The 114,562-nt window shown below is 64.9% G+C and carries 99 protein-coding genes, 1 pseudogene and 1 riboswitch (2 of these 101 only partly in view); of the genes and pseudogenes, 57 read left to right on the top strand and 43 right to left on the bottom strand.

Annotated elements, in window-relative coordinates; all coding sequences use genetic code 11:
- Together P9255_RS24135 and P9255_RS24130 are read left to right on the top strand one after the other, a co-directional pair.
- Window positions 1-322, top strand: the 3' portion of a protein-coding gene (locus tag P9255_RS24135; RefSeq protein WP_309765187.1) for a hypothetical protein. 26 nt of this gene lie to the left of the window's left edge; only the last 322 of its 348 coding nucleotides appear in the window; the start codon falls outside the window, past its left edge; the stop codon is at window positions 320-322.
- Between the two features lie 92 nt (window positions 323-414).
- The gene (locus P9255_RS24130) at window positions 415-1,671 is read left to right on the top strand and encodes an MFS transporter (RefSeq protein ID WP_309765188.1); all 1,257 of its coding nucleotides are present in this window, start codon (window positions 415-417) and stop codon (window positions 1,669-1,671) included.
- Window positions 1,672-1,711: 40 nt separating this feature from the next.
- On the opposite strand, the gene P9255_RS24125 is transcribed toward P9255_RS24130, so the two are convergent.
- The 5 genes from P9255_RS24125 to P9255_RS24105 form a co-directional block, all read right to left on the bottom strand.
- On the bottom strand, window positions 1,712-2,152 hold the full coding sequence (locus P9255_RS24125) for a response regulator (RefSeq protein ID WP_404980408.1): 441 nt from the start codon (window positions 2,150-2,152) through the stop codon (window positions 1,712-1,714).
- Window positions 2,153-2,202: 50 nt separating this feature from the next.
- A complete protein-coding gene (locus tag P9255_RS24120; RefSeq protein WP_309765189.1) occupies window positions 2,203-2,835 on the bottom strand; it encodes a response regulator transcription factor in 633 nt (210 codons plus the stop codon).
- Window positions 2,836-2,936: 101 nt separating this feature from the next.
- Window positions 2,937-3,512, bottom strand: a complete 576-nt coding sequence (locus P9255_RS24115) for a ferritin-like domain-containing protein (RefSeq protein WP_309765190.1) — start codon at window positions 3,510-3,512, stop codon at window positions 2,937-2,939.
- Between the two features lie 159 nt (window positions 3,513-3,671).
- Window positions 3,672-3,833 carry a DUF1328 family protein gene (locus P9255_RS24110; protein WP_309765191.1) on the bottom strand — a complete coding sequence of 54 codons (162 nt, stop codon included), beginning with the start codon at window positions 3,831-3,833 and terminating at the stop codon, window positions 3,672-3,674.
- A gap of 87 nt (window positions 3,834-3,920) precedes the next feature.
- Entirely contained in the window at window positions 3,921-4,097 is a 177-nt protein-coding gene (locus tag P9255_RS24105) for a DUF1328 domain-containing protein (protein WP_035960959.1), read from the bottom strand.
- A 163-nt stretch (window positions 4,098-4,260) separates the two neighbouring features.
- Here P9255_RS24105 and P9255_RS24100 point away from each other — a divergent pair, with 163 nt between their 5' ends.
- Both P9255_RS24100 and P9255_RS24095 read left to right on the top strand, forming a co-directional pair.
- Window positions 4,261-5,712, top strand: a complete 1,452-nt coding sequence (locus P9255_RS24100) for a sensor histidine kinase (RefSeq protein WP_309765192.1) — start codon at window positions 4,261-4,263, stop codon at window positions 5,710-5,712.
- A 171-nt stretch (window positions 5,713-5,883) separates the two neighbouring features.
- Window positions 5,884-6,018, top strand: a complete 135-nt coding sequence (locus tag P9255_RS24095; protein ID WP_309765193.1) for an entericidin A/B family lipoprotein — start codon at window positions 5,884-5,886, stop codon at window positions 6,016-6,018.
- A 164-nt stretch (window positions 6,019-6,182) separates the two neighbouring features.
- Here the strand turns inward: P9255_RS24095 and P9255_RS24090 are convergent, their stop codons facing one another.
- Together P9255_RS24090 and P9255_RS24085 are read right to left on the bottom strand one after the other, a co-directional pair.
- Window positions 6,183-6,617: a hypothetical protein gene (locus P9255_RS24090; RefSeq protein WP_309765194.1), complete on the bottom strand. Its 435-nt coding sequence runs from the start codon at window positions 6,615-6,617 to the stop codon at window positions 6,183-6,185.
- 409 nt (window positions 6,618-7,026) lie between these two features.
- A complete protein-coding gene (locus P9255_RS24085) occupies window positions 7,027-7,977 on the bottom strand; it encodes an EamA family transporter (protein WP_309765195.1) in 951 nt (316 codons plus the stop codon).
- A gap of 296 nt (window positions 7,978-8,273) precedes the next feature.
- Window positions 8,274-8,415, top strand: a riboswitch (TPP riboswitch).
- Window positions 8,416-8,549: 134 nt separating this feature from the next.
- Here P9255_RS24085 and thiC point away from each other — a divergent pair.
- The 6 genes and pseudogenes from thiC (at window position 8,550) to P9255_RS24055 (ending at window position 15,857) form a co-directional block, all read left to right on the top strand.
- Entirely contained in the window at window positions 8,550-10,481 is a 1,932-nt protein-coding gene (gene thiC, locus P9255_RS24080; protein ID WP_309790535.1) for a phosphomethylpyrimidine synthase ThiC, read from the top strand.
- A 1,267-nt stretch (window positions 10,482-11,748) separates the two neighbouring features.
- Window positions 11,749-11,961, top strand: coding sequence for a glycine zipper 2TM domain-containing protein (locus tag P9255_RS24075; RefSeq protein ID WP_309765197.1), 213 nt, complete (start codon window positions 11,749-11,751; stop codon window positions 11,959-11,961).
- Window positions 11,962-12,147: 186 nt separating this feature from the next.
- Window positions 12,148-12,645, top strand: a complete 498-nt coding sequence (locus tag P9255_RS24070) for a hypothetical protein (protein ID WP_309765198.1) — start codon at window positions 12,148-12,150, stop codon at window positions 12,643-12,645.
- Between the two features lie 271 nt (window positions 12,646-12,916).
- Window positions 12,917-13,045, top strand: a complete 129-nt coding sequence (locus tag P9255_RS24065) for a hypothetical protein (RefSeq protein WP_309765199.1) — start codon at window positions 12,917-12,919, stop codon at window positions 13,043-13,045.
- Between the two features lie 180 nt (window positions 13,046-13,225).
- Window positions 13,226-14,827, top strand: coding sequence for an L-lactate permease (locus P9255_RS24060; protein WP_309790534.1), 1,602 nt, complete (start codon window positions 13,226-13,228; stop codon window positions 14,825-14,827).
- 98 nt (window positions 14,828-14,925) lie between these two features.
- Window positions 14,926-15,857, top strand: a pseudogene (locus P9255_RS24055) (DMT family transporter).
- A gap of 149 nt (window positions 15,858-16,006) precedes the next feature.
- Here the strand turns inward: P9255_RS24055 and arfB are convergent.
- The 4 genes from arfB to recC are packed head-to-tail and all read right to left on the bottom strand — an operon-like array spanning window position 16,007 to window position 25,822.
- Window positions 16,007-16,414 carry an alternative ribosome rescue aminoacyl-tRNA hydrolase ArfB gene (arfB, locus tag P9255_RS24050; RefSeq protein ID WP_309790533.1) on the bottom strand — a complete coding sequence of 136 codons (408 nt, stop codon included), beginning with the start codon at window positions 16,412-16,414 and terminating at the stop codon, window positions 16,007-16,009.
- Window positions 16,415-16,431: 17 nt separating this feature from the next.
- The gene (locus P9255_RS24045; RefSeq protein WP_309790532.1) at window positions 16,432-18,735 is read right to left on the bottom strand and encodes an AAA family ATPase; all 2,304 of its coding nucleotides are present in this window, start codon (window positions 18,733-18,735) and stop codon (window positions 16,432-16,434) included.
- The gene (gene recB, locus P9255_RS24040; RefSeq protein ID WP_309790531.1) at window positions 18,732-22,430 is read right to left on the bottom strand and encodes an exodeoxyribonuclease V subunit beta; all 3,699 of its coding nucleotides are present in this window, start codon (window positions 22,428-22,430) and stop codon (window positions 18,732-18,734) included. Before recB ends, P9255_RS24045 begins: the two co-directional genes overlap by 4 nt.
- Complete coding sequence (recC, locus tag P9255_RS24035) at window positions 22,427-25,822, bottom strand: exodeoxyribonuclease V subunit gamma (RefSeq protein WP_309765205.1); 3,396 nt, start codon at window positions 25,820-25,822, stop codon at window positions 22,427-22,429. Before recC ends, recB begins: the two co-directional genes overlap by 4 nt.
- A gap of 221 nt (window positions 25,823-26,043) precedes the next feature.
- Between recC and P9255_RS24030 the strand changes: the two genes are divergently transcribed.
- On the top strand, window positions 26,044-28,497 hold the full coding sequence (locus P9255_RS24030) for an FUSC family membrane protein (RefSeq protein ID WP_309765206.1): 2,454 nt from the start codon (window positions 26,044-26,046) through the stop codon (window positions 28,495-28,497).
- A gap of 8 nt (window positions 28,498-28,505) precedes the next feature.
- On the opposite strand, the gene P9255_RS24025 is transcribed toward P9255_RS24030, so the two are convergent.
- Both P9255_RS24025 and P9255_RS24020 read right to left on the bottom strand, forming a co-directional pair.
- The gene (locus P9255_RS24025) at window positions 28,506-28,727 is read right to left on the bottom strand and encodes a hypothetical protein (RefSeq protein WP_309765207.1); all 222 of its coding nucleotides are present in this window, start codon (window positions 28,725-28,727) and stop codon (window positions 28,506-28,508) included.
- A gap of 273 nt (window positions 28,728-29,000) precedes the next feature.
- Entirely contained in the window at window positions 29,001-29,474 is a 474-nt protein-coding gene (locus P9255_RS24020; protein WP_309765208.1) for an Lrp/AsnC family transcriptional regulator, read from the bottom strand.
- Between the two features lie 163 nt (window positions 29,475-29,637).
- Between P9255_RS24020 and P9255_RS24015 the strand changes: the two genes are divergently transcribed.
- Complete coding sequence (locus tag P9255_RS24015; RefSeq protein ID WP_309765490.1) at window positions 29,638-30,180, top strand: cysteine dioxygenase family protein; 543 nt, start codon at window positions 29,638-29,640, stop codon at window positions 30,178-30,180.
- 10 nt (window positions 30,181-30,190) lie between these two features.
- Here P9255_RS24015 and P9255_RS24010 read toward each other — a convergent pair whose 3' ends face one another.
- Together P9255_RS24010 and P9255_RS24005 are read right to left on the bottom strand one after the other, a co-directional pair.
- Entirely contained in the window at window positions 30,191-32,755 is a 2,565-nt protein-coding gene (locus P9255_RS24010; RefSeq protein WP_309765209.1) for a mechanosensitive ion channel family protein, read from the bottom strand.
- Between the two features lie 88 nt (window positions 32,756-32,843).
- Entirely contained in the window at window positions 32,844-33,290 is a 447-nt protein-coding gene (locus tag P9255_RS24005) for a hypothetical protein (protein ID WP_309765210.1), read from the bottom strand.
- A gap of 231 nt (window positions 33,291-33,521) precedes the next feature.
- Here P9255_RS24005 and P9255_RS24000 point away from each other — a divergent pair, with 231 nt between their 5' ends.
- The 6 genes from P9255_RS24000 (at window position 33,522) to P9255_RS23975 (ending at window position 44,140) form a co-directional block, all read left to right on the top strand.
- Window positions 33,522-33,821, top strand: coding sequence for a hypothetical protein (locus P9255_RS24000; protein ID WP_309765211.1), 300 nt, complete (start codon window positions 33,522-33,524; stop codon window positions 33,819-33,821).
- A gap of 521 nt (window positions 33,822-34,342) precedes the next feature.
- A complete protein-coding gene (locus P9255_RS23995; RefSeq protein WP_309765491.1) occupies window positions 34,343-35,185 on the top strand; it encodes an IclR family transcriptional regulator in 843 nt (280 codons plus the stop codon).
- Window positions 35,186-35,537: 352 nt separating this feature from the next.
- The gene (locus P9255_RS23990) at window positions 35,538-36,893 is read left to right on the top strand and encodes an MdtA/MuxA family multidrug efflux RND transporter periplasmic adaptor subunit (RefSeq protein WP_309765212.1); all 1,356 of its coding nucleotides are present in this window, start codon (window positions 35,538-35,540) and stop codon (window positions 36,891-36,893) included.
- A 15-nt stretch (window positions 36,894-36,908) separates the two neighbouring features.
- A complete protein-coding gene (locus P9255_RS23985; protein ID WP_309790529.1) occupies window positions 36,909-40,031 on the top strand; it encodes an MdtB/MuxB family multidrug efflux RND transporter permease subunit in 3,123 nt (1,040 codons plus the stop codon).
- Window positions 40,032-40,034: 3 nt separating this feature from the next.
- Window positions 40,035-43,370 (top strand): efflux RND transporter permease subunit, encoded by a 3,336-nt coding sequence (locus P9255_RS23980; RefSeq protein WP_309790528.1) that lies wholly within the window; start codon window positions 40,035-40,037, stop codon window positions 43,368-43,370.
- A gap of 74 nt (window positions 43,371-43,444) precedes the next feature.
- On the top strand, window positions 43,445-44,140 hold the full coding sequence (locus tag P9255_RS23975; protein WP_309765215.1) for an SDR family oxidoreductase: 696 nt from the start codon (window positions 43,445-43,447) through the stop codon (window positions 44,138-44,140).
- A gap of 18 nt (window positions 44,141-44,158) precedes the next feature.
- Here P9255_RS23975 and P9255_RS23970 read toward each other — a convergent pair whose 3' ends face one another.
- Genes P9255_RS23970 through P9255_RS23960 form a run of 3 tightly spaced genes read right to left on the bottom strand, consistent with a single transcriptional unit; the run spans window position 44,159 to window position 46,336 of the window.
- A complete protein-coding gene (locus tag P9255_RS23970) occupies window positions 44,159-45,133 on the bottom strand; it encodes a quinone oxidoreductase (protein ID WP_309765216.1) in 975 nt (324 codons plus the stop codon).
- Window positions 45,134-45,164: 31 nt separating this feature from the next.
- A complete protein-coding gene (locus P9255_RS23965; protein WP_309765217.1) occupies window positions 45,165-45,554 on the bottom strand; it encodes a methylglyoxal synthase in 390 nt (129 codons plus the stop codon).
- 2 nt (window positions 45,555-45,556) lie between these two features.
- Window positions 45,557-46,336, bottom strand: coding sequence for an SDR family oxidoreductase (locus P9255_RS23960; RefSeq protein WP_309765218.1), 780 nt, complete (start codon window positions 46,334-46,336; stop codon window positions 45,557-45,559).
- Window positions 46,337-46,632: 296 nt separating this feature from the next.
- Here P9255_RS23960 and upp point away from each other — a divergent pair, with 296 nt between their 5' ends.
- The 9 genes from upp (at window position 46,633) to rng (ending at window position 54,707) form a co-directional block, all read left to right on the top strand.
- The gene (gene upp, locus P9255_RS23955; RefSeq protein WP_309765219.1) at window positions 46,633-47,286 is read left to right on the top strand and encodes a uracil phosphoribosyltransferase; all 654 of its coding nucleotides are present in this window, start codon (window positions 46,633-46,635) and stop codon (window positions 47,284-47,286) included.
- A 323-nt stretch (window positions 47,287-47,609) separates the two neighbouring features.
- On the top strand, window positions 47,610-48,338 hold the full coding sequence (locus P9255_RS23950; protein WP_309765220.1) for a YebC/PmpR family DNA-binding transcriptional regulator: 729 nt from the start codon (window positions 47,610-47,612) through the stop codon (window positions 48,336-48,338).
- A 209-nt stretch (window positions 48,339-48,547) separates the two neighbouring features.
- On the top strand, window positions 48,548-49,837 hold the full coding sequence (gene purD / locus P9255_RS23945) for a phosphoribosylamine--glycine ligase (RefSeq protein WP_309765221.1): 1,290 nt from the start codon (window positions 48,548-48,550) through the stop codon (window positions 49,835-49,837).
- 110 nt (window positions 49,838-49,947) lie between these two features.
- Window positions 49,948-50,907, top strand: coding sequence for an oxygen-dependent coproporphyrinogen oxidase (gene hemF / locus P9255_RS23940; RefSeq protein WP_309790527.1), 960 nt, complete (start codon window positions 49,948-49,950; stop codon window positions 50,905-50,907).
- Entirely contained in the window at window positions 50,898-51,608 is a 711-nt protein-coding gene (locus P9255_RS23935; RefSeq protein ID WP_309765223.1) for a nicotinate-nucleotide adenylyltransferase, read from the top strand. The genes hemF and P9255_RS23935 overlap by 10 nt, the downstream gene beginning before the upstream one ends.
- Window positions 51,609-51,610: 2 nt before the next feature.
- Window positions 51,611-52,069 carry a ribosome silencing factor gene (gene rsfS, locus P9255_RS23930; protein ID WP_309765224.1) on the top strand — a complete coding sequence of 153 codons (459 nt, stop codon included), beginning with the start codon at window positions 51,611-51,613 and terminating at the stop codon, window positions 52,067-52,069.
- Between the two features lie 11 nt (window positions 52,070-52,080).
- Window positions 52,081-52,551 carry a 23S rRNA (pseudouridine(1915)-N(3))-methyltransferase RlmH gene (gene rlmH / locus P9255_RS23925; protein ID WP_309765225.1) on the top strand — a complete coding sequence of 157 codons (471 nt, stop codon included), beginning with the start codon at window positions 52,081-52,083 and terminating at the stop codon, window positions 52,549-52,551.
- A 64-nt stretch (window positions 52,552-52,615) separates the two neighbouring features.
- Window positions 52,616-53,230 carry a Maf family protein gene (locus P9255_RS23920; RefSeq protein WP_309765226.1) on the top strand — a complete coding sequence of 205 codons (615 nt, stop codon included), beginning with the start codon at window positions 52,616-52,618 and terminating at the stop codon, window positions 53,228-53,230.
- A 7-nt stretch (window positions 53,231-53,237) separates the two neighbouring features.
- Window positions 53,238-54,707, top strand: coding sequence for a ribonuclease G (gene rng, locus P9255_RS23915; RefSeq protein WP_309765227.1), 1,470 nt, complete (start codon window positions 53,238-53,240; stop codon window positions 54,705-54,707).
- A gap of 21 nt (window positions 54,708-54,728) precedes the next feature.
- Here rng and P9255_RS23910 read toward each other — a convergent pair whose 3' ends face one another.
- The 4 genes from P9255_RS23910 to msbA all read right to left on the bottom strand — a co-directional run bounded on the left by P9255_RS23910 (window position 54,729) and on the right by msbA (window position 59,967).
- Window positions 54,729-56,018, bottom strand: coding sequence for an O-antigen ligase family protein (locus P9255_RS23910; protein ID WP_309765228.1), 1,290 nt, complete (start codon window positions 56,016-56,018; stop codon window positions 54,729-54,731).
- Between the two features lie 25 nt (window positions 56,019-56,043).
- The gene (locus tag P9255_RS23905; RefSeq protein WP_309765229.1) at window positions 56,044-57,057 is read right to left on the bottom strand and encodes a glycosyltransferase family 4 protein; all 1,014 of its coding nucleotides are present in this window, start codon (window positions 57,055-57,057) and stop codon (window positions 56,044-56,046) included.
- Window positions 57,058-57,204: 147 nt separating this feature from the next.
- The gene (gene waaC / locus P9255_RS23900; RefSeq protein ID WP_309765230.1) at window positions 57,205-58,173 is read right to left on the bottom strand and encodes a lipopolysaccharide heptosyltransferase I; all 969 of its coding nucleotides are present in this window, start codon (window positions 58,171-58,173) and stop codon (window positions 57,205-57,207) included.
- Window positions 58,174-58,248: 75 nt separating this feature from the next.
- The gene (gene msbA / locus P9255_RS23895) at window positions 58,249-59,967 is read right to left on the bottom strand and encodes a lipid A export permease/ATP-binding protein MsbA (RefSeq protein ID WP_404980452.1); all 1,719 of its coding nucleotides are present in this window, start codon (window positions 59,965-59,967) and stop codon (window positions 58,249-58,251) included.
- Window positions 59,968-60,229: 262 nt separating this feature from the next.
- Here msbA and P9255_RS23890 point away from each other — a divergent pair, with 262 nt between their 5' ends.
- Window positions 60,230-60,997 carry a glycosyltransferase family 2 protein gene (locus P9255_RS23890; RefSeq protein WP_309765232.1) on the top strand — a complete coding sequence of 256 codons (768 nt, stop codon included), beginning with the start codon at window positions 60,230-60,232 and terminating at the stop codon, window positions 60,995-60,997.
- On the opposite strand, the gene dnaE is transcribed toward P9255_RS23890, so the two are convergent.
- Window positions 60,991-64,518 (bottom strand): DNA polymerase III subunit alpha, encoded by a 3,528-nt coding sequence (gene dnaE, locus P9255_RS23885; RefSeq protein WP_309790526.1) that lies wholly within the window; start codon window positions 64,516-64,518, stop codon window positions 60,991-60,993. The two genes, P9255_RS23890 and dnaE, sit on opposite strands and share 7 nt — an antisense overlap.
- 215 nt (window positions 64,519-64,733) lie before the next feature.
- Between dnaE and P9255_RS23880 the strand changes: the two genes are divergently transcribed.
- Window positions 64,734-65,588 (top strand): sulfurtransferase, encoded by an 855-nt coding sequence (locus P9255_RS23880; protein WP_309765234.1) that lies wholly within the window; start codon window positions 64,734-64,736, stop codon window positions 65,586-65,588.
- A gap of 10 nt (window positions 65,589-65,598) precedes the next feature.
- The gene (gluQRS, locus tag P9255_RS23875) at window positions 65,599-66,471 is read left to right on the top strand and encodes a tRNA glutamyl-Q(34) synthetase GluQRS (protein WP_309765235.1); all 873 of its coding nucleotides are present in this window, start codon (window positions 65,599-65,601) and stop codon (window positions 66,469-66,471) included.
- 42 nt (window positions 66,472-66,513) lie between these two features.
- On the opposite strand, the gene P9255_RS23870 is transcribed toward gluQRS, so the two are convergent.
- From P9255_RS23870 to purT, 4 genes are all read right to left on the bottom strand, one after another.
- On the bottom strand, window positions 66,514-68,004 hold the full coding sequence (locus P9255_RS23870) for a DEAD/DEAH box helicase (protein WP_309790525.1): 1,491 nt from the start codon (window positions 68,002-68,004) through the stop codon (window positions 66,514-66,516).
- Between the two features lie 434 nt (window positions 68,005-68,438).
- A complete protein-coding gene (locus P9255_RS23865; RefSeq protein ID WP_309765237.1) occupies window positions 68,439-68,804 on the bottom strand; it encodes an MliC family protein in 366 nt (121 codons plus the stop codon).
- Entirely contained in the window at window positions 68,801-68,971 is a 171-nt protein-coding gene (locus tag P9255_RS23860; protein ID WP_309765238.1) for a DUF6726 family protein, read from the bottom strand. The genes P9255_RS23865 and P9255_RS23860 overlap by 4 nt, the downstream gene beginning before the upstream one ends.
- 28 nt (window positions 68,972-68,999) lie before the next feature.
- On the bottom strand, window positions 69,000-70,247 hold the full coding sequence (purT, locus tag P9255_RS23855) for a formate-dependent phosphoribosylglycinamide formyltransferase (RefSeq protein ID WP_309765239.1): 1,248 nt from the start codon (window positions 70,245-70,247) through the stop codon (window positions 69,000-69,002).
- A gap of 273 nt (window positions 70,248-70,520) precedes the next feature.
- On the opposite strand from purT, the gene P9255_RS23850 reads away from it, so the two are divergent.
- Window positions 70,521-71,081 (top strand): META domain-containing protein, encoded by a 561-nt coding sequence (locus tag P9255_RS23850; protein WP_309765240.1) that lies wholly within the window; start codon window positions 70,521-70,523, stop codon window positions 71,079-71,081.
- A 160-nt stretch (window positions 71,082-71,241) separates the two neighbouring features.
- The gene (locus tag P9255_RS23845) at window positions 71,242-75,270 is read left to right on the top strand and encodes a DNA translocase FtsK (RefSeq protein ID WP_309790524.1); all 4,029 of its coding nucleotides are present in this window, start codon (window positions 71,242-71,244) and stop codon (window positions 75,268-75,270) included.
- Window positions 75,271-75,284: 14 nt separating this feature from the next.
- On the opposite strand, the gene P9255_RS23840 is transcribed toward P9255_RS23845, so the two are convergent.
- The 3 genes from P9255_RS23840 to P9255_RS23830 all read right to left on the bottom strand — a co-directional run bounded on the left by P9255_RS23840 (window position 75,285) and on the right by P9255_RS23830 (window position 78,344).
- The gene (locus P9255_RS23840) at window positions 75,285-76,358 is read right to left on the bottom strand and encodes a transporter (protein WP_309765242.1); all 1,074 of its coding nucleotides are present in this window, start codon (window positions 76,356-76,358) and stop codon (window positions 75,285-75,287) included.
- 67 nt (window positions 76,359-76,425) lie between these two features.
- Entirely contained in the window at window positions 76,426-76,989 is a 564-nt protein-coding gene (locus tag P9255_RS23835) for an antimicrobial peptide resistance and lipid A acylation PagP (protein WP_309765243.1), read from the bottom strand.
- A gap of 62 nt (window positions 76,990-77,051) precedes the next feature.
- Complete coding sequence (locus P9255_RS23830; protein WP_404980404.1) at window positions 77,052-78,344, bottom strand: lactonase family protein; 1,293 nt, start codon at window positions 78,342-78,344, stop codon at window positions 77,052-77,054.
- Between the two features lie 201 nt (window positions 78,345-78,545).
- Between P9255_RS23830 and P9255_RS23825 the strand changes: the two genes are divergently transcribed.
- Window positions 78,546-78,698 carry a DUF3096 domain-containing protein gene (locus tag P9255_RS23825; protein WP_309765244.1) on the top strand — a complete coding sequence of 51 codons (153 nt, stop codon included), beginning with the start codon at window positions 78,546-78,548 and terminating at the stop codon, window positions 78,696-78,698.
- Between the two features lie 153 nt (window positions 78,699-78,851).
- Here the strand turns inward: P9255_RS23825 and P9255_RS23820 are convergent, their stop codons facing one another.
- On the bottom strand, window positions 78,852-79,100 hold the full coding sequence (locus tag P9255_RS23820; protein WP_309765245.1) for a hypothetical protein: 249 nt from the start codon (window positions 79,098-79,100) through the stop codon (window positions 78,852-78,854).
- A gap of 321 nt (window positions 79,101-79,421) precedes the next feature.
- On the opposite strand from P9255_RS23820, the gene P9255_RS23815 reads away from it, so the two are divergent.
- Both P9255_RS23815 and P9255_RS23810 read left to right on the top strand, forming a co-directional pair.
- Window positions 79,422-81,284, top strand: coding sequence for a glycoside hydrolase family 15 protein (locus P9255_RS23815; protein ID WP_309790523.1), 1,863 nt, complete (start codon window positions 79,422-79,424; stop codon window positions 81,282-81,284).
- Between the two features lie 306 nt (window positions 81,285-81,590).
- Entirely contained in the window at window positions 81,591-82,862 is a 1,272-nt protein-coding gene (locus P9255_RS23810) for a polyhydroxyalkanoate depolymerase (RefSeq protein WP_309765247.1), read from the top strand.
- 93 nt (window positions 82,863-82,955) lie between these two features.
- Here the strand turns inward: P9255_RS23810 and P9255_RS23805 are convergent, their stop codons facing one another.
- Window positions 82,956-83,588 carry a TetR family transcriptional regulator gene (locus tag P9255_RS23805; RefSeq protein WP_309765248.1) on the bottom strand — a complete coding sequence of 211 codons (633 nt, stop codon included), beginning with the start codon at window positions 83,586-83,588 and terminating at the stop codon, window positions 82,956-82,958.
- Window positions 83,589-83,915: 327 nt separating this feature from the next.
- Here P9255_RS23805 and rsxB point away from each other — a divergent pair, with 327 nt between their 5' ends.
- Genes rsxB through P9255_RS23790 form a run of 3 tightly spaced genes read left to right on the top strand, consistent with a single transcriptional unit; the run spans window position 83,916 to window position 85,871 of the window.
- Complete coding sequence (gene rsxB, locus P9255_RS23800) at window positions 83,916-84,746, top strand: electron transport complex subunit RsxB (RefSeq protein ID WP_309765249.1); 831 nt, start codon at window positions 83,916-83,918, stop codon at window positions 84,744-84,746.
- Window positions 84,743-85,387, top strand: coding sequence for an endonuclease III (gene nth / locus P9255_RS23795; protein WP_309765250.1), 645 nt, complete (start codon window positions 84,743-84,745; stop codon window positions 85,385-85,387). The genes rsxB and nth overlap by 4 nt, the downstream gene beginning before the upstream one ends.
- Before the next feature lie 52 nt (window positions 85,388-85,439).
- On the top strand, window positions 85,440-85,871 hold the full coding sequence (locus tag P9255_RS23790) for a DUF1841 family protein (protein ID WP_309765251.1): 432 nt from the start codon (window positions 85,440-85,442) through the stop codon (window positions 85,869-85,871).
- Window positions 85,872-85,941: 70 nt separating this feature from the next.
- Here P9255_RS23790 and P9255_RS23785 read toward each other — a convergent pair whose 3' ends face one another.
- Both P9255_RS23785 and P9255_RS23780 read right to left on the bottom strand, forming a co-directional pair.
- The gene (locus P9255_RS23785) at window positions 85,942-86,322 is read right to left on the bottom strand and encodes a c-type cytochrome (RefSeq protein ID WP_309765252.1); all 381 of its coding nucleotides are present in this window, start codon (window positions 86,320-86,322) and stop codon (window positions 85,942-85,944) included.
- A 109-nt stretch (window positions 86,323-86,431) separates the two neighbouring features.
- A complete protein-coding gene (locus tag P9255_RS23780; protein WP_035960766.1) occupies window positions 86,432-86,797 on the bottom strand; it encodes a c-type cytochrome in 366 nt (121 codons plus the stop codon).
- Window positions 86,798-87,219: 422 nt separating this feature from the next.
- Between P9255_RS23780 and P9255_RS23775 the strand changes: the two genes are divergently transcribed.
- The 7 genes from P9255_RS23775 to P9255_RS23745 all read left to right on the top strand — a co-directional run bounded on the left by P9255_RS23775 (window position 87,220) and on the right by P9255_RS23745 (window position 93,237).
- Window positions 87,220-88,062, top strand: coding sequence for a MoxR family ATPase (locus tag P9255_RS23775; protein ID WP_309790522.1), 843 nt, complete (start codon window positions 87,220-87,222; stop codon window positions 88,060-88,062).
- Window positions 88,063-88,095: 33 nt separating this feature from the next.
- The gene (locus tag P9255_RS23770) at window positions 88,096-88,686 is read left to right on the top strand and encodes a GNAT family protein (RefSeq protein WP_309765254.1); all 591 of its coding nucleotides are present in this window, start codon (window positions 88,096-88,098) and stop codon (window positions 88,684-88,686) included.
- A gap of 25 nt (window positions 88,687-88,711) precedes the next feature.
- Window positions 88,712-89,887 (top strand): VWA domain-containing protein, encoded by a 1,176-nt coding sequence (locus tag P9255_RS23765; protein ID WP_309765255.1) that lies wholly within the window; start codon window positions 88,712-88,714, stop codon window positions 89,885-89,887.
- Window positions 89,888-89,915: 28 nt separating this feature from the next.
- Entirely contained in the window at window positions 89,916-91,124 is a 1,209-nt protein-coding gene (locus P9255_RS23760) for a benzoate/H(+) symporter BenE family transporter (protein ID WP_404980451.1), read from the top strand.
- Between the two features lie 71 nt (window positions 91,125-91,195).
- Window positions 91,196-91,441: an energy transducer TonB gene (locus P9255_RS23755; RefSeq protein WP_309765257.1), complete on the top strand. Its 246-nt coding sequence runs from the start codon at window positions 91,196-91,198 to the stop codon at window positions 91,439-91,441.
- 214 nt (window positions 91,442-91,655) lie between these two features.
- Window positions 91,656-92,609, top strand: coding sequence for a transaldolase (tal, locus tag P9255_RS23750; protein ID WP_309765258.1), 954 nt, complete (start codon window positions 91,656-91,658; stop codon window positions 92,607-92,609).
- A 130-nt stretch (window positions 92,610-92,739) separates the two neighbouring features.
- Entirely contained in the window at window positions 92,740-93,237 is a 498-nt protein-coding gene (locus P9255_RS23745; protein ID WP_309765259.1) for a VOC family protein, read from the top strand.
- Window positions 93,238-93,262: 25 nt separating this feature from the next.
- Here the strand turns inward: P9255_RS23745 and P9255_RS23740 are convergent, their stop codons facing one another.
- The 6 genes from P9255_RS23740 to P9255_RS23715 form a co-directional block, all read right to left on the bottom strand.
- Window positions 93,263-94,375 (bottom strand): FUSC family protein, encoded by a 1,113-nt coding sequence (locus P9255_RS23740; RefSeq protein ID WP_309765260.1) that lies wholly within the window; start codon window positions 94,373-94,375, stop codon window positions 93,263-93,265.
- 409 nt (window positions 94,376-94,784) lie between these two features.
- Window positions 94,785-96,335 (bottom strand): monocarboxylate uptake permease MctP, encoded by a 1,551-nt coding sequence (mctP, locus tag P9255_RS23735; RefSeq protein ID WP_309765493.1) that lies wholly within the window; start codon window positions 96,333-96,335, stop codon window positions 94,785-94,787.
- Window positions 96,335-96,583 (bottom strand): DUF3311 domain-containing protein, encoded by a 249-nt coding sequence (locus P9255_RS23730; RefSeq protein ID WP_309765261.1) that lies wholly within the window; start codon window positions 96,581-96,583, stop codon window positions 96,335-96,337. Before P9255_RS23730 ends, mctP begins: the two co-directional genes overlap by 1 nt.
- Before the next feature lie 277 nt (window positions 96,584-96,860).
- Window positions 96,861-97,760: a spermidine synthase gene (locus P9255_RS23725; protein WP_309765262.1), complete on the bottom strand. Its 900-nt coding sequence runs from the start codon at window positions 97,758-97,760 to the stop codon at window positions 96,861-96,863.
- The gene (locus P9255_RS23720) at window positions 97,729-98,235 is read right to left on the bottom strand and encodes a DNA-deoxyinosine glycosylase (protein WP_309765263.1); all 507 of its coding nucleotides are present in this window, start codon (window positions 98,233-98,235) and stop codon (window positions 97,729-97,731) included. The genes P9255_RS23725 and P9255_RS23720 overlap by 32 nt, the downstream gene beginning before the upstream one ends.
- Window positions 98,232-98,873 (bottom strand): chorismate lyase, encoded by a 642-nt coding sequence (locus tag P9255_RS23715; RefSeq protein WP_309765264.1) that lies wholly within the window; start codon window positions 98,871-98,873, stop codon window positions 98,232-98,234. The genes P9255_RS23720 and P9255_RS23715 overlap by 4 nt, the downstream gene beginning before the upstream one ends.
- Before the next feature lie 148 nt (window positions 98,874-99,021).
- Between P9255_RS23715 and P9255_RS23710 the strand changes: the two genes are divergently transcribed.
- From P9255_RS23710 to P9255_RS23700, 3 genes are read left to right on the top strand one after another with little or no spacing between them, the layout of a single operon-like run.
- On the top strand, window positions 99,022-99,504 hold the full coding sequence (locus P9255_RS23710; protein ID WP_309765265.1) for a DUF2778 domain-containing protein: 483 nt from the start codon (window positions 99,022-99,024) through the stop codon (window positions 99,502-99,504).
- Window positions 99,501-99,815: a hypothetical protein gene (locus P9255_RS23705; RefSeq protein ID WP_309790521.1), complete on the top strand. Its 315-nt coding sequence runs from the start codon at window positions 99,501-99,503 to the stop codon at window positions 99,813-99,815. Before P9255_RS23710 ends, P9255_RS23705 begins: the two co-directional genes overlap by 4 nt.
- Window positions 99,816-99,827: 12 nt before the next feature.
- A complete protein-coding gene (locus P9255_RS23700) occupies window positions 99,828-100,304 on the top strand; it encodes a type VI secretion system tube protein Hcp (RefSeq protein WP_309765267.1) in 477 nt (158 codons plus the stop codon).
- A 65-nt stretch (window positions 100,305-100,369) separates the two neighbouring features.
- On the opposite strand, the gene htpG is transcribed toward P9255_RS23700, so the two are convergent.
- The gene (gene htpG, locus P9255_RS23695; protein WP_309765268.1) at window positions 100,370-102,274 is read right to left on the bottom strand and encodes a molecular chaperone HtpG; all 1,905 of its coding nucleotides are present in this window, start codon (window positions 102,272-102,274) and stop codon (window positions 100,370-100,372) included.
- A gap of 156 nt (window positions 102,275-102,430) precedes the next feature.
- Between htpG and P9255_RS23690 the strand changes: the two genes are divergently transcribed.
- On the top strand, window positions 102,431-103,012 hold the full coding sequence (locus tag P9255_RS23690) for a Rhs element Vgr protein (RefSeq protein WP_309790520.1): 582 nt from the start codon (window positions 102,431-102,433) through the stop codon (window positions 103,010-103,012).
- Here P9255_RS23690 and P9255_RS23685 read toward each other — a convergent pair.
- A complete protein-coding gene (locus tag P9255_RS23685; protein ID WP_309790519.1) occupies window positions 102,936-104,417 on the bottom strand; it encodes a PLP-dependent aminotransferase family protein in 1,482 nt (493 codons plus the stop codon). The two genes, P9255_RS23690 and P9255_RS23685, sit on opposite strands and share 77 nt — an antisense overlap.
- 187 nt (window positions 104,418-104,604) lie before the next feature.
- Between P9255_RS23685 and P9255_RS23680 the strand changes: the two genes are divergently transcribed.
- From P9255_RS23680 to P9255_RS23655, 6 genes are all read left to right on the top strand, one after another.
- Window positions 104,605-105,426: a VOC family protein gene (locus tag P9255_RS23680; RefSeq protein ID WP_309765271.1), complete on the top strand. Its 822-nt coding sequence runs from the start codon at window positions 104,605-104,607 to the stop codon at window positions 105,424-105,426.
- Window positions 105,427-105,445: 19 nt separating this feature from the next.
- Window positions 105,446-106,387, top strand: a complete 942-nt coding sequence (locus P9255_RS23675; RefSeq protein ID WP_309790518.1) for a DMT family transporter — start codon at window positions 105,446-105,448, stop codon at window positions 106,385-106,387.
- 93 nt (window positions 106,388-106,480) lie between these two features.
- Window positions 106,481-107,677, top strand: a complete 1,197-nt coding sequence (locus P9255_RS23670) for a PLP-dependent aminotransferase family protein (RefSeq protein ID WP_309790517.1) — start codon at window positions 106,481-106,483, stop codon at window positions 107,675-107,677.
- A 28-nt stretch (window positions 107,678-107,705) separates the two neighbouring features.
- Window positions 107,706-108,167: a RidA family protein gene (locus tag P9255_RS23665; RefSeq protein WP_309790516.1), complete on the top strand. Its 462-nt coding sequence runs from the start codon at window positions 107,706-107,708 to the stop codon at window positions 108,165-108,167.
- Window positions 108,168-108,249: 82 nt separating this feature from the next.
- Window positions 108,250-109,140 carry a PhzF family phenazine biosynthesis protein gene (locus P9255_RS23660; RefSeq protein ID WP_309790515.1) on the top strand — a complete coding sequence of 297 codons (891 nt, stop codon included), beginning with the start codon at window positions 108,250-108,252 and terminating at the stop codon, window positions 109,138-109,140.
- A gap of 346 nt (window positions 109,141-109,486) precedes the next feature.
- On the top strand, window positions 109,487-111,895 hold the full coding sequence (locus tag P9255_RS23655) for an EAL domain-containing protein (protein WP_309790514.1): 2,409 nt from the start codon (window positions 109,487-109,489) through the stop codon (window positions 111,893-111,895).
- A 17-nt stretch (window positions 111,896-111,912) separates the two neighbouring features.
- Here P9255_RS23655 and P9255_RS23650 read toward each other — a convergent pair whose 3' ends face one another.
- A complete protein-coding gene (locus tag P9255_RS23650; protein WP_309765277.1) occupies window positions 111,913-112,371 on the bottom strand; it encodes a CopD family protein in 459 nt (152 codons plus the stop codon).
- Between the two features lie 315 nt (window positions 112,372-112,686).
- On the opposite strand from P9255_RS23650, the gene P9255_RS23645 reads away from it, so the two are divergent.
- Both P9255_RS23645 and P9255_RS23640 read left to right on the top strand, forming a co-directional pair.
- Complete coding sequence (locus P9255_RS23645; protein WP_309765278.1) at window positions 112,687-112,938, top strand: PAAR domain-containing protein; 252 nt, start codon at window positions 112,687-112,689, stop codon at window positions 112,936-112,938.
- Window positions 112,939-112,948: 10 nt separating this feature from the next.
- Window positions 112,949-114,562, top strand: the start of a protein-coding gene (locus tag P9255_RS23640; RefSeq protein WP_309790513.1) for a type VI secretion system tip protein TssI/VgrG. The gene runs 2,382 nt beyond the window's last position; 1,614 of the gene's 3,996 nt are visible here — the first part of the coding sequence; the start codon lies at window positions 112,949-112,951; the stop codon falls past the right edge of the window.

Here is a 114,562-nt window from a genome sequence, read left to right as displayed (position 1 = left end):
GCTTCTCTCGGTTCCAATCGCGCTTCTGGCCGGCTGCACGTCCTACTATCGCAACATCGATGCGTGCAAGGACCGCATGCGCGCCGATTATCCGGACGCCGCAAGCGCGCCGCTGAAGCTCACCGGCTCGAGCGCGGCCATGCATGGCTCACGCGTCGTCGTGCACGGCACGATCGACACGCCGCCGAAGCCGCCCGCCACGAAAACCGCCGACACCCCCGCCGCCGCTGAATGCACGTTCAGCGACAACACGCTGACCACGTTCCAGTGGCTCGCCCCGGCGAAGCTCGCACCCAAGCCCCCGGCCGACGACGACCAGTAAGCACGCCCGCACGGTCAGCAAAGCGCTTCGGTCTCCAGTATGATCGGCGGCTTGCCGCACGCCGCCCTCCTGCCCGTCCGACGGAACGAACCATGTCCGCGTCATCGCATCAGCCGCAACACTCCTCTCACCACCCTACGCCCGAGCGCCATCCGCACTACTCGCGCGCGACGCTCTGGCTGCTCGCGACGATCGCGGGCGTATCGGTGGCCAACATCTACTTCAATCAGCCGCTGCTCGGCGATTTCCGGGCGTCGTTTCCGGGAAGCACCTACCTGATCGGCGCGGTGCCGGCCGCGACGCAACTCGGCTATGCGTTCGGCATGCTGATGCTCGCGCCGCTCGGTGACCGCTTCGACCGGCGCATGCTGATCCTCATGCAGCTCGCGGCGCTGGGCGTTGCGCTCATCGTGGCGAGCGCCGCGCCGACGCTCGCGGTGCTGGTCGCGGCGAGTCTCGCGATAGGCGTCGTATCGACGATTGCGCAGCAGGCGGTGCCCTTCTCCGCCGAGCTTGCGCCCGCCGCCGAGCGAGGCCACGCGGTCGGCACCGTGATGAGCGGGCTGCTTCTCGGCATCCTGCTCGCGCGCACGGTATCCGGTTTCGTCGCGGAGTATTTCGGCTGGCGCGCGGTGTTCGCGGCGTCGGTGGCGGCGACGATCGCGCTCGCGGCAGTCGTGATGATGCGGCTGCCCAAAAGCTGTCCGACCTCGACGCTCTCCTACGGCAAGCTGCTCGCGTCGATGTGGCATCTGACCGCCGAGAGCGCCGCGCTGCGCGAGGCCGCGCTGACGGGCGGCGCGCTTTTCGCCGGCTTCAGCGCGTTCTGGTCGCTGCTGACCTTGTTGCTCGCGGGAGAGCCGTTTCATATGGGACCGCAGGCGGCGGGACTGTTCGGCATCGTCGGTGCGGCGGGTGCATTAGCCGCGCCGCTTGCGGGCAAGTCGGCGGACAAGCGCGGGCCGCGGGCGGTCATCACGCTGTCGATCGTGCTCGTCGCGGTGTCGTTCGTCGTGTTCGCGCGGTCGGCGAGGAGCATCGCGGGGCTTGTCATCGGCGTGATCGTGCTCGATGTCGGCGTGCAGGCCGCGCAGATTTCCAACCAGTCGCGCATCTACGCGCTGAAGCCCGAGGCGCGCAGCCGCGTCAACACGGTTTATATGGTGGCGTACTTCATCGGCGGCGCGGCGGGATCGGCGCTGGCGTCGCTCGCCTGGCAGGCGATGGGATGGACCGGCGTGTGCGTCGTCGGGCTTGCGGCGACCGGGCTGGCGGGGTTCAGCCACTGGCGCGGGCGCGAGGGACGGCTGGATGCGCGCAGTGGAGCGGGACGGGTCAGCGAAGAATGATGCCTCGCGGTTCGGAAACGAGCCGCGCGTTAAAGGGCGCTCAAACCCTCTCCCTTCCCCATTCCTCCAGCGCATCGAGCACGCGATCGAACTCGAGCGATTTATCGAAGAAATGCCGCACGTCGTACTGCAGGCACCTTTCGCGATAAGCCGGCAGCGCATGATTCGTCAGCACGACCACGAACGCATCGTTCGCGAGTCGCGATGCGTTCGCTTCCTTGAGCCACGCAAGCACGTCGATGCCCGAGCCGCGCTTCAGTTGCAGATCGACGATCACCACATCGAAGGCCTGCGACGACAGCAACGCGATGGCCTCCTGCGGCGCATCGGCGAAAGCGGTCACGCGCCACGGGCCGAGCGCTTCGATCGCCTCCGTGAGACTGCGGCGGATCAGCGGCGAATCCTCGATCAGCAGCACCGCGAGCGGCCCGCCGCGCGGTCTGTGCTGCTCTGCCGAATCGTCGATGATGATGTGGCCCACGGCGGGCATCCTCCGCTTTACTGCATCCTCGTCGCAAACGAAACGCTGCGTTATTCGATCAATCCGTTCTTGATCGCGTAATACGTGAGATCGGCGTTGTTGGACAGCCGCATCTTCTCCAGCACGCGCGCCCGATACGTGCTCACCGTCTTCACCGACAGATGCAGCTCCTGCGCGATCTCCGTCGGAATGCGGCCGCCCGCGAGCTTGCAAAAGATCTGGAACTCGCGCTCCGACAGCGTCTCGTGCGGCCGGTCCGCCGCGGGCTTGTCGAGCTTGTCGGCGAGCGCATCGGCGATGAACTCCGACAAGTAACGATGCCCGCGCGCCACCGTGCGAATCGCCCGGACGATCTCGTCGGGCGCGGCGTCCTTGTTCAGATAGCCGTTCGCGCCCGCCTTCAGCAGGTTGATCGCGTACTGGCTCTCGGGAAAGCCCGACAGCATCAGCACGCCCTGCTGCGGCCGGATCTGCTTGATGACGCGCAACGTATCGACGCCGTTCTTGTCGGGCATCGCGATGTCGAGCAGCACCACATCGAAGGCCTGCTCGCGCACGAGCGCGATCGTTTCGTCGCCGGTCGATGCCTCGGCCGCCACTTCCATGTCGGGTTCGTCGGCGACGAACTGCCTGAACCCGCTGCGCACGATCGCATGATCGTCGGCTATCAAGACTCGAATCATTCAGGCCGTCCGCGCTGCTGTAATGAGTGAACGGTCATTTTACGCATGCATCGCAGAAGCGCGATGCGCGGTCTCGCTCGTGCCCGCATCGCGCCGACGCATCAGCCGTTACGGCCTTCGAGCAGATCGGCCATGTCGTCGGCGTGCTCCTCTTCGACCGCCAGAATCTCTTCGAAGATGCGGCGCGTGGTGACATCCTTGTCGCCGAGATAACGGATGATCTCGCGATAGGTATCGATCGCAATCCGCTCCGCAATGAGGTTCTCGCGGATCATGTCGATGAGGTCCGCGCCTTCCTTGTACTCCGAGTGCGCGCGCGACTTGAGGCTGTCCGGCGCGAAGTTCGGCTCGCCGCCCAACTGGACGATGCGTTCCGCGAGCATGTCGGCGTGTTCCTGCTCCTCGGTCGCGTGCTCGGCGAATTCCTGTGCGACGGCTTCCGAGTGAATGCCCTTCGCCATGAAATAGTGGCGCTTGTAGCGCAGCGTGCAGACCCATTCGGTCGCGAGCGCGTCGTTGAGCAGCTTCAGCACGGTCTCGCGATCGGCGCTATACGTCGACGTGACCGGGCCCTCGTCCATGTGCTGGCGCGCGTCGTTCCGGATCTTTTCGACATCGAGGACGAAGGCGTCCGAGGATTGGCCCGGCGCGGCGGTTACAGCAGACGAATTGGACATTTGATTGGCTCCTGTGGGATGGTAGTGGACGGTAGCGGTTACACAGGCCGCGCCTGCGGCTCATAGCGCGCCGCTATCCGATGAACGTCTTCGATGCACGCACCGTGCCCGCTCACAGAACTGTCGGAATGAAACCGCTCCATCGGAGCGGCGCGGCCGTCATGTCTTGAATACGCCGAGCAACAGCGTAACGACGAATACGACCAAAAAAATATAGAACAGGATCTTCGCGATTTCCGCCGCGCCCGCCGCGATGCCTGTAAATCCGAACACCGCGGCAATGATCGCGATCACGAAGAAAACGGCGGCGTAGTGCAGCATGAAACCTCCTCTTCGAGCGTGCCTGTCATCGCATGAGGCGGCGCTATGGCGTGACGCCACGGGCCGCCGTGAGCGAATCCAGGCCTGCTAATCGATCGCTTTCTTGGTGATGACGAAGCCCAGCACCAGAAACACGACGCACAGGATCAGGAACAGCACGAACAGAAATTTGGCGATGGTCGCCGCGCCCGCCGCGACGCCCGTGAAGCCGAGAAGACCGGCGATCACGGCGACGATCGCAAAGAACAGTGCCCACTTCAGCATGATCTTTCCCCGTAGGAATGGATGGTGAGCCCATCCTAACGATGCGCTGCGGCGCGCGCATTCGGGCTGGCTCCTTTTTTGCTGTGAGAATCCACCGACATCAGCTTTCAATTGGCTCGCGCGGACGGACCATCCGCCGCCCCGCGATGCCTGAAACCACTCTATGAGCCACGCTCCCCGCGCCGTGCTGCCGCGCATCTCCCACGACGAAGCGCCGACACCGCCGCTTCCCGGCCTTGCCCGCATCAACGACTGGATGCGCCGCTACAGCTGGCTTGTCGCGATGACGGTGGCGATCGTCATCACAGTCGGCGGCCTCGTGATACTGGAGTCGGGGCGCATGCGAATCGCGGCCGAATATGAGACGGCGCTGGATGCCAAGAGCGCAACCGCCGACCTCTCCGCGCTCGCCGCCGATATCGCGACGCTGTCCGCGCAAGGACGCGCGTTCGCACTGCAACCGGAACCGGCCTACAAGGCGCAATTCGAGCAAACGACGGCGCACGTGCGCCGCGCCCTCGCGACGCTCGATGCCTACTATCGACGCATCGGCGACGACACCGCGCTTGCCAGCTTCGCGCAGATCAGCGCTGCGGCGAACGAGGAGATCGAGCGAGGCGCCGCGCGGCTCGCGGCGCCCTCGCAGCCGGAAGCCCTGCCCGCATCCGACGACGCCACGCTCGGCGCGGCTCTCTCCCTGCTGCGTCTCAACGAGGAACAACGCGCCCAGCACGCACTCGATGCGAGCCGCGCCGATCAGCGCATCTCCACGCTTTGCGTCGGCGCGTTATGCGCGCTGAACATCGTGTTGTTCCTGCTGCTCTTTCGCAATCTCGGCATTCAGCTGGACAAGCAGGATCGCGTGCAGCGCGAGCTCATCACGCAGCAGGAAGAGCTGGATCAACTCGTCTTCGAGCGCACGCGGCAACTCGAAGCGCTCGCATGGCACCTGCAGTCCGTGAGCGAGAACGAGAAGACGGAACTGGCCCGCGAACTGCATGACGAGCTGGGTTCCATTCTCACCGCGAGCAAGATGGACGTCGCGTGGGTGCGCGGCAAGCTCCGCGAAACGGAACCGGCGATGGCCGAGAAACTCACGCGCGCCATCGGCAATCTCGATCAGGGCATCGCGCTCAAGCGGCGCATCATCGAAGACATGCGGCCGACCGTGCTCGCGAACTTCGGCCTTGTGACGGCGCTGCGTGCGCTCGTCGATGAAGCCGCGCAGCGCAACAACTGGACGGTGTCGTTCGACTTGCCCGATGAAGACCCGAAGCTCGGCGAAGCCATCGAGATTGCGCTCTTCCGGGTCGCGCAGGAAACGCTGACGAACGCGGCGAAGTATGCGCGCGCGAGCAACATCAGCGTGGCGCTGACGATGGATCAGGCGACCGTGTCGCTGCATATCGCCGATGACGGCGTCGGCATCCGGCCGCAGGATTTGAAGCGGACGCACACGCACGGACTCGTCGGCATGCGGCAACGCGTGTCGGCACGCGGCGGGCGCTTCGAGATCGAGCGGGCGAAGCCGCATGGCACGAGCATTCACGTGTCGATGCCGCGCGAACGCGTCCATGACGACGCCGCGTTACCGCCGGCGCGTTCCGCCGCGTAGGACGATGCCGACGAGAAGTACGGACGCCGCTGACGAGAAAAACGCATGTGTGCCTACAGCGGAGGCCGACCTGCATTTTTTATGATTGTTACCACCGGTGAGGCCCACGCAACGATCAGCGGCCAATCCAGACACGATCAACCACGCCATTTCACATCAAGGGGAATGAATATGACTCGAATCATCGCCATGCTGCTGATCGCCGGCACGGCCGCGCTCGCGGGCTGCAACACCATCTCGGGCGCGGGCCAGGATATTTCGAAGGGCGGCCAAGCTATCCACAACTCGGCCGAAGAGCATAAGTAAGCCGGTCGCGGTTACGAGCTTGTTCGGCCAGTAGCTTCTAAGTTCCCGCCGCCTTGCGCGGCGGGCATTGATTTTTTGCGCCGTTGGGCTCCAAACCAAGGCTGTCTAATTCGCTTCGACGACACGCCTTGAGGCGACCGAGCGAAGCCTGTGACACTGGTTGGTCACGGCACGACAACGGAGGTCAGGAACGACCGGCACGCTTCATAAAACTGCATGCCCAGCTTGTATTCCTTCGAGCTATCGGCTCCCCGAAGCATCGAGCCTATTTCAGTCAGATCGATTTGGTGATCGCCGGCAAAAAGCAAACGCCGTATCGCGTTGGCGAGCAGCAATTCTTTTTCATTACCGACAGAAGAAGCGAGCTTCTCATAAGGGATGGTCGAAGCGTTTAGAAATGGCGGAGTGGCTAAGAATGGAATGGTCACGTTTGCGACCAGTCTCCCACTCGCTATCCAATCCCGATAAAGAATGTCCACTGCCGTTCTGACGTCGCAGCTCTCCGCGAAGAGCTGACGCAACACTTGCTTCCCCTTCGGAGTCACAATGTAGCTGGCGGCGCAATATGCGTACACGCCGCGGGCATCGATGATACTCACGCTCCGAAATTGATGCCTGAGGTCAGCTGAAATATCGGTCCGCACCCGATCTCTCATCTGAGTTTCGCTTAACGAAAGTAGAAACGGGGCCTGCGGGCTGAACGAGACACAGTCCAGGAACAGAACGTCGCAGTTCGGGTGGTTCTGAACGAATGCGTCCAGGGTTAACTGATTGACAAGTTCCGGAAAGTGACGACTAAGCTCGACTTCATCCTCCAGTACGAGTAAGGCTGAAGCATCGCCGGACGTCGAAATGGCTTCGAAATGAGATTGCCTACACGCCCATACACTGTTCTCGGCGATGTTGGTGAACGGTCCTCTGGCACTAAAACCAGAGATTACCCATCGCTTAATTTTTGAAAGAATCGCTGAATTTTTCCGCGATCTTAAGCAGGGGCTTTCCTTATCTTCAACCCGCGTCCGGCGGGAGTCGTCCCCTTCCGGAGTCAAACCAGAACGACAAGCTCACGCTGATCAGAATGACGACGGTGGCAACGACCGTCCATTGCGTGATCACCTCGCCGAGCAGCACCGCCCCCAGCAGCACCGCGACGATCGGGTTCACATAGAGGCAACTCGTCGCGATGATCGTGCTCGTATGGCGGATCAGGAAGTTGTAAGCGACGTACGCGGCCATCGATCCGATCACGACGAGATACAGAAACGACACGCCCGCGCCGGGTCCCACATGCGTGACACGCTCGCCCGCCAGGAACGCGATGCCCGTCGCGATCAGACCGCCGAGGCCGATCTGCAGCGCAGTCGACATCAGCAGATCGGACGGCTGCCGCAGCCGCCCAGCGAGATGTGCGCCGCCCGCCCAGAAGATTGCGGCGCAGAGGATCGCGAGCGTGCCGTGCGTCGAACCGGGCGAAGGGTCGCCATGATTCAGCACGACGATGCCGACGAGCCCCAGCGCCACTGCGAACCACTCCCCTTTCGCCACGCCCCGGCCGGCGAGCGCGGTGAAGATCGTCGCAAAGAGCGGCACGGTCGCCACCATCACCGCCGCCGTGCCGGTGCCGACCGTGCGCATGCCGTAAGCCATCATCCCGCTCGACAGACCCTCGAGCAAGGTGCCGACGATCGCCGCGTTGCGCACTTCCTGCGCGTTCGGCAGCACCGCCTTGCGATGCATGCCGATGGCGAACAGCCCGATGCCCGCGAACAGATTGCGCAGCCCGCCGAGCATCAGCGGCGGAAACGATTCGAGCGCCAGATGTATCCCGAGATAGGTCGATCCCCAGACGAGATACACGACAGCGAGCGCGAGCACGACTTGTCCCCTGAAGGAGCGAGGCGCGCGAAACGGAAAGCGATCGGGAAACGAGAACGGCAGACGCGGCGTGGAAGTGGACATGCTCACTCCGCGAAAGCCGCGTTGCGCGTGGCGCATGCGGAAACGGCCGAAGAACGCGAAGTGCGACGCCCGCACGACGGTGCAGGACGATGAAGACACAGCGGCATGACGAAGCGAACGAAGTGCGGTCGAGAGGCGAACGAGGACAGGCAAACGGCGAGCGGCGGCGGTCGCGAAACCGCGCTTCGGGTAACTACCTAAAACGCGGCGCCCGCCATTATGCAGGAACGGCACCGCGCGAAGCGGGCTATTTCGGGATGGTTGTCAACGCACCACGGTGCGGTGTATCGTGGCGGCTGCTAACGCGGGGGTCCTGCGCTGCACATCGCGATTTCGAATTGGCGTCACCGGTCGAATCGCCCGTGCCACGTGGGTGAGAAATACCCTTTGAACCTGATCTGGATAATGCCAGCGCAGGGAAGCGTTCGGGCACTGCGGCTTTGACAAGACCTTCCGCCGCATCTTCAGCGCCCGCACCTTTCCATCTCGTTCCTCCCTGTTTAGCTCCTGAGTCAGCCGGGCTTCCTCATGCTCGCGCTGAAATTTTCGTCCCTGCAGGAGACATACAGCACATGAATGCCAATCCGAAGTTTCTGTCCGAAAACGCCGTCGTCGATGCGGCCGCCATCGCGCCGCTGCCCAACTCGCGCAAGGTCTACGTGAGCGGCTCGACGCCGGACATCCGCGTGCCGATGCGCGAAATCACGCAGTCGGACACGCCCGACGGCTTCGGCGGCGAGAAGAATCCGCCGGTGTACGTGTACGACACGTCGGGTCCGTACACCGATCCCGACGCGCGCATCGACATCCGCTCGGGCCTGCCCGCGCTGCGCGCCGGCTGGATCGACAAGCGCGGCGACACGGAGGAGCTCGCAGGCTTGTCGAGCGAATTCGGCCGCGAGCGCGCCGCCGATCCGAAGACCGCCGAGCTGCGCTTTCCCGGCCTGCATCGCAAGCCGCGCCGCGCACGCGACGGCAATAACGTCACGCAGATGCACTACGCACGCGCCGGCATCGTCACGCCGGAGATGGAGTTCATCGCGATCCGCGAGAACCAGCGCCGCGCCGAGTATCTCGAGAGCCTGAAGGCGAGCGGCCCGAACGGCGAGAAGCTCGCGCAGATGATGGGCCGCCAGCATCCCGGCCAGGCGTTCGGCGCGGCGGCGTTCGGCAAGGACGCGCTGAAGGCGATCACGCCCGAGTTCGTGCGCGAGGAAGTCGCGCGCGGCCGCGCGATCATCCCGGCGAACATCAATCACCCGGAGAGCGAGCCGATGATCATCGGCCGCAACTTCCTCGTGAAGATCAACGCGAACATCGGCAATTCGGCGGTGACGTCATCGATCGGCGAGGAAGTCAACAAGATGACGTGGGCCATCCGCTGGGGCGGCGACACGGTGATGGACCTGTCGACCGGCAAGCATATCCACGAGACGCGCGAGTGGATCATCCGCAATTCGCCGGTGCCGATCGGCACCGTGCCGATCTACCAGGCGCTGGAGAAGGTCAACGGCAAAGCCGAAGACCTCACGTGGGACATCTTCCGCGACACGCTGATCGAGCAGGCCGAGCAAGGCGTCGATTACTTCACGATCCACGCCGGCGTGCGGCTGCAGTACGTGCCGCTGACGGCGAACCGCATGACGGGCATCGTGTCGCGCGGCGGATCGATCATGGCGAAGTGGTGCCTCGCGCATCACAAGGAGAGCTTCATCTACGAGCACTTCGAAGACATCTGCGAAATCATGAAGCAATACGATGTCTCGTTCTCGCTCGGCGATGGCCTGCGTCCCGGCTCGATCTACGACGCCAACGACGAAGCCCAGCTCGGCGAACTGAAGACGCTCGGCGAGCTGACGCAGATCGCGTGGAAGCATGACGTGCAGGTGATGATCGAAGGTCCGGGCCATGTGCCGATGCAGCTCATCAAGGAGAACATGGACCTGCAGCTGCAATGGTGCGACGAGGCGCCCTTCTATACGCTCGGACCCTTGACGACGGACATCGCACCGGGCTACGACCACATCACGTCGGGCATCGGCGCTGCGATGATCGGCTGGTTCGGCACCGCGATGCTCTGCTATGTCACGCCGAAGGAGCACCTCGGCCTGCCGAACAAGGACGACGTGAAGGAAGGCATCATCACCTACAAGCTCGCGGCGCACGCGGCCGATCTGGCCAAGGGTCATCCGGGCGCCCAGGTGCGGGACAACGCGCTATCGAAGGCGCGCTTCGAATTCCGCTGGGAAGACCAGTTCAATCTGGGCCTCGATCCGGACAAGGCGCGCGAATTCCACGATGAAACGCTGCCCAAGGATTCGGCCAAGGTCGCGCATTTCTGCTCGATGTGCGGGCCGCATTTCTGCTCGATGAAGATCACGCAGGACGTGCGCGACTTCGCGGCGAAGCAAGGCGTCAGCGAAACCGATGCGCTTACGCACGGCATGCAGACGAAGGCGATCGAGTTCGTGAAGAAGGGCGCGGAGATTTATCAGCCGACTTGAGGCACTCATCTGGCGGCCCGTCGCATGTCCATTGCGGCGGGCCGTTTTGTCCCCTTTCATGCACCGCGCCACTATTGCCACTAATAGTTGCACGGATGCGACTGGGGCGTATCGATAGCGGTCAGCGAGCGCATTCGTTCCACGCACAAGAGCCAACGCACGGAAGGTCCCGGACAGCCCGCCCTCTCCTATGTCTCAAGAATCAAAAGCAGCCTTAAAGGCTTACATGACTAAGCGATTTCCGCTGCGCCAACGATTCCTTTCATGGCATACCACTTGTTATAACCCGTTCAGGCGAGGCTCCTGCTCGGTTGCGGACAACTATTGCACCGTAACAAGCATCATTATTTACCATAGGACCGCAAAAGAACGCTCGATTTTATTTCCGTTACTTGCGACAAGTCAGGCGCATGATAATAGTTCCGCGGCACGACAGCTTCTCTGTCTTCCGGAGTCCATCTAACATGCTAGCCCTGTCGATATCCTTCCAATTCCTTACCTCCGTTCGTAGATGGAAGCTACTAATACTGAAGAATAGAGGAATTGGCTACCATCTTGTCCAAGCGGCTCAATCGACCCTCCGAATTCAAGACCAGACTGCTTGTCTTGGTAGAAACGCCCCGGCTCACCATCTCCAGAGACGCAGGGTAAAAGGTTCCGCTCTTCGGCCAAATCATCCTTAGGTGCGCGGAAATACACTTTGACCATGTAATAATCCAGGCCCTCGATTCTGTAAATAGCGAGGGGATACTCGGACGCCTTGCATCCAGGCAGGAGCAACAGCAAGATGGTGAAGAAAAGACATCTAAGTCGCCTCATGCATCCTCTCTCTGATCAAACGTCCCATAATGGCCCATGCACTGTCGCCTTCTTTGAGACGCGTTTTAAGCGCTCTAAGGGTATCCGCGTGATTCACTGCAACGGTTTCGTTGATATCTGGAAAGCGTTGAACCGCAGTCCCATACGTTGGATCGGGGCCTCTGTCAGAGCTTGGTGTACGCATCACGTCCCATTGTCCGCTAGTTGCTTCCACGGCGACAGCGTCGAGTTTAATAACTGCAGTTCTTGAGGCTCCCCATTACCTCGCCTTTGAGCAGTAACTCTGCAAAATTAAGTGCTCATAGTCAGTTATCTCCGTCAACTTACTCAACCATGCGGACCTCCAGGCACCTTTCCTGCTCATCACCCTATGAACCGGCGAGCCTATGCGGCGCCGTTCCGTGCGAGCCGCAGCCGTTTCATCTCATCATCGTATTGGAGAGTCAACATGAAAAACATCAAACAAATCGGCGCCGCTGCAATGGTCGTAGCACTTCTGGCCGGCGTGACCGGCTGCGACAGCATGACCACCCGTCAGCGCGATACCGCGATCGGCGCGGGCGTCGGCGCAGCGGGCGGGGCGGTGATCGGCGGCAGCGCGCTTTCGACGCTCGGCGGCGCGGCGGTCGGCGGGATCATCGGCAATCAGGTCGGCAAGTAACGAGCCTTATACGAGCGGCGCGACGGGTCCTGACCGCGCCGCTGTTTCAGACCTGTTACAAGACGCGGTTCCAGCGATACTTTTTCACGTGCGCTCAGGCGCGTATCGCAAAACGATCGAGTAAGCTCCTCTGAAAGGACCCGCCTGAGTCAAGAGTCCGGCAAGCCGCACGCAAGGAGCAGCACCATGAGTCCCGCCCGCATCATCAACAGACACAAGGCCACCGTCGCCGCGATCGCTGCCGGAGCGTTCGTCAGCGGATGCTATTACCCGCCCTATCCGGATTATCCCGGCGCCTATTACTCGACCGTGCCCACGGCGTATGCGCAACGCGAATTCGCGTTGCCCGCACAGGGCGCGTCCGGCGCATCGGCGGCGACGGTGCCCGGAGCGACATACTCGACCGCGCAGGTGCCGATGACGGAGTACTACGCGGTGCCCGCTTACCCGTCGTATCCGTATTACGCGCCTTATCCTGCTTATGCGGCGTACCCCGCCTATTACGGCTATCGTTATCCGGCGATATCCATCGGGTTCGGATACTGGGGCGGCGGATGCTGCTGGGGCGGCGGGCACGGGTGGCACGGCGGCGGGCATGGCGGCGGTGGCTGGCATGGCGGCGACAGCGGGTGGCACGGCGGCCGCGGCGGCTACGGCGGCGGTCACGGCGGCGGCCGACACTGAATCGCAGCGGCCCCCGCTTTTCGCGAACGTTACAGAAACGGCCGCTTTCGCGCCGCTTATGGCTTGCGGCGTAACAGACCTGCAACATTTTCCGATAATTTCGCTCGCGCGCGCCTTCCTGGCGTTTCAATGCGAGCGCTCTCGTCCTTTTCCGACAAGCCTTCCGCCCGATTCGCCAGACAATTGGCACGGTTCTGGCTATTCAGGTCCCTCATTCGCGCAACGCGACGGTAAGACGCCGTCGCGAAACCATCGCTCTCGGGGACCTGACATGATGGCTTTTGTGTTCTTTCTGCTGTGGATGCTCGCTTCTCTCGCGCTCCTCACCGTATGGGTGTTCCGCCAGGCGCCTCTTGCGAGCCACGACGATACGGCTCCCGCCGCGGCCGTCGAAGGCTGAAGGCGTCTCTCGCTGAACGACAAAACGCGTAACGGCCGATAAGAACATTTCCCGCTTGACGGAGGCCATCGGTCACCTATTCTTAGGCTGCGCGTTACGCGGTCGCTTAAAGCCGCCGAAGCATCGAAGAAATCCCACGCGCCTCGCGGCTCGCCGCCGCCTGCCGACAAGGAGACCTCGATGTTCCATCAACTGCTTACGCCCGTCGCCAATTCGCTCGCGTTGTCGTTCATCGTCGCGGCGCTGCCGATCGCCGTCGTGCTCGTGCTGCTCGGCTGGGCGCGCCGCCCCGCCTGGCAGGCGTCGATGGCCGGGCTGATCGTCGCGCTCGTCATCGCGGTGGCCGCGTGGCACTTTCCGGTCAGGCTCGCGCTCAACTCGATCGCCGCCGGCGCGGTCTTCGCCCTATGGCCGGTGATGTGGATCGTGTTCGCCGCGATCCTGCTCTACAACGTCGCGCAACGCTCCGGGCGCTTCGAAGCCTTCCGCCTCTGGATGGTCGAAAACCTGCCGAACGACAGGCGCATCGTGCTGGTCGTCATCGGATTCTCGTTCGGCGCGCTGCTCGAAGGCATCTCGGGCTTCGGCACGCCGATCGCCATCACCAGTTCGCTCTTGATCCTGCTCGGCTTCCCCACGCTCGAAGCGCTCACCTTCACGCTGATCTTCAATACCGCGCCGGTGGCCTTCGGCGCCCTCGGCGTGCCGATCACCGTGCTCGGCGCGGTCACGCACCTTCCCACGGACGCCCTCGCCAAGATGGTCGGCCGCCAGTTGCCGTTCTTCGCGTTCTTCCTGCCGTTCTACGTGATCGGCATCTACGCCGGCTTTCGCAACATGCTGCGCGTGTGGCCCGTGCTGCTCGTATCGGGCGCGAGCTTCGCGCTCACGCAATACGTCACGTCGAACTACATCAGCTATGCGCTGACCGACGTGCTCTCCTCGCTCGTCTCGCTGATTCTGACGATCGCGTTCCTGCGCGTCTGGAAGCCCGCCGCCGATGAGCGTTTCGCCGTGAATGTCGGTCGTCTCGGCGAGACGCGCGCGGCGATTTCCGGCGGACAAGGCTGGTTGCCGTGGATCGTCGTGTCGCTGGTGGTGATCGTGTGGACGGTCGCCAAGATCTTCCTCATCGGCGATGTGAAGGTCGCCTGGCCCGGTCTAGACAAGGCCGTCTACATCACGCTGTACAACCAGCCATACGGCGCGATCTGGGACTTCCAGCCGCTCGCGACGGGCACTGCGATCCTGGTCGCGTCGATCATCACGGCGGCGCTCGTGCGGTTGCCCGCACGCGAATACGGCGCGGCGATCGTCAACACATGGGTGCAGACGCGCATCGCGATTCTCACGGTGGCGACGATCGTCGGCCTCGCCTATCTGATGAACTACTCGGGCATGAACTACACGCTCGGCCTAGGCGTCGCGTCGGTCGGACCGTTCTTTCCGCTCGTGTCCGCGTTTCTCGGCTGGGTGGCGGTCTTCCTCTCCGGCAGCGATACGTCGGGCAACGCGCTCTTCGGCAACCTCCAGGTGGTGGCGGCGCATCAGCTCAATCTCAATCCCGTGCTGATGGCCGCGACGAATTCCTCCGGCGGCGTGATGGGCAAGATGATCTCGCCACAAAATATCTCGACCGGCGTCGCGACGACCGACCTCAAGGGCAAGGAAGGGCTCGTGTTCGCGCGCACCTTCAAGCATTCGATTCTGCTGACGGTAATCCTCGGCGTGCTCGTCTGGCTGCAGCAAAACGTGCTGACGTGGATGATCCCGCCGCACTGATCCCGCATCTTGCGGCCTCATCGAAGGCGCGTTCTTCGGCGCGCGGCGCGGTGCTAACATGCGCGGACTTTTAATACGTAGTCTCGAAGTCCATCGTCATGTCCATCGCCAACTTGTTGCAATTGATCGTGCTCGCCGCGTTGTGGGGCGCATCCTTTCTGTTCATCCGCGTGGGCGTCGCCGAGTTCGGCGTCGCGCCGCTCATGGCCGTGCGCGTCGGGGCATCGGTGCGCTGTTTCTCATCGCGATGCTGCTTGCGCGCCGCAACGTGACCGCCACCCTCGGCGCGATGCGCCGGCGCGCGCTGCCGCTTTTCGTGGTCGGCATTCTCAATTCGGCCGCGCCGTTCTGCCTGTTCGCGTTCGCGGAATTGACGCTGTCGGCAGGCGCGACGTCCGTCATCAACGCGACGACGCCGCTCTGGGGCGCGCTCGTCGCCTACGTGTGGCTGAAGGACCGGCTGACCACCATGCGCAGCATCGGCATGGCCATCGGCTTCGCGGGCGTGCTGCTGCTCGTGTGGAACCAGATCGCGACGGACGGCACGGCCTCCGCCGGACTGCCCGTGCGCGGCATGCTGGCGGCCGCTGCGGCGCTCGCCGCATCGGCGCTGTATGGCGTGGCGGGCAATTTCGCGAAGAAGTATCTGATGGACGTCGACGCGACCACCAACGCCGCTGGCAGCATGATCGGTGCGACCGTCACGCTCGCGCCGATCGCCCTGCTGACATGGCCCGCGACGCCGGTCTCCGCGCACGCGTGGTCGGCGGTGATTGCGCTGGGCGTGTGCTGCACGGGCATCGCCTATTTTCTGTACTTCCGGCTCGTGGCCGCAGCGGGGCCTGCTCGCGCCATGACGGTCACGTTCGTCATTCCGCTGTTCGGCATTCTCTGGGGCGCGCTGTTCCTGAACGAGCACGTATCGCTCGTGATGCTGGAAGGGTGCGCTGTCGTGCTGGTCGGCACGGCGCTCGCGACGGGAATCGTCAAGCACGTGCCGTTTTTCGGGCGGCGCGGCATCGCTCGGTGATTGCGTCCTCCCATGACGGAACCGTGAAGCCGACGCGCTTTCCCACGCGGCAGCAATAGCGCGGTGAGTGAACAGCGACGCGCCGCTCGCCGCCTGATCGCCGCCTGATCGCCGCGTGATCGCCGCCTGATCGCCGCCTAATCGCCGCCCTATTCGCCGCGCACCGCGCCCCGCCCCGCCTTCACCGCTCCCCGCCTGACCTTCCCTTCGACGCGGCGCACCTGCGACGCCCGCGTCGGCTTGGTCGCGATGCGCTTGCGCCGGGTGACGCTCACGCTTCGGATCATCTCGTCGAGACGCGCGAGCGCCGCCGCGCGATTCATGTCCTGCGTGCGATGCTCCTGCGCCTTGATGACGATCACGCCTTCGCGCGTGACGCGGCTGTCGGACAGCGCGAGCAGCCGCGCCTTGATGTGCTCCGGCAGCGACGACGCGCGGATGTCGAAGCGCAAGTGAATCGCGCTCGATACCTTGTTGACGCTCTGACCGCCCGCGCCTTGCGCGCGCACGGCGGTCAGTTCGACTTCGCCTGGCGGCACCACGAGGCTATCGCTCATGGATGAAACTCCTTCGTTCAGGATCGATGGTGCATGTGCATCAGCCGCATCATTCGCGCGGCGAGACCGGAATCGCGGCGCGTCGGCGCATCGACGGCCTGCGCGAAGATCGCCGCCGATCCGATGACTTCGATACGGCGCTTCGCCCGCGTGATCGCCGTATAAACCAGTTCGCGCGACAACACGCGCACGAAGCTGCCCGGCAACACGAGCGCCGCGTGCTCGAACTCGGAGCCTTGCGATTTGTGAACGGTCAACGCGAACGCCGTATCGTGCGGCGGCAGCGCAGCCGGCGATACATGACGCAGCGAGCCGTCCGCCATGCGGAACGCGACGCGCAGCGCGCCGTTCGGCCCCGGCAGCGCAATGCCGATATCGCCGTTGAAAAGCCCCAGCGCATAGTCGTTGCGCGTGACGATCACCGGGCGCCCGGCGAACCACTGCGCTCGGATTGCAAGCGCGATGCCCGCCTGCTCGCGCACCTTCGACGCGATGCGCGCGTTCACTTCATCGACGCCGCGTGGCCCTTTGCGCGTGGCGCAGAGCACACGGAAGCGATTGAGCGCATCGAAAAGCCCGGCTTCGTCGGATGGCGGATGCTCGCCCTGCAGCATCGATGAGAGCGCGGCGGCATAAGGCGCGAATCCCTTCGCCAGATGCGCCAGCGTGCGGTCGGACAGCGTGGCGTGACCGTCGTCGAGGAGCACGGCGGCGGAGGCTTCCGGTGCGGCCGGCTGCGTTGCGTCGAGCGCATCGAGCGCGGCTTGCGCGTCGCCGTCGCGGATCGCGATGGACAAGCGGCCGATCGCTGAATCGAGTCCGAAGCGATAGTTGCGCGCGAGCCACACGACGCTGTCGGTGAGCGGCGCGTCGGCGGGCGTTTCGTTCGCTTCACTGGCGCCCGTTTCGAGCGTGGCGAAGAGGTCGGCATAGCCTTCGTCGTCGGCGTGCGGTGCATTGGCGAGCCGCGCGGGGGTAGACGCGTTCGCGGGCGCATCGGCACCTTCGTGGCGAGGGCGTGACGCGTCAAGGGACGGCGCGCCGGCCGGTTCCCTCTCGCGGGCGGCGGCGTTCGAGAACAGGTCGCCCTGCTCCGCACCGCTTTCGACGGGCGCGTCGATGAACGGCTCGCGCTCGCCATCGTCATCGCCCGGGAAGAAGTCGCCGTAGTCATCGTCGCGAGTTTCGATGCGAGCGCCCGGCCGCTCGAGGGCCGCTGCGTTCCTGCGCCCTTCCGCGCCGGAAGCAGGCAACGCCGCCCGCAACCGCGCCAGCGCCACGCCGAGCGCTCCTGCGATCCGCCTCGCGCCCGCCTCGCTGAACGTGGGTTGCGCGCTCAGTTCCGCGAACACCGCGCCCGCCTCGACGGCCGATAGCTGATCCTTGTCGCCCAGCATCACGAGCCGGCTCGACGGCGCAACCGCTTCGAGCAAATGCGCCGCGAGCGCGACGTCGATCATCGACGCCTCGTCAACCACGATCACGTCATACGGCAACGGGTTGTCGCGATGATGCCGGAAACCGCCGTCCGGCAGCACGCCGAGCAGCCGCTGCAACGTGAACGATGTGCGCGGCAGGCGCGCCGCCAGCTCGGGCGGCAGCTTGTCCGCGCGCTCGATCAACGCTTCCTGCATGCGCTGCGCGGCCTTGCCCGTCGGTGCGGCGAGCGCGATGCGCAAGGTCGGGTCGGCGTCGAGCAGACACGCGAGCACGCCGACGACCGTCGTCGTCTTGCCCGTTCCCGGACCGCCGCTCACGATGGTCAGCCGCCCCGCCAGCGCGACGAGCGCGGCGACGCGCTGCCAGTCGATATCGTCGTCATCGGCCGGGGCTTGCCCGAAGTACCGGGCGATCCGCCCGGCCTGCTGCGCGAGTTCCCGCTGCGACACGTCGATGCGCGCCCCGCGCGCCCGTTCGACCAGCGCGACCGCGAGCCGCCGCTCGTAATCGAAGTAGCGCGCGAGATAGAGCCGGCCGTCTTCATCGATGACGAGCGGCCGCAGAGCCGCGGCATCGATGCGCGCCTGCGTGCGCGCCAACGTCGCGACGCCGCTTGCAAGCAGCGCATCGCGTGCTTCGCGCACGCTCTCGCCATGACGCCGCGCGAGCGCGGCAAGCGGCATGCAGACGTGCCCGAGCGCCGTCGCCCGGCTGATGGCGAGCGCCGCGCGTTCGGCCCACGCGACGGCCCGCGCGTCCGCGCCCGACCATCGCGACAGTTCGCCGATGCGCCGCGCGAAACCCTCGGCGAGCGCGGCGCTTTCGTCGGCGAAAGCGGATGCGGCGGACGGCGCCCCGTTCATGGTTTCGACCGTGCTCATGCCGTCACCCCCGACATCGCCCGATCCAGCGCCTCGACCAGTTCCAGCGGCGGCCGCCCGCGATGCACGCCGCTCGCGGCATCGCCGTCGCGCCAGTCGGGACGCACGCCGCGCACGAACAGATACAGATAGCCGCCCACATGCGTCTCGTAGTCGTAATCGGCGAGCCGCGCGCGCAGGTAACGATGCAGCGCGACCACGTATACGAGCGCCTGCAGGTGATACGCGTGATGCGCCATCGCGCTGGCGAGCGACGCGGCGCCGTAGTCCTCGGCGGCATCGCCCAGATGGTTCGACTTCCAGTCGATGATCCAGTAACGCCCGCCGTGCAGCACGATCATGTCGATGAACCCCTTGATGAAGCCCCGCAGCGCGCCCGTCTCCAGCGCGACATCCGGATAACCATGCGCGGCCAGGAGCCGGCGCAGCGCCGGGAAATCCAGCGACGGCGCGGGGAACAGAAACTCCAGCTCGTTCATGCGCCGCCCGTTGGCGACGCCCGACAGCCGCATGCCCGGCGCGATCTCGCTTGCGAGCGTGTCGGCGATGAGCCGCAGCATCATCGGCCGAAGACGCTGCGCGAGCGGCGCGGGCGCGGGGACCGGATACTCGCGCAGCGCATCGTCCACGGCTCCGGGCCACGTCAACGGCTGTGTGAAATCCGCAAGCTCGTACATGCGATGCAGACATTCGCCCGCCGCCGCGCCGCGCGGGAACGCGAGGATGTCGTCGTCGGCGAGCGCGGCTTCGTCGCGGGAAGGCGGCGCTGGCAGGGGCGTCGCGCCGGCATCGGCGAGTTCGTCGTGATCGGGGCGCGCTTCGACCGGCTGCGACTGATTCGCCTCATCCCGCGCGCCCGCCGCCACCAGCGAACTGAAGCTCGCCATGCGCCAGCGGTCGCGCAAGAGTCGCCGGTTGGTGCGCGCGGTGATTTCGTGGGCGCCGGGCTTGTCGGCCGCAAGCGGATCGCGGCTATCGATGACCGGCAGCGGCGTCACGCCGATCGCGCCGTCCGATTGCGCTTCGAGCGCGCGCCACGCCGCGACGATGCCCGCTTCGTCGGGCGGTTCGTCGCAGAACGCGTCGAAGTTCTGACCCGAGCCCGCGGCGAGCCAGTTCAGCACGCTCCTGCGCGATTCCTTCGTCAACTTGTTCGAGACGTTCGAAATGTAGACGCCCGCGACCACGTAGCAGCGATACACCGCCCGCGTCAGCGCGACATAAACGAGCCGCGCCCGCTCGGCCGCCTGCTCCCGCGCGATGGCCGCGCCGATCGCTTTCGCTTCGTCGTCGTCGATTCCGTAGTGCAGCACCGCTTCGCCGGCATCGTCGTGATACTCGCGGGCATCGGGCAAGCCGGATTTCGACGCGTCGCGCGCGCCGCCGTCGTTCAGGAACGGACAGAACACGACCGCGTATTCCAGGCCCTTCGACTTGTGGATCGTCACGATCTGCACGAGATTGCGGTCCGATTCGAGGCGCAATTGCGCATCTTCCCCGCCGCCCCGCTGCGCGCGCTGCGCGGCGAGCCAGCGCAAGGTCGGCGCGATGCCCGGCTGCTCCGCCGAGCGCGCCTGCAGCAGTTCCGCGAGATGGTTGACGTTCGTGAGCCTGCGCTCGGCGTCCGCGCGCGCGACGAGCCGCGCCGCAATCGAGAGTTCGCGCGCGAGCGTGCGCCACATCACGGCGAAGCCGCGCTCGTGCCAGATCGTGCGATAGCGCGAGAAGCGCTCGACCCAGCTCGTCGAATCGCTCGCGCCGCTTTCTTCCGCCGATGCCGCATGTTCCAGACGCCACAGCGCGGCGGCGTCCAGCCCGAACCAGTCGGTCGCGAGCGCGGCGCGCAGACGTCGCAGGTCGCCGGGCGTGTCGATGGCGGCGAGCACGCGCTCGATCTGCTCGGCGTCGAGCGAGCCGAACACCGACGCCTGCGCGAGTTCAACGCTGCCGATGCCCCACGCCGCCAGCACGCGCTTGACGAGACTGCCCTGCCGGTGCGTCTGCACGAGCACGGCGATATCGCCCGCACTGAGCGCCTCGTCGCCGATGCGCACTTCGCCGCGCGCCGCGCCCTTCAAGAGCCGCGCGATTTCGGCGGCGCACGCTTCAGCCGCTTCACGCTGCGCGTTGGCCTTCGACAACGCGGCATCGCCGTGCGGCAGCATCCACACGCAGAAATCCGCGATATCGGAATAAGCGGCGGCGGGCGTCGCATCGACAAAGGGGCCGCGCGATCGCGTGCCCGCGCGCACCGGCTGATAGTCGAGGCCATCGAGAATGAACGCCGACGGATTCGCGCCGAACACGCGATTGCACGCCTCGATGATGCGCGGGGTCGACCGCTGGTTCACCGCGAGCGTGTAACGCGCGCTCGCGCCGTCGCGCGCGGCGAGATACGTGTGCAAATCAGCGGCGCGGAAGCTGTAGATGGCCTGCTTCGGATCGCCGACCAGAAACAGCGGCCCATGCGGCGCGAACACGCGGTTGAAGATCGCGTACTGCAAAGGATCGGTGTCCTGGAATTCGTCGATGAGCGCCGCCGGATAACGCTCGCGCAACGCCTGCGCGAGCCACGCATGTCTGACGAGCGCGTGGTGGAGGTTCGAGAGCAGGTCGTCGAACGACACGACGCGCCGCGCACGCTTTCTCGCCGACAGTTCGGCGGGCGCGTAGTCGAGCCATTCACGCACGATGTCGAGCCACATCGCGCGCTGCGCGGCTTCCGCTGCGGCGGCGGACGCCGCGAGCGTCTCCGCATGCTCGAAGAACGGATGCGCGGGCGGCGCGTGCTTGACCTTCGTGCCCTTCGCCAGCGCCGATGCGGTGATCTTCAGCGCGTCTTTCGGCGGCTCGGCGTGACAGTCGGCATCGGCGAAATATTCTCCCCAGGCGTCGAGCGCGGCCTCGATCATCGAACGCTTGTGCGAGGTCTGCTTCAGCATCGCCTCGGCGTCGAAAAGCAGTTTCGCGATTGCGCCCCGCTCCGCGTTCCACACGGCGCAGGCTTCGTCGAAGAGCGCGCGGGCATCGACGGCTTCGGCTGCAAGCTCGGCTTCGCTCTTGCCCCAGCGCAACGTCGCAAGCGGCTTCTTCAGACGCCGCGCCAACTGCGCATCGAGCGATGCCGGCCCCGCGCCCTTCGCAACGAGCCACGACGCGAACGACGGCGTGCGCGCCGCCGCAGGCTCCACACGCTCGCGCCAGAAATCGGCGGCAAGCTCAAAGCGCAGCGCGCTGTCGTCGGCTTCCATGTCGAACGCGAAGGGCATGGCGGCGGCGAACGGCGCTTCCTGCAGCGCGCGCTGACAGAACGCGTGGATCGTGTGAATCGCGGCCTGATCGAAGGTATGCAGCGCGATGCGGATGCGCTGCAGCGCTTCGCTCGGATCGATGCCCGCGAGCGTGGTTTCGAAAAGCTGCTCGATGAATGGATCGCCGGCGGCATCGCCGTTCTCGATCGCATGGGCGACGCCCGCGAGCCGCGTGCGGATGCGCTCGTGCAGCTCGGCGGTCGCGGCCTTCGTGAATGTGACGACGAGAATGCGTTCGACGCTCAACTGCTTCTCGAGCAGCAGGCGGACGTACAGCGCGCAGATGTTCCACGTCTTGCCGGTGCCGGCCGATGCTTCGATCTGGTTGACGCCGTCGAGCGGGCACGAAAAAACGTCGAGTTCCTGGATTGCCGTGGTCATCATGCGTCGCGTTGCAGGTGTTGCCGAAGCGGCTCGAAAACGATGCGCGCGAGCGCGGCGAAGCGGTCGTCGAGCGCGAGCGATTCACCGCGAAGCGCGATGCGATAAGCGGGATCGTCTGATTCCGCGCGCACGCGATCGGATTCCCACGCGGCGTGCGCCTTCGCATCGCCTTCGCTCATCCTGAGCCACGCGCTCTTCGGGAAGAAACGCAGCGGCATGCGCCGTCCCGCGCGATACAGCGCCGCGAGCGCACCGAGATGCGCGAGCGGATCGGCGACGGACGTCAGCTCGAAATCCGACGACTGCGCGCCGCGTCCGTGCCAGATGGTGCGGCGCGGGCCGTCCGGCAGCGCCGCGCAATACGCGAGATGCGCGAGCCACGCAGATAGGTAATCGCGGGCGCGCGGCTGGTCGTAGCGATAGATCACCTGGCCTTGCGGCGTCAGGCGGTTGAGCGTGCCGGAAAGCGTGAGCGGCCGTTCGTCGATGAGCGCGTCGTCGTGCGCGCCGAAGAGCGCGACGCCTTCCGTATCCGGCCAGCGCGGCGCAATGTCGAGCGAAAACGGCAAGCGCGCTGCACCGTCGGCCACCGAGACGCGGATGCGGTCCGCGAGCTGCGCGAGCGCGTGCATCTCGCGCGTCTGCCAGACGGCGCCCGTCGCGCCGCCGGGCATCTCGGGGCTCGTGCGCGCCACATGACGCGCTCGCTCGCGGGCGTCGTGCGCGACGTGATCTTCCGCTTCGAGCAGCGACGGCAGCACGCGTGCGGCAAGCGCATCGCGGCCCGCGAAGCCGAGTTCGAACGGCTCGGTGACATCGAGCTCGGCCTCGGCATCGACGAGCGCGATGCCCAGCCGATCCCGCAGCAGCGCCCGCGCCGGATGCCGCCAGAAGCGCACGAAATCGTCGAAAGCGACGGTATCCGCGTCCTCGTCCTCAGCCGGCAGCGGCGACGCGAAAAACGGCGCGCTTGCCTGCGCACGCCCCGCAGCCAGCGCACGCGCCAGTTCGGCGCGTTCCGGCTCGTAGGTGAAAAGACGCCCTTGCGGCTCGAAATACTCCGGCGCAAACGGCTGTAGCGGATGCTCGTGAACGAACAACGCCCGCGCCTTCGCCAGTTCATCCGGCGCAGCGTGCTTGCCCGCGACGGCTTCGGCGAGATGATCGAGCAGTTCGTCGATGAGCGCGGCGGGCGGCAGTACGGCGTTGTCGCGAATGCTGCGCCCGGTGTAGGCGATCATCAGCCGGTCGCGGGCCGCGAGCATCAGGTCGAGAAAGAGATTGCGCTCGTCGTCGCGGCGCTGGCGGTCGCCCAGCTTGCCGAAGCTCGCCATGAGATCGAATTCGTCGGCGCGCGTGAGGCTCGGCAACATGCCGTCGTCCATGCCGAGCAGACACACCACGCGATACGGCAGCCCGCGCAGGCTCGTCAGCGACGAGAACGTGACGCCGCCCCACGGCACGCCGCCGCGCGCGGGATCGTCGAGCGTGTCGGTGAGCGCGGTGCGGATCACGGCCGCCGATACCTCCGTGCCGCGCGCGCCTTCGTCCATTGCGACGATCAGCGCGTCGATCGCGTGGCGCACGTCGCCGATGGTGTCGTTGAACGCGACGCCTGCATCGAAGGAACGCGCGAGCGTATCGAGCAGCAAGTCGCCCCATGCGCGCGCGGTCTTCGGCGTTGCGATCTGCGCGGCGAAAGCGTCGATATCGTCGATGAAGCGCGTGAGGCGTCCGAGCAATTCGGCCTCGGACCCCTGCGCGCCCTCGACCGGCAGCCACTCCGCGACCGGCGCGCCGCCGCCCGGCAGCGCGTAGCCGAGATAGAGACGCGTGAGCGCATCGGCGAAGGTGTGACGCGCGGCGGGCACGTGCTCGCCCGCGGCTTCGGCCGGACGCAAACCGCGGCGCGCGCCCGCCGCCGCGAGCCATTCCTGCGCCGTTTCGAGCGATGGCGCATCGATGCCGTAGCGCGTCGCGATTGCGTCGACGCGCAGCCATTCGATCAGCTCCGGCGCGCCGACGCCGCGTTCGGCGAGCGCGAGCCAGTCGAGCATCGCGCGCGCGACCGGGTTCGCCTGCGACGGCGGCAAGCCGGTGATGCGATACGGAATGCGCCTGCGCTCGTTGCTCGCGCCGGCGGGCGCGGTGCCGAACACGCCGTCGATCAGCGGGCCGGCCACCGCGAGATCGGGAAACGCGACGAGCACATCCGACGGCTCGAGTCCTTCTATCGAGTCGAACCAGTCGAGCAGGCGGTCGTGCAGCACTTCCAGCTGACGCGAGAGGCTATGGCATACATGCACTTCCACGCCCGTCTCGACAATGTCTTCTGCTTGCGGCCCGGCGTTCTCTTCGTCGAGCGTGAGGATGCCGTTCTGCACGCGCGCGAGCCACGTCGGCGCGGTGTTCTCTTGGAAGAGTTCGCGCTCGCTCGATGCCGCGCTCTCGGTCAGCTCGTGCAGCATGTGAAGCTGCGCCTGCGTCTGACGGCCCCACTCCGCCAGCAGCGGATGCCCGACCTCCTGAAAATCGGCCTCGCCCTTCAGTTCGAGCTGCTCGACGCGCGCCTGGCTCACGATGTCGAACCAGAATTCGCGGCACGGATTGAGCGCATAGATGCGCACGTCGATCCACCTCGACAGCTCGCGCAGCAACGCGATATGCAGCGGCGGCATCGTCGGCAGCGCGAAAACGCTGATGCGGCTCGGCCATTCGGCGCGCATCGCGGTATCGAGATCGAAGCGCGGCGCTTCGGCCAGAAAGCGATACGCCGGCGGCGTCGGGTCGTGACCGGCGTCGGGCGCCGTCAGGTCTGCCAGCAACGCGCGCCAGAGCGCGGACTGCCATCGTTCGTCCTGACGCTGAATCTCGCTTGCGCCTGCGAGCCGCGGACCGCGAAGGTCCGTCTGCCTGCCATTGCCCGCGAGAATCGAGCCGCCCGCCTGCCAGTGCGTGAGCCATTCCGGGCGATACGTCAGATAGTGGTCGAATACCGTCGCGATGCGGCGCGCGAGTTCGTAGCGCATGGAATCGTCGGCGGCATCGAGATAGGTCGACAGGCGCGGCGCTTCGCTGAACGACGGCTCGTCGAACAGGCGATAGCAGCGCCACGCGAGCCGGTCCGGCGAGAACGGCGAACGCGCGGGCACCGGCAGCACGCGGCCGATCTGCGCCCACAGCCACTGCGCGAGATAGCAGAAATCGACGTTCGCGCAAATGCCGAAACGCTCCGCCATGTCCAGTTCGAGCCGGCGGCGCAGGGCTGCGCTCGGCACGATGACCGACTCGCGCGCGAAGGGATCGCCCTCGCGCATCGCGAATGCGTCGAGGTCCTCGAAAAGCGCGGCGGCGAGCGTTTCGTGACGGTTCGAATAGAAGAGTTCAAGCATGAAGGGCGGGATTGGATGCGCTGCCGGACGGACGAGCAAGGCGTAAAACGCAAAGCTTTGTCAAATCAAGCGTCAGCATAACAAAGCGACTTCGCGCCGAGAACCTGGCCGTTCGGCCAAGGTCCGAAGCCTCGTCGAGTTGCGTTAGACTCGACGTCGCCCTTGCCCGCCTTTGCCGTTTGCCCTTTGCCCGCTTACTCGCGCGTCCATACAGGAAGTCGATGCGTTACTCGTTCGAAATCAGAAAGTTCGTCTACAGCCAGTACTTCTTCGGCGGCTTGCGCAGCGCGCTCGGCATTTCGCTTCCGGCCGTGCTGATGCTCACGGTGTTTCACAACCGCGAGCTCGGCTTCACGATCGCCACGGGTGCGCTGGGCGCGTGCGTCGTCGACATGCCGGGGCCGCTCAAGCACAAGCACAACGAGATGCTCGCGTGCACGTTCATCGGCTTTTTCTCGGCGCTCGCCACCGGCATTGCGACGGCCCATCCGGTGACGCTCTGGCTGACCGTCGTGCCGCTCACGTTCGTGCTCTCGCTGATCGTCGTCTACGGCAACCGCTGGCCGCAGATCAGCTTCGCGACGCTCTTCATGATGATCGTCACGCTGGAAGAGCATTTCACGCCGATGCAGGCGCTCATCAACGCGTCGTGGATACTGCTCGGCGGCCTCTGGTACACGTACTGGGCGACGCTCGTCTCGCATCTGCTCGTGTATCGCATCGAGCGGCAGGCGCTCGCGCAGAGCATCTTCAGCTGCGCGGAGTATCTGCAGGCGCGCGCCGAGTTCTATGACGTCGACGCCGACCTCGACGAGTGCTATCGAAAGCTCATCGAAAAGCAGATCGCGGCGGTGGAGCAGCAGGAAGGCGCGCGGGAAATCGTGTTGCGCAATCTGCCGAAGGTCCAGACGCGCAGGCTCGATGCGCGGCGCGCCCGGCTCTTCAATCTCTTCATCAACATCGTGGACCTGCACGAGTTCTTCGTCGGCGCGCATACGGACTATCCGCTCGTGCGCAGGACGTTCGCCGGATCGGACGTGCTCGTGTTCTATCGCGACCTGATGCGCAAGGCCGGCGAGGACCTGGAGGAAATCGGCCTGGCGGTGCTGCAGAACCGGCCCGCGTCGAAGCACGTCAGCATGAAGGCCGAGTTGCGCGCGATCGAATACGAGCTCGAACTGATGCGCAAGCACGCGCTGCCCGAGAAGAATCCCGAGGCGTATGCGGCGGCGGCGGCCGTGTTCCGGCGCCTGTGGAGCGCCACGCGCCTGATCGACAAGATGCGCCGCCGCACGCACGACGACGCGAGCCTCAGCGAAACCGAACTGCAGATCGATCACGCGCTGTCGCGTTTCATATCGAGCCGCCGCGTGCCGTTCAGGCAGATTTTCTCGAATCTGACGATGTCTTCGCCGAGTTTTCGCCATGCGCTGCGCGTGACCATTGCGGTGGGCATCGGCTTCTGGCTCGGGCGGCTGCTGCCGCTGACGAACGCATACTGGATCGTCATGACCACCGTCATCATCCTGAAGCCGGGCTATTCGCTGACCAAGCAGCGCAATACGCAGCGGATCATCGGCACGGCGATCGGCTGCGCGGTGACCATCGCGCTGATACTCGTCGTCAAGGACCCGCATGTGCTGCTCGTCGCGATGTTCGCGTCGATGGTCATGAGCTACAGCCTGCTCCTCTTCAATTACGCGGGCAGCGTGGTCTTCACGTCGTCCTATGTGCTGCTGATGTTCCATCTGCTCGCGCCGGGCAGCTTGCGGCTGATCGGCGAGCGCGCCATCGACACGGTCGTCGGCTGCGCGATCGCCATTGCCGCCAGTCATCTGTTCCCGTACTGGGAGTATCGGCTGATGGGCAAGCTCGTGAAGGACCTGCTCGGCGCGACACGCAATTATCTGGAAGCGAGCTGGTCGTGGAAGACGAAGGCGGCAAGCGCTGCATCGCGTGCGCCCTCATCCGTGCCGAGCGCCGCTTTCGCCGATGCCAACGCGAGCGCCGCGCACGCGTTCGCGCCAGCCGTGGAAGCGAAAGCCGACGCCGTCAGCGACGCGCCCGCCATCAAGGCCGCGAGCGCGACGGCGGAGCGGCTGTCGTCGGTCAACATCGGGGAGAGCACGGCTGCCACCGCGAGCAAGGGCGGCTCGGCTGCGGCGACCGTCGCGGCGACGGCGCTGGACCGCGACTTCCGCTACCGGCTTGCGCGCAAGAACGTGCACGTCGCGTTCGCGAATTTGGCCCAGGCGTTTCAGCGCATGATGCTGGAGCCGAAGCCGCAGCAAAAGTACGTCGCCGAGCTGAACGATCTGCTCGTGCAAAGCCATGTGCTCGCATCGCAGATCACGGCGGCCGCGCCGCTGCTGCAAGCGATCGACAATGCCGATCCGAAGCCCTTCGAGCCGGTGCAGCGTGCGTTCGGCATCGTGCGGGACAACCTGTCGGACGCGCAGGCCGTGATATCCGACGATGACGGCGCGCCGCCCCCCGATGCGATCAAGGAATTGCGCCGCGATCTCGATACGATGGTCGCGAGCGCCGAACGCGCGCAGTCGCTACCCGCCGATGCCATTCAGGATCTCAAGCTGCTTGCGCATCAGTGCAAGCAGATGCTCACGGCGTCGACGCTGATTCGCAAGGACGCGGCGCAAATCCATCTGCCGTCCTGAGCGCAGTGTTATTGCGATGCGCCCGTCGCGGGAAGCGCGGACCGCGCATCGCTTGCGGCGGCGGGCGGTGCGGTCTGCTCGTCGAATTCGCGCTTTTCGCGGATCGCGTTGAAGAGCAGCGTGAAGATAACGAGCAGCAACACCACGACGATGAACACGCTGATCCCCAAAGTCGGATTCTTCTTTTTCTGCGGCGCGTTCGGGCGCTGATTGCGTGGGTCGTCGGTCATGGGGCGCGGCGGCTCGTTCAGAGTTTTCGAGATGAAACCGACATCGTACCCGGCTTCGATTTCAGTTGGGTTGCGAGCGCCGTTTCACTACGCGAACGACACTCGCGAAATTCTGTGCTGCACCATCCCGCTTGAACGAACCTCGCCCTGTTGACCATACTCGAGCGGATTCCATGCGCGTCCGATCCCTCAAGCGCCAGGGGCTCGAAGGGATACCTCGTGACCGGACGTGTTCGGCCGCCCTCCCCGGGCGGCTTTTCTTTCGCCGCGCGCTCAGGCGTCCGCTGCGGGCCGCACCGGCAGCGCCGTCGAGTACTTGATCTGCTCCATCGCGAAGCTCGAACTCACGTCGTAAAGCGGCACCGCGCGGATGAGCTGCTTGTAGACGCGGTCGTAATCGTCGATATCGGATACCACCACGCGCAGCAGATAATCCGTCTCGCCGCTCATCCGATACACCTCGACCACTTCCGGTATGTCGCGCACGGCGCGCGTGAATTCGTCCGCCCAGCTTTGCGTGTGCTGATTCGTCCGCACCGCGACGAACACGGTCGTGCCGACGCCCAGCTTCTTCGGATCGCACAGCGCCACCTGTGCGCGGATCACGCCGGTCTCCTTCAGGCGCTGCACGCGCTTCCAGCAAGGCGTCTGCGAAAGATTGACACGCTGGGCCAGCTCCGCGACGGGCATCGTCACGTCGCTCTGAAGCAATTCAAGCAACTTGCGGTCGATGAGGTCCATTCCCATACTGCATCCCCGATAGATTAATTTTCTCTTTTTCGAAGCATCGGCGGAATTATATGAAAACAAATTCCAGATGCAAGCCGATATAAATGGAGGCTCGAATCCTGATCCCAGATTTCCCATGAAGCTGCCAACTTCCGATCGCCCGGCGCTGCAAAACGGCGACATGCGCGCCGCACTGCACGCCTGGCGCCACGCCAATCCGGCGTTGCAACGGCTCTGCAGTGACATCGATGCCGCGTTCGAAGCCGGCGACGCATCGTTCGGGGCGCGAGTGCGCGCGGCGCTGGCGCAGGCGATCGCCGATCCCGGCCTGCTCGACGCGCAGCAGCGCATTGGCGACGCGCGCGGCTATCGCCGTCATCTGCTCGCCGCCGATCCGCTCGACCGCTACGCGATCGCCGCGCTCGTCTGGGAGCCGGGGCAAGCGAGTCCGGTGCATGGCCACCGGACGTGGTGCGGCTATGCGGTCATCGACGGCACGCTTGCCGAAACGCTCTATCGCTGGGATGCCGATACGCATTGCGCGCTGGAAACGCGCCGTCATCCGCGTGCGCCGGGCGCGGTATCGTTCGTCGATGCGGGACGCGGCGCGATCCATCGACTCGGCAATCCCGCCGATGCCGGCACGCGCGCCGTGTCGATTCACGTCTATGGCGTCGCCGGCGAGCATATCGCCACGCACGTCAACGATCTGCTCGCCGCCTGACCTTCGGCGCTCAGCCCTTGCCGGGTTCCGGCGCCGTCGGTATCTGCGGCGGAATCTGCACCGAATGATCGGTGGCGGGCGGCGCGGGCCGCGGTTCGTGCGATACGTCGAGCGCTGCTGCCCGCACGCCTTCGGCGGCATCGTCCGCTGCTTCCTCGTCGATCCAGATGCGTCTCGGCTGCGTGTCGCGTTCGCCTGAAGCGGCAGCATCACGCGACATCTGCACGTGCATTTGCGGCACCGGAATCTGCATGCCGGCTTCGTCCATCTTGCGCTTGATGCGCAGATTGAACGCCCGCGCGACGCTCCATTGCTGCAGCGGCCGCGTCTTGATCTGGCCTTTCACGACCATCCAGTTCGGATCGAAACGATCCAGTCCCCACACTTCGACCGGCCCGAGCATTTCGCGCCGGTAGCGCAGATCGTCCATCAGCTCCGCGCCGACTTCGCGGATCATTTCGGTGACGGCGTCGACATCGGCGGAGAACGGCAGGCGCACTTCGAACACCGCATAGGCGAAATCGCGCGACAGGTTCTTCACCGTCTTGATCTGCGAAAACGGAATGGCGTGAATCGCGCCCTGCCCGTCGCGCAGGCGCACGGTGCGGATCGTCAGACTCTCCACGATGCCCGCGTGCCCGCCTTCGACTTCGATCGAATCGCCGACGGAAATGGTGTCCTCGATGATGATGAAAAGCCCCGTGATCAGATCGGCGACGAGCGATTGCGCGCCGAAACCGACCGCGAGACCGATCACGCCTGCGCCAGCGAGCAGCGGCGTCACGTTGAGGCCGAGGTTCGCCGCCGTGACGATCGCCGCGATCATCAGCAGCACGACGAAGACGACGTTGCGCAGGAGCGGCAGCATCGTGCGCGCGCGCATGCTCGGGCCGCGCCCGCCGCGCCGCGAGGATTCGGGCTTGAGCGTTTCCTGAATGCCGGTATCGATCAGAATCCACACGAGCCACACCACGAAGAACGTCAGCACGATCATGCCGACGGCGTGCGTGATGCCGCGCGCCGCGACGCTGCGCTCGGCCATGTCCGCGAGCGAGAAGCCCCAGAAGCGCGACGACACTTCGAGGAACGCGAGCCACACGCCGACGACGATGAGCGTGCCGAAGAACTTGACGAGCCGTCGCACGTACGCCGACTGGCGGCGCGGCCGGCGCGACTTCGGCCGCGTGATGCGGATCACGATAGCCGACAGGAAGAACGCGACGACCAGCAGGCCCGCGGTCGCGATCGCCATCTGCAGCACGTTCTCGGATGTGCCGATGCCCGCGAGCGTCGCCACCACCGACGCGGACGCGAGCAGCAAGAGCGGCAGCTGCCACAGCGAGGCGACCACATCGAACGTTTCGGTCGCGGCCTTGCGCGTGTGCCGCTGCTCGTACGTGCGGCTGCGGATCAGATGCGCGACCGGCCGCTGAAAGGCGAGCGCGAAGCAGGCGGTGAGCGCGGCGGCGGCCATGTTCGCGAAGGTCGAAATCAGCGCGGAGAGATTGGTGCCGAGCTGCTGCGCGACGTCGTAGTTCGCGGCGGCGTCTCCAAGCGCGCCGAGCGTGCCGATCAGAAACAGGAGCCGCCGCGCGTGGATGATGAGCACGTTGACCGCGACGCGCCGGTGCGCGGAGCCGAACAGCGAGAACATGATGAGACAGATAGCCGAGAACACCGCGCCGGCGACCATCGCGTAGGCGGTGACCATCGCGAGCGTGCGGCCGAGCGATTGCGGCATCAGATGCGCGAAGGTCAGCGCCGCGAGAAACGCGATCAGATACGGCGCGACCCGGCGCATCGCGAAAAGCAGCAGTTCGCGCGTCGTCGGATTCGAATGCAGCGACACTTCGACGCCGTAGCGGCTCGACACGCGCCGCTGCGCATACACGAGCACGAAGGCGCACGCGCCCCAGCCGGCGAGCGTCGCGAAGAAGTTGAACAACGTGCGGCCGAACGGCTCCCGGCTCTGGCTGGAGACGATCGTGAACAGTTCGTTGCCCGCCGCGTTGAAGCGTCCGCCCCAGTAGGCGAGCGGCGTCTTGCCGCGCTTCACGTCGGCTTCGATGCTCGTGACCGCCGATGCGATCGCGCCGAGCAAGCCCGCGTTCTGCGCGATGCTCGCCACCACCGAGGGCGTCGGCGCACTCGCCGGAGCGCTGGCGGCGGCACCGGCGGCGGGAGGCGCGGTATCGGCGGACGATGCGGGGGATGCGGCGGCGGCGGCGTGCTTCGCATCGCGAAGGCGCTTGAGTTGCGCGACGAGCGCGGTGCGTTGGCGGTCGTTGTCGAGCGTCGCGATGACGGTGTCGAGCGAGTGCAGCATGTCGGCATCCGACACGACCGGCGCCGATGCACCGACCGCCTGCGTCGACGACGACGGCGCGGGCGGCGCGATGAGTTCCTGAAAAGTGGGCAGATCGAGCGCGGGAGCGGCGTGCGCGGGGGTGATCGTCAGCAGGACCAGCACGGCAAGAACAAGCGACGACAACACGCGCGCCACGGCGAAAGCCGGCATCCGGGATCTCGCGACGAACGCCAGCGCGCCGCCATGCGCGAGCTTGCGTGACTTCATAACGGTCTCGATTTCCGAAAGCTCGCCAGTTTACCGGCTGACCCCGGCGCGGCGCGCATCGCGGACGTAACGGAATGTTAGCCCGGGCCTACTTGTCCATGTCCGTGCGCGTACCGGACGAATCGGCGGAGGGACTCGCCCCCGATGCGCCGCCATCCTTCGCCGACCACTCCTGCAGCTTGCGTCCTGCCGACTGCAGACCCGCGCCCGTCGCGCTGGCGGCATCGGCGATGGCGGCGTTGGTGGCGCTCGCCGCACCCTGAAGGTTGGCCCGTGCCGATGCCGCGACGCCGCTCGCCGACAGGTCGGGCATCGCGCCCGCCTTGTCCATGCCCTGTTGCGCGGACTGCTTTGCGGCATCCACTTTCTGGCCGACGTAGCTCGCCGCCTGATCGAACTTCTGGTTGGTCTGGCTCGCGAGGTTATTGAGCGCACTCGCGGCCTGGCCCGCGGTGGCGTCGTGCTTCTCGCACGCGGCCAGCACGCCGAGCGCCATAAGCGCCATCGCGACGCGAGCGAAAGGGGTCGTCTGCATGGTCTTGCTCCTACGTGAAAACGCGCGCTCATCATACGCTGTCCGGATTGCCGCGAACCGCGAAGCTTGCATGACGAGGGAACTCGCTTGACGCGCGCCGTCGGCGGAATCTGATGAGCAGTAGAGTCTTCCCTCTACATTTAGGAGACTTCTGGTTTTGGTCGGCGATGCATCGGCATATATTCCGCTGCAGTCCACGCCCTCCCCATCATCGTCAACACCATGCTTTATATGAACGTCTCCATCGCCCTCGTCGCCGGGCTGATGCTTTTCGAACCCTTCACCCGCGCACCCGTCTCCCGTTTCACCACCCATCGCATGCGGCGCATCCTCGCGAAGCGCTCCTACTATCAGGCCGGCGGCGCCTTGTTCGCCGCGCTGCTCGTCGCCACGAGCCAGCCCTCGCCGGAACGCATCCATCCCCTGGTGCCGCTCGGCGTCGCCGTGCTGCTGCTCGTCGCGAGCGTTTATTGGCTGGTTCGCGGCAAGCTGCTACTCCGCCAGCGCCGCGTGTTCACCGAACTGCACTAAGCGCGCATTTGCCGGGGCGATCAGTCGCTACCGGCGAACCGTCACGCGCTATACGCCGGCGCATTTACAGGCCTCCCGCTTTCACCGGCGCAACGGTAAGCGCCTCATGCGCTTTGAGCGTATATTCAGGGCCAGCTCAACTCCAAGTCGAGTCCGGCATTCAAAAACCGCGGGCGAAAAAAAAAAGGCGCTACGTTGCCGTAGCGCCTTAAAAGTTCTAGCCATTCCGAGGGCCGTGCTAGAACCTGAGAGCCGGTAATCGAAGCCCGAGGCGGTAAGCGACTGTGCACGTCACCCCGGTTTCGAAATCGGATTCCATTTTTTACGGGATCACTGCTCAGGTCAAGCAAAATTTCGGCGTCCGGGCATCTGCCCGACAGCGGTGTTGCGGGGACGTATCATCGAAAAGTAACGTGATCGATACCACTTATCATCGGTACTTGCATGGCTTGCAAGTTTGAGGCCGCGCAACAGCTGACTTTCGCGAAACCTCGCGTTCGAAACGATGTTTCATTATGCAAATGCACACGATGAGCAGCCGGTCGTCGAGCCGGGAAAAAGCAAAAGAAAAGGATGGCGATGAGGTCACTGCGCTCGCCCGTGGCCTCGATGTGCTGCGCCGGATCGCCGCCGCCGACGCGCCCGTCAGCAATCGCGAGCTGACCGACTGGACCGGCATCCCGAAACCGACGGTCTCGCGCATCACCGCGACGCTCGTAGGCGCCGGCTTGCTCCTTCGCTTGCCCGACAGCGAGCGTTTCGTGCTGACGGCGTCGGTGCTCGAACTCAGCAACGGCTTCCTGCGCAACTTCGACATTCGCGCAAGGGCGCGGCCCTTTCTCATCGCGCTCGCGGAGCGCACCGGCCTGAGCGTGCATCTCGCCGTGCGCGATCGGCTGGAGATGGTGGTCATCGACGCAATCCGCCCGCGTTCCGCCGTGCTCGTTTCACGGCTCGATGTCGGCGGCAGGATGGACCTGAGCCGCACGGCGATCGGGCGGGCGTATCTGTCGGTGCTCGACGATCACGACCGGCAGGCGCTGATCGGCAGCCTGCAGACCGCATCGGGCGATGACTGGCCGGCCATCGCGGGCGGCCTGCAACGCGGTCTCGACGATGCGCGCCGTCACGGCTTCGCGATATCGCTCGGCGAATGGCATCTGGGCCTCAACGCGGTGGCCGCGGGTTTCGTCGGGCCGTCGGAGGAGCGGTACTCGGTCAACTGCGGGGGAGCGGCGCATCAGTGTCCGCATGAAACGCTCGTCGAAAGCGTCGCGCCCGCACTGCTCGAATGCGTCGAATACATCGCGCGCGAAATCGGCGGCACGCCGGGCGCGAGAGCGTCCACTCGCGAGACCAAGTAGACTTACGCGCCTGACGACGATGGCCCCTGCCGTCGCACGCCGTCTCGCGGCCGCGCTTCGGCCCATTCAGGGCCGCGTGTTACACCCGTAATCAACAGAAAGAATGCCCGGTGGACGGGCATGGGCGCGAGACGTAGCATCATGCTTCGCGCGCACCGGGGTAGCATCATGCTTCGCGCGCACCGGGGCCGCGCCGGGACCCTTGGCCGAAGCCCTGCTTACATCGGCTTTTCCTGAACGGACGGGCGTGGCGCCCGCCGCCGACCTTCCCGGACCCCGCCCCGACCGCATCGCGAGATGCCGCCCATCCGCGCCCCGTACGACAGACTTGGAAAGACCCAGCCACCAAACGATGGACGACCAAAAGACCACTCCCGCGCAATCACGCCAGAAGCCCACGCGCCCCGCCGATCCCGCCCCGCCCGTCACTGCTGCGCCGCCGCGCCGTCGCCGGCTCGTGCCGCTCGTCGTCGCGGTGCTGATCGTCGCGGGTGCGGTGGCGTGGTGGCATCCGTGGAATCGCGGCGGCACGTCCGGCCAGCCGCAGGAGGCGCGTCAGGGCGCACGGCGCGGCGCGAACCCGATGAACCAGCCGCAGCCGGTGCATGTCGCGACCGTCTCGCAAGGCGAGATGCCCGTGGTCATCAACTCGCTCGGCACGGTCACGCCGCTCGCGAACGTCACGGTCAAGACCCAGTTGAACGGCACGCTGATGAACGTCGCGTTCACCGAAGGTCAGATGGTCAGGAAGGGCGACCTTCTCGCGCAGATCGACCCCCGCCCGTACGAGATTTCATTGCGCAACGCCGAAGGCACGCTCGCCCGCGATCAGGCGTTGCTGCAGACCGCGCGCCTCGATTTGCAGCGCTATCAGACGCTGCTTTCGCAGGACTCCATCGCGAAGCAGCAGGTGGACACGCAGGCATCGCTCGTCAAGCAGTACGAAGGCGCGGTGAAGTCCGATCAGGCCAACGTCGATACCTACAAGCTCGATCTGACTTACGCGCGCATCACCGCGCCGGTATCGGGGCGCGTGGGTCTGCGGCAGGTCGATCCGGGCAATTACGTCACGACGGGCGATACCAACGGCGTGGTCGTCATCACGCAGTTGCAGCCGATCAGCGTGATCTTCACGACCTCCGAAGACAATCTCGCCGCGATCCTGAAGCCGCTGCACGCAGGCACGAAGATGTCGGTGACGGCCTATGACCGCGCGAACACCACCGCGCTCGAAGCCGGCTATCTGGAGACCGTCGACAATCAGATCGACACGACGACGGGCACGGTCAAGCTGCGCGCTACGTTCCAGAACAAGGAAGGCATGCTGTTCCCGAACCAGTTCGTGAACACGAAGCTCCTCGTCGATGTGATCAGGAACGCGACCATCGTGCCGACTTCGGCGGTGCTCAACGGTTCGTCGGGCGCGTTCGTGTACGTCGTGAAGGCGGACAACACCGTGACCGTTCGCAACGTGAAGACCGGCCCCGTCGATGGCGAGCGCACCAGCGTCAAGTCCGGGCTGCAAGTGGGCGAGCGCGTGGTGATCGACGGTTCGGACCGCCTGAAGGAAGGCGCGAAAATCACGATTCCAGCGGAGCGGGCAGCGGGGGCGTCGGGCGCCTCGGGCGCCTCGGGCGCTTCCGCCGCCGCGCCGGCGTCGGCGGCGTCCGGCACGCGTCATCATCGGCGTCAGCAGCAGCCGCAGTAACGGTCAGGCCAACGCATGAATCCCTCCCGCATTTTTATCCTGCGTCCGGTCGGCACGGCGCTCCTGATGGCGGCGATCATGCTGGTCGGCCTCGTCGCGCTGCGCTTTCTGCCGCTTTCCGCGCTGCCCGCCGTCAACTACCCGACCATCCAGGTCCAGACGTTCTATCCGGGCGCGTCGCCCGACGTGATGACGTCGAGCGTTACCGCGCCGCTCGAGAAGCAGTTCGGGCAGATGGCGAGTCTCAACCAGATGTCGTCGCAGAGTTCGGCGGGGGCATCGGTCATCACGCTGCAGTTCAGCCTCGACCTGCCGCTCGATATCGCCGAGCAGGAAGTGCAGGCCGCAATCAACGCGGCGGGCAATCTGCTGCCGTCCGACCTGCCCGCGCCGCCGATCTACGCGAAGGTGAATCCCGCCGACGCGCCGATCATGACGCTCGCGATCAGCTCGGACACGCTGCCGCTCACGCAAGTGCAGGATCTCGCCGATACCCGCCTCGCGCAGAAAATCTCGCAAGTGGCGGGCGTCGGGCTCGTGTCGATCAGCGGCGGCAATCGCCCGGCGGTGCGCATCCAGGCGAACACGCGCGCGCTCGCGTCGTATGGCCTGAACATCGACGACCTGCGCACGACCATTTCGAATCTCAACGTCAACACGCCGAAGGGCAACTTCGACGGCCCGACGCGCGCCTACACCATCAACGCGAACGATCAGCTGACCGATGCGAACGCGTACAAGAGCGCGGTCGTCGCGTATCGCAACGGCCGGCCGGTGATGCTGACCGACGTCGCGACCATCGTGCAGGGTCCGGAAAACACGAAGCTCGGCGCGTGGGTCGATGCCACGCCCGCGATCATTCTCAACGTGCAGCGCCAGCCGGGCGCAAACGTCATCCAGGTGGTGGACGGCATCAAGAAGCTGCTGCCGAATCTGCAGCAATCGCTGCCGGCCGCGCTCGACGTGCGCGTCGTAACCGACCGCACCACGACCATCCGCGCGTCGGTGCGCGATGTGCAGTTCGAGCTCGCGCTGTCCGTCGTGCTGGTCGTGATGGTCATCTATCTCTTCCTCGCCAACGTCTACGCGACCATCATTCCGAGTCTGTCGGTGCCGCTGTCGCTCGTCGGCACGCTCGCCGTCATGTACCTCTGCGGCTTTTCGCTCGACAACCTCTCGCTGATGGCGCTGACCATCGCGACCGGCTTCGTCGTCGACGACGCCATCGTGATGATCGAGAACATCGCGCGTTACGTCGAAGAAGGCGATCCGCCGCTCGAAGCCGCGCTGAAGGGCAGCCGGCAGATCGGCTTCACCATCATCTCGCTCACGGTTTCCCTGATCGCCGTGCTGATTCCGCTGCTCTTCATGGGCGATGTCGTCGGCCGGCTGTTCCACGAATTCGCGATCACGCTCGCCGTGACCATCGTGATTTCGGCGATCGTCTCGCTCACGCTCGTCCCGATGATGTGCGCGAAGCTCCTGCGCCACACGCCGCCGCGCGACAGCAAGCGTTTCGAGGCGCGCGCGCACCGGTTCATCGAATACGTGATCGGCCGTTATGCGGTCGCGCTCGAATGGGTGCTGGAACGTCAGCGCGCGACGCTGGTTGTGGCCGTGCTCACGCTCGTGCTGACCGGCGTGCTCTACGTGTTCATTCCGAAGGGCTTCTTCCCGACGCAGGACACGGGCGTCATCCAGGCGATCACGCAAGCGCCGCAGGCCGCTTCGTATCAGGCGGTCGCGGAGCAGCAGCAGGCGCTCGCGAAAAAGATTCTTGAGAACGCGGATGTCGAAAGTCTCACGTCGTTCGTCGGCGTCGATGGCACGAACATCACGCTCAACAGCGGGCGCATGCTCATCAACCTCAAGCCGCGCGACGACCGCAGCAATACGTCGAGCGAAATCATCCGCACCATTCAGAGCGAAGTCGCGGATATCCCCGGCATCAAGCTGTACATGCAGCCGGTGCAAGACCTGACGATCGACTCCACCGTCAGCCCGACGCAATATCAGTTCATGCTGACGGACCCGAACGCGACCGAGTTCGCGGAGTGGGTGCCGAAGCTCGTCGAGAAGCTGCAACATACGTCGATCCTGACGGATGTCGCCACGGACCTGCAGCAGAACGGCCAGTCCGTGTACGTTGAAATCGACCGGGCGACGGCCGCGCGCTTCGGCATCACGCCGGCAACCGTCAACAACGCGCTCTACGACGCCTTCGGCCAGCGCATCATCTCGACCATCTTCACGCAATCGAACCAGTACCGCGTGATTCTCGAAGCCGAACCGAGCGACGCGCACTACAGCGAAACGCTCAACGGCATCTATCTGCCCTCTTCCACCGCGACGAACGGACAAGTGCCGCTCTCGAGCATCGCGAAGTTCCATGAGCGCGCAGCGCCCTTGCTCGTCACGCATCTCGGCCAGTTCCCGGCGACGACCGTATCGTTCAACCTCGCGAAGGGCGCATCGCTCGGCGCGGCGGTGAAGGCGATCGAGCAGGCGAAGAACGAAATCGGCCTGCCCGCTTCGTTCCAGATTCGCTATCAGGGCGCGGCGCTCGCGTTCCAGGCGTCGCTGTCGAACGAACTGTTCCTGATCCTCGCGGCCATCCTCACGATGTATATCGTGCTCGGCGTGCTGTACGAGAGTTTCATCCATCCGATCACCATTCTTTCGACGCTGCCGTCGGCCGGCGTCGGCGCGCTCCTCTCGCTGATGATCACCGGGCACGATCTGGACATCATCGGGATCATCGGCATCGTGCTCTTGATCGGCATCGTGAAGAAAAACGCGATCATGATGATCGACTTCGCGCTCGAAGCGGAGCGCGATCAGGGCAAGGCGCCGCGCGAGGCGATCTTCCAGGCGTGCCTGCTGCGCTTCCGCCCCATTCTCATGACGACGATGGCCGCGCTCCTCGGCGCGCTGCCGCTGATGCTCGGCTGGGGCGCGGGTTCGGAGCTCAGGCATCCGCTGGGCATTGCAATCGTCGGCGGCCTGATCGTGTCCCAGTTGCTCACGCTCTTCACGACGCCGGTGATCTATCTCGCGTTCGATTCGCTCGGCCAGCGCCTGCGCGCACGCTTCGGACGCGGCCTGCCCGACGCCCGGCCCGCGAGCGACGTGGAGTAAGCCATGAACCTGTCGCGCCTCTTCATCGACCGGCCCGTCGCGACGACGCTGCTCGCCATCGGCATCGCGCTCGCCGGCATGTTCGCATTCGTGAAGCTGCCGGTCGCGCCCTTGCCGCAAGTTAACTTCCCGACCATCTCCGTGCAGGCGTCGCTGCCCGGCGCGAGCCCGGAGACGGTGGCGACGAGCGTCGCGAGTCCGCTCGAGCGGCATCTCGGCAGCATCGCCGATGTGAGCGAAATGACGTCGATGAGCTCCGTCGGCAGCACGCGCATCACGCTGCAATTCGGCCTCAACCGCGACATCGACGGCGCCGCGCGCGACGTGCAGGCCGCGATCAACGCGGCGCGCGCCGACCTGCCGACTTCCTTGCGCAGCAATCCGACGTACCACAAGGTCAATCCCGCGGATGCGCCGATTCTCGTGCTCGCGCTTTCATCGCCGACACGCACGGCAGGCTCCCTCTACGACTCCGCCGCGACCGTGCTGCAGCAGACGCTATCGACGGTGCCGGGCGTCGGCGAAGTGGACGTGAGCGGCTCGGCCAATCCGGCCGTGCGTGTGGAACTGGAGCCGGGCGCGCTGTTTCACTATGGCATCGGGCTGGAGGACGTGCGCGCGGCGCTCGCGTCGGCGAACGCGAACAGCCCCAAAGGCGCGATCGAGTTCAAGGGCACGCGCGTTCAGCTCTACACCAACGATCAGGCGAGCAAGGCGTCGCAGTACAAAGACCTCGTGGTGGCGTATCGCAACGGGTCGGCGGTCAGGCTGTCGGACGTGGGCGAAGTCGTCGATTCGGTCGAAGACCTGCGCAACCTCGGCCTCATCAACAACAAGCGCGCGGTGCTCGTCATTCTGTATCGCCAGCCGGGCGCGAACATCATCGAGACGATCGACCGCGTGAAGTCCATGCTGCCGCAGTTGCAGGCCGCCCTTCCCGCCGATGTCCAGATCACGCCCACGGCCGACCGTTCGACCACCATCCGCGCATCGCTGCACGACACCGAACTGACGCTCGTGATCGCGGTGGCGCTCGTCGTGATGGTCGTGTTCCTCTTCCTGCGCAACTGGCGCGCGACGCTGATACCGAGCGTCGCCGTGCCGATATCCATCATCGGCACCTTCGCAGCGATGTACCTGCTCGGCTTCTCGCTCGACAATCTCTCGCTGATGGCGCTGACCATCGCGACGGGCTTCGTGGTCGACGACGCCATCGTCGTGCTGGAAAACATCGCGCGTCACGTGGAGAACGGCGTGCCGCGCAGGCGGGCGGCGATCATCGGCGCGCGCGAAGTCGGCTTCACCGTGCTGTCGATCAGCGTGTCGCTCGTCGCGGTGTTCCTGCCGATTCTGCTGATGGGCGGCATCGTCGGCCGGCTGTTTCGCGAATTCGCGCTCACGCTGTCGCTGGCGATTGCCGTATCGCTCGTCGTGTCGCTGACGGTCACGCCGATGATGTGCTCGCGCCTCTTGCAGGAAGCGCATGAAAAGCGCGAGGAAGGACGGATCGCGCGCTGGCTCGAACGGCAATTCGACCGGCTGCAGCGCGGCTATGCGCGCACGCTCGGCTGGGCGCTCGGGCATCCGCTGCTCATTCTGGTCGTGCTGCTCCTGACCATCGCGCTGAACGTCTATCTGTATGTGATCGTGCCGAAGGGCTTCTTCCCGCAGCAGGACACGGGGCGCATCGTCGGCGGCATTCAGGCGGACCAGAGCACGTCGTTTCAGGCGATGAAGACGAAGTTCTCGGAAATGATGCGCATCGTGGAAGCGGACCCGGCCGTCGATAGCGTCGCCGGTTTCACGGGCGGCCGTTCCACGAATTCGGGCTTCATGTTCATCTCGCTCAAGCCGAAAAACGAGCGCAAGGTCTCGGCCGATCAGGTGATCAGCCGGCTGCGCAAGCCGCTCGCCGATGTCGCCGGCGCGCGCACCTTCCTGCAGGCGGTGCAGGACATTCGCGTGGGCGGGCGGCAGTCGAACGCGCAGTATCAGTTCACGCTGCTTTCCGACACCACGTCCGACCTCTATACGTGGGGACCGAAGCTGACCGAGGCGCTGCAGCATCGCCCCGAACTCACGGACGTCAACTCGGACCAGCAGCAAGGCGGCCTCGAAGCGATGGTCACGTTCGACCGCGCGACCGCCGCGCGCCTGAACATCAAGCCCGCGCAGATCGACAATACGCTCTACGACGCGTTCGGCCAGCGGCAGGTATCCACGATCTACAACGCGTTGTCGCAGTATCACGTGGTGATGGAAGTCGCGCCGAAGTACTGGCAAGACCCGGAAATGCTGAAGCAGATCTACATCAGCACGTCGGGCGGCACGGCGAGCGGCGCGGCCTCGACGAATTCGACAACGACCTCGAGCACGACGAGCACGGCGTCCAGTTCGGCAACCGGTTCGACCGGCGCGGGCGGGGCATCCACGAGCACGTCGGACACGACCGCCGCGCTCGCGCTCGAATCCGTGCGCAATTCGGCCACCAACGCAATTGCGGCGAGCGGCAAGTCGGGTTCGTCGTCGGGGGCGGCGGTATCGACATCGAAGGAAACGATGGTGCCGCTATCGGCCATCGCCAAGTTCGGGCCGGGGAACACGCCGCTGTCGGTGAATCACCAGAGCCAGTTCGTCGCGTCGACCATTTCGTTCAATCTTCCGCCGGGCAAGTCGCTGTCGGAGGCGACCGCCGCCATCTACGAGACGATGGCGCAGATCGGCGTGCCGCAGACCATCCACGGCAATTTCCAGGGCACCGCGCAGGCGTTCCAGCAATCGATGAACGACCAGCCGCTGCTCATTCTCGCGGCGCTCGCGGCGGTGTATATCGTCCTCGGCATTCTGTACGAGAGCTATATCCATCCGATCACCATTCTCTCGACGCTGCCGTCCGCGGGCGTCGGCGCGCTGCTCGCGCTGCTGCTCTTCAAGACGGAGTTCAGCATCATCGCGCTGATCGCGGTCATCTTGCTCATTGGCATCGTCAAGAAGAACGCGATCATGATGGTCAACTTCGCGATCGAGGCGACGCGCAACGGCGCGAAGACATCGCGCGATGCGATCGAGGAAGCGTGCCTCCTGCGCTTTCGCCCGATCATGATGACGACCGCCGCCGCGCTGCTCGGCGCGCTGCCGCTCGCGTTCGGCACCGGCGAAGGCTCGGAGATGCGCGCGCCGCTCGGCATTGCAATCGTCGGCGGGCTGATCGTCAGTCAGATGCTGACGCTCTATACGACGCCGGTCGTGTATCTGTACATGGACCGCATCCGGCTGCGCTCGGAAGCGCGGCGCGCGCGGCGCAAGGGCGGCGCGCAGGCGGCCGGAGCCGCCGAGTAGCAACGCGACGTGGCGCGCGCCCCGAAAATCGCGTACGTTGTTCAGGATGGCAAGCCGCAACGGAGCGACCACGAATGAAAGCGATGAAAGTTCTGCTGATCGGCGCGCACGGCCGCACGGGCCGTCCTGTCGCGCGGCGGCTGCATGAGCAGCGCATCCCTTTTTGCGCGCTGTTGCGCAAGTCGGCGCAAAAGAGCGAGTTCGCGGCGCTCGGCGCGCAGATCGTGCTGGGCGACCTGACCCACGACTTCTCCCACGCGCTGGACGACATCACTCACGTCATTTATGCCGCCGGATCGGCGGAAACGGAAGGCGTGCACGAGGAACGCGCGATCGATCGCGACGCTGTCATGCGCACCGCCGATTACGCGAAGCGCCGCCGCGTGCGGCAACTCATCGTGGTGAGCGCGTTGTCGGCGTTCGATCCCGACAGTAACCCGCTCTCGCTTCGCCACTATTCGCGCATGAAACGCGAAGCCGATGACTACGTCGCGCAGCGCGGCGTGCCCTATGTCATTTTGCGGCCCGGCCCGCTGTCGGATGCGCCGGCGCGCGGCGCAATTGCACTGGCCGGCGAGCGGACGCGCAGCATGCCCGCCGTATCGCGCGAAGATGTCGCCGAACTGGCGGTGCGATGCATGTTGCGTGGCGTGAAGAATCTGACGATCGGCTTCGTCGGCGGGAACGAGCCGCTCGATGACGCGCTCGATGCGCTCATCGCGCGAGACCCGCTGGCTCCGATGCTCGCGCGTCAGAACCAGCGCGTCTAGTTCGCGCGACGCACGTGCTCAAGGCAGCAGAACGGTCGACCCCGTCGTTCTGCGCGCTTCCAGGTCTTCGTGCGCGCGCGCCGCTTCCGCGATCGGATAACGCTGCCGCACATTCGTCTTGACCTTCCCCGACGACACGACATCGAACAATTCGGCCGCCATCGTGTCGAGGTCGCTGCGCTTCGCGATATAGCTGAAAAGCGTCGGGCGCGTGAAGTACAGGGAGCCGCGTCCCGCGAGTTCCGACGAATCGATCGGCGGCAGCGGCCCCGACGAATTGCCGAAGCTCACGAAGAGGCCGAGCGGCGCGAGGCAATCGAGCGACGCAATGTAGGTGTCCTTGCCGATCGAATCGTAGACGACCGGCACGCCCGCGCCGTTCGTGATCTCGCGCACGCGCTGAGTGAAGTTGTCGCGCGTATAGACGATCGGATGATCGCAGCCGTGCGCCTTCGCAATCTCCGCCTTCTCGTCCGAGCCGACCGTGCCGATCACCGTCGCGCCGAGCGCCTTCGCCCACTGGCACGCGAGCATGCCCACACCGCCCGCCGCCGCGTGGATGAGCACCGTGTCGCCCGCCTTGACCTGATACGTGCGGCGCAGCAGATACTGCGCGGTCAGACCCTGCAGCATGATCGATGCGGCATCCTCATAGCCGATCGCATCCGGCAGCTTCACGACGTAGTCGGCCGCCATGACACGCTCTTCGGCATAAGCACCCGGCGGACGCGACGCATACGCGACGCGATCGCCCGGCTTGAATTGCGTGACGCCCTCGCCCACCGCCGTCACTTCGCCCGCGCCTTCCATGCCGAGTCCGCCTGGCAGCGGCATCGGATAAAGGCCGGTGCGAAAATACACGTCGATGAAGTTGAGCCCCACCGCGTGATGCTTCACGCGGATTTCGCCCTTGCCCGGCTCGCCCACGTCCACATCGACCCACTTCATCACTTCCGGGCCGCCTGTCTTGTCGAATCGGATTGCCTTGGTCATCGCTCGATCGTCTCCGTGGTTTCGTGATGCTTCAGCGCGCCTGCAGAAGGCGTGCGCGCAGTTCGTCCAGAATCATGCGCGCCGTCGCGACGTTGGTCGCACACGGCACGTTCTGCACGTCGCAGGCGCGCACGAGCGCGTTGATGTCCGGCTCGTGCGGCTGCGGCGTCATCGGGTCGCGCAGGAAGATCACCACGTCAACGCGGCCCTCCGCCAGTTCTCCGCCGATCTGCAAGTCGCCGCCGTGCGGGCCGGACAGCTTGCGCTCGACCTCGAGCCCGTGCGCCGCCGCGATGCGCGCGCCCGTCGTTCCGGTCGCGACGAGCCGGCACTGCGCGAGCGTCTCGGCATACTGGCCCGCGAGCGCCACGATGTCGTCCTTTCTCATGTCGTGCGCGATCAGCGCGACGCGCGTGCTCATGCTCAGTACGTCCCCGGATAAGCGCCGCCATCGATCAGGACGTTCTGCCCGATGATGTAGCCCGCATGCACGCTGCACAGGAACGCGCACGTTCTGCCGAACTCGTCGGCGTGGCCGAAGCGCCCCGCCGGCAGCGCCTGCGCCCGCTGTGCGCGCGCCTCTTCGACGGTGATGTTCTGCGCCTTCGCCTGCGCCTCGAACGTGACGGCGACGCGGTCGGTGTCGAAGGTGCCCGGCAGCAGGTTGTTGATGGTGACGCCGGTGGACGCGACCTTGCGCGCCACGCCCGCGACGAAGCCGGTCAGCCCCGAGCGCGCGCCGTTCGAGAGACCGAGCACATCGATCGGCGCCTTCACCGACGAACTCGTGATGTTTACGATGCGCCCGAAACCGCGATCGATCATGCCGTCGATGGTCCGCCTGATCAGCTCGATCGGCGTCAGCATGTTTGCTTCGAGCGCCTTGATCCACATTTCATGCGTGAAGTTGCGGAAGTCGCCCGGCGGCGGGCCGCCCGCGTTGTTCACGAGGATGTCCGGCTGCGGGCAGGCGGCGAGCGCCGCGGCATGACCGGCGGGCGTGGTGATGTCGCACGCGACGGCCTGCACATCCACGCCGTACTTCGAACGGATGCTCTCGGCAGTGGCTTCGAGCGTTTCGGCCGTGCGCGCCGTGATCACCAGATTCACGCCCTCGGCGGCGAGCGCTTCCGCGCAGCCGCGCCCGAGTCCCTTGCTTGCTGCGCATACGAGCGCGGTGCGCCCCGCGATTCCCAGATCCATCGTCCATCCTCCATGTCGTCGTTGCGTGTTCGAATAATTGGCTCGAAGCGAAGCGCGATGCGAATCTGTTGCGCGCTTCGAAACGTCTCACGCGCATTCTAGAAGAATCGGGGCGGCAACGTCGGCGGTCGCGATGCACAGAGCCGCGGACAGCCAGCGGACGATTATTCCTAAACGATGCCGGCCTTTTCGGTAAACTGTCGCCACTGCCTTGTCCGGCGCTCGCTCCGTGCGCGCCGCGCTCATCGCCTGAGGCAGGACCATCACCCGAGCAGGACGCGCACCGCGCGAGACCCATGAAACAAGACAGCCGCTTCCCGAATCTCTTCATCCTCAATCACCCGCTGATCCAGCACAAGCTCACGCACATGCGCGACAAGGACACGTCGACGCGCACGTTCCGCGAACTGCTGCGGGAAATCACGCTGCTGATGGGCTATGAGATCACGCGCAACCTGCAACTGACGACGAAGCGCGTCGCCACCCCGCTCGTCGAAATCGACGCGCCGGTCATCGCCGGCAAGAAGCTCGCGATCGTGCCGGTGCTGCGCGCGGGCATCGGCATGTCGGACGGCCTGCTCGACCTGATTCCGTCGGCGCGCGTCGGGCATATCGGCGTGTATCGCGCGGACGATCATCGTCCGGTCGAGTATCTCGTGCGCCTGCCGCCCGATCTGGAAGAGCGCGTGTTCATCCTGTGCGATCCGATGGTCGCGACCGGTTACTCGGCCGTACACGCCGTCGACGTGATGAAGCGCCGCAACGTGCAGGACGAGAACATCATCTTCGTGGCGCTCGTGGCCGCGCCGGAGGGCGTGAAGGTGTTCCAGGACGCGCATCCGGACGTCAAGCTCTACGTGGCGTCGCTGGACTCGCATCTGAACGAGCATGCGTATATCATCCCCGGCCTCGGCGATGCCGGCGACCGCCTGTTCGGCACGCGCAACTGACGCGCTTTCGCGCTTCGCTGCTCCGCCCGCGCCGCCGCACGCCCGTGCGGCGGTTTCGTTTTCATCGTCCGTTCGGCCAGGCGGGTGCTGCCGCCGCTTGGGGCCATGATAAAATTTCGGTCTGTTCCTAATCGGTCGATCGGGCGCTGCGTCCCCGGTGGCGCGTGCGAAAGACGCTTCAAGCGAAACGCGCTTGACCGACGGAATCCAGCTTGCCGCTCGACCACGCAACCACGCGCGAACCCAGGCGGCGCGGACATTTTCAGCACGCATCACAGCACATTTGGCGCTCGGTTTCTCGCCGCGCGCGACGGAGAAAGGTAATGGCGGGTCATTCGAAATGGGCCAACATCAAGCATAAGAAGGCCGCGGCCGACGCGAAGAAAGGCAAGGTCTGGACGCGCCTCATCAAGGAAATCCAGGTCGCGGCGCGCATGGGTGGCGGCGACATCGATTCGAACCCGCGCCTGCGGCTCGCCGTCGACAAGGCCTACGACGCCAACATGCCGAAGGACAACGTCAACCGCGCGATCCAGCGCGGCGTCGGCGGCGTCGATGGTGCGAACTACGAAGAAATCCGCTACGAGGGCTATGGCATCGGCGGCGCGGCGATCATCGTCGACACCATGACGGACAACCGCACCCGCACCGTCGCGGAAGTGCGCCACGCGTTCTCGAAGTTCGGCGGCAACATGGGCACGGACGGCTCGGTGTCGTTCATGTTCGATCACGTCGGCCAGTTCCTGTTCGCGCCCGGCACGTCCGAAGACACGCTCATGGACGCGGCGCTCGAAGCCGGCGCGGACGACGTCGTGACGAACGAGGACGGCAGCATCGAAGTGATCTGCCCGGCGAACGACTTCCAGAAGGTGAAGGACGCGCTCGAAGCCGCGGGCTTCAAGGCCGAACTCGCCGAAGTGACGATGAAACCGCAGACGGAAGTCGAATTCAGCGGCGACGACGCGGTGAAGATGCAAAAGCTGCTCGACGCGCTGGAAAATCTCGACGACGTGCAGGAAGTCTATACAAACGCCGCGATCAACGACGCGTGACGTCGGGCTGCGGCCGTTGCGGCGATTGCGGCGATTGCGGCGATTGTGGGAACGCGTTTCGCTTGAGTTCGACGGTTGGGAAGGCGCGTGACGCAGCCGATGTCCGCGCGAGCCGCCTTCGTTTTGCCGTGTCTTAGCCAGCGCTCGCGCTCGATGCGCGCCGTCCGGTGCGCCGCCACTGCTTTAACACCAGTTTTTCGGGGATTCAAATGAAGTTACTCGTCGTCGGTTCCGGCGGTCGCGAACATGCGCTGGCATGGAAGCTCGCGCAGTCGCCGCGCGTGCAGATCGTCTATGTGGCGCCCGGCAACGGCGGCACCGCGCAAGACGAGCGCCTGCGCAACATCGACATCACCGATCCGGCGGCGCTCGCCGATTTCGTCGAGAACGAGCACGTGTCGCTGACGGTCGTCGGACCGGAAGCGCCGCTCGCGGCGGGCATCGTTAATCTGTTCCGCTCGCGCGGTCTCAGGATTTTCGGGCCGACGAAAGAAGCCGCGCAGCTGGAAAGCTCGAAGGACTTCGCCAAGGCGTTCATGAAACGCCACAACATCCCGACCGCCGAATACGAAACGTTCACCGACGCGGCCGCCGCGCACGCCTACATCGACGCGAAAGGCACGCCGATCGTCGTGAAGGCGGACGGTCTCGCCGCCGGCAAGGGCGTCGTCGTCGCGATGAACGCGGAGGAAGCCCACGCCGCCGTCGATTCCATGCTCGCCGACAACCAGTTCGGCGATGCCGGCGCGCGCGTCGTGATCGAGGAATTCCTGACCGGCGAGGAAGCGAGCTTCATCGTGATGGTGGACGGCAAGCATGTGCTGCCGCTCGCCTCCAGCCAGGATCACAAGCGCCTGCTCGACGGCGACCGCGGCCCGAACACGGGCGGCATGGGCGCGTATTCGCCCGCGCCGATCGTCACGCCGCAACTGCACGCCCGCGTGATGCGCGAAATCATCCTGCCGACGGTGCGCGGCATGGAGAACGAAGGCATCCGCTATACCGGTTTTCTGTACGCCGGCCTGATGATCGACGCGAACGGCAATCCGAAGACGCTCGAATTCAACTGCCGCATGGGCGACCCCGAAACGCAGCCGATCATGGCGCGTCTCAAGGGCGATTTCTCGAAGGTCGTGGAAATGGCCATCGACGGCAAGCTCGACGGCGCCGAACTCGACTGGGATCGCCGCACGGCGCTGGGCGTGGTTCTCGCCGCGTACAACTATCCGGAAACGCCGCGCAAGGGCGACCGGATCAACGGCATTCCGGCCGAAACCGACAATTCGGTGACCTTTCACGCGGGCACGACGCTCGCTGACGGCAAGTTGACGACGTCCGGCGGACGCGTGCTGTGCGTCGTGGGCCTGGCGGATTCCGTGCGCGGCGCGCAATCCGTGGTCTACGATACAGTCAACCAGATCTCGTTCGATGGCATGCAGTATCGCCGCGACATCGGCTATCGCGCGGTCAACCGCAAGCAGGCCGACCGTCACGGCTGACACGCGAACGCAGCGCCACGCGACACCGTGCTGCCGGACCTCGTGTCCGGCAGTCTGTTTCAAGCGCATCTCTTACCTGAGCGCCACCGGCTGGCGCAGTGCATCGATCGATGAGTGAACCGAACCGCAGCGCGGACAATCAGGCACGACTGGACGCATCGCCCGACATCGTGGCTGTGCGCGACTACCTGACGAGCCTTCAGGCTTCCATTGCCGATGCGCTCGGCGCGTTCGACGGCACGCCCTTCGCCACCGACGCCTGGACTCGCGAGCCCGGTGCGCATCTGCGCGGCGGCGGCGTGACGCGCATTCTCGAAGGCGGCGGATTTTTCGAGCGCGGCGGCATCGGTTTCTCGGACGTTCAGGGCGACGCGCTCCCGCCGTCCGCGAGCGCGGCGCGTCCGCAGCTTGGCGGGCGCGGCTTCGAGGCGATGGGGGTATCGCTCGTGCTGCATCCGCGCAATCCGCACTGCCCGACCGTGCACATGAACGTGCGGATGCTGATCGCGCTCAAGGACGGTGAAACACCCGTTTTCTGGTTCGGCGGCGGGATGGATCTCACGCCCGTTTATGGGTACGAGGAAGACGCGGTGCATTTTCACCGCGTGTGCCGCGATGCCCTGAGTCCGTTCGGCGCGGACCTGTACCCGCGTTTCAAGACCTGGTGCGACGAGTATTTTTATTTGAAGCACCGAAACGAACCGCGCGGCATCGGCGGAATCTTCTTCGATGACTTCTCCGAGCCGGGTTTCGGGCGTTCGTTCGCGATGCTGCAAAGCGTCGGCGATGCGTTTCTGAAGGCGTATATGCCGATCATCGAACGCCGGCGTGATACGCCCTGGACCGAGCGCGAACGCGAATTTCAGGCGTACCGGCGAGGCCGCTACGTCGAATTCAATCTCGTTTTCGACCGCGGCACGCATTTCGGGCTGCAAAGCGGCGGACGCACGGAGTCCATTCTCATGTCGATGCCGCCCGTCGCCAACTGGCGCTACGACTGGCAACCGGAACCCGGCACGCCGGAAGCGCGGCTTTACCGCGACTTCCTGGTGCGCAGGGAATGGCTGTGACCGGGCCTTCCAGTTACGCCGGCGCGAACGCTCTCTGCGCGAAGCGCATCGGCTTGCTCGGCGGCACTTTCGATCCCATCCACGCAGGCCATCTCGCACTCGCCCGGCGCTTCGCCGGCTTGCTGCAGCTGACGGAACTGGTGCTGCTGCCGGCGGGCCAGCCGTGGCAGAAGGAAGGCGTGTCGGCGCCGCGTCATCGGCTGGCCATGACGCGTGCGGCGGCGGCATCGCTCGATCTCAACGGCGTGACGATCACCGTCGCCACCGATGAAATCGAGCGCGAAGGCGCCACGTACACGGTCGATACGCTCGCCCACTGGCGCGAGCGCGAAGGCGGAGCGGCCTCGATGGCGCTTCTGATCGGCGCCGATCAGCTCGTCAAGCTCGATTCGTGGCACGACTGGAAGCGCCTCTTCGATTTCGCGCACGTGTGCGTCGAAACGCGGCCCGGCTTCGATACCGGCACATTGCCGCCTGCCGTCGCGGCCGAAGTGGCCGAGCGCCGGGCGCCAGCCGACGTGCTGCAGAGAACCACGCACGGTCATGTGCTGATCGACGAGACGCTGCTTCTGGATGTATCCGCAACGGCGATTCGCCACGCAGCGAGCACGACGGCAGGCGCGGGCGCCCATGACGCGCGCGCCCAGGTCCCATCGGCCGTATGGGACTATATTGTTCAACATCACCTGTATCAACGGTAACTATGGAACTTCAAAAGCTTCAACGCGCGATCATCGACGGTCTCGAAGACGTCAAGGCGCAAGACATCAAGGTGTTCAACACGAGCCATCTGACGTCGCTGTTCGACCGCGTGGTCGTGGCGAGCGGGACGTCGAACCGGCAGACCAAGGCGCTCGCCAACAGCGTGCGCGAGAAGGTCCGGTCAGCGGGTGGCGACATCATCAGCACGGAAGGCGAAGACATCGGCGAATGGGTGCTGGTCGATTGCGGCGACGCGGTCGTGCACATCCTTCAGCCGGCGCTGCGCCAGTACTACAACCTCGAGGAAGTCTGGGGCGACAAGCCCGTGCGCGTGAAGCTGCAGAAGCCGAGCATGTTCGGCGGCGCGCGCGTCACCGCGGACGAAGACGAGGATGAAGACGAAGACGACGCGCCGGCAGTCAAACGCCCCGCACGCAAGACTGCGCGCAAGCAGGCGTAAATCGCGTCTTCATGAAGCTGGTCATCCTTGCCGTCGGACACAAGATGCCCGACTGGATCACGAATGGCTTCGAGGAATACGCGAAGCGCATGCCGCCCGAGTTGCGCATCGAGCTGAAGGAGATCAAGCCCGAGCAACGATCGTCGGGGCGCAACGCAGAGAGCGTGATGGCTGCGGAGAAGCAGCGTATCGAAGCCGCCTTGCCGAAGAACGCGCGCGTCGTCGCACTCGATGAACGCGGCCGCGACTGGACCACGATGCAACTGGCGGGCGCCCTGCCGGGCTGGCAGCAGGACGGGCGCGATGTCGCCTTCGTGATCGGCGGCGCGGATGGGCTCGCGCCCGAAGTGAAGGCCCGCGCCGAAATCATGCTGCGCGTGTCGAGTTTGACGCTGCCGCACGGCATGGTGCGCGTGCTGCTCGCCGAGCAGCTTTACCGGGCGTGGAGCATCACGCAGAATCATCCTTATCACCGCGCGTGAGTCTTTCTCATCGTTCGCCCTGGTTGGACGTCGAAAGCCGCGCGCTTCGAACTTCAACTATCCGATGTCCGCTCATCCCTACGTTTATCTCGCCTCACAAAGTCCGCGTCGACAGGAGTTGCTCAGGCAACTCGGCGTGCGCTATGAACTGCTGCTGCCGCGCGCCGACGAAGACGCCGAAGCGCTCGAAGCCGAACTGCCCGGCGAATCCGCCGATGCGTATGTCATGCGCGTATGTGCGCTCAAGGCACATGCCGCGCGTGATCGCCTGCTCGCGGGCAGTCACGCCGTCGCACCGATCCTCGTCGCCGATACGACCGTGACCATCGACGGTCATATTCTCGGCAAGCCCCTGCACGAAGAAGACGCTATCGCGATGCTCAAACGCCTCGCCGGGCGCGAGCACGAAGTGCTGACCGCCATCGCCGTCGTGGATGCGCAAGGCGCGCTGCTCGAGCCGGTGTTGTCGCGTTCGGCCGTGCGCTTCGCGCCTGTGGACCGTGCTGCGCTGCAACGCTATGCGGCCACGGGCGAGCCGCTCGGCAAGGCCGGCGCGTATGGCATACAGGGCCGCGCTGCGGAGTTCATCGAGCGAATCGACGGGTCCTATTCGGGTATCATGGGTCTGCCCCTTTTCGAAACGGCAGCACTCTTGCGCGTGGCGCGCGTCGAATTCTAAACAGGCCATGAACGAAGAAATCCTGATCAACGTCACACCGCAGGAAACCCGCGTCGCACTGGTTCAGCAAGGCGCTGTTCAGGAGCTTCATGTCGAGCGTACGCTGTCGCGCGGACGCGTCGGCAATGTGTATCTCGGCAAGGTCGTGCGTGTGCTGCCGGGCATGCAATCGGCGTTCATCGATATCGGCCTGGAGCGCGCGGCGTTTCTTCATGTCGCCGATATCTGGCATCCGCGCATTGCGGGGGAGCCGCATGGATCGGGCGCGCATGTGCCGATCGAGAAGATCGTGTTCGAAGGACAGGCGCTGATGGTGCAGGTCGTGAAGGACCCGATCGGCACCAAGGGCGCGCGGCTTTCGACGCAAGTGAGCATTGCGGGACGCACCCTGGTGTATCTGCCGCAGGAGCCGCATATCGGCATCTCGCAGAAGATCGAAAGCGAAGCGGATCGCGAGGCGGTGCGTGCGCGGCTGACCGCCGTGCTGCCGGCCGACGAGAAAGGCGGCTATATCGTGCGTACGATTGCGGAAGACGCGACGAGCGAGGAGCTTGCCGCCGATGTCGCGTACTTGCGCAAGACGTGGGCGACCATCGTGACGCAGGCGCAGCGCGTGCCGCCGACGACGCTGCTCTATCAGGATTTGAATCTCGCGCAACGCGTGCTGCGCGATTTCGTCAACGACGAGACCACGCGCATCCAGGTGGATTCACGCGAGACGTATCAGATGCTCGCGGATTTCGCGGCGGAGTTCACGCCGGCGGTGGCGTCGCGGCTGCATCACTACACTGGCGAGCGGCCGCTTTTCGATTTGTACAACATCGAGGCGGAGATATTGCGGGCGCTGTCGCGGCGCGTCGATCTCAAGTCGGGCGGCTATCTGATGATCGACCAGACCGAAGCGATGACGACCATCGACGTGAACACCGGCGGCTACGTCGGCGCGCGCAATTTCGACGATACGATCTTCAAGACCAACCTCGAAGCGGCGCATACGATCGCGCGGCAACTGCGGTTGAGGAATCTCGGCGGGATCATCATCATCGATTTCATCGACATGGAGAATGTCGAGCATCGCGATCAGGTTCTGGGGGAGCTGAAGAAGGCGTTGTCGCGGGATCGGACGCGCGTGACCGTCAATGGCTTTTCACAGCTCGGGCTCGTGGAGATGACGCGCAAGCGCACGCGGGAATCGCTTGCGCATGTGTTGTGCGAGCCGTGTCCGACTTGTCAGGGCAAGGGGCAAGTGAAGACGCCGCGGACCGTTTGCTACGACGTGCTGCGCGAGATCATGCGCGAATCGCGGCAGTTCAATCCGCGCGAATTTCGCGTGGTGGCTTCGCAGCAGGTCATCGATCTTTTTCTCGAAGAAGAGTCTCAGCATCTGGCGATGCTGATGGACTTCATCGGGAAGCCGGTTTCGCTGCAGGTGGAGTCGAATTTGAGTCAGGAGCAGTATGACATTGTGTTGATGTGAGGGAGGCCTCGCATCGCCCGTCTACACTGCCCGGCTGTGCCCGCCTGACTTCGGCGCGGCGCTGATCAGTATCCCGATCAGGAACACGAACAGGTTGCCCTCGGTGAAATTCAGCAGCAACGAGTTCGCGAGACAGCCCAGCGCGAACGCAAAGAGATAGCCCTGCGCGATGCCCCGCGCAGGCTCGGCGAGGCGCTGACACGCTTTTCCCACGGCGACCAGGAACCAGACAAAGAGCGCAACGCCGATGAGCCCGAGTTGCACGCCCATCAGGAAGAACTCGTTGTGCGGATTGCCCGCCATCGCCGCGCGCCCGCCCGTCTGCGTGCTCGCGAGCCGCTCGAACTGCGTGCGCACGCTCCCGACGCCGAAACCGGCGATCGGCCGCTCCGCCATCAGCGCGATGCTGCGCCGGTAGAACTCGATACGCACGCCCATCGACGTGTTCTTGTTCTGCGTTTCGAACTGGGTGATTTCCTGGGCGGTATCGGCGAGGCGCGAATCCTTCCCGTACATGACGAATGCTCCGACGCACATGCATACGATGATCGCGCCGACGGCCGCGATCCAGCGGGCGCGCTGGTCGTACCGGCGAAACTGTGCCGCGTGCATGACGAGATAGATGGCGATGTACGCAATCGCGACCACCTGCCCCGTGCGTCCCTGCAGCACGAACAGCACGTTGACCATTGCCAGCACTGCGACCACATAGAGCGCCCTGCTCGCGCCCGCGTGTTTCGCCGCCTTCGCGAGCGATGACGCGAGGCAGACGAGGAACGCCATCATCAGGCCGCCGGAAATGTGATCCTTGAAGACCCACGGCCTCGTCACCGCGTCGGTGCCATGCACCGGTCCCACGGCGGTCCAGCCGAAATAGTTCGTGTAGGTCAGGACCATCGTCAACACGAGCGACGCGAAAAGCCCCCACACGGCAAGGCTTGCCCATGCGGCGGATTCATCGTCGGAAAAGACCAGAAAAAGCAGCGGTATGAAGAGCAGCTTTCGATACTTCATCAGAAAGTCGACCGCCTCGTTCATTCCCGGCGACGTGTACGCGAGACTCAATGCGAGCGCCAGGAACAATACGAGCGCCGCCAGCGCCGCCGGCGACCGCAGGCGCAGCGTACGCGCACGCCGCCATACTTCGGGCGATATCAGCGCCAGGATGGCGAACACGGCAGAGCCGAGATTCACGCCGGCCGTCGAAATCGGCACAAGACAAAGCGTCAGGATGGCGAACCATCTTGCCAGCAGCAATTGATAGGACTCGGTACCCGACCGGCCCAGCTTTTTGATCTGTGTGACTTGCATTATGTGTTTCCGCTGCCCCGTTGCTTCATTGCGCGCCACGCAGATAGAAATCGGCACGGCTTCGCAGCGCGTCGTCCGAATAGATCGACTCGACCGTGCGGCGGGCTCGCTCTCCGATCGATTCGCGCAGCGCCCGATCCTTCAGCAACGTGCTGACGAGACCGCGCGCCTCCTTCGTCGTATCGAACAGGAAGCCGTTCTCGCCATGGCGAATCCATTCGGCGTAGCCGCCGCGCCGGTGACAAACGACCGGCAGGCCGCACGCCATCGCTTCGAGCACGACCCGTCCGAATGTCTCCACGTGCGCGCCCGTCCGATAATAAAAGACATCGAGGCTCTGGAGGAAAGTCACGGCGGGCATCGCGCCTTCGGGCAGCATCTGAACGAGCGGAGAATCGGCGAGCGCGCCCTCGGCGGCATCGCGCAGAGCGGTCGCGCCTTGCAGGCGTATCGCGGCGCCCTCGTCGGCCCATGCCTGATAGAGCGCGATGTCTTCGAGATCGTGCTTGTCGAGCGTATCGCGGCTCAGGCGTCCGATGACCGGGCGTGCGTCGTCCCGATGCCGTTGCGCGGCGGGCGAGAACTGCACGATATCGATGGGAGAGGGCTGCACTTCCCCGTCGACGCCCAGCAGTCTCCTTTGAAACTCCGAAATGAACACGTATTCGGTGCGCGGCCAGCGCAGCATCGGAGGATGCGTCGAGGTTAGCGAGAGGATCTTCGGATGGAACGTGTTGTACACGTAGATCAGACGCTGCGGCGCGCGGCACAGATACGGCCACAGCTTGTTGCGCCAGTGCGAGCCGATGAACACGTACGTCCCGCCGTTCGGACGATGCCCCGCCCCGAGCCCGATCCGCCGAATGCCGTGGCGACGCGCAAGGTCGGGCGAACAACGCGACGACGGCGACCACAGCGTGAGATCGCTGCGATCGCGTAACAGACGGGCGAGATGCAGGGCTTCCTGCTCGCTGCCGCCGTTCTCATTCATGAAACCGTTGATGAGGTGAATGGTCGGCTCGGGCACTGCGTTAGGCATTTGGCTTAGTGACCAATGGAGAGAGTCTTGTCGCGACGCATGCCGTCACCGATGCGAAGCGGATGCGACACGCCGATAAACCGCCTCGGTCGCGCAACTCGACGACCCGGCGCCTTACCACTGCGTAGAAATCCGTAACCAGTATCTTCAAAAACGCTCAATTACGGAACCAATGGCCGCAAGGGCCTGTTCGACGGACGGCGGATTGTCTTTATCGCCGATCGAGACGCACAAGCCGGGAATATCTACACCGAAGTGCGGCCGCGACGTCGCGCTGAAAATCATCACCGTCGGACGCCGCAATTCGCTCGCGAGATGCACGAGACCCGTGTCCGTTCCGACGACCAGCGCGGCCAGCGCGATATGCTGAGCCATCGCTTCGAGCGTCAGACGGGGCAGCACGCGCGCGCCCGCCACGCTCTGCGCGATCGCTTCGGCGTCGCGCCGCTCGGCGTCGGAGCCCCACGGAAGGAGCGGCGTCACGCCCCGCGCGACGAGCGCCTGCGCGACCGCAATCCACCTGTCGAGCGGCCACTTCTTCTCCGCCTTCGACGTCGCGTGAAAGAGCAACGCGTACGGCATGTCCTTCGTCACTGGAAGCGGCGCGGCGGGCTTCGGAATTGCGAATACGCTGGGCGGGGCCGCTTCGATCGCATAACCGAGCGTGTCGGCCAGTGTCTGGCGCATGCCTCGCCATGCGTTCGCGTCATGGCGAGGCGCGAACCGGTGCGTGTACGCGAACGCCGCGCCACGCTCGCCGAGGTTCACGTTCGAGTAACCGAACCGGCGCTTCGAGCGGGCCAGAAACGAGATGATCGCGCTCTTGTACACGCCGTGCAGGTCGAACACGGCGTCGTAACGCTCGCGCCGCAAATCGGCAATCGACGCCCAGATGGCCTTCAGATCCTGCAGGTTCCGCGCCTTCTTGAAGCGACGCAGCGGCGCGCACAACACCCGGGCGACGCCCGCATTCCAGCGCGGTATGTCGGCGAAATTCTCGTCGGTCGCCCAGTCGACCTTCAGCCCCGGAAACGCGCGATGCAGATCACCGACCACCGCCTGTGCCTGGATCACATCGCCCAACGAACTGACCTTCACTATCAGAACCCGCTTCATTCTGCGATCGCTTGCATGTTGGAAACTGCTCGTTCGACAAAGGCGAGTTGTGGAATGGAACGCAGCAGAACGGCTTCACGCCGCCTGTTGCTGATACTGGATGCGATGCAGATGCGCGTACAGACCACCGAGCCGCAGCAGCTCCGCATGACTGCCCTGCTCCGCGATCCTGCCCGCTTCCAGCACGAGAATGCGGTCGGCGCGCTCGATCGTCGACAGCCGGTGCGCGATCACGAGCGTCGTGCGGCCTTTCATCAGCGTTTCCAGTGCGGACTGCACGTGCCGCTCCGACTCTGAATCGAGCGCGGACGTCGCTTCGTCGAGAATCAGAATCGGCGCGTCCTTGTAGATGGCGCGCGCAATGGCCAGCCGTTGCCGCTGTCCACCCGACAGCCGCATACCGTTGCCGCCGATTAGCGTGTCCATGCCGTCGGGCAGCGACGCGATCACGTCCGCCAGATTCGCTGCAGCCAGCGCGGCGAGCACCCGGTCGCGGTCCGGAACGGTGCCGTATGCGACGTTCGCGGCGATCGTGTCGTTGAAAAGGACGACGTCCTGACTGACCATCGCAATCTGCGCGCGCAGATCGTGCAGCGCGTATTCGGTGATGGGTACGCCGTCGACGAGCACCTGGCCGCCCGCCGGATCGAAGAAGCGCGGCAGCAGGTTGACGAGCGTGGTTTTGCCGCTCCCCGACGGTCCCGCCAGCGCGACCATTTCACCGGGCGCGACCTTGAACGAGACGTCGTCGAGCGTGGCGCGGTCCTGCGTGCCGTAATTAAACGACACGTGCCGGAATTCGATGCTGCCCTCGGCGCGCGCAAGCGGCCGCCCGCCGCCCGCAGGCTCCGGCGGTTCATCGATGAGCCCGAAGATCAGCTCGGCCGCCGTCACGCCGCGCTGAAGCGGCTGGTTCACGTCGATCAGATGTTTCAGCGGCGAAATGACGAGCAGCATCGACGTGACGAACGCGACGAAGCCGCCGACCGTGGTCTGGTCGCTCGCCGATTGCAACACCGCGATGGTAATGACGATGGCGAGCGCAATGGAAGCGAGGAACTGCGTGAGCGGCTGTGCGAGACCGCCGGACACCTGCATGCGCATCGCGTAGCCGCGCAAGCGCCCGCTCATTTCCGAGAAGCGCCCCATCTCGTACGGTTCGCCGTTGTGCACCTTCACGACCTTATAACCGCCCACCGTCTCTTCGACGATATACGACAGCTCGTTCGTCAGCATCTGATGTTCGCGATTCAGCCGACGCAAGCGCCGGTTGATCTTCGACACGAGCCAGCCGATGGCGGGCAAAATCACCGCGACGATCAGCGTGAGACGCCAGTTCAGGATGAATAGATAGCCAAGCAGGAAGACGACAGTGAGCGAATCCCGCACGAGCGTCACCACGACGCCGGACAACACCTGAAGGATCTGATTGACTTCGAAGACGATCGCGTTGATGACCGTGCTTGCCGTCTCGCGCTGGAAGAAGCCCGCGCTCGTGTGGATCATGCGATCGAACATCTGCAGACGCAACTGCAGCAGAATCTTGTTCGACACATACGAAAGGAAGTAGCCGGAAGCATACTGCGCGGCGCCGCGTACCAGCGCGAGGCCGATCACCGCAACCGGCACGACCCACCGCGCCTTGTCGCTGCCCTTGGTGCCGAAGCCGTGATCGAGCAAGGGCTTCAGCAGCATCGGGATGCCGGCCTCGCTCGCGGCGACGAAGCCCATCGCGAGAAGACCGAGGAGCACGAAGCCCATGAGCGGCCGCAGATACGGCCAGAGCCGCCGCATGACGGCGGTGGACGATGAATTCTCGCCCTCGCCGATGGTCTTCCTAAGTGTCTGCTTCTCGCTCAAATGATCCTCTGCCGTTGCGTTGTCCCGGCTCGCGAATGCGTCAGCCGGACGAAGAACCGCGCCGGGCGACATAAGCCCCGCGCCACAACAATCCGCCATTGTAAACCGTCGGCCACCCGCGACTCATCAAGCCTCGAAGCGTAAATCGCAACCGATGGTCTTAAAATACGCGCCACGGTCAACTCCGCTTCACCTCATGACGCACGCAAGCCTCGGCATCGCCATCATCACGCACAACGCGGCCGCACGGCTCGCGCAATGCCTCGACTCGGTTTCCTTCGCCGACGACATCGTCGTGATCGACGGCGGCAGCACCGATGCGACGGTGGACATCGCGAAGGCACACGGCGCGCGCGTGCTGGTCCGGCGCGAATGGCCGGGTTTCGGGCCGCAGAAGAACCGCGCACTCGACGCGCTCTCTACAGACTGGGTGCTTTCGATCGACGCAGATGAAATCGTGACGCCGGAACTGGCGACGGCCATCCGGGCCGCGATGGCGAATCCCCGCGCCGACGTGTATGCGGTCGATCGCCTGTCGAGCTTCTGCGGCCAGTGGATCAGGCATAGCGGCTGGTACCCCGACTGGATTCCGCGCCTCTTCAGACGCGGTTGCGCGCGCTTCTCGGATGATCTCGTGCACGAGCGCCTCGTCGTGCAGAGCGGCACGCCCGCCGCGCGGCTCGAAGGCAAGCTGATGCACTACTCTTATGAAGACTTCGAAACGGTCTTGCGCAAGCTCAACGCGTACTCGACGGCCGGGGCGCTGCAGCGCCATGCCGCCGGCAAGCGGGGAAGCCTCGGCACGGCGATCACGCGAGGACTCTGGGCCTTCCTGAGGACCTACGTGCTGCGGCGCGGTTTCCTCGACGGGCGATCGGGCTTCATGATCGCCGTCTTCAACGCTCAGACCGTGTATTACCGCTTCCTCAAGCTCGCGCACCTGAACGAAGCGGCCGATCAATAAACAATCTCGATCTCACTCCCCGCGAACTCCCCGCGCAACGCGGTAATCAGTTCGTCGGTGGGTTTCACGCGCCATGCATCCCCGAGCCGCACTTCGCCTTCCGCGTGCTCACTGCGATACACGATGCTCACATTGAGCCCGTTCGGAATCGGCGCCGGCTGACGCGCGCGCCCGTTCTCGCGCGACGGCGCCGCAACGGGAGCCGCAGGCGCCTCCGCCCCCGCCGTATGCGCTTCCAGCACGCGCTTCAGACGCAGCGCATCGGCGTTGCCGTTCATCTCGACTTTCACCGACTGCGCGTACCGGCTGCGCGCGCGTTCGAGGTCCATCGCCGTATCGACGGTAAAGCGAATGCCGCCCGTGAACGCATCGTTGCGCGCCTGCCCCTGCACCACGAGCAACTCATCTTCCTTGAACAGCGCCTTGTTCGCTTCGAACTGCTCGTTGAACACGGTCACTTCGCACTGGCCGGTGCCGTCGTCGAGATTGACGATCAGCATCTTCCCGCGCTGGGTCATCTGCGTGCGCAACGACGAAATTACGCCCGCCACGAGTTTGTCGCGCCCTTCCTTCAGCTCGCCGATCTTCTGCCGCACGAAGCGCCGCACTTCGCTCTTGTAGGCATCGAAAAGATGGCCTGACAGGTAGAAGCCGAGCGCCGTCTTCTCTTCCTGCAGACGCTTCTTGTCCGACCACGCGGGTTCATCGACGTATTCGTGCTTCGCGAGCGGCGCGTCGCCCATGTCGAACAGGCCGGCCTGCATTGCATTGGCGGCGGCTTGCTCCGCGGCTTCCATCGCCATCGGCACCGAGGCGAGCAGTTGCGCGCGATTCGCGTGGACGGTGTCGAACGCGCCGGCGCGAATCAGGGCCTCCACCGTGCGACGATTCACGACGCGACGGTCGATGCGCTCGCAGAAATCGAACAAATCGACGAACGGGCCGTCCTCGCGCGCGCGCAGAATTTCCTCGATCGCGTTCTGACCGCTGCCCTTCACCGCGCCGAGACCGTAGCGGATGGTCCTCGAACGCTTGCCGTCGGCTTCCGCGACCGGCTCGAAGCGGTACGCCGAACGGTTGATGTCCGGCGGCAGCACGCTCATGCCGTTCGTGATGCAATCCTCGAAGAGGATCTTCACCTTGTCGGTGTCGTCCATGGCGAGCGACATGTTGGCCGCCATGAATTCCGCCGGATGATGCGCCTTGAGCCACGCCGTGTAGTACGCGAGCAGCGCATACGCCGCCGCGTGCGACTTGTTGAAGCCGTAGCCCGCGAACTTCTCCATCAGGTCGAAGATTTCGTCGGACTTCTCGCGCGACAGGCCGTTCTTCGCCGCACCCTCGGCAAACAGCTCGCGATGCTGCGCCATCTCTTCCGGCTTCTTCTTGCCCATCGCGCGACGCAGCAGGTCCGCGCCGCCGAGCGAGTACCCGCCGATGATCTGCGCCATCTGCATCACCTGCTCCTGGTAGACCATGATGCCGTAGGTCTCTTTCAGAACAGGTTCGACGCGCGGGTCCGGATACTCGACGATCTCGCGCCCGTGCTTGCGCGCGCAGAAGCTCGGTATCAGGTCCATCGGACCGGGACGATACAGCGCCACCAGCGCGATGATGTCCTCGAAGCGGTCCGGCTGCGCGTCCTTCAGCATGCCCTGCATGCCGCGGCTTTCCAGCTGGAACACAGCGACGGTGTTCGCTTTCTTCAGGATCGTGAACGAAGCGGGATCGTCCAGCGGCACCTGCGCGAGGCTCCAGTCCTTCTTCGACGGGTCGAGCCGGCGAATATAACGCTCCGCCCAATCCAGAATGGTGAGCGTGGTGAGGCCGAGAAAGTCGAACTTGACGAGGCCGACGGCTTCCACATCGTCCTTGTCGTACTGGCTGACGACGCCGCCGTCCTCGCCCTGCGTATAGAGCGGGCAAAAATCCGTGAGCTTGCCGGGCGCGATCAGCACGCCGCCTGCGTGCATGCCGACGTTACGCGTCAGCCCTTCCACGCGCTGCGCCAGTTCCAGCAACTGATGCACTTCGTCTTCGGAATCGAAGCGCTCCTGCAGCGTCGGCTCTTCCTTCATCGCATCCGCGATGGTGACGTGCTTGCCCGGCTTGAACGGAATCAGCTTGGCGACGCCGTCGGTGAACATGTAGCCGAGGTCGAGCACGCGGCCGATGTCGCGCACCGCCGCCTTTGCCGCCATCGTGCCGAAGGTCGCGATCTGCGAGACGGCGTCCGCGCCGTACTTTCCCTTCACGTACTGGATGACGCGGTCGCGGCCTTCCTGACAAAAGTCGATGTCGAAGTCGGGCATCGACACGCGCTCCGGGTTCAGGAACCGCTCGAACAGCAGGTTATAGCGCAGCGGGTCCAGATCCGTGATGCCGAGCGCGTAGGCCACGAGCGAACCCGCGCCCGAGCCGCGGCCCGGTCCAACGGGCACGCCATTGTTCTTCGCCCACATGATGAAGTCGGCCACGATCAGGAAGTAGCCCGGAAAGCCCATCTTGATGATCGTGCCGCACTCGAAATCGAGCCGCTGGTAGTACGTCTCGCGCTGCGCTTCGCGCTCGGCTTCATCGGGATAAAGCTGCGCGAGCCGCACCTCGAGCCCTTCCTTCGACAACTGCACGAGGTAGTCGTCGAGCGACATGCCATCGGGCGTCGGGAAAAGCGGCAGCTTCGGCTTGCCGAGCTCGAGCGTGAGATTGCAGCGCTTCGCGATTTCGACGGTGTTCGCCAGCGCCGACGGAATATCCGCGAACAGCGCGCACATCTCGTCCTGCGTGCGGAAATACTGGTCCGTCGTAAAGCGCTTCTGACGGCGCGGATTCGCGAGGATATCGCCTTCGGAGATACAGACGCGCGCTTCGTGCGCGGTGTAGTCGTCCGGGGTCATGAACTGCAGCGGATGCGTCGCGACCACGGGCAAGCGGAGCTTCGCCGCCAAGGCGACGGCTTCCTGAATATAGGGCTGTTCGCCCGGCTGGCCGGCGCGCTGCAATTCGATGTAAAACGCGTTCGGAAACAGTTTCGCCCAGCGTTCGGCGTGTCGCTCCGCGCTCGCCTCGTTGCCCGCCGCGAGCGCCAGGCCGATGTCGCCGCCCTGCGCGCCCGAAAGCGCGAGCAGACCTTCGGCGAGCCCTTCTTCGAGCCATTCGAACATCACTTCCGCGCGCCCGCGATACTGATTCGTCAGCCAGGCGCGGCTCAGCAATTCGCACAAATTCAGATAGCCGGTCTTGTCGCGCACGAGCAAGAGCAGGCGCGAAGGCTTGTCGCGATCGGCGGGATTCGTGATCCAGACATCGCAGCCGGCAATCGGCTTGATGCCCTTGCCGCGCGCTTCCTTGTAGAAGCGCACGAGACCGAAAGCGTTGGCGAGATCGGTGAGCGCGAGCGCACCCTGGCCGTCCTTCGACGCGGCCTTGACGACGTCGTCCAGCCGCACGATGCCGTCGGCAATCGAGAATTCGGAGTGGACGCGGAGATGAACGAAGCGGGGATCTGACATGGCCGACATTGTACATCCGGGCTATCGCGAAAACCCTCGCGCAAGCCACGTTAGCCGAACGGACGAGGGAGCCGGCGCGGTCGAAATTGCGCATGCTCAAGGCTTCGTGCGAAGCGGCGCACGGCGCGCCGAAGCGACCGCGCGGTTTGCGGGATAATACGGCTTTTGCGCGGCTCTGCACTGCCGCGTCTGTCTCGTTTTCACGCGTTTCGTCGTCTTTCATCATGAACATTCTGAATCTCTCCGCCTACAAATTCGTCAGCATCGAGGACGGCGCCGCGTGGCGGCCGCTCGTCACCGAGCGCTGCAACGCGCTCGGTCTGAAGGGCACCATCCTGCTGGCGCCGGAGGGCATCAACCTGTTCATTTCAGGGCCGATCGCGCAGGTGCGCGAGTTCATCGACTACATCCGGACGGATGCGCTCTTCGGCGGCCGCTTCGCCGATCTGCAGTTCAAGGAGAGCCTGTCGGACACGCAGCCGTTCCGGCGCATGCTGGTCAGGCTCAAGCGCGAAATCATCACGATGAAGAAGCCCGCGATCAAGCCCGAACTCGGCCGCGCGCCCGCCGTCGATGCGCCCACGCTCAAGGCGTGGCTCGACCGCGGCCACGACGACGCGGGCCGCCCGGTCGTCATGCTCGACACGCGCAATGCGTTCGAAGTCGATGTCGGCACCTTCGACAACGCGCTCGACTACCGCATCAGCAAGTTCAGCGAATTCCCCGAAGTGATCGAGCAGAATCGGGCCGACCTGGAAGGCAAGACGGTCGTCTCCTTCTGCACCGGCGGAATTCGCTGCGAAAAGGCTGCGATACACATGAAGGAAGTGGGCATCGAGCACGTGTATCAGCTCGAAGGCGGCATTCTGAAATACTTCGAGGAAGTGGGCGGCGCGCATTACAACGGCGACTGCTTCGTGTTCGATTACCGCACGGCGCTCAACCCGAAACTCGAACCGACGGAGACGGCGCAATGTTTCGCGTGCCGCGCGGTCGTGAGCGCGGAAGACCAGCAATCGCCGTTTTACAAGCCGGGCGAAGCCTGCCCGGCGTGCCATCCCGAAGCGAAGGCGGCTTAAGCGCCCGTACATGACTTATCGCGGCCGCTTCGCGCCCTCGCCGACCGGCCCGCTGCACGCGGGATCGCTCGTGAGTGCGCTCGCGAGTTATCTCGATGCACGCGCCCACGGCGGAAGGTGGATCGTGCGGATCGAGGATGTCGACGCACCGCGAACCGTGCCCGGCGCCGCCGCCGATATCCTCGCGACGCTCGGCGCTTTCGGCATGCATTCCGACGAGCCGCCCGTGTGGCAGAGCCAGCGTGATACGGCCTACGCCCACGCGTTCGACGCATTGCAGGCGGCCGGTCACGTTTATCCCTGCGGCTGTACGCGTCGCGAGATCGCCGATTCCCTCGTGCATGCTCATGCGCGCCATGCGACGCTGGCCTATCCGGGAACGTGCCGTGCCGGTTTGCACGGCCGCCCCGCGCGCGCGTGGCGCTTGCGCGTTCCGGACGGAGACGCCGCGTGCATTGCCTTCGCGGATCGCTGGCAAGGGCCGCAAGCGCAGAATCTGGCGACGGAAGTCGGCGATTTCGCGCTGAAGCGCGCGGACGGCTTGTGGGCGTATCAACTTGCCGTCGTCGTCGACGATGCGGAGGCGGGCATCACGCACATCGTGCGCGGCGCGGACCTGCTCGATTCGACCGCGCGCCAGATCTATCTTCAGCGATGCCTCGGCGTGCCGACGCCGTCGTACCTGCATGTGCCGGTGCTCAACAACGAGGCCGGCGAAAAGCTCAGCAAGCAGACCGGCGCGACGCCGCTGAATCGCGACGCCCCGCTCGATGCGCTCTTGCAGGCGGCGTGCCATCTGGGCATCGACGCGTCGTCGGCCTCTTCCCTCGATGCTTTCTACGCCGCCGCGACAGATCAATGGGCGCGCCGCTTCGGGCGGTAAAAGAAAAACGGCAGCCGTAAAAGGCTGCCGTTTTCGCTTCGATCAGGACGTCTTTCGCGGCATCCCGAGACCCCCGAGCAACGCCGCGAGCGGCTGCTTCGACGCGCTCTTGCGCTCGGGTTCGGGCGATTCTTCCTGCCGCTTCATCGCCGACGGCGACGGCTCATACGGCTTCAGGAAGAATTCGTCGATGGGCTGCTGACGCCCGCGCGGCCGGTCGTACGAACCGGATCCGGACGAAGTGCGCCGGCGCGATCCCGCCTCCTCCCGCCCGCCATGACGATGCTCCGTGCGCTCGCCGCGCGGCGGACGCTCGTCGCGCCGTGCGCCCTCGCGCCGCACCGGTGCGGTCACATGAAGCGTCTGCACCTCGAGCGGACGCTTGATGAGCTTTTCGATGTCCGCGAGTTGCTTGCGCTCGTTGGCGCTGCACAGCGACAGCGCATCGCCCGATGCGCCCGCGCGCCCCGTGCGGCCGATGCGGTGCACGTAGTCCTCGGCGTTGAACGGCAGATCGAAGTTGATCACCGCCGGCAGTTCGGCGATATCGAGGCCGCGCGCCGCGACATCGGTGGCGACGAGCGCCTCGACCTCACCGCGCTTGAAGGCGTCGAGCGCCTGCATCCGTTCGCTTTGCGAGCGGTCGCCGTGGATGGCGGTCGCCACGATGCCGTCGCGCTCCAGCACGCGCGCAAGCCGGCTCGCGCCGATCTTGCTGTTGCAGAACACGATGACCTGCTTCAGTTCCCGCTCGCGGATGATCTGGGCCACCGCGCCGGATTTATCACTCTCGTGCACCTCGTAGACGATCTGGCGCACGTTGGCGTTGGTCGAATTGCTGCGCGCGACTTCGATCGTCTGCGGGTTGCGCAGATACGTCGAAGCGAGCTTCTTGATTTCCGGCGAAAAGGTCGCCGAGAAGAGCAGCGTCTGACGTTCCTTCGGCAGCAAATTCAGGATGCGCTGCAGGTCGGGCAGAAAGCCCATGTCGAGCATGCGGTCGGCTTCGTCGAGCACGAGCATCTGGACCTGGCCGAGATTCAGCGTCTTTTGCTGTACGTGGTCGAGCAGGCGGCCCGGCGTCGCGATCAGGATTTCGACGCCGCGCCGCAACGCCTCCGACTGCGGGTTCATGTCGACGCCGCCGAAAACGACCGTGCTGCGCAGCGGCGTGTGCTTCGAGTACGTCTGCACGTTGGCGGCCACCTGATCGGCGAGCTCGCGGGTCGGCGTCAGCATCAGCGCGCGGACCGGATGGCGAGCCGGCGAAGCGCTCGTGTTCGCCATCGGCAAGAGGCGCTGGATGATGGGCAGCGAGAAGCTCGCGGTCTTGCCGGTGCCGGTCTGAGCCGCGCCCATCACGTCTCGGCCCGCGAGGACGACGGGGATGGCTTTAGCCTGGATCGGCGTGGGCGTGGTATAGCCGGACTCGCTCACCGCCCTGAGAATGTCGGCGGACAGGCCGAACTGGTCGAACGTGAGCGCGGCCGCGGCTTCTTCGGTGGGCGTGTTTGTGGCGACGGAATCAGACATGGTGACTATCTTGGCTTTCGCTAAAGGTCCGCTCGATGCGGCGCGCGTAACGGATGGCTCGGGTGCTTCGGATGATTCGAATGGTCCAGCCGGTCACGCGTGAATGTTTCGATGACGCGGAAAAGGTCCGCGACGTAATGGGCAAGAGATTAGGCGCCCGGTGTGCGCTTGTCGCAATCGGCAGGCCGCCCGGTGCGTCGCGCGTCGCGCCTTCGCTGCCGCGCGACGAATCCTTCGATGGAACACCGCTTCGACCACCGCTTACACCACCCTCTCGCGACGACGGATGGATGCCCGCCATAGCGGTCTTCGGGCGCTCTTTGCCCGCCCGGCGCTGCACGCGATCCACCCGCCATCGCTGCGGCCCGGTCATTGCCGGAAAACCGTGCATTGTAGCACCGCCCCCGGGAGCGCTCCGCCGCGGGGCGTTCCGCCTATCTTGGCCGCGCGTGGCAATCCGCGAGCAGCGGAGGCGAGTCTTTCGGGGCGGTTTCGTCGTAGAGATTCGCTTGCGGACCCTTGGTCCACCAGACGAACCGGTCGGCGACGTACCTTGCCCCTGAACCCGCCATGACGCTCACGAACAACAGCTTGCGACCATCGACGGTCAGCGCGGCGAAGCTCTGCCGGTTGCGCGTGTTCGTGTACTGCACGGACACGGTCTTGCCGTCCTTGCAGTCATAGCGCGTGGCTTGCGTCGATTCCGCCTGGATCTGCGGGACCGTCAGCGGCATCGCGAACGCGGATTGCATGGCCATGGCGGCCATCGTGAATGCGAGAAACGTTTTCATGCTAATCATGGATCGATGACTTCCGCGCAAACGTCGGTCGGCGCAGCTGCGACATGGCCGACCACCGGCACGATCTTCAGCCCCGCCGATACGATCCTGCACGGCGCGGCCGCGAGTCCGCAGCCCGACAGTCCCACGCACGCCGCGACGAGCGCGGCCAGCCCCAAGCGTTTCACCCTGGCCTCCTGTCGACGGACGATGCCGTCACTTCGTTGAAACCGGCCGCACCTTCGATGCCGCCAGTTTCGCCCGCTCACGCGCCTCGCCGATGTCGACGCCGGTCGCGACCGCCACGCCCATGCGGCGCTTCGCGAAGCTCTCGGGCTTGCCGAAGAGGCGCAAGTCCGCGCCCGGCACCGCCAGCGCGTCGCGCACGCCCTCGAACGCGATGCCCGCTTCGTCGATGCCGCCATAGATCACCGCCGACGCGCCGGGCGCGCTCAGCGACGTATCGACGGGCAAGCCGAGAATGGCGCGCGCATGCAATTCGAACTCGGAAAAGCGCTGCGTCGCGAGCGTGACGAGGCCGGTATCGTGCGGGCGCGGGCTGACTTCGGAGAACCAGACGTCGTCCCCGCGCACGAAAAGTTCGACGCCGAAAAGCCCGCGGCCGCCAAGCGCCGTCGTGACCTTCGCGGCGACGTCGCGCGCCTTCGCAAGCGCGGCGGGACTCATGGGCTGCGGCTGCCACGATTCGACGTAATCGCCCGCTACCTGCACGTGCCCGATCGGCTCGCAGAAGAAGGTCTGCGTCTCGCCGCTCGCGGGATCGGCGGCGCGCACGGTGAGTTGCGTGATCTCGTACTCGAAGTCGATGAAACCCTCGACGATGACCCGCCCGTGGTTCACACGTCCGCCCGCCATCGCATGATTCCAGGCCGGTTCGATGTCCGCCTCGCTCCGAAGCACGGACTGTCCCTTGCCCGACGACGACATCACCGGCTTCACGACGCACGGATAGCCGATTGTCGCGATCGCCGCCTTCATTTCGTCGAGCGATTGCGCGAACGCATACGGCGAAGTCGGCAGGCCGAGCGTTTCGGCGGCAAGACGGCGAATGCCTTCGCGGTTCATCGTGAGCTGCGTGGCGCGCGCCGTCGGGATGACGGCCGCGGCGCCCGAGGCTTCGATTTCAGCGAGCGCGTCGGTAGCAATCGCCTCGATCTCCGGCACGATCAGATGCGGCCGCTCCTTGTCAACGAGCGCGCGCAAGGCGGCGGGATCGGTCATGTCGATCACGTGCGCGCGATGCGCGACCTGATGACCCGGTGCATTCGGGTATCGGTCTACCGCGATCACTTCGACGCCCAGGCGCTGCAGCGCGATGATCACTTCCTTGCCCAGCTCGCCGGCGCCGAGCAGCATCACACGCGTGGCGCGGGAAGAAAGCGGCGTGCCGATCGACGATGCAAAATCTCTTGCTACGTTCTGTCCGGCCTGGTCCGTCTGCATGCGTGCTCCAATGGAATCGGGTTGTGCGTCGGTATTCGAAGGCGTGCGCGAGCCCATCGAGAACCGGTTGGCGGCGATGTTAACACGCACCGTCCGCGCGCTCCCTTCTGCCGTCCGGCATATTGACAAGCCGTATTGACTCGCGCCCGTAGCCGGAATTCCCGGGTGCGTCGCCGAGAATCGGGCCATTGATCGTTTTCTTGCACGTCGACGCTGGACAAACCACAGGACGCGTGCGGTACCCTTACGCTTTCGCCAGCCTCAGGATCATCGATGTCCTCGCATTTGCCCCGCGCACCGCTTTCGCTCTCCTCATGGTCGTCGACGAAACTCCTGTCGCGCTGCACCGGCGCGGCGCTCGTCGTGGCGAGCCTCCTCGGCGGATGCGCCATGCCGAATCATCCCGACGCGAGCGCGCCGCCCACCGATCCCTACAATCCCGCCGCAACCCAGTTGCTCGACGACACGCAATGGGAACTCACCGCCTGGACCGACGCGAACGGCCAGCCGCGCACGCTTCCTAACGCCGGGCCAGGCGGGCAGCCGATCACGCTTTCCTTCTCGACCGAAAGCGGCCGCCGGCGCGCGAGCGGGTTCTCCGGCTGCAATCGCTACACCGGCGCGTACGATCTGAAAGACGGCAAGCTGAGCTTCGGCCCGCTTGCCGCCACGCGCATGGCCTGCCCGTCGCAGGCTATCGGCGCGCTGGAGCAGCCTTATCTCGACGGCCTCGCGCACGTCGCGAAGAGCGGCGTCCAGATGAACCCGCCGCCATCGCTGCAGTTGACGTTCGAGAACGGCCAGGTGCTCACCTTCGCACGACGCGCCCCATGAGCGCGGCCTGCCCCAATGCTGTTGCGCGCTCACGCCATCGCGCGTCGCGTTTAGTCGCGACCCGTTAAACTGCTCGATCGATACGCCTGGCCCGCTCGCACGACGCGTGCTGCCGGGCAGCAGTTCCATCCGTCTCACCCAACCTTGGTTCATCCTTAGCATGCACACGGTAGTTCTCGGCTGGTTCGGTGCATCAGTCGTCTGGTTCCTTGCGCTTCTCTGGCGCGTCGTCAAATCGGTGATGCCGGGCGGTGCGGGCCTGCGTGGTCCCGGCACGATCCGGCTGTGGCTCGGCTTCTTCTGCGTGCTGCTGTCGAGCGCGACGCTCGAGGGGGCGCTCGCCGGCGCGATGGAAGCGCAGGAGAACGTCAATCGCGGCGGGCGGGCGCTTGCAAGCGGGCTGGCTGGCATCGCGCAGCCTGCGGGGGCTATCGCCGTGGCCGCGCTGGTGCTTCTCGTCAGTCTTCCGTGGCTCGTCAACTTCAGCTGGCGTTCGGTGCTCCGCTGGGTCGAAGAGGCGTTCGGCTTCGGCCTGCCGCAGAGCTGGACCACGCCGTCCGAGGAACCCGAGCGCGAGACGCGTCCGCGCGATCAGGCGGGCGCGAAGTCGAAGTCGAAGTCGAAGCTCGGGAAGATGCGCTGGCGGGAACGCCGCACGCGCGAACCGGCGGGCGGGAGATACGCCGTGCGGGGTATCGGCGGAGAACATTTCGATGCGATGAGCCTGCGCACGGCGCACGACGAGTTGACGCTCGGCATGTCGTCGGGGAACCGCAGCGGGCGTTATCAGCGGCCGACCGTGTGGCGTCCGCCTTCGACCGGCAAGCGCACGACGAGGCGCGCGGAAATTGCTGCGGGGAACATCGCCGCGACGGCGGAAGCGTACTCGAAGCGCCCTGCGTTCGAACGCGCGGGCGCGGCGGCGCCGGCGGCCTTCGTCGAACCGGTCGCGCCGGACGGATGGCTCAATTCGCTGTCGACGTCGGCGGCCGCGCTCGGGTCGTCGAAGTCGGCTGACAAGGCGACGGCGCGTGGCGCCGTGGGACCTTCGCTCTCGGCTGCATCGGCTCGTTCGGCTGCTTCGGCCGCTTCGGTTGCTCCGGCTGCTGCGGTCGATCGAACGTCATTCGCGCCTGCTCGCGCGCCGTTGCCGTCGAAAGCCTCGCTGTCGACGAGCACGAGCGCCGTGGCTCCGCCGCGGACCGCCGCCGCGCCCTCGCCGTCGCCGATGTCGCGCGGCATTGCGAAGCGCGCGTCGCCGGCCGACGTGACGCGAAGCACCGCTGCCCGCGACGTGCGTGTGCAGCCTTTCGCCGCGCCGGCTTTTTCTCGCGCTCCGGCGCCGTCGAAGCCGCCGCCGCCGCCCGAAGCGATTCAGGCGACCTTGCGTTCCATCGAAGAAAACGCGGCGCTCTGGACATCGCTTGCCGGGGCGAGTCTCGCTCGCGATCATGAAGCGCAAACGCTGCCCGAGAACGGAACGGCTGCAGGCGGCTTTCCTGCATCCGCCCTGCCCTCTTCGCTTCGTCGAGACGACGCGGAGCAAGATGCGTCGGCCGCTGCGCCTCAGTCGATCGCGACCGTTGTCCCGGAAGCGGTTCGCGCGCCGGCGGTTGACCGTTTGTCGGAGCCTTCGGTGCAGGTGCTCGCGGGTTCGGTCTCGGATAACGATCATTCCTGGATTGCGGCTCCGAGCGCCGCCAACGACGACGGACGAGCGTTGAATATCGACGCATCGCCGGTGCAGGATTCGCGGCAAGCGTCGAACTCGGCAGCGGATGCCGTTTCCAATGCCACCGCGGCGAGTGCAGTCCAGGCGCGGCCGTTCGAGGCGGCCACGAGTGCGACAGAGCCGTCGTCTGACGACGATGCAACACCCACCGCTGACGAAGCATCGATGACCGCGCGCATCGAAGCGGATGCAGCAGCATCCACGTCCGCGCCCGACGCCGCCGAAATGGAAGCGCAACCGGCAGCGACCGAAGTCCCGCACGGCCCGGCCTCGCAGCGGCCCTCGGATGCTTCCGCGCCTGCGCTTTCCCACCTGCCATCGGCAGCGGGTACGAACGAGCACGATTCGATGCTCGACCCGGCCGAACTTCAGCAGCAGCCGGCGACGACCGCGCAGGCTGCGCGACCGCCCGCGTTCGAATCGCCGATCAGCGCGGCGCAGCGGCCAACTGAAATCGACGCGCCCGTCGCGCGAGCAATCCCGGTCGCAAGAGCCGCCGATGACGAGCCGATGCAACCCGAAGCGCCCGGCACGGCACGAGATTCCATCGCCCCGCCGCTTTCGGCCGCCGCACCTTTCGCGCCGGTTGCTATCGCGGTATCCGCGAACGACCACCCGCGCGAACCCGCATGGCCGCCAGCGCTCCCGCCCGCGTCGCCGCTGCTGCGGGCCGAACCGTCGGCATTCGAACCTGCGGACTATTCCCACGACGCCGCCGCCCCGGTTCTCCCGCCTCCGTTCCCCGAGTCGCTGCCGGATCGGACGCCGACGCCGCCCTGGTCCGACGACACTCCGTTCGTCCCGCCAGCGGCTGCGACTTCGACGGCACGCGCCGAGTCGCCGCAAGCGCCGCAGCAGTCAGCCCGCGAAACGCCCCCCATCGCCATCGAACGCCCCGCGCCTGCCGCCGAACCGCGTCAGCCCGTGCGCGGCTTCGCCGGCGCCGCGTTCGAGTTTCACGCGCCGCAAGCATCGGCAGTGGAATTGCCGACGCTCGACCTGCTCGAACCCGCGTCCGACGAAGTCGAGCCCGTCTCCGAGGAGCGCCTCGCCGATACGGGCCAGCTGATCGAGCAGCGCCTGCAGGAGTTCAAGGTGCCGGTGACGGTCGTCGGCGCGTCGGCGGGCCCGGTCATCACGCGCTTCGAAGTCGAACCGGCGCTCGGCGTGCGCGGCAGCCAGATCGTCGGCCTGATGAAAGACCTGTCGCGCGGGCTCGGCCTCACGTCCATCCGCGTCGTCGAAACCATTCCCGGCAAGACCTGCATGGGCCTCGAGTTGCCGAACGGGAAACGCCAGATGATCCGCCTGTCGGAGATTCTCGAGCAGGACGTGTATCGCTCGTCGAAGTCCAATCTGACGATTGCGATGGGCAAGGACATCGTCGGCAATCCGGTCGTCACCGATCTCGCGAAAGCGCCGCACATGCTGGTCGCCGGCACGACGGGTTCGGGCAAGTCGGTCGCGATCAACGCGATGATCCTCTCGCTGCTCTACAAGGCGAAGCCCGAGGACGTGCGCCTCATCATGATCGATCCGAAGATGCTGGAGCTCTCCGTCTACGAGGGCATTCCGCATCTGCTCGCGCCCGTCGTCACCGACATGAAGCTCGCCTCCAACGCGCTCAACTGGTGCGTCGGCGAGATGGAAAAGCGCTACCGGCTGATGTCGGCGGTCGGCGTGCGCAATCTGCAGGGCTTCAATCAGAAGGTGCGCAATACGGAGGCCGCGGGCAAGAAGCTCACGAATCCGTTCTCGCTGACGCCCGATGCGCCCGAGCCGCTGTCGACGCTGCCGCTGATCGTCGTCGTCATCGACGAGCTCGCCGATCTGATGATGGTCGCCGGCAAGCAGATCGAGCAGTTGATCGCGCGGCTCGCGCAGAAGGCGCGCGCGGCGGGCATCCACCTGATTCTCGCGACGCAGCGTCCTTCGGTGGATGTCATCACCGGCCTCATCAAGGCGAACATTCCGACGCGCGTGGCCTTTCAGGTGTCGTCGAAAATCGATTCGCGCACGATCCTCGACCAGATGGGCGCCGAATCGCTGCTCGGCGCGGGCGACATGTTGTTCCTGCCGCCCGGCACCGGCTATCCGCAGCGCGTGCACGGCGCGTTCGTCGCGGACGACGAAGTGCATCGCGTGGTCGAGTATCTGAAGCAGTTCGGCGAGCCGGAATACGAGGAAGGCATCCTGTCCGGGCCGACGGCGGAAGGCGGGTCGCAGGACCTGTTCGGCGAATCGCCGGACGCCGAAGCCGATCCGCTCTACGACGAAGCCGTCGCGTTCGTCGTGCGCACGCGGCGCGCATCGATTTCGTCGGTGCAGCGTCAGTTGCGCATCGGTTATAACCGCGCCGCGCGGCTCGTGGAACAGATGGAAGCCGCCGGACTGGTCTCGCCGATGGGCACGAACGGCAATCGCGAAGTGCTCGCGCCGCCCGGCCCCGGCGAGTGAGCGTCAGGCCGTCGTCACCATAGGCGGAGCTTGCGCAACAGCAGGATCGTGATGGCGGCGCACCCCGCCATCACACCGATCACGATCCAGAACGAATGGGGATCGTGCGTGCCGGGCAAGCCGGCCACGTTCATGCCGAAGATGCCCGTCACGAGCGTGGCGGGCAGCAGCAACGCCGACATGATCGCGAGCCACAGCAGCTTGCGGTTGATGTCCTCGGAAAGCTGCGCCGCGATCTCATCCTGCAGCAGCTTCGCGCGTTCATAGAGCCCTTCGAGTCCGCCGCCCAGTCCGTTGAGCACCTGAATGGCTTGCACGAGCGCTTCCATCGAACGCGGTTCGGCCCATTCGAGGCGGCGCGTGACCAGCTGCGTGAGGGCGTTGCGCTCCGGGTCGATAAAGCGCTTCACCTCCACCAGACGCCGCCGCACGTCGCCCAGCTGCGCGCGCCAGTTCGCGTGACTGTTTTCCAGCACGCCCTCTTCGACGTCGTCGAGACGATCGCCGATTTCGTCGATGCGGTCCACGAAAGTCTCGTTCAGCGCGCGAATCAGCCCGGCGAACAGATCGACGGTATCGCGGAACGTCGCGCCTTCGAGGACCGCGTGACGCAGCCGGTCGGTCGATTGCAGCGGACGGGCACGCACGGTGATCATCCGATGGCGATCGACGTAGAAGCGCAGCGCGCCGGTCGCGCGATTGTCCTCGCGCGCGCCGGGCGTCGCCGCTTGCGGCGCGGCGGCGACCAGTTCGAGATCCGCGACCACGCCGTACATGAAGTTCGCGCCCATATGCACGCGCGGCCGCCGGTCCTCGCCGTTCAGGAATTCGCGCGCCACGTCGGGCATCGCGGTGACGCCTTCGAGCCAGCTCTCGACGGTATCGTCGTTGGCTGAGAGATGCAGCCACGTGAGACCGTCGCCGGCGACGGCACGACGCGCTTCGTCCCACGAAAGCCGGATCGCATCGCCGCCCGCGAAGTCGAACGCGCTGATGAAGCCGGGCGGAGCCGGATCGTTTCGGCCGGTGCTCGTGCTCGTGCTCGCGCGGGTGCGCAGGGTCCCGTCGGGGTTGCGGATGGTATCCAATCTTGCTTCTGCCTTTCAATGCGATTGACGATGGCGGCACCAGATCGCGCGCCGCTGCGGCATCGTACTAAAACTCGTAGCGGCCGAAGAAGAACGCGACATCGCCATCATTGAGTCCGGGAATGCGCGGAATGAACGTTCCCATGAACGATGTCCGCCGATAGCGCAGCGACGCCACCGGAAACGCGAGCGGCAGTGGCAGGTAGTGCGCGACATCGCTGCGCGCGGTGAAGCCCGCGAAGAAACCGCCGCCGACCTGCAATCCACCGAGCACGGGGTTGGTGTACCACTGACGCGCGTAGCCGACGATCGGCTCGAAGTTGTGGTGCGAGTCGGAGAACGCCATCGCGAAGAGCAGGTCTTCGTTGCCGTTCGCATCGACCCAATGCTTGCCCGCGCCGCCGCCCCATGACCACGGATTGAGCTCGTTGCGATTCGTGTAGCCGTCGATATGCCAGCCATAACCCGTCACGTACAGATCCCAGGTGCCGTCGCGCGCGACGCGCATCACGCGCTCGCATGCCGACGACAACCAGTCGCGCTTGTAGTCGCACTGAGCTTCGCCGGCATGCGCCGCGCATGACAGACTCAGCAAGGAAACCGTGACCGCCTTGACCGCTGTTTTTGTCATCGTGAGTGGGCTGCCTGGCTAGTCGAAATCCGGCGCTGCTGAATCCGGTACGGCGCTTCGCGTCACGACGGCGAGACGAACTTGAAATCCACCGGAGAGCCGATCGACAGCCGCTTCGGGTCCGACGCGAGTTCGCCCGTCGCCGGATCGCGCCGGAAAAAGAACGCGTTGTCGCTCTCCTGATTGCCGACGACGAGCCAGCGCCCGCCCGGCTCGATCGCGAATTCGCGCGGCGTCTTGCCGAGCGTCGGGTAACGCTTCAGCAGCTTCAGACGCCCGTTCGCCGGATTGACCGCGAACGCGACGAGCTCGTTGGCGTCACCCCGGTTCGTCGCGTAGAGGAAGCGCCCGTCTGGCGACAGATGCAGCGCGCCGCCGCCGACCTTGCCCTTGAAACCCGGCGCGGTCATCGGCAGCGATTGCGTTTCCGTCAGTTTGCCGTCGGCGTAATCGAAGACGAGGACCGACGCGTTCATCTCGGTCGTCAGATAGGCGTGCTTGCCGCTCGCATCGAAGATCAAATGGCGCGGACCGGCGCCGGCCTTCACCGGCGTGTAGCGCGAACCGGTCGGCCCGAACAGGCCACGGCTGCCATCAGGGGTGTAGCGATAACCGTAGACCTTGTCGACGCCGAGGTCCTGCGCGAAGAGATATTTGCCATCGGGCGAGAACACGGTCGAATGGACGTGCGAGTTGTCCTGCCGGCCCTTCACCGGCCCGCTGCCTTCGTGATGCACCGTCAGCACGGACGCGCCGACGTGCCCGTCCGAGGCCAGCGGAAAGACGGCGAAGCTGCCGCCGGGATTGGCCGCAACCGAATAGTTCGCGGTGAGGAGATACTTGCCGTCGGGCGAGATCGCGAGATAGCACGGATCGTTGCCATCCGCCGACACGCGATTGAGGAAGCTCAGCTGCCCGCTCGCGCGATCGAAACGGAACGCGCTGACGCCGCCGCGCTGCGACGCGGGACCGTTGTCGCCGGGAAGCTCGTTGACCGCATAGACATAGTTGTTGTCGCGGCTGACGACGAGGTACGAGGGATTCACCGTCTGCGCCGATGCGATGCGCGTCAGTTCGCCGTTGCCCGCATCGAACCGATAGACGTAAATGCCTTCGCTCTTGCCTGAGCCGGTGTACGTGCCGATAAGCAGGTCATAGACTTCGCTCGTCGCCGCATTCGACGCGCCACTGCCCGCCGAGGCCGGCGCGGGTGCACCGGGCGTCTGTGCGAAGGCGTGCGCGGCGGCGAGCGAGAGCATCAACGCGACGCCTTTGCACCAGCGCAGCTTCGGCGCGGGCTGGCGCGCAGCTTGCAAAGACGCGTTCGTCGCGGCGCGGGAATGGATCGGTTGCATGGAACCTCCTCGTCGTCTATTTGCTGCTTGTTATCAAGGGCGGGTGCCGGCCGGAAAGCTCGGCGCAACGGGCACGGCGGGCGCTTGGGGCCTGCGGGCGCTGTCCGGCAGCAAGTTGCGGACCGCACGCGCCGACCGCGAGCGACACACCGAGAGACCGAGAGACCGCACCACTCGAACGAACAAAAAGGAGCTGACGCGATGAACATCCACCTGAGCCTCGGGCCGCTCGTTTCGCTGATCGCCGGCATTCTCATCCTCGTGATGCCGCGGCTGCTCAATTTCATCGTGGCGATCTATCTGATCGTCATCGGGCTGATCGGCTTGTTCGGTTCGGGTTCGGCCCATCTATAGCACACGTTGCCTTGTGACGCCGATTCACGCCGACGGTTCCGCGCGCACGTCTTTCCTTCGGACTGAAAGCGAAAACGCACGCGTGCGGAATCGACCCGCACGCGTGCGTTGTTCTGAGGAGCCGCCTGTCTCCGACAGCGGCCAGACGTTCAATCAGCCGTTCGCGAGCTGATCGAGCCGCAAGCGGCCTTGCAGCGACAACGCGCCGACCGCCACGCCGCTTGCGCCGAAGCTATAGCGGTTGAAGCATCCTCGCTCGGTGAGAAAAATCGCGGTGGTGTCCATCGCGTTGCGGGACAGGCCGAGCCGTTTGTGATCGAGCGCAAGCAGGGCGTCGCTGTCGCGCACGCCGCTTGCGGCGGAAAGAATGGCGATGCAGTCAGCTTTCGACGGATTGAGCATGGGTGTCTGTTCCTCGAAACGCGTGCAACGATGAAGAGAAGGCGCTACGCGCCTTACATGAACTTTCATTCAAACATCAGGCGATTTTTTTATCAACGGCGGCATCGGCGCAGCGCTAGTGTTTATCCGCCAACGGGGCGCGGCACGCGGTCGCAGCCGGTGTCGCGGCGGCGCGCGCCCGCGCCGCGTTTTCTGCTCGCCACGAACGATTGCGGCAGAATGCGGCCACATGCACACGCGCTTCTCGCCGCGCCAGTGGATTCGCGCGGCGTGCCCATCAACCCGGCGCATCGCGCGCCGCTCGAGAGAAGACGTTCGCTTATGCCAGCACTCATCGAAGACTACGCCATGGTCGGCGACGGCCACACCGCTGCTCTCATCGCCCGCGACGGCTCCGTCGACTGGCTCTGCTGGCCCCGCTTCGACTCGGGCGCTTGCTTCGCCGCCCTTCTGGGCACCTCCGATCACGGTCGATGGCTGCTCGCCCCTTCGATGCCCGACGGCGAATCCCCCGTCACGCGCCGCCGTTACCGCGACGACACGCTGATTCTCGAAACGGACTTCGAGACGCCGCAGGGCGCCGTCACGGTGGTCGATTTCATGCCGTCGCGCAACGGCCATTCGGAACTCGTGCGGATCGTCATCGGCAAGCGCGGCACCGTGCGCATGAAGATGGAACTGGTGCTTCGTTTCGATTATGGATCGGTCGTGCCGTGGGTCTGCCGGCTGCCGGACGACAGCGGCATCCGCGCCATCGCCGGACCGGACCTCGCGGTGCTGCGCACGCCGGTCGATCTCGTCGGCGAGAACATGCGCACGACCGCCTGCTTCGATGTCAGCGCCGGCGAGCGCGTGCCGTTCTCGCTCTGCTATTCGCAGTCGCACTTGCGTGTGCCGCCCGCGCACGATCCGCACACGCAGCTCGCGCGCACCGAAAACCACTGGCGCGAATGGTCCGCGCAGAGCGAACTCAAGGGCCGCTGGGCCGGCGCGATCCGCCGCTCGCTCATCACGCTCAAGGCGCTCGCGTATGAGCCGACCGGCGGCATCGTCGCCGCGCCGACGACCTCGCTGCCCGAGCAGCTCAGCGGCACGCGCAACTGGGACTATCGCTATTGCTGGCTGCGCGACGCGACCATCACCCTGCTCGCGCTGATGCGCGGCGGCTACTACGACGAAGCCCGCGCCTGGCGCGCATGGCTCGGACGTGCGATGGCCGGCTCGCCCTCGCAGGTGCAGATCATGTACGGCATCGCGGGCGAGCGGCGGCTGCCGGAATGGGAGATACCGTGGCTGCCGGGTTATGAAGGCGCGCAGCCAGTGCGCATCGGCAATGGCGCGGTCGAGCAGTTGCAACTGGACGTCTACGGCGAAGTGATGAACGCGCTGCATCTCGCGCGCGTCGGCGGCCTGCAGAGCGACGACACCGCATGGTCGATCCAGTGCACGATGCTTCAGCATCTCGACACCGTCTGGAACGAACCGGACGAAGGCATCTGGGAAGTGCGCGGCGGACGCCAGCACTTCACGTTTTCAAAGGTCATGGCATGGGTCGCGTACGACCGCGCGATCCGCTCGGCGCAGAAGTTTCACTTGCGCGGCCCCGTCAACCACTGGCGCGAGATGCGCGACCGGATTCACGCCGACGTGTGCGAGAAAAGCTGGAACGCGCAGATGAACTCGTTCGTGCAGACTTATCACGGCAATGCGCTCGACGCCAGCCTCCTGCTCATCCCGTTGCTGGGCTTTTTGCCGCCCGATGATCCGCGTGTGACCGGCACCGTACATGCGATCGAGACCGACCTGACGCACGATGGCCTCGTGAAGCGCTATCACACCACCGAGGTGGCGGATGGTCTTCCGCCGGGGGAAGGCACGTTTCTGGCTTGTAGCTTCTGGCTGGTCGACAACCTGGCGCTGCAGGGAAGGCTCGAGGAAGCGTACGCGATGTTCGAACGCCTCGTCGGCCTCGCCAACGATGTGGGCCTGCTGGCGGAGGAATACGACACGGTGGCCAAACGCATGGTTGGCAACTTTCCGCAGGCGTTCACGCATGTCGCCCTCGTGCACACCGGGATGAATCTGATGCGTCACGAGGAGGAAATGGCGAAGGCGACCGGGCGGCCATCGACTTCGGAGCGTGCGGAAACGGAGCTTGCCGTCGATACCGCCGCGAAGCGCTAGCTATCACTCAAGCGCCCGTGTTCATTGGTAAAGTCCGCGTTTGCCGTTAAGATTGATGCACTGCACAATAAAGTGTTGTCCAGAAGCTAGCAATATCGACCGAATGTTGTCCTGCCCGGTGAATGAGCGGAAAATCTTTCGTTCGTCGAGTTCCCGCCTGCCGGGCGGTACGGCGACAGCACCTTTGCACCTGGCAGCGCGGTCCAGCCGCCGCGCCGCGAGGATTTTTGATTGCCGTCGAATCCGGATCGAGCAACAGCCGGTTCGACGGGCAGACCGGTACGTACCGAAGTCATTGGGGCCAACATGCTCTACCAAATCCACGAATTTCAGCGGGCCATGCTGTCTCCCCTCACCGCATGGGCCCAGGCCGCGTCGAAGTCGTTCGTGAATCCGGCCAGCCCCCTCGCCTACGTCCCCGGCTCCACGCGCTTCGCCGCGGGTTACGAACTGCTCTACCGGCTCGGCAAGGACTACGAGAAACCGGAGTTCGACATCCATCAGATCGTCAAGGACGGCCACAACATTCCGATCGTCGAGCAGACGGTCGTCGAAAAGCCGTTTTGCCGCCTGTTGCGCTTCAAGCGCTTCGCCGATGACAGCGCCACCGTCACCAAGCTGAAGAACGAGCCGATCGTGCTGGTGTGCGCGCCGCTGTCCGGCCATCACTCGACGCTGCTGCGCGACACCGTGCGCACACTGTTGCAGGACCACAAGGTCTACATCACCGACTGGCTCGACGCACGCATGGTGCCGATCGAAAACGGCGCGTTCCATCTGGACGATTACGTCGAATATATCCAGGAGTTCATCCGTCACATCGGCGCCAAGGATCTGCACGTCATCTCGGTGTGTCAGCCGACCGTGCCGGTGCTGGCCGCCATCTCGCTGATGGCGAGCCGCGGCGAGGCCACGCCCCGCACGATGACGATGATGGGCGGCCCGATCGATGCGCGCCGCAGCCCGACATCGGTCAACTCGCTCGCGAGCGAGCACTCCTATGAATGGTTCGAGAACAACGTCATCTACACGGTGCCGGCGAACTATCCGGGCGTGGGCCGCAAGGTGTATCCCGGCTTCCTGCAGCATGCGGGCTTCGTCGCGATGAATCCGGAGCGCCATCTGACCGCGCACTGGGACTTCTATCAGAACCTGCTGCGCGGCGACGATGACGACGCCGAGCAGCATCGACGGTTCTACGACGAATACAACGCCGTGCTCGACATGGCCGCCGAGTATTACCTGGAGACGATCCGCATCGTGTTCCAGGAATTCCGTCTGGCCGAAGGCACTTGGGAAGTCAACGGCGAACCCGTGCGCCCGCAGGACATCAGGAATACGGCGCTCTTCACGATCGAGGGCGAACTCGACGACATCTCCGGCAGCGGCCAGACGCGCGCCGCGCACGACCTGTGCACCGGCATTCCGCAAAAGCATCAGCGACATTTCACCGCTGAAAAAGCCGGCCACTACGGCATCTTCTCGGGCCGGCGCTGGCGCACGATGGTGTATCCGCAACTGCGCGAGTTCATTCTCGAACACGACAAATCGCCGAAAACAGAAGCGGTTCCTGCGTGATCACGCTTTAGGTACCGATTCCATTTCCACAAACAAAAACGTCGCGCCTTTTGCAAGGCGCGACGTTTTTTTGTGCCGGCCGACGCGGCGGATTCAGCGGCGCGTCAAATAGGCGAGCAGCAATTCCGTATTCATCTTCACCATCTGTTCGCGCTGCGCGGGCTCGCTGAAATCCAGCCCGAAGCTCGCCTCCAGCGTGAATCGATTCGACACGATGTAATACCCGAGCCCCGACAGCGTGATATAGAACTTCAGAGGATCGACATCGGTACGGAACAGCCCCGCCTTTTGTCCGCGATCGAGAATGTTCGTGAGCGTTTCGACGAGAGGGGAAATCAGCTCGCGTGTCCGATTCGATGCTTTGATATATCTCGCTTCGTGCAGGTTTTCATTGTTGACCAAGCGCAGCAGTTCGGGATGATCGCGATAGTAATCCCAAACAAAATGCGCGAGCCGCGTCATCGCCTCGATGGGGGCGACGCCTTCGAGATCGAGCGATCGCTCCGCCTCGACGAGCGCGCTGAACGCATGTTCGAGCACGGCCGTGAACAGCTGTTCCTTGCTACCGAAGTAGTAATACAGCATGCGCTCGTTGGTCTCCGCCCGCCGGGCGATTTGATCCACACGCGCGCCAAACAGGCCGCCGGCTGCGAACTCCTCCGCAGCGGCAAGCAGGATACGGCGGCGGGTTCCTTCAGGATCTCTTTTGATTTTCGGCTGATTCATGATTGCATGAGTCGGGAGCCGCGTTGTCCGGATATGCGTCACGCGGCCCGCATTGGGTACATGACGTGAACGGGCGCGCCAAGTTATTGGGGAACACCGTCCTGCGGTCAAACGATAAAGCGGTTCGATTATGCGCACATCGCAACGGCATTGGCAATTGGGATAAAGGGCCACCTGCGCAGACAGTTGCGGACTTCGGCGATAATGCTGTCTGAAGCATTAAACCGCGCGTGCCGTGCCGCCGGACATGCCCTGCAAAAAGGCCGCCGTCGCCCCGATGTGTTTCGCCTCGAGTCCTCTGCTTTATTCGCCATCGCGCAATTCTACGTGACCGCCATCCATTCCAAGACGCTCGCAGAGCGCATCGAAGACCTGCTGCCGCAGACGCAATGCACCAAGTGCGGCTATCCGGCCTGCCGGCCATACGCCGATGCCATCGCCGCCGGCGACGCGGGCTACAACCAGTGCCCGCCGGGCGGCGAAGAAGGCGTCGCGCGCCTCGCCGCCTTGCTCGGCCTGCCAGTCATCCCGCTCGATACCACGCACGGCGTCGAGCGCGCGCGGCCGCTTGCCGTCATCGACGAGAACATCTGCATCGGCTGCACGCTGTGCATGCAGGCCTGTCCCGTGGATGCCATCGCGGGCGCCGCCAAGCAGATGCACACCGTCATCGCGGAACTGTGCACGGGCTGCGATCTGTGCGTGCCGCCCTGCCCCGTCGATTGCATCGCGATGATCCCCGTCACCGGCGATGCGACCGGCTGGGACGCGTGGACGCAGGAACAGGCCGATGCGGCGCGCACACGTCACGACCGGCGCATCGCGCGCATCGAGCGGGAGCGCGTGGAGGCGGAAGCGCGGGCGTCGGCGAAGCAGGCCTCGCGCTCGGCGCAGACTGCCGCCGAAGCGGCGCCCGCTGCGTCGCCCAGCGCTTCATCGAGCGATGACGCCGAAGCCAGGAAGCGCGCGATCATCCAGGCCGCGATGGAACGCGCGCGCAAAAAGAAAGCGGAACTGGCGAAGCTCGGCGACGGGCCGAAGAACACCGAGCAGGTGAGCGCGGCCGTGCAGGCGCAGATCGACGCGGCGGAGGAACGCCGCCGCCGCCTCGGCCTTTCCGATGATCCGGGCAACAGCGACCCCGTCGAACCGCGATGAACGCCAACAAGCGACGCGCCATCTTCGAGACGCTGCAAAGCCTCGATCCGCATCCCAAGACCGAGCTCGAATACACGACTCCGTTCGAACTGCTGATCGCCGTGATGCTGTCGGCGCAAGCCACCGATGTGTCCGTCAACAAGGCGATGCGCAAGATGTTTCCGGCGGCGAACACGCCCGATGCCATCCTCGCGCTCGGCGAAGCAGGCGTGACGGAATACATCCGCACCATCGGGCTTTATCGCACGAAGGCGAAGAACGTGATCGCCGCGTGCCGCATGCTCGTCGATCAGTACGGCGGCGAGGTGCCCGACAACCGCGAGGCGCTCGAAGGGCTGCCCGGCGTCGGAAGAAAGACAGCGAATGTCGTGCTGAACATCGCGTTCGGGCAACCGACGATCGCCGTCGATACGCATATCTTTCGCGTCGCGAATCGCACCGGGCTTGCGCCCGGCAAGGACGTGCGCGCGGTCGAAACGGCGCTCGAAAAGAACGTGCCGAAAGAGTTCATTCAGGACGCACATCACTGGCTGATCCTGCATGGCCGATACATCTGCAAGGCGCGCGTGCCGGAGTGCTGGCACTGCGCGATCGAGCCGCTTTGCGAGTATCGGCCGAAGACGCCCGCCCCGGTCGAATAAGCCTGGTCCCGCTACAATATCGGCATGGATGCCGCCATGGAATCAATACCTTATGTTCAACCCTAGCCGCGACGAAGTTCGCCAGTTCTTCACCGAAACGTGGCGGAAGGAGCGCGCCGGCGAAATCCTCACGCCGCTCGAAAGCATGGCTGCGGACTGGATGCGCGAGCATCCCGAGTATCAGACCGAACTCGCCGATCCCGACGCCCGCGAAGCGGACTACTCGCCGGACCGCGGCCGCACGAATCCGTTCCTGCATCTGTCGATGCATCTCGCGATCAGCGAACAGTTGTCGATCGATCAGCCGCCGGGCATCCGCCGCGCGCACGACAAGCTGGTCGCGCGGCTCGGCTCCACGCACGATGCCCAGCACGCCATCATGGAATGTCTCGGACAGGTGATCTGGGAGGCACAACGGAGCAACACGCCGCCGGATACCGATGCGTATCTCGCGCTCATCGAGCGCCGTGCTTCGAGGGACTAAGCGTCGCCTGAAACGAAAACACCCCGCTCGATGCGGGGTGTTGTCGTTTTTGCGTGCTGCCTGACGGCGCTTATTTCTTCAGCACGAGGCTGCCGTCGAGCGATTCAATATAAGCGGCGAGATCCTTCAGATCGCTCTGCGACAGGTTCTGCACCTGCGCCGCCATGATGGCGTTGTTGCGACCGAAGTTCGGATTGCCGTTGCCCATCTGATACTGGCGCAATGCCCAGTAGATGTAGCTTGCATGCTGGCCCGCGAGCTTCGGATATTCGCCGCTCACCGGCTTGTTCAGATTCGGCCCGTGGCAGGCCGCGCAGTTGTGGCTGTCTGAGAGCACCTTGCCGTTGCCGGCGTCGGCCGCGTGCGCCGTGTTCAACGCGGCCATGCCGATGAACGCCGCCGCCGCGCATGCTGCCTTGAAGCTGGATTGAAGTGCCTGAGAGGGCTTCATGAATTCTCCTGTCGGCCGGGTTCGCTTGAACGCATGACCCTGCCCGATGCAATGTAGTCGCTGCCCGCGCTGCCGGATGCCGCCGAACGGCGTATCCCTGCAACGAGGATCACTTGTCGGGGTTGTTCTTCGATTCGGGCGTTTGCGCGGCGTAGTACGCGGCGATGTCCGCGATGTCTTGGTCCGACAGCGTCACCGCGATGGCGCGCATCGTGTCGAAATGGCGGTCGCCCTTCTTGTACGCGTGCAGCGCATTGGCGATGTACTGCGCGTTCTGGCCGCCCAGCATCGGCACTTCGTAGGTTTCGGGGTATGCCGTGCGATAGCCGGGAATGCCGTGGCAGCCGATGCACATCGCCACCTTGCCCTGCGCGGCCTTTGCGTTGCCCACGACGTCCGCCGACGCCTGGGTCGCGAAGCCGGCGAGACCGGACAGCGCTGCAATCACGGCACATTTGCCGACGAAATTGTTCATAGCTTCTAACCTAGCATGAGGGGAAATCCGGCGCTCCGAAGGCGCGGCCCGCGCCGAGCGCACTGCCTTCTACGCTGCTTCTTGAGCGGCCGATCGTGTGTCCGACTCTGTCCGACCGTGACCGATGGCCGCGGGCTGGCCGCGCAGGCCAAAAAAATCGGGCTAATTGTACCGCGCGACCTCCGCACCGTCCATTATCCGAGACCGCCCGAGAGCCGCCATGGCAATGGGAAACGGCTGAAAGATGAGCGACCGCCCTGCGACAATTCGCCTCTTCACACGCTCGGCTATGTCTACCGGTCCTAAGCGTCAGCAAGCGGCGTGCATCGTTCGGAACGAGGCTGCAACGATAGCCGTGAGGCGTCCGTCGGAAAAGGGCTTCTGACTTATACTGGGATTTTTTTCCTCACCGGATCTTCGTCATGCGCTTCGAAGGCTCATCGCAGTACGTCGCAACCGACGACCTCAAACTCGCGGTGAACGCCGCGATGACGCTCAAGCGCCCTCTGCTCATCAAGGGCGAACCCGGCACCGGCAAGACCATGCTCGCCGAGGAAGTGGCCGGCGCGCTCGGCATGCCGCTTCTGCAGTGGCACATCAAGTCGACGACCAAAGCCCAGCAAGGCCTGTACGAATACGACGCCGTCTCGCGTCTGCGCGATTCCCAGCTCGGCGACGAACGCGTGAAGGACATCCGCAATTACATCGTCAAGGGCGTGCTGTGGCAGGCGTTCGAGTCGGAAGCGCAGTCGGTCTTGCTGATCGATGAAATCGACAAGGCCGACATCGAATTCCCGAACGACTTGCTGCGCGAACTCGACCGCATGGAGTTTTATGTCTATGAGACGCGCGAGCTCGTGAAGGCGAAGCATCGGCCGCTCGTCATCATCACGTCGAACAACGAGAAGGAGTTGCCCGACGCGTTCCTGCGACGCTGCTTCTTCCACTACATCAAGTTCCCCGACGCCGCGACGATGAAGACGATCGTCAACGTGCATTTTCCCGGCATCAAGCAGGACCTGCTCGCCGCCGCGATGCAGAGTTTCTTCGAACTGCGCAACGTGTCGGGCCTGAAGAAGAAGCCGTCCACGTCCGAGTTGCTCGACTGGCTCAAGCTGTTGCTCGCCGAAGACATCCCGCCAGAAGCGCTGCGTTCGACGGATCAGAAGCAGATCGTTCCGCCGCTGCACGGCGCGCTGCTCAAGAACGAGCAGGACGTCGCGCTCTTCGAGCGGCTGCTCTTCATGAACCGCAATAACCGCTGACCGATCATCGATAACACAAAGGAACCGCGAAGCATGAGCCGCTGGATCGAACCCGTCACGCTCGAAGGCGAGCACGTCAAACTGGTGCCGCTGACCGTCGAGCACGAAGCGGCGCTGGCAAGCGCCGCCGCCGATGGCGAATTGTGGAAGCTCTGGTACACGAGCGTGCCCTCGCCCGACACGGCGCGCGCCTACATCGACGCGGCCATCGAGATGCGCGAGCGGCTCGGCGCGCATCCCTTCGCGGTCATCGATGCGAAGACCGGCGACGTCGTCGGCTCGACGCGTTACTTCAATGTCGAAGCGGCGCATCGCCGGCTGGAAATCGGGCATACGTGGTACGCGAAGCGTGTGCAGCGCACGGCGCTCAACACCGAAGCGAAGCTGCTGCTGCTCGGTCATGCGTTCGAGCAACTGAAGGCCATCGCGGTCGAGTTCCGCACGCATTTCATGAATCATCAGTCGCGCACGGCGATCGCGCGGCTCGGCGCGAAGCAGGACGGCATTCTGCGCAATCACCAGATCGGCAAGGACGGCGCGTATCGCGATACCGTCGTGTTCTCGATCATCGAGTCGGAATGGCCGGCGGTGCGTGCGCATCTGAAGCATCGACTCGACCGCTGATTCACACCACGAAGGGAAGCGCGCCATGCTGATCGACTTCTTCTATTCGTTGCGCGACGCGAAGCTGCCCGTGTCGGTAAAGGAGTACCTGACGCTGCTCGAAGCGTTGAAGGCGCAGGTGATCTCCCCTTCGCTCGACGAGTTCTACTTCCTCGCGCGCATGACGCTCGTGAAGGACGAGAAGTACTTCGACAAGTTCGATCGCGCGTTCGGCGCGTACTTTCACGGCGTGACGCAGTTGCCCGACGAAGCGTTCGACATTCCGCTCGACTGGCTGAAGAAGCGGCTCGAACGCGAATTCACGGCGGAAGAGAAGAAGCGCATCGAGGCGCTCGGCGGCATCGACAAGCTGATGGAGCGCCTCAAGGAACTGATGGACGAGCAGAAGGAGCGTCACGAAGGCGGCAACAAGTGGATCGGCACCGGCGGTACGTCGCCGTTCGGGCATGGCGGCTACAACCCGGAGGGCATCCGCATCGGCGGGGAATCGGCGGGCAATCGCACGGCGGTGAAAGTGTGGGACGAGCGGGCGTATCGCGATTACGACGATCAGGTCGAAATCGGCACACGCAATGTCAAGGTGGCGCTGCGTCGCTTGCGGCGCTTCGCGCGCGAAGGCGCTGCCAAAGAGCTGGATCTGCCCGACACCATCCGCAGCACGGCTGCGAACGCGGGCTGGCTCGATCTCAGGATGGTGCCCGAGCGTCACAACAACGTGAAAGTGCTGATGCTGCTGGACGTCGGCGGCTCGATGGACGATCACATCAAGCGTGTCGAAGAGCTGTTTTCCGCCGCGAAAGCCGAGTTCAAGCACCTCGAGTTCTATTACTTCCACAACTGCGTCTACGACTATCTATGGAAGAACAACCGGCGCCGCCACACCGAGCGCACGCCGACTTTCGACGTGCTGCACAAGTTCACGCCGGACTACAAGCTGATCTTCGTCGGCGATGCGACCATGAGCCCGTACGAAGTCCTGCAGCCGGGCGGCTCCGTCGAATACAACAATGCGGAAGCGGGCGCGGTGTGGCTGCGCCGCTTCGCGGACCAGTTCCCGCATCATGCGTGGCTCAATCCGGAGCCCGAGCGGCTGTGGGAATACCGCCAGTCGATATCGGCCATCCGTCACATACTCGGCAACCGCATGTACGCCCTCACGATGGCCGGCCTCGAAAGCGCGATGCGCGCGCTGTCCAAGTAATCAACCACCACGACCCTGCATGAAAGCAATGCCCTCCGGCGCGCCGGACGCGACCGCCGCGCGCACCCCGCTTCGCCCTTTCTCCGATACGTCCGTCTCAGCCATCGTCGCCGGCTTCGTCGCGACGATGACCGGCTACACCAGTTCGCTCGTGCTGATGTTCCAGGCGGGCGAAGCCGCGCATCTCACCAACGCGCAGATTTCTTCGTGGATCTGGTCGTTGTCGATCGGCATGGCGCTTTGCACGATCGGACTCTCGCTGCGGTTTCGCGCGCCGATCGTCGTCGCGTGGTCGACGCCCGGCGCGGCGCTGCTCGTCTCGTCGCTGCCGAACGTGCCGTACGCGGATGCGATCGGCGCGTTCATCGTGTGCGCGGCGCTGCTGACCGCCGTCGGCCTGACCGGCTGGTTCGATGCGCTGATGAAGCGCGTTCCCGCCGGGATCGCCGCGGCGCTGCTGGCGGGCATCCTGTTCGAGATCGGCATCGAGATTTTTCGCGCGGCCGAGCACCAGACCGCGCTCGTGCTGGCGATGTTCTTCGCGTATCTCGCGGCCAAGCGCGCCGCCCCGCGCTACGCGATCCCGGCGACGCTGCTCGCGGGCGTGGCCGTCGCGGGCGCGCTCGGCTTGCTCGATTTTTCGCACTTTCACGTGGCGCTCGCGCATCCCGTCTTCACGATGCCCACGTTCTCGCTCGCGGCCATCGTCAGTATCGGCGTGCCGCTTTTCGTCGTCGCGATGGCCTCGCAGAACGTGCCCGGCATCGCCGTGCTGCGCGCGGACGGCTACACGACGCCTTCGGCGCCGCTCGTGTCGAGCACCGGCATCGCGTCGCTGCTGCTCGCGCCGTTCGGCTCGCATGGAGTGAATCTCGCGGCGATCACGGCAGCCATCTGCACGGGCCGCGAAGCCCACGACGATCCCGGCAAGCGCTATACGGCCGCCGTCTGGTGCGGCGTCTTCTATCTGGTCGCGGGCACCTTCGGCGCGACCATCGCCGCGCTGTTCGCGGCCTTTCCGAAGGCGCTCGTCGTCGCCGTCGCCGCGCTCGCGCTGTTCGGCTCGATCATGAGCGGTCTCGCCAACGCGATGCACGACCCCCGCCAGCGCGAACCGGCGCTCGTCACTTTCATGGTGACGGCGTCCGGACTCACGCTGCTGTCCATCGGTTCGGCGTTCTGGGGGCTGGTCGCGGGCGTCGTCACCCATGTCGTGCTGAACGCCCGGCGACGCTGACGCAGCCTACAATGCGAAAGCCGGCCCGGCTCCCGTCGGCCGGTTCACGCAACCGCTTCTGGCATTTCATCATGGCTTTGATCGACAAACTGCTGGCGCGCACCGCGCCGTCCGGCGCCCCGAAACGCAAGACGATCGTGCGCGTTCTTCTCGACGACGCCGGGCACGTTCAGGACGTCGTCCTGAAACTGAGCTGCGGCGATGCCGCGAAGGACGAGCACGCGCTCGAAGAAGTCCGCAAGATGCGTTTTGCGCGCGGGACGCTGGGCTCGGGCACGGTGCGCCGCTGGCATGAGCTCGCGTACGCGGTCGATTGACCGAGTGGCCGACCGGCGCGGCGCGCAACCGGGAACGCGCAGCCGCGCGCCCGGTCGAATCAGCGCACCGAGCGCAGTTCCCCTGCCCGGGACTAGAATAATGGAATCGCATCAAGGGCGAGCCGCGCGTTGCAGCACCCCGCGCGGCATCGCGATCCAGGACCAACCGCGGGCTACCGCACTCTGACAAGGCGCACTGCGCCGACGAATCGACATGACATCCGCTCTCGAGCAGCTCAAGCAATACACGACGGTCGTCGCCGATACGGGCGACTTCCAGCAATTCATCCAGTTCAAGCCGCAGGACGCGACGACCAATCCGTCGCTGATCCTGAAGGCCGTTCAGAAGGACGACTACAAGCCGCTGCTCGAGAAGACCGTGAAAGAGCACGCGGGCAAGCCGATGGGGCAGATCATCGATCACCTGCTCGTCGCGTTCGGCACCGAAATTCTGAAGATCGTGCCGGGGCGCGTATCCACGGAAGTGGACGCACGTCTTTCGTTCGACACGAAGGGTTCGATCGACAAGGGCCGCGAAATCATCAAGCTGTACGAGAACGCGGGCATCAGCCGCGAGCGCGTGCTCATCAAGCTGGCGTCGACGTGGGAAGGCATCCGCGCGGCTGAAGTGCTGCAGAAGGAAGGCATCCGCTGCAACATGACGCTGCTGTTCTCGCTCGCTCAGGCCGCCGCCTGCGCGGAAGCGGGCGCGCAACTCATTTCGCCGTTCGTCGGCCGCATCTACGACTGGTACAAGAAATCCGCGGGCGCGGAATGGGACGAAGTGAAGAACGGCGGCGCCAACGACCCGGGCGTGCAGTCGGTGCGCCGCATCTACACGTACTACAAGAAGTTCGGCTACAAGACAGAAGTGATGGGCGCGAGCTTCCGCACCGTCAGCCAGATCACCGAACTGGCCGGCTGCGACCTGCTGACCATCAGCCCCGACCTGTTGAAGAAGCTCGCCGACAGCGACGAGAAGGTCGAGCGCAAGCTCTCGGCGGATGCAGTCGCGGGCGAGAACATCGAGAAGGTCGGCGTCGACGAGCCGACTTTCCGCTTCCTCGTCAACGAAGATGCGATGGCAACCGAGAAGCTCGCGGAAGGCATCCGCGCCTTTGCCGCCGATGCGATCAAGCTCGAGAAGCTGATCACGGCGCTGCAGTGATGACCGAGGGCGGGCGCGCCCCGCGCCCGCTCTTTCCTCACAGCGCGAAAACGGTGTCTTTCGGTGGCTTATGACCTAAATTGACGTTTCCGGGGTTTTTGCGGCAGGCGCTTGCAATAGACTTTCGGGTTTGGCGGGACTTCCGCCAGCTTCCGAAAAGTCAGTCATGCAACTGGATACCTATGTTTTCTTCAGCGGTGATTGCGCGGACGCACTCGCCCTCTATCAAGCTGCGTTCGGCGCTCAGATCGATACGCTGATCCGCTTCCGCGACACCCCGGACGCCGCGAACGTGCCGGCTGAATGGCATGACAAGGTAATGCACGCGGTGTTTAGCGTTGGCTCCAGCCAGGTGATGGTCTCGGACGGGCAGTTCGGACAGCCGCCGAAGGAGTATCACGGCTTCACGTTCTCCATCGCCGCCAATGATGTCGAATCGGGCGAGCGCTCGTTCAACATGCTGAGCGAAGGCGGCACGATCATCACGCCGTGGCAGTCCACGTTTTTCACGGCCGGCTTCGGCATGCTGAAGGACCGTTTCGGCGTGCCTTGGCTCATCAACGTGGTGAGCGCTGTGGAAATTCCCAAAACCACTGAAGAAGCGCCGGCCGCGGGCGAGCAGCCGTAAGCGTGAAAGTCGGCGGGAAGGCGCGTCAGCCGTTATACGGGCGCGCGCCTTCAATATTCCACTGACGCTCGATTTCACTTAACCGCAGCCGCAATCGATCCACCTGCTCGTCGAAACGCATCGCGAGCCAATGCATGCCGTGCTGCGTCGATTCCCCTTCCCCACTCTCTTCTTTCGCGCTCTCATCGGCGCGCACGTAAAGCAGGCCGACGCGCCCGAAGCGAAGCGCCCGTGCCATCTGCAGCAGCTTGTGCCGCGTTCGCTGCTCACGCGGCGAGCCACCGAGCGCCAGCCCGGTCGTGTCGTTTCCATCGTTCGCAGTGCGCGACGTTTCCGGCATCGACGTTGCGAGCATTTCGAGCGCCGCGAGTATCGAACGATGCAGCCGCTGTATTTCCTCCAGCCGCGCGAGCGGCACGCGGGTTTCCTTCGCGACGGAATCCATCAATGCCCGCGCCTGCACGAGCCGCTGGCTCATCACGAGAAACCGGCGCGTGGTTTCCTCCGCGATCAGCGGCTTGCCATCCAGTAGCGCGCCGTAGAGACGCGCGCATTCACGCAGATTGTCGGCCAGTCGATAGCGCCACGAGTACGTCGCGTATTGCGGCAGGACGAAGGAAAACGCGAGCGCAATCGCAATGCCGATCAGCACGTTCGCCGTGCGCCACAGGCCGACATCGAACGGGGAATCGCCGTGGCCGGCGACGATGACCATCGTGATGGCGGTGAGCAGCGCCACATAGCCCGCCTTGCCGATCGCGTAATAGGCGCAAGCGCCCGCAATCGCCGACATCAGTAGGAAGAACAGCGTGAGCGAGCCGAACAGAATATGCACGAGGATCAGCGCGAGTCCGATCGCCGCCCCGAGCGCGGTGCCGATTGCCCGTTCGGCCGCCTTCTTGCGGATATTGCCGTAATGCTGCAGTCCGCCGATCACGACGATCAGCGATACGGACGCCCACACGCCGTGCGGCACGTCGATGCCGGTCGTGACGAGAAACGACGTCGCCATGCCGAGCGCGACGCGCACCGCATGAATCGTCTTTGCGTGCCGGTAACGGAAGAATGGCGACGTGAGTCCGTGCCAGAGCCGCTTCGCGCGGCCTTTGCGCAATGACGCCGATGTCGATGAAGCCATGATTCGCCCGCGTCGATGAGTGCGTGTCCGATGGATCGCGTGAAGCAAAACGCCCGCAACGGCCGATGACCATTACGGGCGCAGGGTCCGCTCGTCTAAGAAACGTGCATGCGCTGCCCCGCGAAGGGCTGCTCGCAAGGAACGCGACGAAGCGAATACTCGACGTATCGCAAGGGCATGACGCGGCGAGCGGCCCTTTACGGCGCAACCCCTGGTTTGACGATACGTTCAAGGGAACGCGCGAAATCGGCTGGATTGCGGCGTCGCGCGCCGCTCGTTCGGGGCGGTCGAACGACGCGCCGCACTCCTCGCACCCTCAGCCGGTTTCGCGCGTTTTCATGCGCGTTTCATGGGTGAGCAGACCCTAGCGTAGCAGACGCAATGCCGCGCCATGCTTCAGTGCACCCGATCAGTTCTCCACGACGTCCAGATAATCCTCCGGCCGCGTGCGGTCTTCGGACCGCTTGAGACCGAGCGCCCGCACGAGCAGGCTGACCGCGACCGACACGATGAGGTTGATGATGAGCGCCCACACGGCCGCGTAGCCCGGCACCGCGTAGCCGAACAGATGCACCGTGAAGATCGAGCCCTTGAGCTGCAGCGACACCGCCATCCAAGTGCCGGCGCCGATGCCCACTGCCCAGCCGATCAGCAGCCCGCGATGGTCCAGCACGCGCGTGTAGAGGCCGAGCACGAGCGCGGGCAGCGTCTGGATGATCCAGATGCCGCCGAGCAGTTGCAGCTGGATTGCGTAGGTGAGCGGCAGCGCGAGAATGAACACGACCGCGCCGACCTTCACGATCAACGACACTAGCTTGGCGACGTTGGTTTCCTGCTCGGGCGTCATCGAACGATTGACGAACTCGCGATGCACGTTGCGCGTGTAGAGATTCGCCGCCGCGATCGACATGATCGCCGCCGGCACCAGCGCGCCGATGCCGATAGCCGCGAACGCCACGCCCACGAACCACGACGGAAAGTAGTGGAGGAAGAGCGCCGGCACCGCGAAGTTCGCACCATACGCCTTGAAGTACGACGCGTATTCCGGCATGTCCTTCACGCCCGAAGCGAGCGCCATGTACCCGAGCAGCGCGAGCAGGCCGAGCACCAGCGAATACGCGGGCAACAGCGACATGTTGCGGCGGATCGTGTTGCCCGAATTCGACGAAAGGATCGCCGTCACCGAATGCGGATACAGGAACAGCGCGAGCGCCGACCCGACCGCGAGCGTCGCGTAGGCGCTGTAGCCGTTAAGGCTCGCCGCGTCCGGCGCTTTGAGCAGCAGCTTCGCGGGCGGAACGGCAGCGAAGATGTGACCGAAGCCGCCGAGCTGCGCCGGAATCACGATCATCGCGCCGATGATGGTGATGTAGATCAGCACGTCCTTGACCACGGCGATCATCGCGGGCGCGCGCAGCCCCGACGTGTACGTGTACGCGGCGAGAATCGCAAACGCGATGATGAGCGGCAGATCGCCGACGAAGCCCTGGGTGCTGAAGCCGAGCGCCCCGATCACGACTTCGATGCCGACGAGCTGCAGCGCGATGTAAGGCATCGTCGCGACGATGCCCGTCAGCGCGACGGCCAGCGCCAGCATGCGGCTGTTGTATCGCGCGTGCACGAAGTCGGCGGCGGTCACATAGCCATGACGCTTCGCGATGCTCCACAGCTTCGGAAACACGACGAACGCGAACGGATAGATGAGGATGGTGTACGGCAGCGCGAAGAAACCGGTCGCGCCCGCGCCGAACACGAGCGCCGGCACCGCGACGAACGTATAGGCCGTGTACAGATCGCCGCCGAGCAGGAACCACGTGACAATCGTGCCGAAGCGCCGGCCGCCGAGGCCCCATTCGTCGAGCTGGGCGAGGTCGCCCTTGCGCCAGTGAGCGGCGATGAAGCCGAGTATCGTCACGCCGACGAAGAACAGAACGAAGACGAAGGTAGCAGTGGCGTTCATCATCGCGCACCTCCCTGGGGCGCACGGCCCGAAGGCAGCGCCTTGGTCTTCTTGTACACGACGGCCGTGATGACCGCGCTGATCAGCACCCACAGGAGCTGATACCAGTAGAAGAACGGGAAGCCCCAGAGCACGGGCTCGATCTTGTTGTAGAACGGCACCCAGACGACGCCGATCCACGGAAGGATCAGCAGCCAGAGCCAGTGCTTGTTACGCGGTTGTCCTGTGCGGCTTGGATCGGAAGCCATGACCGTTCTCCCCTGGCGGGCCAGAGCGGGCGTGACCCGTTACTCCGGTCCCATGCAAGTTGTTTGATTCGTTTTGAGCATGCGCTTGTCGAGCCGTGGCCGGCGAGACCAGCGGCGAGCGGGCAGTCACGCCGCAGAAAGCGCTCCGAAATAACAGGAGGAGTATAGGGACCGCCAAAACACGGTCAAGCAGGGGGAATCCCGACCATTCTCCCGACGTGAAAGGCCTTTGTAACGGGATGCGCGCCCTGCCCGTCCGCGATGGACGCAGCCGCGTTCAGATGGAGAACGAGCCCTTCGCCGGAACGCCGGCGCTTTCAATGAGGCCTTTGACCCACTTGCGCGCGGGCAGGCCGAGTTGCGCTTCGAGCAGCTTCGCGCGTTCCTGCAACGCGGAGAACGGCACATCGAGCGCGGGACCGGCGAACGCGAGCGCGACGCGATTGCCGTCGTGCACTTCCGGCAATGCGATCACGCGATGATCGAACGCCTCGTTCAGATGACGCATGTTGCGCACGAAGCTCGGATGATCGCCGAACAGGTTGATGGTCACCACGCCCGCTTCCGGCGTGAGACACGCCCGGCATGCGCGATAGAACGAGACGCTGTCGAGCACCGGACCGCGCGCGGTGGCATCGTAGATGTCGATCTGCAATGCGCCGATGGTGCCGTGATTCGCGCGGTCGTTGACGAACTCCCAGGCATCGCGTTCGGTGACGGTGAGGCGTGCGTCGTCGTAAGGCAGTTCGAACATCGCGCGCGCCGCGATGACGACGGCCGGGTTCAGTTCGACCGCTTCCACTTTCGCGCGCTTCAGGAACCGATAGCAGAACTTCGTGAGCGCCGCCGCGCCGAGCCCCAGTTGCACGATGCGTTCGGGTGTCTCGATGAAGAGCAGCCACGCCATCATCTGCTGCGCGTATTCGAGTTCGATGTGATCGGGCTTTCTGAGGCGCATCGCGCCCTGGACCCATTCGGTGCCGAAGTGCAGGAAGCGCACGCCGCCTTCTTCGGAGAACGTCACGGGCGCGAAGCGCGGCTTGCGCGGCGCGTCGATGCGCGGTGCGTTGGCGAGGTCGTCGTCATCTTGCTTGTTACGGCGGGCTTGCTTGCCGCTTTCTTTCTTGCGGCCGAACGCGCGGGCTTCAGCCGACGCGCGCTTGATCAGATTCGTCATGGGTGAGGATGTCGCGCCAGATGCGCAATTTTTGGTCGAACGAGAGGATAGCATTGGCCGGACTCGACGACGGCAGGACGAGCGTCGCGTACCCGGCTGCGGCGATCACGGGCGCGAACTTACCCGATGTCTTGCCGTTGAAGCACACCTTGCGCAGCATCGGAAAGCGCTCGCGGAACGCGGCGAAGTCGTTCGGCGATGCGTTGCGGATCGCGCTGTCGAGGCTGCCCTCGCGGTCGCAAGCGGCGAGCACGTCCCACAGGCCGATTCCATGTTTCATCAGGCGTACTAGTCTTTCTTCGTACGCGAGTTCATGCAGCGGTTCGTCGATGACCGCGCCGACGAGCCGCCAGAACTGGTTGCGCGGATGCGCGTAATACTGCGTCGCCGCGAGCGATGCGACGCCGGGAAAGCTGCCGAGAATGAGTGTGTGCGTCGCGTGGCCGCCGATCGGCGGAAAGCCGGTGAGTCTCATGTGGCCTCGCCGCGCACGGCGTGCTTCGCATGCGAAGCGAGATGGTCATAAGCGCGCGCATGTTCGCGATAATGCCGCTCGCCATGCGATGCGGCGAGCTTGCGCCAAAGCGCATCGAGCATGCATTCGGTGACCATCAGCGGTGCGCCGTAACGCACGAAGACGGATCGGCGCGCGACGAGCGCGTGACCTGCCTGCGCTTGCCGGACCGCCAGCCGATAGAGCGGATGCCGCGCCGTCAGCACGCGGCTCGCGAGCATCGAGCGGGACACGCTGGTGTCGCTATAGAGCAGTTCGGCGAGCGGGCGCGTGCGCAGCCGCCGCATCGATTGCCAGATGCCATTGCCATGCGACAACGCGACGATGCTGTGCGCGGCGACGAACGGCACGCCATCGACTTTGAGCACGACTTCGCGGGTCCAGACCGGCGTGCGCGGCGTGACGCCGAGTGCGCGCCATTCGTCCTGCCAGGGGATATCCACTGCTTCCCGCGTTACTTCCACGGTGACTTGGCCGAGGGTGCGCAAGTGGGCGGTGAGCGAGCCGGGGCGGGTGAGCCAGTCTTTTTGGTGCGCGCTCAGCGACGCGTGGGGCGTGACGCGCCAGTGGATGTCGACAAGCGAAAAAGGAATGGGCATGGCGATGATTATAAAAGTCCACGCGCTTCGGACGATTCGTATGGAATCGACAGCTACCTCGCCTGACACTCGCTGATGCATCACGGCGAATGCGCGTGGTTCATGGATGGCCTTCGCGGCTTGGGAGCAACAAAGAAAGGGACCGGACATGCCTGTCAATTGCACTTTCCTGCTCAACCGGAGACCCACTTCCACGCTTTCCTGTCCGGGATTCGGGGACGTGGAAGCATACTCCGGAACTAACGGAGGCCGCGACAATCCTGACGCCGTCAAATTGGTGAACATGGGACCAATACCGCCCGGCACTTACTATCTCGTCGATCGGCAGTCCGGAGGAACCATGGGCTGGGTACGCGACTGGTGGAGCCAGCACGGATATGGGGCAACGGACGAAACGGGGTGGTTCATGCTGTGGAACGTCCGCCCGGGCGACTACACCATGATCGACGGTGTGAGGCGCGGCGCATTTCGTCTACACCCGGAAGGACCGGCTCGCCTGAGCGAGGGTTGCATAACGGTGCCGGACCTGCCCGGCTTCGAACGATTGCAGCGCTACATCCGCAGTGGACCGCCGCGCATTCCCGTGCCGGGAACTACGCTCAAAGCTTACGGAACGGTGGAAGTCAAATGACGAGAGTTCTCCAGTTCACGGCGCTCGTCGTCGCACTGCTCGTCGTGACGTACTTCGGTGGTTTCTTCCTGGCCCATTGGATCAACGACGTGCTGATTGCGCCTGGTGCGTTCGCATGGCTAGTAGACGCGGTTTATTGGCTCCGCGATCACTTCATGCCTTCCCTTCGAGAAGCGGATGATATCGAGGCCCTGTATCTCCTTGGTTTGCTTCTGGTGTGCTGGCTCGGCGTCTTTGTTGTCGCGCTTGCGTTGTTGCTTTCTGCTCGTCAACGCTTCGCCCGCGCAAGGCGCTTTCCCGACGGCTCCTGAGGATATGCTGCAATGACTTCCGATATTTTCATTCAGATTCAGGGAATCGACGGCGAATCCCAAGACGCGGATTTTCCGAAAGCCATTGATGTGCTGCACTGGGAATTCGCCATCGAACAAAAGACACGCATGCACTCGGGTTCGGGCAACGGCAGAAACAAGGCCTTCGTCTCCGACCTGATTTTCCGGCATGAACTCGATCGCGCCTCGCCCAACCTTGCTGCGTACTGCTTTCAGGGAAAACATATCCCCGAAGCGAAACTTACGATGCGCAAGGCCGGCGGCGCGCCTTTTCATTACTATCGGCTCACGATGTCCGACGTCATCATCACCAGGGTATGGCCGTCGGTCGATGGTCCGAATCCGATTGAAACGGTCATGCTGTGCTTCTCGCGAGTGAAACAGGAATACCTTGTGCAGAATGCGAAGGGCGGCAACATGGGTGCGGTGACCGCGCTCATCGATCTCAAGCCCGATCGCGCTGCGTAGCTCCGCACAAAAAAAAATACGCGCCGCCGGTCCCCCGGCGGCGCGCGCTCACCTCAACTCCCGGCTTACCGCGCCAGCAACAACGCATTCGTCCGCTTCACAAAACTCGCCGGATCCTCGAGCACCCCGCCTTCCGCCAGCATCGCCTGATCGAACAGCAGATGGCACCAGTCACCGAAGTTGGCGTCATCGGCATTGAGCGCCTTCACCAGCGGATGATCCGGGTTTACTTCGAGGATCGGCTCCGACTGCGGCGCCTTCTGCCCCGCCGCCTTCAGCATGCGCTGCAAGTAACCGCTCATGTCGCCCTCGTCCGCGACGAGACAGCTCGGCGAATCCGTCAAACGGAACGTCAGCCGCACATCCTTCGCCTTGCCTTCGAGCGCTTCCTTCATCTTCTCGACGAGCGGCTTCATGTCCTCGCCGATCTTCTCCTGCTGCTGCTTCTCTTCATCGTTCAGCGCGCCGAGATCGAGATCGCCGCGCGCCACGCTCGCAAGCGGCTTGCCGTCGAACTCGTTCAGGAACGACAGCATCCACTCGTCAACACGATCCGTCATCAGCAGCACTTCGACGCCCTTCTTGCGGAACACTTCGAGATGCGGGCTGTTCTTCGCGGCCTGCCAGTTGTCGGCGGTGACGTAATAGATCTTCGTCTGCTCCGGCTTCATGCGCGCGACGTAATCCGCAAGCGATACGTTCTGCGCATCGCTGTCGTTATGCGTCGATGCAAAGCGCACCAGCTTCGCGATGCGGTCGCGATTGCCGAAGTCCTCGCCGATGCCTTCCTTCAGCACCTGGCCGAACTCGTTCCAGAAGGTCTGATACTTCTGCTTGTCAGCGTCTTCCGTCGCTTCCGCGGACGACGTCGCGATTTCCTCCAGCATCGAAAGCACGCGCTTTGTCACGCCTTCGCGAATCGCCTTCACGTCGCGGCTTTCCTGCAGGATTTCACGCGATACGTTGAGCGGCAGGTCGGCGGAATCGACCACGCCCTTCACGAAACGCAGATACGCCGGCAGCAACTGCTCGGCATCGTCCATGATGAAGACGCGCTTCACGTACAGCTTCAGCCCGCCGCGATGCTCTCGATTCCACAAATCGAACGGCGCATGCTTCGGCACGTACAGCAACTGTGTGTACTCGCTGCGGCCCTCGACGCGGTTATGCGTCCACGTAAGCGGATCGTCGTGATCGTGCGAAATGTGCTGATAGAACTGCTTGTACTGCTCGTCCGTGATGTCGTTCTTCGGGCGCGTCCACAGCGCGCTCGCCTGGTTGACGGTCTCGTCCTCGTCCTTCTCGACCATCTCGCTCTTCTCGGCGTCCCATTCTTCCTTCTTCATCAGGATGGGCAGCGCGACGTGATCCGAATACTTCTGGATGATCGACTTCAGGCGATACGACGACAGCAGTTCGTCCTCGTCCGCGCGCAGATGCAGCGTGATGGTCGTGCCGCGCTGCGCGCGCTCGATGTCCTCGATCTCGAAGTCGCCCTCGCCCGCGCTCGTCCAGCGCACGCCTTGCGACGGCGGCAAACCCGCACGGCGCGTCTCGACCGTGATCTTGTCCGCGACGATGAAGCCCGAATAGAAGCCCACGCCGAACTGGCCGATCAGCGCGGCGTCCTTCTGCTGGTCGCCCGAGAGCTTCGAGAAAAATTCCTTCGTGCCTGAACGCGCGATGGTGCCGAGGTGCGAAATGGCTTCGTCGCGGCTCATGCCGATGCCGTTGTCATCGATGGTGACAGTGCGCGCGGCCTTGTCGAACGAAATGCGGATGCGCAGGTCGGGATCGTTCTCGTACAGCGCGCTATTCTCGATGGCTTCGAAGCGCAGCTTGTCCGCGGCGTCCGATGCGTTGGAAACCAGCTCGCGCAGAAAAATTTCCTTGTTGCTGTACAGCGAATGGATCATCAGGTGCAGAAGCTGCTTCACTTCCGCCTGAAAGCTCATGGTTTCTTGCGCCATGGTCGGGTCCTCTAAGTTGGGTTCATCGATAGCTATTCGGCCGCCGGGCGCGCTGCCCCGCGAATTCGTCCGATATGAGGGCGACCCGCGCCGTTTCAAGAGCCGACGCCATGCGCTTCGCTAAGATGCGCAGCCCGATACATCGACACGACCGCCATGCTCACGCTGCACCGCTCCGATCGACGCGCCCGTCCGCTCACGGCGGGCGAAATCGCGATCGCGCGTCTTGTCTTCCGCGATGCCATCGACTATTCGACGGTCCGCGTCCACGCCCGGCCGTATCTGCCGTTCGGGCTGCAGCCGCCGCACACCGCGATGGCGCCGAACGGGCACCTCTATTTCCCGCCCGCCTGCCATCAGAACGATTTCGCCGCTTGCGGCATCTCCGACCAGATGTGGTTCATCCACGAGATGACGCACGTCTGGCAATTCCAGCTCGGCTACTGGGTCCGCACGCGCGGGGCGATCCGCATCGGCCTGGATTATGGCTATACGCTGGCCGCGGGCAAACGCCTGTCCGACTACAACATGGAAGCGCAAGGCAACGTGCTCGCGGATTACTTCGCGCTGCGCTTTCGCGGCTCCCCGGCGCGGTTGTACGAAGGGCGCTACCGGCACGCGCCCGATGCGCTCGCGCTCTACGAAGCCGTGCTCGCGGAATTCATCGCCGCGCCGTCCGATCGCCGTCATCTGCCGAAACGCCGCGCCGCGCGACTTTCTCCAGATGGCTCGCGATGAGCGCGGGCAGCGCCGGATCGCCGCAATTGGCGATGTTGAAGCGCATCCACGTCGTCGGCGACTGCTGCGGTGAAAAGAGGCTGCCGGGCGTGAGCAGGAAGCCGGCCTCGTGGCCCGCCGCGGCGAGGCCATCGGAATCGACGCCCGCATCGGCCCATAGAAACATGCCCGCATCGGGCGTCGTGAAAAGCCGGAGGCCGGTCTTTTCCAGCATCCGCGCGGTCTTGTCGCGCACGCCGTCGAGCCGCGTGCGCAGCCGCTCGACGTGCCGCCGGTAGTGCCCTTCCGTCAGCACCTTGTAGACGACGCGCTCGTTCAATTCGGGACTCGTCATGCCGACGAGCATTTTCTGATCGGCGAGCGCCTTCGCCACCTCCGCCGATGCCGCGATATAGCCCACGCGCAGGTTCGCCGCGAGCGTCTTCGAGAAGCTGCCGAGAAATATCACGCGCTTCAGTTGGTCGAGCGATGCAAGGCGCGTCGCCGGATAACCCGTCGGGCAGAGATCGCCGTAGACGTCATCCTCGACGACGATGAAATCGTATTGCTGCGCGAGCTGAAGAATGCGGAACGCCTGCGCGGCCGTCAGCGACGTCCCGGTCGGGTTGTGCAGCACCGAGTTGATGATGAGCATCTTCGGCCGCCACGTCGCGACGAGCGTCTCGAGCGCGTCGAGATCGGGGCCATCGGGCGTGTACGGGATGCCGACGAGCCGCGCGCCCTGCGACGCGAAGCGCCCGAACATCTGGAACCAGGCGGGATCGCCGACGATCACCGCATCGCCGGGCTTCACGTAAAGGCGCGCGATCAGATCGATCGCCTGCGTGATGCCCGACACGAGCACGAGCTGCTGTTCCGACGCGCCGATTTCCAGTTCTGCGAGCCGCGTCTGCAATTGCTGGCGCAGCGGCAGGAAACCCTGCGGCGTCCCGAAGCCGAGCATCTGCGCGCCGGACAGACGGCTCATCGAGCGCAGCGCGTTCGTAATCAGTTCGCCGTCCAGCCAGCGGCCCGGCAGATAGCCGAGGCCCGGCCCCTTCTCCGGACTCGCCGTGTGCAACATGTTGCGCAGAAGCCAGACGACGTCGATGGCGCTCGTCACCGGCTCGCTCTGCGCCGACACGCCCGCCGCCGGCGACGCCGACACGACCCGGTCGCGCACGTAAAAGCCCGAACCGCGCCGCGAATCCAGATAGCCGTGCGCGACGAGGCGCTCGTAAGCCTCGACGACGGTGAAGCGCGACACGCCCTTGTCGATCGCGAGCTTGCGAATGGACGGCATGCGCATGCCGGGGCGGAATACGCGCTCGTCGATGCGTCGCCGGCCCCACTGGACCAGTTGATCGACGAGCGTGAGTTGCGTGGCGTCGTGCGGGGCGGGAATTTGATCGAGCGGGACGGACATTGCGGTTCCTCGTCGGCGGTGAGGCGCGATCGGATGATAACTGTACCGAATCCAATCTGGCCGATTGTACCGTTACTGTTCTGGTCATTGCGGCTACATTTTCTGTTCCGGCGGTTCGGCCGCGGCGCTTTCCCGCCCCGCTGGCCAACGGTTATGCTAACGCCCCGATTCCGCTCCATCCTTCTCGATGACCGCTCATCCGCTGAAACTCGACCATCTGGTGATCGCCGCCCGCACGCTGGAGGAAGGCGCGCATTTCGTCGCCGCGAAGTTCGGCGTCGAGCCGTTAGCCGGCGGCGCGCATCCGCTGATGGGCACGCACAATCGGCTCCTGAATCTGTGGGGCGGCGCGTATCTGGAAGTGATCGCCGTCGATCCGGCCGCCGCACCGCGCGAAGCGCCTCGTCCTCGCCTGTTCGCCCTCGACGATCCCGCGATGCACGAGCGCCTCGCGAGCGGCCCGCAACTCGTGCACTGGGTCGCGCGCGTGGACCGGCCGAAGTCGCTCACGCGCTGGCGGGCGCAGTATCCGGAACGCATCGCGCCGGTCGTGGCGATGTCGCGCGGCGGCAATACGTGGAACCTGACCGTTCCCGACGATGGCGCCTTCCCCGCATGGCAGGCCGCTGGCGATGGCGTGCTGCCCTCGCTGATCCAGTGGGACACGCCGCGCCATCCGAGCGATGCGCTTCCCGCGACGGGCATCCTGCTGCGCGCGCTGACGGGCTTCCATCCGAACGCGGAGGCGATCGCCGAGCAGCTCGCGTGGCTCGGAGCGTCGCATCTTTTGCGCGTCGAATCGACGGCCGGCGCGCCCGTGCTCGTCGCCGAATTCGAATTGCCGGACGGCTCGACGCTCGTCCTGGGCGAAGCGGCGGAAACCGCCCAAAGCGCACGACGCGCGCAGCCGGCAGCCAAGCGCCGTCGCGGCAAGACAACGATTGAGACGGAGCCCGAACTTCCGCTCTCGCACGACACACCCGATGGCGCGCCGGACGCGCTGCACTAAAGAAAGGAGACGCCGCATCATGAAGACCCGCGAAACCGAAGGCATGCTGCTCGGCCTGATCGGCGTCGTCATATTCAGCCTGACGCTGCCGATGACGCGCATCGTCGTGCAGGAAGTGCATCCGCTATTGAACGGTCTCGGACGTGCGCTGGTCGCCGCGATACCGGCCGCGCTGCTGCTCGTCTGGCGTCGCGAAAAGCTGCCGACGTGGCCGCAGGTGAAGAGCCTCGGCGTGGTCGCGCTGGGCGTCATCATCGCGTTTCCGGTGTTCTCCGCGTGGGCCATGAAAACCGTGCCCGCCTCGCACGGCGCGGTGGTCAACGGGCTCCAACCGCTGTGCGTCGCGATCTATGCGGCGTGGCTTTCGCACGAACGGCCGTCCAAGGCCTTCTGGGCGAGCGCGGTGGCGGGCAGCGCGATCGTCGTCGCGTTCGCGTTGCAGGCGGGCGGCGGCCTTCAGGCGGGCGACCTGCTGATGCTCGTCGCGGTCGGCATCGGCGCGCTCGGTTATGCGGAAGGCGCGCGGCTCGCGCGCCAGATGGGCGGCTGGCAGGTCATCTGCTGGGCGCTCGTGCTGTCCGCGCCGTTCCTGCTGCTGCCGGTCGGCTGGCTCGCGTGGGCGCATCATGCGGCGCACCCGGAGCCGCTCGCGCTGCGCACGTGGCTCGCGTTCGGCTATGTGACGCTCTTCTCGCAGTTCATCGGGTTCTTCGCGTGGTATGCCGGACTCGCGATGGGCGGCATCTCGCGTGTCGGGCAAGTCCAACTGCTGCAGATCTTCTTCACGATGGCCCTGTCCGCGCTCTTCTTCGGCGAACATGTGAGCGCATCGACGTGGGTCTATGCGGCGGCCGTCATCGTGACCGTCGTGCTGGGCCGCAAGGCGGCGGTGCGCGCCGCGCCCGCGGCGGTTGCGACGCCGGCTGCGCATCCGGTGGCCGCAGCCCGCCACGCCAAGTGACGCGGTGACGCGCCCGCGCGATAATCGCGGCTTGCGCGTCATCCTCTTTCACGCGATACCCAGACACAAACACAGAGACAACCGAGGCACTTCATGAATCTAGCCGATCTCCGCGCCACGCCGTGGCAACTTTCCGAACGCGCCCGCAAGCTCACCAGTTCGGCGATTCGCGAAATCCTCAAGGTCACGGAACGGCCGGAAGTCATTTCGTTTGCAGGCGGCCTGCCTTCGCCGGCGACGTTTCCCGTCGAGCAGATGCGCCACGCGTCGGAGCGCATCCTTCACGATCAACCGGCAGCCGCGCTCCAGTACAGCGCGACCGAGGGCTTCATGCCGCTGCGCGAATGGGTGGCCGCGCGGTATTCGGTGAACGGCGCGACCATCCGCCCGACGCAAGTGCTGATCACGACCGGCTCGCAGCAGGCGCTCGATCTGCTCGGCAAGGTGCTCGTCGATCCGGGCAGCCGCGTGCTGGTCGAAACGCCCACGTATCTCGGCGCGCTGCAGTCGTTCTCGATGTTCGAGCCCGCTTACGTGCAGGTGCCGACGGACGAATCCGGCCTGATTCCCGAAAGGCTCGATGCCGCGCTCGTCGCGAATGCGCGTCTCCTGTACGCGCAGCCGAACTTCCAGAATCCGACGGGCCGCCGCCTGCCGCTCGAACGCCGCCGCGCGCTCGCCGCATTCGCCAAACAAGCCGCGTTCCCCGTCATTGAAGACGATCCCTACGGCGCGCTCGACTACGCCGGCGCCCCGCTGCCGACGCTGCTTTCGATGGCGCCCGACCACATCGTGCATCTCGGCTCGTTCTCCAAGGTGCTCGCGCCGGGCTTGCGCGTGGGCTACATCATCGCGCCCGAAGCGTTGCACTTCAAGCTCGTGCAGGCGAAGCAGGCCACCGACCTTCACACGCCGAGTCTCACGCAGCGCATCGTGCATGAAGTCGTGAAGGACGGCTTTCTCGATCACCATGTGCCGACCATCCGCGCGCTGTATCGCGATCAATGCGCGGCGATGCTCGCCGCGCTGGAACGTCACATGCCCGCGGGCGTCGAATGGAACCGGCCGGAAGGCGGCATGTTCGTGTGGGTGAAGCTGCCGCAGCACATCGATTCGATGAAGCTGCTCGAACAGGCGATCGCGCAGAACGTGGCCTTCGTGCCGGGCGGCCCTTTCTTCGCGAATCAGGCCGAACACAACACGATGCGCCTTTCCTTCGTCACGGTGCCGCCCGCGACGATCGACGAAGGCGTCGCGAAGCTCGGCGCGCTGATTCGCGCGAGCGTCTGAATCTCTGCAACGCAATCAAGGAGCAACGATGGCATCGAACGTGTATGACAAGCTGAAGGAACTCGGCATCGAACTGCCCGTGGCGGGCGCGCCCGCCGCCGCCTATGTGATGAGCGCGCAAAGCGGCAACACGGTGTATCTGTCGGGGCATATCGCGAAAAAGGACGGCAAGGTGCACGCGGGCAAGCTCGGCGCGGACATCGCGACGGAAGAAGGCAAGGCCGCCGCGCGCAGCGTGGCCATCGACCTGATCGCGACGCTGCATGCACACACGGGCGACCTGAGCCGCGTGAAGCGCATCGTGAAGGTGATGAGCCTCGTGAACTCCACGCCGGATTTCACGGAGCAGCACATCGTGACCAATGGCGCATCGGAACTGATCGCGGAAGTGTTCGGCGATGCCGGCAAGCACGCGCGCTCCGCGTTCGGCGTCGCGCAGATTCCGCTTGGCGCATGCGTCGAGATCGAGCTGATCGCGGAAGTAGGCTGAGCGCATCGGCATCGACGTGTGGGAACCCGACGTGTCCGCGCGTCGGGCTTTTCATTGACCCGTACCGTCCTGGCGCATGACCATGTCCACTCGCACCGTCCGCTTCAAACAGGTCGATGTCTTCACCTCCGTTCCGTTCAGGGGCAACCCGCTCGCCGTGATCTTCGATGCCGACGATCTCACGACCGGGCAAATGCAGGCGATCGCGCGCTGGACGAATCTCTCGGAGACGACCTTCATCCTGAGGCCGACCGATCCCCGCGCCGACTATCGCGTCCGCATCTTCACGACGGCGACGGAGCTTCCGTTCGCCGGGCATCCGACGCTCGGCACGGCACACGCGCTGCGCGAAAGCGGCCATGCGCCGAAGACGCCGGGCAAGCTCGTGCAGGAATGCGGCGTCGGGCTCGTGACGCTCGAAGCGCGCACCGGCGGGCAATGGGCGTTCGCCGCGCCGCCCGCGCGCCTCACGCCGCTCGACGATGCGCAGCAGAAGCGTCTCGCCGATGCGCTCGCGCCGCTCGCCATCGACTTCGCCGCGACGCCGTGCGCGGTCGACAACGGCGTGCCGTGGCTCGTCATTCGCCTGGCCGACGCGGCGCAATGCCTCGCGATGACGCTGTCGCCCGCGGCACGGGAGGCGCTTACCGCACTCGTCGCTGAGGCGGGCACGCACGGGATCGTCGTCTATGGCCCGCACGAAGGCGGCGTTCCCGCGACCTTCGAATTGCGCACGGTGCTGCTTGGCGCGGAGAACATCGAGGACCCGGTGACGGGCAGCGCGAACGCGGCGCTCGCCATGTTGCTGACGGCGCAAGGCAAACGCCCCGGCGATGCCTACACGGTGCGTCAGGGCACGGCGCTCGACCGCGACGGGCGCGTGAGCATCGCCTACGACGATCGCGCGGATGGGTCCCCGGTGTGGATCGGCGGGGATTCGGTGACGGTCATCGACGGCACTTTCCGCTTCTGAAACAATGACCTGCGCGCCACAGGGCGTAAACCCCGACGCCGCGCCGTTCCGCTTTCTTAATTCCTGTACCTTCAGTACTATCCGAACATTGGGGACCGGAGTGACAAGCGCGGCGCGTGGCGATCGGTAAGAATCGCCGCCGACAATGAAGGCGTCCTCACCCAAACGCATCCTCGCGAGCGCGCCAGTTTCACGGGCGCCGCATCAGATTTCCCGGTCCCAAGGCGCGCAGACTACGCTTGATTGACTCGTTTCGGGGAACGCCCCAGCACATGCAACGCCCTTTTCATCCCGCGCGCTTGCCGGCCCTGCGCGCGGCGAGCGGTCTTTCCATTTCAGGCGCTTTATGAAGCGTGCGCGCTTCCAGACTGCATCCGATTCCCTCGCAAGCGCCCCGGCCATCCGGCGGCGCCGCGCATTGCTGGCGATTCCCGTCCTCGGCACGCTCGTGCTCGCCTTGCTGTGGGCGGTGATCTTCGCGCGCCTGTCCGTCGAGCGGGAAGCGACGACGCACGAATCGATGGCCTCCGCCGCGATTCTCTCGTCCGCGCTCGAACAGCACACGATCAAGGCCATCCATCAGGTCGATCAGATCACGCGTTTCGTCAAGTACGAATACGAAAAATCGCCGCGTGATTTCGATCTCGCCGCGACCGTCAACAAGGGCGTCGTGCAGAGCGATACCCTCGTGCAGGTCTCGCTGATCGACGAAAACGGCACGCTCGTCGCGAACACATCGGAGCCGCGGCCAAAGCCCATCGATCTGTCGGATCGCGAGCACTTCAGGGTGCACGTGCATTCCAACGACGACCTGCTCTACATCAGCCGCCCGGTGCGCGGACGTCTCTCGGGAAAGTGGACGCTGCAGATCACGCGGCGGCTGAATCATCCGGACGGCTCGTTCGCGGGCGTCGTGGTGGTCTCCGAAGACCCGACTTACTTCACCAACGACTTCTACAACGTCGCGTCGATCGGGCGCGAAGGCGTGATCGCCGTCGTCTCGGACAACGGCGCGGTGCTCGCGCGCAGCACGGGCGGCACGCTTGCCGAACGTCCGCCGAAGACGGCCGTCACGAAAGGCAGCGCGCGCAACGACACCGCGCCGGCTCAGGCGGAATTCAGCGCGAGCGGTGTCTATCCGACTTCCGGTCATGCGTCGGGCATTTATGTGGATCCGATCGACCGCGTGAAGCGCATCGTGTCGTACCGGCATATCGACGGCTATCCGCTCGGCGTGCTCGTCGGGTTGTCGGAGCGCGAGGAGTTCGCCGACTATCACCACACACGCAACGTCTATCTGCTGATGGCGAGCTTCATTTCGCTCGCGATGCTCGGCTTCTTCGCGGTCGCGACGGGCCTGATCGGCAAGCTGCTCGGCCGCGAGCGCGAGATGACGCATCTCGTCGAATACGATCTGCTCACCGGCCTGCGCAACCGTTATTCGACGCTGCGCGCGCTGCGGCAGGACGTGGCGCAGACTGAGAACATCGGGCGGCTCGCGCTGCTGTTCATCGATCTCGACAACTTCAAGACGGTCAACGACACGCTCGGCCACAACGCCGGGGACATCGTGCTGCAGATGACCGCCTCGCGGCTCGCGCAGACGGTGGGCAACAGCGGGACCCTGTCGCGCATCGGCGGCGACGAGTTCGTGGTCGTCGTGAAGGGCGACGATGTCGAGCAGCGCGCGGTCGCGCTCGCCGACGACATCGCGACGATGTTCGCGACGCCTTTCGACGTGCGCGGCAGCGCGTTCGTGCTGCATGCGAGCATCGGCATTGCGCTGTTCTCGGTATCGAACGAAAGCGAGATCGACCTGCTGAAGAAAGCCGATCTGGCGATGTACAGCGCGAAGGACGCGGGCAAGAACTGCTATCAGTTCTATTCGCCGCAGTTGTCGCATCGCGCGGATCATTTGATGAAGTGGGAGCAGCAACTGCGCGTCGCGCTGACGGAGGAGCAACTGTTCCTCGTCTATCAGCCGAAGATCGATCTGTCGCGCCGCTGCATTACGGGCTTCGAGGCGCTCGTACGCTGGAATCATCCGCAGCACGGACTGATTCCGGCGAACGAGTTCATTCCGGTGGCGGAATCGACGGGGCTGATCGTGGCGGTCGGCGATTTCGTGATTCACACCGCCTGCTCGCAGCTTGCGCGCTGGCAGCGCGAGGGCTATACGGGGCTGTCGCTTGCGGTGAACATATCGGCGGTGCAGTTCTGGCGCGGCGATCTGCTCGAGACGGTCGCGCGCGCGATCATGTCGAGCGGCATTCCGCCCGGCAAGCTCGAACTCGAGATTACCGAGACCGTGATGGTCGAATATCCCGAACTGGTGGAGGAGAAGATCGTTGCGCTGAAGAAGCTGGGCGTGCGCATCGCGCTCGACGATTTCGGCACGGGGTATTCATCGCTGTCGTACCTGAACCGCTTTTCGGTGGATACGCTGAAGGTCGATCGCTCGTTCATCCAGGCGATACCCGAAGACCGCAGCGTCTGCGTGATGGTATCGGCGATCGTGAATCTTGCGCGCTCGCTGGGGCTGACGGTCGTCGTGGAGGGCACGGAGCGCGAGGAACAGATCGCGTGGCTGGCCGCGCTCGGTCCGGTGGAAGCGCAAGGCTTCCTGTTTTCGCGCCCCGTTCCTGCCGATGGCGTGCAGGCGCTGCTCGACCGCTTCGGCGTCTGCGGCTGGCCGATGGGCCGGGCGGCGCGCGGACGAAAGGACCCTGCGCTCAGCGACGAGCGCGGCGGTTGATGCGCTTCTCCTTCCGGTCAGAAGCCGCGCGATAACACCGCTGTCCCGATCGTCACGACACCCAGCACGAGATTGACGACTACCAGCCGGCGGACGGTGCCGACGGCGCGTGCGCCATCGGGCCAGTTCTGCGCCTGCACCGCGCGGCGGATGCGCGGGAAAACGCCGAAGCGGATGTGTCCGAAGATCAGCATCATCACGATGCCGAGGCCGGCCATCGCGTGAAGCGGCCATGCGGCGTGACCGCCGCCGAATTGCGAGAGCAGGAAGCCGCCGGTAAGCAGGATGACGATGACCGCGCCGGCGACCCAGTTGAAGAAGCGCGCGAAGACGGCTTCCCATAGCGGCAGACGCAGTTGCGGCGCGAGATCGCCGAGCGCGGGACGCAGGCAGAAATGCGCGAAGACCATGCCGCCTATCCACACGGCGACGCCGAGCAGGTGGAGGAAAAGCGCGGCTTCGATGGCTTTGGTCATGGGGGGCTCGAGTCGTTGAACGGCGGATGAAGGTTCGGCGTTCGACTTGGGGGCGGGGCGTCAGTTCCTCTGCAATGCGACTGCGGCCGCAAAGACGGGCAGCGTCAACGAGGCGCGGGTCTGATGGATACCTTGTCTCGACGTGCGGTTGCGTGCAGGAAGCGGACAAGGAACCTGCCCTATGCGCTGCACCCCGACACGAGCCGGGCAGACCGAGGCACGCCCTTCTTTTGAGTCTTTTCCGATGGAAAGCAGCAGAGCCGATAGTTCTAATCGCAGGTCACACCATCCACCAATCAATAAGGAAACCAAAGGATGAAAGACGTGACAGGGCGCGACGTAGCCCGCCTCGGGGACAAGACCGACCACGGCGGCCGGATCATCGAGGCCGCTTCCGAGCTCAAGCATATGGGCATTCCCACGGCGCTGAACGGACACCTGACCGAGTGTCCCAAGTGCGGCGGGACGCACCCCATCATTGCGACCGGCGCCCGTCAGCACATGGGCGTGAAAGTCGCGTTGATCGGTGACAAAACCGCCTGCGGCGCGACCATCATTGCCGCGTGAGCGTTGCCGCATGATTGAGCTAACGCAAACCCGCACGCTCGGTTTTCACTGCGCCGCGCTTCCCGGCGCGGACTACTACGGCACACCCTTTCTCGTTCCCACGCGCCTGCATGGAACCGAGGCCATCGGCGAAATCTTCGAGAGCACGATCACTGCCAAGACCGTGGCTGGCCGCTATTACTCGCAGGAGCAAGACGCCAATCTCGACCTCGACAAACTGCTCGGCAAGCTCGCCACCGTCACCATAGAAGTAACCGGAAAAGGAACCTTCGTTCCAGGGATGCCCGGCGACACCGGCGCGGGCAATCTCGGCGGCTATACGCGCGAAATCACCGGCATGATCACGGCGACGCGCTTCATCGGCGGCGAAGGCCGTTCGATGGTGTACGAGTTCACGCTGCGCCCGCCGCTTCATCTGGCGACGTTGAATCAGGAGTCGCGAGCGTTCTTCGGCAAGGACGTCATCGAGATGACGCGCGAAGTGCTGCGCCGTTATCCGATGCAGGTCGATTATCGGCTGGGCGTCTGGGGCTTTTCCAATCGCGTCTTCCCGAAGCGCGACTATCAGCGCCAGGCCTGGGAAAGTGATTACCAATTTATGCGTAGGCTGTGGGAAGAATGGGGACTGTGGTTCTGGTTCGAACATTCGGACGGCCACTGCCGAATGGTGCTCACTGACTTAATGAGTGCGCATAAGTCGCATGGTCCCGCGCATAAGACGCTGCGCTATCACCCGGCGCGCGGCGATCGGCTCGACGAGGAATGCATCGATACGCTATCGGTCAGAAACGTCCTCGGCACCGGTCAGGTCACGCTGCGCGACTACGATTACACGAACCCGCATCTCGCGCGACCGGTGACAACGCCCGAAGGCACATCCGCTCAGCCGCGCGATGACAAGCATCCGCAACCCGAACATTACGGCTGGGGCGACTTCGCGCAGCCCCTCGAAGGTGGCCTGGATGGAGCGCCCAACGACAAGCGGGACGAGGCCCGCTATCTGTCGGACGTACGCATGGGCGCATTGCGCTGTCAGACTTTGCGCGCCAAAGGGCACGGGCACCTGACCGGCCTGTTGCCCGGCTATCGGTTCAGTCTGGTCGGCTATCCGCAGCAGAAGGCCAACACCAATTATCTCGTTGTCTCTTGCACGCTCGATATTCAGGAAGTCGATGTCGAAGCGGCCGGCGCGCCGCTTGCCCGCTGCGACGCGGACTTCGAAGTTCAACCGACGGGCGAGTATCACCGGCTCGAGCAGAAGACGCCCAAGCCGTGCATTGGCGGCCCCGAGAATGCGATTGTCGTAGGCCACGGCGACTACGAGCACTGGCTCGACCCGATGAATCGCGTTCTGATCCAGTTCGCGTGGGATCGCGAGGGCACATTCGACGGCGATCGTTGCGCATGGGTACGGGTTGCGATGCCGTGGCAAGGCTACGCGCGCGGCATGGCGCTGCCGTTGCGCGTCAACGACGAGGTGATCGTCGAGCACGTCAATGGCGACCCCGATCTGCCGATTATCGTGGGCAGTGCAGTCAATCACGACAAGGTGCCGGCCTGGGATTTGCCGCGCAATCAAAGCCTGTCCGGCATCAGGAGCCTGTCGCTCGGGGATGGCCTGAAG

Origin of the sequence: Caballeronia sp. LZ019 (assembly GCF_031450825.1) — a bacterium.
Taxonomy (GTDB): domain Bacteria; phylum Pseudomonadota; class Gammaproteobacteria; order Burkholderiales; family Burkholderiaceae; genus Caballeronia.
The sequence above is the reverse complement of the archived record's forward strand: the minus strand, read 5'-3'. Positions and strand labels throughout refer to the sequence as shown.

What these genes read in the sequence shown, in the direction of transcription:
- P9255_RS24115 (WP_309765190.1), bottom strand. Translation starts at nt 3,512, where the DNA reads ATGTCCAATTCGTCTGCTGTAACCGCCGCGCCGGGCCAATCCTCGGAC.
- P9255_RS23825 (WP_309765244.1), top strand. Translation starts at nt 78,546, where the DNA reads ATGAACATCCACCTGAGCCTCGGGCCGCTCGTTTCGCTGATCGCCGGC.
- P9255_RS23905 (WP_309765229.1), bottom strand. Translation starts at nt 57,057, where the DNA reads ATGCCTAACGCAGTGCCCGAGCCGACCATTCACCTCATCAACGGTTTC.
- msbA (WP_404980452.1), bottom strand. Translation starts at nt 59,967, where the DNA reads ATGCGGCGGCTCTGGCCGTATCTGCGGCCGCTCATGGGCTTCGTGCTC.
- P9255_RS23870 (WP_309790525.1), bottom strand. Translation starts at nt 68,004, where the DNA reads ATGTCTGATTCCGTCGCCACAAACACGCCCACCGAAGAAGCCGCGGCC.
- P9255_RS23710 (WP_309765265.1), top strand. Translation starts at nt 99,022, where the DNA reads ATGCCTGTCAATTGCACTTTCCTGCTCAACCGGAGACCCACTTCCACG.
- P9255_RS23975 (WP_309765215.1), top strand. Translation starts at nt 43,445, where the DNA reads ATGAAAGCGATGAAAGTTCTGCTGATCGGCGCGCACGGCCGCACGGGC.
- P9255_RS24015 (WP_309765490.1), top strand. Translation starts at nt 29,638, where the DNA reads ATGCGCGCCGCACTGCACGCCTGGCGCCACGCCAATCCGGCGTTGCAA.
- P9255_RS24045 (WP_309790532.1), bottom strand. Translation starts at nt 18,735, where the DNA reads ATGAGCACGGTCGAAACCATGAACGGGGCGCCGTCCGCCGCATCCGCT.
- rng (WP_309765227.1), top strand. Translation starts at nt 53,238, where the DNA reads ATGAACGAAGAAATCCTGATCAACGTCACACCGCAGGAAACCCGCGTC.
- rsfS (WP_309765224.1), top strand. Translation starts at nt 51,611, where the DNA reads ATGGAACTTCAAAAGCTTCAACGCGCGATCATCGACGGTCTCGAAGAC.
- P9255_RS24065 (WP_309765199.1), top strand. Translation starts at nt 12,917, where the DNA reads ATGATGGCTTTTGTGTTCTTTCTGCTGTGGATGCTCGCTTCTCTCGCG.
- P9255_RS23720 (WP_309765263.1), bottom strand. Translation starts at nt 98,235, where the DNA reads ATGAGACTCACCGGCTTTCCGCCGATCGGCGGCCACGCGACGCACACA.
- tal (WP_309765258.1), top strand. Translation starts at nt 91,656, where the DNA reads ATGACATCCGCTCTCGAGCAGCTCAAGCAATACACGACGGTCGTCGCC.
- P9255_RS23995 (WP_309765491.1), top strand. Translation starts at nt 34,343, where the DNA reads ATGCACACGATGAGCAGCCGGTCGTCGAGCCGGGAAAAAGCAAAAGAA.
- upp (WP_309765219.1), top strand. Translation starts at nt 46,633, where the DNA reads ATGAAACAAGACAGCCGCTTCCCGAATCTCTTCATCCTCAATCACCCG.
- P9255_RS23820 (WP_309765245.1), bottom strand. Translation starts at nt 79,100, where the DNA reads ATGCTCAATCCGTCGAAAGCTGACTGCATCGCCATTCTTTCCGCCGCA.
- rlmH (WP_309765225.1), top strand. Translation starts at nt 52,081, where the DNA reads ATGAAGCTGGTCATCCTTGCCGTCGGACACAAGATGCCCGACTGGATC.
- P9255_RS23680 (WP_309765271.1), top strand. Translation starts at nt 104,605, where the DNA reads ATGACCGCTCATCCGCTGAAACTCGACCATCTGGTGATCGCCGCCCGC.
- P9255_RS23865 (WP_309765237.1), bottom strand. Translation starts at nt 68,804, where the DNA reads ATGATTAGCATGAAAACGTTTCTCGCATTCACGATGGCCGCCATGGCC.
- P9255_RS23725 (WP_309765262.1), bottom strand. Translation starts at nt 97,760, where the DNA reads ATGACGAATCTGATCAAGCGCGCGTCGGCTGAAGCCCGCGCGTTCGGC.
- P9255_RS23815 (WP_309790523.1), top strand. Translation starts at nt 79,422, where the DNA reads ATGCCAGCACTCATCGAAGACTACGCCATGGTCGGCGACGGCCACACC.
- P9255_RS23690 (WP_309790520.1), top strand. Translation starts at nt 102,431, where the DNA reads ATGCTCACGCTGCACCGCTCCGATCGACGCGCCCGTCCGCTCACGGCG.
- P9255_RS23760 (WP_404980451.1), top strand. Translation starts at nt 89,916, where the DNA reads ATGCCCTCCGGCGCGCCGGACGCGACCGCCGCGCGCACCCCGCTTCGC.
- P9255_RS23950 (WP_309765220.1), top strand. Translation starts at nt 47,610, where the DNA reads ATGGCGGGTCATTCGAAATGGGCCAACATCAAGCATAAGAAGGCCGCG.
- P9255_RS23890 (WP_309765232.1), top strand. Translation starts at nt 60,230, where the DNA reads ATGACGCACGCAAGCCTCGGCATCGCCATCATCACGCACAACGCGGCC.
- P9255_RS23705 (WP_309790521.1), top strand. Translation starts at nt 99,501, where the DNA reads ATGACGAGAGTTCTCCAGTTCACGGCGCTCGTCGTCGCACTGCTCGTC.
- nth (WP_309765250.1), top strand. Translation starts at nt 84,743, where the DNA reads ATGAACGCCAACAAGCGACGCGCCATCTTCGAGACGCTGCAAAGCCTC.
- P9255_RS23835 (WP_309765243.1), bottom strand. Translation starts at nt 76,989, where the DNA reads ATGACAAAAACAGCGGTCAAGGCGGTCACGGTTTCCTTGCTGAGTCTG.
- mctP (WP_309765493.1), bottom strand. Translation starts at nt 96,335, where the DNA reads ATGAACGCCACTGCTACCTTCGTCTTCGTTCTGTTCTTCGTCGGCGTG.
- P9255_RS23755 (WP_309765257.1), top strand. Translation starts at nt 91,196, where the DNA reads ATGGCTTTGATCGACAAACTGCTGGCGCGCACCGCGCCGTCCGGCGCC.
- P9255_RS24075 (WP_309765197.1), top strand. Translation starts at nt 11,749, where the DNA reads ATGAAAAACATCAAACAAATCGGCGCCGCTGCAATGGTCGTAGCACTT.
- dnaE (WP_309790526.1), bottom strand. Translation starts at nt 64,518, where the DNA reads ATGTCGGCCATGTCAGATCCCCGCTTCGTTCATCTCCGCGTCCACTCC.
- purD (WP_309765221.1), top strand. Translation starts at nt 48,548, where the DNA reads ATGAAGTTACTCGTCGTCGGTTCCGGCGGTCGCGAACATGCGCTGGCA.
- P9255_RS23700 (WP_309765267.1), top strand. Translation starts at nt 99,828, where the DNA reads ATGACTTCCGATATTTTCATTCAGATTCAGGGAATCGACGGCGAATCC.
- thiC (WP_309790535.1), top strand. Translation starts at nt 8,550, where the DNA reads ATGAATGCCAATCCGAAGTTTCTGTCCGAAAACGCCGTCGTCGATGCG.
- P9255_RS23965 (WP_309765217.1), bottom strand. Translation starts at nt 45,554, where the DNA reads ATGAGCACGCGCGTCGCGCTGATCGCGCACGACATGAGAAAGGACGAC.
- P9255_RS23805 (WP_309765248.1), bottom strand. Translation starts at nt 83,588, where the DNA reads ATGAATCAGCCGAAAATCAAAAGAGATCCTGAAGGAACCCGCCGCCGT.
- P9255_RS24060 (WP_309790534.1), top strand. Translation starts at nt 13,226, where the DNA reads ATGTTCCATCAACTGCTTACGCCCGTCGCCAATTCGCTCGCGTTGTCG.
- waaC (WP_309765230.1), bottom strand. Translation starts at nt 58,173, where the DNA reads ATGAAGCGGGTTCTGATAGTGAAGGTCAGTTCGTTGGGCGATGTGATC.
- arfB (WP_309790533.1), bottom strand. Translation starts at nt 16,414, where the DNA reads ATGAGCGATAGCCTCGTGGTGCCGCCAGGCGAAGTCGAACTGACCGCC.
- P9255_RS23790 (WP_309765251.1), top strand. Translation starts at nt 85,440, where the DNA reads ATGTTCAACCCTAGCCGCGACGAAGTTCGCCAGTTCTTCACCGAAACG.
- P9255_RS23715 (WP_309765264.1), bottom strand. Translation starts at nt 98,873, where the DNA reads ATGCCCATTCCTTTTTCGCTTGTCGACATCCACTGGCGCGTCACGCCC.
- gluQRS (WP_309765235.1), top strand. Translation starts at nt 65,599, where the DNA reads ATGACTTATCGCGGCCGCTTCGCGCCCTCGCCGACCGGCCCGCTGCAC.
- recB (WP_309790531.1), bottom strand. Translation starts at nt 22,430, where the DNA reads ATGATGACCACGGCAATCCAGGAACTCGACGTTTTTTCGTGCCCGCTC.
- P9255_RS24005 (WP_309765210.1), bottom strand. Translation starts at nt 33,290, where the DNA reads ATGCAGACGACCCCTTTCGCTCGCGTCGCGATGGCGCTTATGGCGCTC.
- P9255_RS23685 (WP_309790519.1), bottom strand. Translation starts at nt 104,417, where the DNA reads ATGTCCGTCCCGCTCGATCAAATTCCCGCCCCGCACGACGCCACGCAA.
- P9255_RS23785 (WP_309765252.1), bottom strand. Translation starts at nt 86,322, where the DNA reads ATGAAGCCCTCTCAGGCACTTCAATCCAGCTTCAAGGCAGCATGCGCG.
- P9255_RS24095 (WP_309765193.1), top strand. Translation starts at nt 5,884, where the DNA reads ATGACTCGAATCATCGCCATGCTGCTGATCGCCGGCACGGCCGCGCTC.
- P9255_RS23845 (WP_309790524.1), top strand. Translation starts at nt 71,242, where the DNA reads ATGCACACGGTAGTTCTCGGCTGGTTCGGTGCATCAGTCGTCTGGTTC.
- P9255_RS24010 (WP_309765209.1), bottom strand. Translation starts at nt 32,755, where the DNA reads ATGAAGTCACGCAAGCTCGCGCATGGCGGCGCGCTGGCGTTCGTCGCG.
- P9255_RS24025 (WP_309765207.1), bottom strand. Translation starts at nt 28,727, where the DNA reads ATGACCGACGACCCACGCAATCAGCGCCCGAACGCGCCGCAGAAAAAG.
- htpG (WP_309765268.1), bottom strand. Translation starts at nt 102,274, where the DNA reads ATGGCGCAAGAAACCATGAGCTTTCAGGCGGAAGTGAAGCAGCTTCTG.
- P9255_RS24130 (WP_309765188.1), top strand. Translation starts at nt 415, where the DNA reads ATGTCCGCGTCATCGCATCAGCCGCAACACTCCTCTCACCACCCTACG.
- P9255_RS23675 (WP_309790518.1), top strand. Translation starts at nt 105,446, where the DNA reads ATGAAGACCCGCGAAACCGAAGGCATGCTGCTCGGCCTGATCGGCGTC.
- P9255_RS23740 (WP_309765260.1), bottom strand. Translation starts at nt 94,375, where the DNA reads ATGGCTTCATCGACATCGGCGTCATTGCGCAAAGGCCGCGCGAAGCGG.
- hemF (WP_309790527.1), top strand. Translation starts at nt 49,948, where the DNA reads ATGAGTGAACCGAACCGCAGCGCGGACAATCAGGCACGACTGGACGCA.
- P9255_RS23990 (WP_309765212.1), top strand. Translation starts at nt 35,538, where the DNA reads ATGGACGACCAAAAGACCACTCCCGCGCAATCACGCCAGAAGCCCACG.
- P9255_RS24070 (WP_309765198.1), top strand. Translation starts at nt 12,148, where the DNA reads ATGAGTCCCGCCCGCATCATCAACAGACACAAGGCCACCGTCGCCGCG.
- P9255_RS23980 (WP_309790528.1), top strand. Translation starts at nt 40,035, where the DNA reads ATGAACCTGTCGCGCCTCTTCATCGACCGGCCCGTCGCGACGACGCTG.
- P9255_RS23810 (WP_309765247.1), top strand. Translation starts at nt 81,591, where the DNA reads ATGCTCTACCAAATCCACGAATTTCAGCGGGCCATGCTGTCTCCCCTC.
- P9255_RS23670 (WP_309790517.1), top strand. Translation starts at nt 106,481, where the DNA reads ATGAATCTAGCCGATCTCCGCGCCACGCCGTGGCAACTTTCCGAACGC.
- P9255_RS24100 (WP_309765192.1), top strand. Translation starts at nt 4,261, where the DNA reads ATGAGCCACGCTCCCCGCGCCGTGCTGCCGCGCATCTCCCACGACGAA.
- P9255_RS23650 (WP_309765277.1), bottom strand. Translation starts at nt 112,371, where the DNA reads ATGACCAAAGCCATCGAAGCCGCGCTTTTCCTCCACCTGCTCGGCGTC.
- P9255_RS23655 (WP_309790514.1), top strand. Translation starts at nt 109,487, where the DNA reads ATGAAGCGTGCGCGCTTCCAGACTGCATCCGATTCCCTCGCAAGCGCC.
- P9255_RS24020 (WP_309765208.1), bottom strand. Translation starts at nt 29,474, where the DNA reads ATGGGAATGGACCTCATCGACCGCAAGTTGCTTGAATTGCTTCAGAGC.
- P9255_RS23660 (WP_309790515.1), top strand. Translation starts at nt 108,250, where the DNA reads ATGTCCACTCGCACCGTCCGCTTCAAACAGGTCGATGTCTTCACCTCC.
- P9255_RS23830 (WP_404980404.1), bottom strand. Translation starts at nt 78,344, where the DNA reads ATGCAACCGATCCATTCCCGCGCCGCGACGAACGCGTCTTTGCAAGCT.
- P9255_RS23960 (WP_309765218.1), bottom strand. Translation starts at nt 46,336, where the DNA reads ATGGATCTGGGAATCGCGGGGCGCACCGCGCTCGTATGCGCAGCAAGC.
- P9255_RS23910 (WP_309765228.1), bottom strand. Translation starts at nt 56,018, where the DNA reads ATGCAAGTCACACAGATCAAAAAGCTGGGCCGGTCGGGTACCGAGTCC.
- P9255_RS23780 (WP_035960766.1), bottom strand. Translation starts at nt 86,797, where the DNA reads ATGAACAATTTCGTCGGCAAATGTGCCGTGATTGCAGCGCTGTCCGGT.
- P9255_RS23730 (WP_309765261.1), bottom strand. Translation starts at nt 96,583, where the DNA reads ATGGCTTCCGATCCAAGCCGCACAGGACAACCGCGTAACAAGCACTGG.
- P9255_RS23970 (WP_309765216.1), bottom strand. Translation starts at nt 45,133, where the DNA reads ATGACCAAGGCAATCCGATTCGACAAGACAGGCGGCCCGGAAGTGATG.
- P9255_RS24085 (WP_309765195.1), bottom strand. Translation starts at nt 7,977, where the DNA reads ATGTCCACTTCCACGCCGCGTCTGCCGTTCTCGTTTCCCGATCGCTTT.
- P9255_RS23775 (WP_309790522.1), top strand. Translation starts at nt 87,220, where the DNA reads ATGCGCTTCGAAGGCTCATCGCAGTACGTCGCAACCGACGACCTCAAA.
- P9255_RS23665 (WP_309790516.1), top strand. Translation starts at nt 107,706, where the DNA reads ATGGCATCGAACGTGTATGACAAGCTGAAGGAACTCGGCATCGAACTG.
- P9255_RS24110 (WP_309765191.1), bottom strand. Translation starts at nt 3,833, where the DNA reads ATGCTGCACTACGCCGCCGTTTTCTTCGTGATCGCGATCATTGCCGCG.
- P9255_RS24030 (WP_309765206.1), top strand. Translation starts at nt 26,044, where the DNA reads ATGCGTTACTCGTTCGAAATCAGAAAGTTCGTCTACAGCCAGTACTTC.
- P9255_RS23770 (WP_309765254.1), top strand. Translation starts at nt 88,096, where the DNA reads ATGAGCCGCTGGATCGAACCCGTCACGCTCGAAGGCGAGCACGTCAAA.
- P9255_RS24105 (WP_035960959.1), bottom strand. Translation starts at nt 4,097, where the DNA reads ATGCTGAAGTGGGCACTGTTCTTTGCGATCGTCGCCGTGATCGCCGGT.
- P9255_RS24120 (WP_309765189.1), bottom strand. Translation starts at nt 2,835, where the DNA reads ATGATTCGAGTCTTGATAGCCGACGATCATGCGATCGTGCGCAGCGGG.
- P9255_RS23935 (WP_309765223.1), top strand. Translation starts at nt 50,898, where the DNA reads ATGGCTGTGACCGGGCCTTCCAGTTACGCCGGCGCGAACGCTCTCTGC.
- P9255_RS23985 (WP_309790529.1), top strand. Translation starts at nt 36,909, where the DNA reads ATGAATCCCTCCCGCATTTTTATCCTGCGTCCGGTCGGCACGGCGCTC.
- P9255_RS23645 (WP_309765278.1), top strand. Translation starts at nt 112,687, where the DNA reads ATGAAAGACGTGACAGGGCGCGACGTAGCCCGCCTCGGGGACAAGACC.
- recC (WP_309765205.1), bottom strand. Translation starts at nt 25,822, where the DNA reads ATGCTTGAACTCTTCTATTCGAACCGTCACGAAACGCTCGCCGCCGCG.
- purT (WP_309765239.1), bottom strand. Translation starts at nt 70,247, where the DNA reads ATGCAGACGGACCAGGCCGGACAGAACGTAGCAAGAGATTTTGCATCG.
- P9255_RS23880 (WP_309765234.1), top strand. Translation starts at nt 64,734, where the DNA reads ATGAACATTCTGAATCTCTCCGCCTACAAATTCGTCAGCATCGAGGAC.
- P9255_RS23765 (WP_309765255.1), top strand. Translation starts at nt 88,712, where the DNA reads ATGCTGATCGACTTCTTCTATTCGTTGCGCGACGCGAAGCTGCCCGTG.
- P9255_RS23920 (WP_309765226.1), top strand. Translation starts at nt 52,616, where the DNA reads ATGTCCGCTCATCCCTACGTTTATCTCGCCTCACAAAGTCCGCGTCGA.
- P9255_RS23850 (WP_309765240.1), top strand. Translation starts at nt 70,521, where the DNA reads ATGTCCTCGCATTTGCCCCGCGCACCGCTTTCGCTCTCCTCATGGTCG.
- P9255_RS24000 (WP_309765211.1), top strand. Translation starts at nt 33,522, where the DNA reads ATGAACGTCTCCATCGCCCTCGTCGCCGGGCTGATGCTTTTCGAACCC.